Genomic DNA, 115343 nt, shown 5'->3' on the forward strand with positions numbered 1-115343 from the left:
CAACGGCTTACGCGCTTTCCAGTGGTGGCCCGATCATGCACCCTGCCCTACAAGCGATTGCCCTAGTGCCGATTTGCCCGCATACACTCACTGACCGCCCGTTAGTCATTAGCAATCAAAGCGTGATCGAGATTACATTATGTGAAGACCGCGACATTCCTGCTCGCTTATCCTTTGATGGGCAAAACAATATTGAACTGGAATCGGGTGATCTAATACGTATCCACACCCGCCCAGAAAAAGTGCGTTTGTTACACCCGCAAAGCTACGATTACTACCATATTTTGCGTGAAAAACTGCATTGGGGAGTGCAACCGTAAACCATGCTGACACATATCCACATCCGCGATTTTGCGATTATCGACACACTGGAACTGGAACTGCACCCCGGCATGACCGCATTAACGGGCGAAACGGGTGCGGGAAAATCCATCCTGCTGGATGCCATCGGTTTAGTGCTGGGCGACAAAGCCGATAGCAGCACGGTACGGCACGGTGCAGACAAAGCTGAAATCACCCTGAGCGTCGACATTACCCAAACACCTTCCGCCCGTGTATGGTTAGAAGCACAAGGCATGGAAGGTACAGACGACACCTGCATCCTCCGCCGCGTCATTTCCGCACAAGGCAAATCACGGGCATGGATCAACGGTTCTCCCGCTAACCTGACACAATTGCGCGAACTGGGCGAACAATTGGTCGACATCCACGGTCAGCACGAACACCAGTCACTGATGAAAAAAGACGCGCAACGCCAAATGTTGGATGCTTTCGCAGCTAACGAGACGCTACTCGATAACACCCGCCGTGCTTGGTCAGCATGGAAAAAACTGCATGAGCGCGTCACCCTGTTAAGCAGTCAAAACCAACAGCATCAAGAGCGTATCGACCTGCTCCGCTTCCAATCACAAGAACTCGAAACCCTGGCATTGCAACCTGATGAAACCGAGCAACTTGACGAAGAACTCAACCGCCTCGCCAATGCCGAACAACTCCGGGCGACAGCCGCACAGGGTTACGCACAACTCTACGACGACGAACCGTCGCTATATTCAGCCTTGGGTCGCCTGATCCATGACCTCAGCCAGCAAGTACGGGTGGATGCTCAACTAGAGCCTTCACTGGAATTACTCACCAGCGCCCAGATTCAAGTACAAGAAGCGGCCTCGCAATTGCGGGATTACGCCGAGGGTCTTGATCTCGACCCTGCACGGCTGCAATGGGTGGAAAACCGTATTGCCGACATTCGCAGCCTTGCCCGTAAATATCGCACCGAACCGTATGAACTCCCCGTTCGTTTAGCCAGCATTCAACAAGAACTGGAACAACTCGGCGGCGGCGATTACGACCTCAATGCGCTGGAACAACAGTTACAAGCGGCGACTGCAAGCTACCGGGAACAAGCCAGCTTACTCAGTCAAGCCCGTCAGCAAGCCGCCCAACAACTCTCTGCGGGTGTTTCGCTCGCCATGCAACAACTGGGAATGCAAGGCGGCGAATTTGCCATTCAAGTTGCTCATGATTCCGCCAACACGTTTCAGGCAACCGGCATGGACAGTATCGACTTCACCGTCAGCGCCAACCCCGGCCAACCACTAAAACCGCTGATGAAAGTTGCATCCGGCGGTGAACTGTCGCGCATCAGTCTGGCGATTCAGATGATTGCGGCACAGAAAGTTACCTTACCTGCACTGATTTTCGATGAAGTCGATACCGGTATCGGTGGCGGTATCGCTGAGGTCGTCGGCAAACAACTCCGTACCCTCGGCACAAACCGCCAAGTGCTGTGTGTGACACACTTACCGCAAGTCGCCTCGCAAGCACACCAGCATTACAAGGTGACTAAGCTCAAAAGTGCGGAACACACCAGCACGGGCATTGTGCATCTGACACCAACACAACGGGTGGAAGAAGTGGCACGAATGATCGGCGGCATGGAAATCACGCCCGCGACACGGGCGTTAGCGGCGGAAATGCTTACAACTGGTTCCTAAGCATCAATTCACGCGGATGCGGGTTCAAGTAATGCTGGCGCTCAATATACGGTTGCGGATGCCGCCGAAAATGATGCTTCAACAACGTAATCGGCACAACTAACGGTAAATAGCCATGACGGTATTGGTGAATCGTATCCAGCATTTCCTGCCGATCCGCCGCATCAATGCCACCTTTCAGATACCCCATCAAGTGCATCAGCACATTGGCATGTTGCCCACGTGTCACCCGTTTTTCCAAAGCGGTCATTAATAAGCGTAAGTAGTGAGTGGCTAACACGGAAAAGTCTGTCACTGCCCCGACTTGGGCAACCATTTGCCCCAATTCACGGGCAATGTCTTGATCATGTGCCATCAGGATATATTTATGGTCAGCATGGAAATCAACCAAATCACCCGGCTTTAAACCTGCTACCTGTAACTGTTGCCAACGGTGGTAAATAAAGACACGCTGGATAAAATTTTCCCGCAACACAGGGTCACACAAGCGCCCTTCCTCTTCGATAGGCAATAAGGGGAATTGCTCCCTCAAGGCATGTGCAAAAATCCCAACCCCATCGCGTTCGGGGGGTACATTGTGTTTTAACACAGAATACACTTTGACCCGTTCCATTCCACAACTGGGGGAGTTCTTTTTCAAAATATAACCACTCACCACCTGTAAGGGGGTCTGCACCTGATTAAAGTAATGCTCCAAGGCTTCGGTATGGTCAATGCTGGCGTCTTTAACATTGACTGCGCGTAATCTCCCATCCTTACGAACCAGGTGCATGGTAGGGCGGGGAACACCCAAACCTGCGCCAACCTCCGGGCACAAGGGTACAAAGTCAAAGTACAGCCCTAACGTGCCAGTAATATAACCATCACGTTTATGCCCACCATCAAAACGGACGGCTTGCCCTAACAGGCAACTGCTGATCCCAATTTTTATTTTCTCGTCATGCTGCATTATGGCAAGTTCGCTTCAATTAACTTCACCAGCTTATCACTTTGCGGGGTAACAAAGCTGGAAAAACTACCGATAAGCTCACCCTTGGTATTCAGCACGTATTTATGAAAGTTCCAGCTTGGGTGTTCACCCGCCATTTCCCCCAACACTTTGTAAAGCGGCGAAGCGTTATCTTTGAGCACTTGGGTTTTCTCAAACATCGGGAATTTAACCCCGTAAGTTAACTCACAAAAATCTTTGATCTCTTTTTCTGAACCGGGGTCTTGCCCAGCAAAATCATTGGAAGGAAACCCTAATACCACTAAACCACGGTCTTTATAATCACTGTACAACTTCTCCAAACCGTCAAACTGTGGGGTGAAACCGCATTTACTTGCCGTATTGACCATCAACACCACTTTGCCTTTGTATGCTTCACACAAGTTAACACGCTTCTCAGAACCCAATTCACGCAAAGTAAAATTTAACGCTGCCGGACACCCATTATCGGTTGCCGGGCCAGCTACAGGTTCAGCCAACACAGAAGCAGCACTGAAAAAGCTCAACACTAACCCGAAAAGTTGCTTAATCATGACGATGTAATCCTTAATAATGATTCAATACAAGTATTGTCCCACCTTTGTAGCGCTTTAGGTAAATAGCTACAAGCAAATAGGGGGAAAACACTCACCGAGCATTCCTTAGAATAACAGTCGCTCTCAGCCAAGCAGCTTTGTATAATCGCCGCTTTGTTAGCTGACGATGTGACCAATCTGATGGAAAACCGTGATTTTCTTGCCGAATGGCATCCACAATGGGGCGTGTTGCTGGCCTGGCCACACCCCGATACCGACTGGGCAGACAATCTAGCCTCAGCAGAGACCTGTTATGCCGAAATCGTCAGCGCTATCAGCCAACGTGAAAACGTGCTATTGCTGTGTCATGATCTCCCTCACCAAACACACATTCAATCCGTGTTAAGCACACTGCCCTACCACCCGCAACGTGTGCAGTTTGTCACAATACCCTATGATGATACTTGGGCACGAGACTTTGGCTTTATCACGGTGTTGCATAATGGTCAACCGGTGTTGCTGGATTTTACTTTCAATGCGTGGGGTGGAAAATTCAGCGCATCGCAAGACAATGCGATCAACCAACGCTTAGTCAAGCACCCATTGCTTGATAGCAACACACTCGAAACACACAGCTTGGTCATGGAAGGTGGTAGTCTCGAAACCGACGGGCAAGGTACCTTGCTAACCACTGAAATTTGCCTGCTCAACCCCAACCGCAACCCCACACTCGACAAAGCGACTATCGAAACGGAATTGCGCAAAGCCCTAGGTGTTTCGCGTATCCTATGGTTAGCACACGGTCACTTAGAAGGCGATGACACTGACGCACACATCGACACCTTGGCACGCTTTGCTGACCCACACAGCATTGTTTACATGAGTTGTACGGATCCCACCGATTCGCATTACAAACCCTTACTTGCCATGGAAAAAGAACTCCTGACGTTACGCCAAGCCAATGGCAAACCGTATCGCCTGTTTCCCATTCCGTTGCCAGCCGCCATTTATGAAGATGGGAGACGCTTGCCAGCCAGTTACGTCAACTTCTTGATTATCAACGGAGCCGTGTTACTGCCCGTTTATGCCGATGAATGTTTCGACCCTGTAGCCATCGAGCAAATGCAAGCAGCTTTCCCGCAACATGAAATCATTCCGATTGATTGCCGCGCCCTGATTGCCCAAAATGGCAGCCTTCACTGTATCACCATGCAAATTCCCCACGAGGTCATAAGCCGATGAGCCGTAACCTAACCGTTGCTATTGTCCAACATGGCAACACTGCCGATTACCACACCAATCTGGAACACAGCATCGCGGGTATTCGCCGTGCTGCCGCACAAGGTGCGCAATTGGTGATGTTGCAAGAGCTGCACACCGGTTTGTATTTCTGTCAGGTGGAAGATACGGATTACTTTGATTTGGCAGAAACCATTCCCGGCCCTAGCACTAACACCTTGGCTGAACTCGCTGCTGAACTCAGTATTGTGATAGTCTGTTCATTATTTGAAAAACGTGCCGTCGGTCTGTATCACAACACAGCGGTAGTTCTAGATACTGATGGTAGTATTGCAGGCAAATACCGTAAGATGCATATCCCCGACGATCCAGGTTATTACGAGAAATTCTACTTTACACCCGGCGACCTAGGTTTCACACCCATTAAAACCAGTCTAGCAACCCTAGGTGTGTTGGTGTGTTGGGATCAGTGGTATCCCGAAGCTGCCCGCTTGATGGCCTTAGCCGGTGCAGAACTGTTGCTCTACCCAACTGCCATCGGCTGGAATCCGCAGGATACCGCAGAAGAAAAAGCACGCCAGCGTGATGCGTGGATAACCATTCAACGTTCCCATGCCGTGGCTAACAATATTCCCGTGCTCAGTGCCAATCGGATCGGCTTTGAAAGTGACCCTAGCGGGCAAACCGCAGGCAGTCAATTTTGGGGTTCCAGCATGATCGTCGGCTGGCAGGGTGAACTACTCGCCCAAGCAGATACCAGCAGCGTAACAGAACTGGTCGTGACGGTAGATTTAGACAGAACCGAACAAGTGCGGCGCTGGTGGCCATATTTACGTGATCGTCGCATTGATGCCTATGCTGATTTAGTGCTACGTTACCGCGACTAACATAAAGTCAATCTTTTTTCTGAAAAAATATAAAAAAACTCTATAAGTGTGAACCTGCTCACAGCCCTCCAGAGCCATGCGAACAATAATAAGCCTATGCTCTTGAGGAATTTGTTAGGACACAGATAGAGGAATGTATATGCTAAGTCAGAACAACTGTGTGATCGCCTTGTTGGTAGCCGTTACACTACTCATAGCATCGCCAGTCGATGCGAGTTTGAAAAACTACCCCATTTCTCAGGAAGCTGCTGACACCCACATAGTGCTACCTGATTTGTACGAAAAACTGCGCACATTACTAGGGGAAAAACTTTACCGGGATTTATTGCAACATAATGAATTCATTGTATTGCAGGAATTAGTGCTTACCCATTTTGAAACGCACTACCCTGTATACTCAAAGCAATAATACAGGGATATGGGCAGGACTGATTATCCCGCCCGTATTTCCATTAAACTGAAGCGATACGACCTAAGGCATTTTCTAAGTTCGCCATACTGGTGGCAAATGAGATACGGATATGCCCTTCTAAGCCGAAAGCGGAACCCGGCACGACCGCCACCCCGGTTTTATCCAATAAATAACTAGCCAGTGCAGCGTCATTTTCCAAACCCAAACGCTTGATCATGCCCTCGACATTAGGGAAGCTGTAGAACGTGCCATCAGCGGGTAAACACTCCACCCCCTCCATCGCATTAAAGGCTTTCAATACAAAGGCATGACGCTGTTCAAACGCACTTACCATGGTTTGAATAAAGCTTTGATCGCCATCCAAGGCTACCACTGCCGCATATTGTGAAATAGAGGTCGGATTGGAGGTACTTTGTGACTGAATGATATTCATCGCCTGAATCAGCTTTTCAGGGCCGCCAGCATAACCAATCCGCCAACCGGTCATGGAATAGGCTTTGGAAACACCGTTCAGCACGATGGTACGTGCATATAAATCCGGGCACGCATCCAAAATATTGACGAACTTTCTACCTTCAAACAGCACATGCTCATACATATCATCTGTTGCAATCAACACCTGAGGGTGACGACGTAAGACTTCCCCCAAAGCTGCTAACTCTTCCAACGTGTAAGCAACACCCGTGGGATTCGAGGGGCTATTAATCACAAACAGACGTGTTTTCGGGGTAATTGCCGCCTCCAACTTGGCAGCGGATAACTTGAAGTGTTCGCGCTGACCGGCTGCAACGATGACGGGAACCGCATCCGCTAACAACACCATATCGGGATAAGAAACCCAGTAAGGCGCTGGAATAATCACTTCATCGCCCGCATTTAACATGGCTTGACACAAGTTATAGAAACTTTGCTTACCACCACACGATACCAAAATTTGTTTGGGGGTAAAATCCAAACCATTATCACGCTTAAATTTACGAATAATGGCTTGTTTCAAAGCAGGTGTACCGTCCACGGCGGTATAACGGGTTTCACCTTTTTGGATCGCTTCAATACCGGCTTGCTTAATGTGCTCAGGGGTATCAAAATCAGGCTCACCTGCCCCCAAACCAATAATGTCGCGGCCTGATGCTTTAAGTTGAGCGGCTAATGCAGTAATAGCCAGTGTAGGCGAAGGTTTAACACGCCCAACGCGCTGTGAAAGTTGTATATCCACTAATGAAACCAACCGTGTTGTATGATCCATAAATTAGGCAAGCATGATGAGTTGCCGTACCTGTTACTCTTTTTGCGGTGGGTAATGTTACTGCATTATAAACGTGCCAGCAATTCAGGATCAGGGTAGCCATCCACCGGTAGCCCCAGTTTTTGCTGGGCTTGGCGCACAGCTTGACGGGTTTCTTCACCAATAATGCCGTCCACTTTGGAAATGCTCATTCCTTGCGCTTGTAACTTCGCTTGTAACGCTTTGGTTTGCGTCGTAGATAACACAGCAACAGGCGCATTGCCTTTACGCATCGCAGGCACACCGGCTAAGCGCGTTGCAAAATACGCGGCGGTCAAGGAATATACCGTAGACTCGTTCCATTGCAAAAAAACATCAAAATTGGGATACGCGAGGAAAGCGGGGCCATTTCTACCCATCGGCAACAATAACGCTGCTGTACCACTGCCACTGAGCGGACTACCATCCGCATCGCTCACCCCTTGGGTTGCCCAGTCTTCTAAGGGCAATTTGTTATTCAAACGTGCTAACGACCAATCCATGTTGGCAGGTACTTTCACTTCTTGCAACCAAGGCTCACCACTTCGCCAACCGCTGGACTTCAGCATATTCGCCCCCGAAGCCAGTGCATCAGCGCTGGTATGGATCAAGTCACGGTGTCCATCATTATTAAAATCGACCGCATATTGGTCGTAGCGGGATGCCAGAAATTGTAATTGCCCGATTTCACCCGCCCAAGCACCACGCATTTTAGCAGGCGTCAAATCACCTTTTTGCACCAATTGCAAGGCACTGAGCAACTCGATACGAAACATCTCCGGGCGGCGACAATCGTGCGCCAACGTCAACAAGGAACGTAAGGTGAAAAAATCACCGGTAACTGCGCCAAAATCCGTTTCCAGCCCCCATAATGCGGTCAGAACAGGTGCTGGTACAGCATAGGTTTGCTCAATGCGTTTAAATAAAGCAGCGTGCTTTTTTAGGTTGGCTTTCCCCAGCCCCAAACGATTGTCATTCACTTTTTTCGTGGCAAAGGTCAGGAAATCTTGTGCAAACACTTGCTGCGACCGATCCCGTTGGATCACGGCAGCATCCGGTTGTAACTTACCTAAGATACTCTCCAGCAAAGCAGGCTTTAACCCCGAAGCTATCGCATCCTCTTTAAAAGCAATCAACCAAGTGTTGAAGTTGGGAGCGGTACACGCTGCTTGCGCAGGCGTACTACAAACGAGGCTTATGCCCAACAGAGCGGCTATCCAGTGTCGCATGATACGTTTTTTTCCGTTAAAACCGATAATGACAAACAGTATAGCGTTTCTAGACAAATTATTTAAAACAAGTGCTGGAAGCGAGAACCAGAGTTGTGTAAGATTAGCGCCCTACCTTACTCCTCCCTGCCCGGATGGTGAAATCGGTAGACACAAGAGACTTAAAATCTCTCGCTGGTAACAGCGTGCCGGTTCGAGTCCGGCTCCGGGCACCAATTTTTTCAAGGCGTTACGCCATTTTACCCACTACTTTATTTCTACCCGTTTTATATGGGGTTGTCCTTGCCGTCCGGTTTGGCTTTTGCTTATGTCCCAACAAAAAAGCCCTTACAGATTGCAGCCTGTAAGGGCTTTTGAGTCATCATGATACAGCATGAATCAATGTATTGGTCGGGACGATAGGATTTGAACCTACGACCCCCACACCCCCAGTGTGGTGCGCTACCAGGCTGCGCTACGCCCCGACTTGAAGGGATGTGAGCTTACCGTAATAGTTGGATAAGCTCAAGCTAAAATCAGTATTTAAGGAGAAACAGAATACGCTCCAACTCCTCCACCAACGGTGCAATATCATTGCCATTCACAACAATTGGCTCCAGCGGTTGTGACGGCGGTGGTGGCGTGTGCGCCTCCTCCAATAATTTCTGGCGTGCACCGCTGATCGTATAACCTTGCTCATACAATAAAGTACGAATTTGGCGAATTAATAAAACGTCTTCGCGCTGGTAATAACGGCGGTTGCCACGTCGCTTCATCGGCTTGAGAGAAGGAAACTCCCCTTCCCAATAACGCAGTACATGCGTTTTTACCCCACACAAGTCACTTACTTCACCAATCGTGAAATAACGCTTGCCCGGAATAGGTGGTAATTGACCGCTAAGCGCCGCTACTTCCATATTCCTCTACTCGCTGCTTGAGCTTCTGCCCTGGACGGAAAGTCACTACACGCCGTGCTGTTACCGGAATTTCTTCCCCAGTTTTCGGATTGCGTCCCGGACGTTGTGTTTTGTCACGCAACATAAAATTACCAAAACCCGATAACTTCACATGACTACCTGTTTCCAACGCATCACGGATTTCTTCAAAAAACATCTCCACCAAATCCTTGGCTTCACGCTTATTCAAACCCAACTCATCAAACAGGTGTTCAACCATGTCTGCTTTAGTTAATGTTATTGTCATGCACTTTCTCCCTGCTTAACGCAATACTGCCCCGACATTTTCCTGAAGCGAAGCAACTACTGCATCGATGATTCGATTAATTTCCGCATCCTCAAGAGTGCGTGAAAAGTCCTGTAAAATCAAGCTTAAAGCAACGCTTTTTTGACCTTCTGGTATACCTTTTCCCGCATAAATGTCGAATAAATAATAGGACATTAATTGCGGAATCGCCGCTTTTTTCACTGCATTTTCCAAAGCTACCGCTAATGTATCTTCCCGAACCAACAAGGCCAGATCACGGCGAATGGCTGGGAATTTGGAAACTGCTTGATACTTTGGCAAAGTGCGCTGCATCAACACACCCATATCCAACTCAAAGAGATAAATAGGTTGCCCAAGCCCCAAGTTTTCCTCCAATTGCGGGTGTAACATCCCCATCCACCCCACGACAGCAGTATCTGTCATAATTTGGGCAGATTGACCGGAGTGCAATGCCGCATGAGCCACAGGTGCAAAATGGAAGCGTGTTCCGGTAACTTGCTCCAGCAATGTTTCCACATCCCCTTTCAAGTCGTAAAAATCGACAGATCGGTTCACCTGTCCCCACTGTTCTGGGTAAAGATTTCCGGTTAACACTCCCGATAGCATGTTTTTTTGCACAGGCTTGCCATCTTCGCTTTGTTCAAACGCGGGACCAATCTCGAACAAACGTACCCGACTTTGCTGACGATTTACATTATAAGTTACAGCACGCAATAAACCCGACCACAAAGTACTACGCATCACACCTAAATCGGCAGAAATCGGGTTCGCTAACGCAATACTATCGGTCGCAGGCGCTAAGATTTTCTCCATTTTCGGGTCAACAAAGCTGAAAGTAACCGCTTCCTGATACCCACGCGCCACCAGTGTGTAACGCAAATTTTCCCGTCTAACCGTTGTTTCACTCGGCTGGGTAATACGCGGCGCACGCGGGCGCAATTCGGCTGGAATCGAATCGTAACCCCGTACCCTTGCCAGCTCTTCGATCAAATCTTCTTCGATGTTTAAATCAAAACGTGCCAACGGCGCTTGCACTTGCCAACCTGCATCGACGGACGTGAACGCACAATTCAAACGTGCCAACACACCTTCAACCGTTGCAGCATCCAGCATTATCCCCAACACGCGGCGGATACGTTCAGGACGCAACAAAATCGTTTTGCATTGCAATACACTGGCATCAGCTACCGTATCCACCAACGTCCCGACTTCGCCACCGCAAATGCTCACGATCAATTGTGTTGCCCGCTCCATTGCCTTAACCGGCATATCGGGGTCAACACCACGCTCAAAACGCGCCGAAGAATCGGTTTGCAAACCGTAGCTACGCGCCTTACCCATAATTTTAGCAGGGCGGAAATGCGCACTTTCCAGAAACACATGGCGGGTAGCATCCGTCACTGACGTTGGTTCCCCACCCATAATGCCCGCTATCGCCACCGGCTGCGCGGCGTCAGCAATCACCAGCGTGTCGTTACGCAATGGCGCGGTTTGCCCATCCAACAACTTCAGGGTTTCGCCTGCATTCGCGTAACGTACCACAATACCGCCGTGTAGCGTGTCGAGGTCAAAGGCGTGCATTGGTTGACCGAGTTCCAGCAACACGTAATTGGTTACGTCAACCGTAGCAGAAATACTGCGCACACCCGCACGACGCAGTTTTTCCTGCATCCAAATCGGCGTGGCGGCTCGCGGGTTGATATTGCGAATGATCCGCCCGACATAACGCGGGCAAGCATCCGTCGCTGATAATTCAACCGGAAATGTATCAGTATGCTGAACAGTTTGCGCAGGGATTTCCGGCACATTCAGTGGCACATCCATCACCAAGGCAGTTTCGCGTGCCACACCGATCATGCTCATGCAATCGCCACGGTTTGCGGTAATTGCCAGCTCAATTACTTCGTCATCGAGTTTCAAATACTCGCGGATGTCCATGCCCACGGGCGCATCATCCGGCAATTCCAGCAAGCCGTCGGATTTGTCAGACATGCCCAATTCGGTCGATGAACACAACATGCCGAACGATTCCACACCACGCAGCTTGCCTTTTTTGATCTTTAAATCTGCACCATCGGGTAGTGGCAATACCGCGCCAATCAACGCCAATGGTACTTTAATCCCTGCACGTACATTGCCCGCACCACAAACGATTTGCAGAATTTCGCCACGACCGTTATCAACTTTGCAGACGCTGAGTTTATCCGCATCGGGGTGTTTTTCACGCTCGACAACGTGACCCACCACAATATTGGTGAAGGCGGTGGCTACCGCATCACGCGCTTCCACTTCGCAGCCGGACATAGTGAGTTTGTCGGCAATTACATCCAGCGCCAGCGGGGTATCAATCCACTCACGCAGCCATTTTTCACTGACTTTCATAAGGTTACTCCGCTTAGCTAAACTGTTTCAAGAAACGCACGTCGTTATCAAACATCACGCGCAAATCATTGATTTGGTAGCGCAACATCGCCAAACGCTCGACCCCGAAACCAAACGCGAAGCCGGTGTATTTTTCGCTGTCGATGCCGACGTTTTTCAATACGTTCGGATGCACCATGCCGCAGCCCATGACTTCCAGCCAACCCGTGCCTTTGCACACGCGGCAACCGTCACCGCCGCAATGCACGCACTGAATATCGGTTTCAGCGGATGGCTCAGTAAACGGGAAGAACGTGGCGCGGAAGCGCGTCGGCAATTCATCCACTTCAAAGAAAGCTTTAAAGAAGGCTTCGAGAATGCCTTTCAAATCCGCGAAAGTGACATCTTCATCCACCATCAAACCTTCCACTTGGTGGAACATCGGGCTGTGGGTCATGTCCGAATCACAACGGTACACCCGACCCGGCGAAATGATACGCAGCGGTGGCGGGTTATTTTCCATGTGACGCACTTGCACGGAGGAGGTATGGGTACGCAGCAGCAAGCCGCTATCCATATAAAATGTGTCGTGCATGGCACGCGCCGGATGCGATTCCGGGATATTCAAGGCGGTAAAATTGTGAAAATCGTCTTCAATCTCAGGGCCTTCTGCCAAACTGAAACCCAACTGTGCGAAGATCTCGCTAATGCGTTGAATAGTCTGGGTAACAGGGTGCAGGCTACCGGTATCCATGCGCCGCCCCGGTAAAGTGACATCGACCTTTTCCGCTTGCAAACGTGCACTCAAGGCTTCAGCTTGCAGGCTTTGCTTGCGGTCTTCAATTGCAATGGTCAAGGCTTGCTTGGCGGTATTGATTTCCGCACCCGCTGTTTTACGCGCTTCATGCGGTAACTTGCCCAATTGCTTGAGTTGCTCAGTCAACAAACCTGTCTTGCCTAGATACTGCACACGCACCTGATCCAACGCGGCGAGGCTGACGGCTTGCGAAATCTGCTCGTGGGCTTCGCCCATCAGTTCCAGCAAACTTTGCACGACGATTTCCTTAATGTATGGGGTTATCGGTATTTGGGAGAATTAGAAAGCAAAAGGCGGGGAGAGGCAACAACCTTCCCCCGCCTTGCTCACCCATTTACGGGTATTTTTCAGCGCATCTTAATGCAGCTTAAGCAGCCAGGGCAGCTTTTGCCTTCTCTGCGACTGCACCAAACGCAGTGATGTCGTGAACAGCCAAATCAGCCAGAACCTTACGGTCAAGGCTAATGTTAGCTTTCTTCAAACCATTCATCATGCGGCTGTAAGACAGACCGAACATACGTGCACCGGCATTAATACGCACGATCCACAAAGCGCGGAACTGGCGTTTTTTCTGACGACGGTCGCGGAATGCGTATTGACCAGCCTTGATGACTGCTTGATGCGCAACCCGGTAGACCCGGCTTCTGGCACCGTAGTAACCTTTAGCCAGCTTGAGGATTTTCTTGTGACGGGCATGTGCCGTTACACCACGTTTAACTCTTGCCATGTTTTAAATCCTCCTGATTATGCGTAGGGCAGCATTTTTTGCACATTGCCATGATCGGCTGCAACAACGAAGTTGTCGCCTGAACGCAAATGACGCTTACGCTTGGTGGATTTCTTGGTCAAGATATGACGCAGGTGTGACTGCTTGCGTTTAAACAAGCCACTTCCGCTCTTCTTGAAACGCTTAGCCGCAGCACGGCTACTTTTCATTTTAGGCATCTTGGTCTCCTTTTCGATCAGGTAGATAAAACATCCTGCAAGAGTGCCTTGCCTTAACAGGATGGTGTTCCGGCATTTAAGCTGCCGGTTTCTTTTTCGCGCCGAGCATCATGACCATTTGGCGGCCTTCCAGACGTGGGAATTGTTCCACAACGGCGACTTCTTCCAGTTCTTTCTCAACGCGCTTAAGGACATCCATCCCCAGTTCTTTATGAGCCATTTCACGGCCTTTAAAGCGCAGGGTGACTTTAACCTTATCACCCTCTTCCAGAAACTCTTTCAGTTTGCGCAGTTTGATCTGGTAATCGCCTTCGTCCGTTGCCGGACGCATCTTGATTTCTTTGACCTGCACTTGTTTCTGGTTTTTGCGGGCTATAGCGGCTTTTTTGCTTTCATCGAAACGGAATTTGCCGTAATCCATAATGCGGCAAACCGGCGGCTTCGCATTGGGTACGATTTCCACCAGATCGAGTTCGGCGTCGTAAGCCATTTCCAGCGCGTCCCGCAGGGAGACAACACCTTGATTTTCACCTTCCGCATCAATCAGACGAATTTTCGGAACGTTAATATCGTCATTAATACGGTGTTCTTTTTCGAGAGCGATAAGTTTAATCCTCAGATAGTGATAAGCGACGTGCAGCAATTTCCGCGTTCAGACGTTGCAAAACTTCCGCCAAGGGGAAAGTTCCTAAGTCTTTACCGGAACGGGTGCGCATGGCTACAGATTGTGTTTCCACTTCGCGGTCTCCGACTACCAATAGGTAGGGGACACGTTGCATCGTGTGTTCACGGATTTTAAAGCCAATTTTTTCATTTCTCAAGTCTGATACGGCGCGAATACCCGCATCAAGCAATTGCTTGGTAGCATCTTGCACGAAATCGGCTTGTTTGTCCGTGATATTCATCAGGACAGCTTGCGTTGGTGCTAACCAAAGTGGGAAACGCCCTTCGTAATGCTCAATCAGAATGCCGGTGAAGCGTTCCAATGAACCGAACAGCGCACGGTGCAACATGACCGGACGTTTGCGGGTATTGTCTTCCGCCACGTAAGTCAGGTCAAAACGTTCTGGCAAGCTCATATCCACTTGCAAAGTGCCGCACTGCCAATCACGACCGATAGCATCACGCAACACGAATTCCAGTTTAGGGCCGTAAAATGCACCTTCGCCGGGGAACAGCGTATACGGCAAATTCATGCTATCGAGTGCATTGCCGAGGGCGTGTTCCAGCAAATCCCAACTTTCATCCGAACCAATGCGGTTTTCTGGGCGAGTCGAGAGTTTAATGTGCACATTTTCAAAGCCAAATTCTTTGTAAATGTCGAGCACCAACGCCACCACGTCCTTGCACTCCTGCGCCATCTGGTCTTCGGTACAGAAGATATGCGCATCGTCCTGAGTGAAGTGACGCACACGCATCAGGCCATGTAATGCGCCGGACGGTTCGTAGCGGTGTACTTTACCGAATTCCGCCATCCGCAATGGCAGGTCACGGTAGCTTTTCAAACCCTGTGAAAACATCAACATACCGCCGGGGCAGTTCATGGGTTTCAGGGCAAACACGCGCTCATCTTCAGTCGTGGTGGTGAACATATTGTCACGGTAATTAAACCAGTGACCGGAGGTTTCCCACAGACTGCGATCCATGACATCGGGGGTATTCACTTCAACATAACCGGCACGTTGCTGGCGCTGACGCATGTAACCAATCAAGGCTTGGAACACTGTCCAGCCTTTGGGATGCCAGAAGACTGCACCGGGGGCTTGTTCGTCGAAATGGAACAAGTCGAATTGGCGACCGAGTTTACGGTGATCACGCTTTTCAGCCTCTTCCAACATCGTCAGGTAGGCTTGCAGCTCTTTTTTGTTTGCCCATGCCGTGCCGTAAATGCGTTGCAGCATTTCGTTGTTGGAATTGCCGCGCCAGTAAGCACCTGCCACTTTCATCACTTTGACAGAGGGGATTTTGCCCGTGCTAGGAACATGGGGGCCACGACACAAGTCGATAAAATCGCCTTGACGGTAGAGCGACAGCGTTTGGTCGGCGGGAATGCTTTCGATAATTTCCGCTTTGTATTTTTCGCCCATGTTCAGGAAGAAGCTCACGGCTTCATCGCGTGACAGAGTGCTGCGCTCAACGGGGATGTCTTGCTTGATTAAATCTTGCATCCGCGCATCAATCGCCTGTAAATCTTCGGGCGTGAAAGGGCGTGGGGAGGCAAAATCGTAGTAAAAGCCATTTTCGACCGTGGGGCCGATGGTAACTTGTACTTCAGGGAATAATTGTTTGACCGCTTGAGCCATCAAATGCGCGGCAGAATGGCGGATAATATCCAAACCTTCAGCATCTTTCGCAGTAATGATACTCAGGGAAACATCGTGATCAATGACATAGCTGGCATCAACCAATTGATCGTTTACTTTGCCCGCAAGCGTAGCTTTAGCCAAACCTGCACCGATATCGGCAGCAACGGCAAGTACAGAAATGGGAGCATCGTAAGAACGTTGACTTGCGTCAGGGAGAGTAATAATAGGCATATTGTACTCCAGTGGTGGCCTATACGAGGGGTCACTTGGTTATAATCGTTATGTATAATTGGTAGGCGTAATTGGACTCGAACCAACGACCCCCACCATGTCAAGGTGGTGCTCTAACCAACTGAGCTATACGCCTGTCGTCGAAGGAGGCAGATTATAGCGAACTCAGCAAGGAAGGCAAGTTATTTTTTGATTCAGACATAAACAGCAACTAACAAAAAAAAGCGGCTCGTTGTTCACGCGAGCCGCCAACCGGTTTCTCACTTAACGTGAGAAGTCAAACTTTTGCAAGGATGAGGGGTCACTTCTTCGGCGCGTAAATATCCGTGCAAGTCCCCTCAGCCACTTCCGCCGCAAAGTTCAGCGTCTCGGAAAGCGTCGGATGCGGGTGGATCGTCAAGCCGATGTCATGCGCATCCGCCCCCATTTCCAACGCCAGTACCGCCTCGGCAATCAGCTCACCGGCATTCTTGCCCGCAATGCCCGCGCCAATCAGTTGCCCGGTTGCCTTATCAAACAGCACTTTGGTCATGCCGTTGCTGGCATCCATCGACAACGCCCGCCCACTCGCCGCCCAGGGGAACGCGCCTTTTTCATACGCAATCCCTTCCGCTTGGCACTGCTCTTCGGTCTTGCCCATCCACGCCACTTCCGGGCTGGTGTAGGCAACCGACGGAATGGTTTTCGCATCGAAATAGGCTTTATGCCCTGCAATCACTTCCGCCGCGACTTTGCCTTCGTGCGTGGCTTTGTGCGCCAGCATCGGCTGCCCCACAATGTCACCAATCGCAAAAATGTGCGGCACGTTGGTACGCATCTGATTATCCACCGGAATAAAGCCGCGTGTATCCGCAAACACCCCCGCCTTACCCGCGTCAATCAACCCCCCATTCGGCGAACGCCCAATTGCCACCAACACCCGGTCAAACGTATCTGTCGCAGGCGCACCCTTGCCCTCAAACGCACACACCAAACCCTCTGCCGTCGGCGTAATCGCAGTGACTTTGGTATTCAGGTAAATGTTTTCGTACATCCCCTTAATCTGGTTGTGCAAGGGCTTCACGATGTCACGATCCGCACCGGGCATCAGTCCGGGTGAAAGTTCCACCACAGTAATTTTTGCACCCAGCGCGTGGTAAACCGTCGCCATTTCCAAGCCGATAATGCCGCCGCCAACCACCAGCATCCGCTTGGGGATTTCCGGCAATTCCAGCGCATCGGTCGAATCCATCACCCGTGGATCATCCCACGGAATAAACGGCAATTTCGTGACCCGCGAACCGGCAGCAATGATGCAATTCGCAAACTTCACCGTCTGCTTGCTGCCATCCGCCGCTTCCACTTCGATGGTATGCGCCGAGGTGAAACGCCCGTAGCCGTGGACGATTTGCACTTTGCGCTGCTTCGCCAGCCCCTTCAGACCCGTCGTCAACTTGCCGACCACATCGCTTTTATGCGCCCGCACGGCATCAAGGTCGATGTCCGGCTCGCCGAATTTCACGCCATGCTTGGCAAATTCCTTCGCTTCATTAATCACCTCCGCTGTATGTAACAACGCTTTGGAGGGGATGCAACCGACGTTGAGGCATACACCCCCGATATTGGGGTAACGCTCGATCAGCACCACTTTTTTGCCAAGATCAGCGGCGCGGAACGCAGCGGTGTAACCGCCGGGGCCAGAGCCTAGGACAACGAGTTCGGTTTCGAGATCAGGCGTTCCGCCTGTTCCCCCCATCCCTAGCCCTTCCCCCGCAAGGGGTGAAGGGGACAAGACAGAAGAATTGGACGGAGTGCCTCTTGCTCCTTCCCCCCCTGCGGGGGAAGGCTGGGATGGGGGGGATTCTTCCGCTTCCGCCACCTCCAACATCAGCAACGCCGACCCTTCCGACACCCGATCCCCCACCTTCACCAGCATCTGCTTAATCGTACCAGCAACAGGACTTGGAATTTCCATCGACGACTTATCAGACTCAATGGTAATCAGCGAATCTTCCACCTCAATCTGGAAACCAGCATCGACCAAGACTTCAATGATTTCAACGTCTTTGAAGCTGCCAATGTCGGGGACTTTGACTTCGATAATCTTGCTCATACCAGCAACCTCCGAATATCACCCAGCATTTTGGCAAGGTAAGTGGTGAAACGTGCGCCATCTGCGCCATCAATCACGCGATGGTCATACGACAGCGACAGCGGCAACATTAAGCGCGGCGCAAATTCCTTACCGTTCCACACAGGCTGAATGTCGGATTTGGAAACCCCTAAAATCGCCACTTCCGGCGCATTCACAATCGGGGTAAATTTCGTGCCACCAATCCCGCCTAGGCTGGAAATCGAGAAGCAACCGCCCTGCATATCCGCCGGTTTCAGCTTCTTGTCACGCGCCTTCGCCGACATTTCTTTCAGCTCTTCGGACAATTGCATGATCGACTTTTTGTCCACATCACGGAACACCGGCACAACCAAGCCATCCGGCGTATCCACCGCCACCCCGATGTTGTAATAGCTTTTGCGGATCAGGTTTTCAGCCTTTGCATCCAGCGAGGAATTGAAGCGTGGGTAAGCCTTCAAGCCAGCCACCACCGCTTTCATAATGAATACCAGTGGGGTAATTTTCATCCCCGACTTGGCATTTTCCTCATTCAACTGCTTGCGGAAGGCTTCCAGATCGGTGATGTCCGCTTGATCAAACTGCGTCACATGCGGAATGTGTACCCAGTTACGATGCAAGAACTCGCCGGTCAGCTTATTGATGCGCGACAACGGTACGGTTTCGACTGCACCCCATTGGCTGAAGTCGATGTCCGGCATGGGTGCAACGCCCAAGGTATTGCCGGAAGCCGCCGCCGATGGCATCCCGCCAAAGCTCATCACATCCTTGATGAAACCTTTCACGTCATCTTGGGTAATGCGTCCTTTGCGGCCTGAGCCTTTGACCTTGTTCAAGTCTGCACCGAGTTCGCGGGCAAACTTGCGCACGGATGGGGTAGCGTAAGCTTTGCTAAAGTCGAGTTTTGGGGAAACAGGTGTGGGTGCTGCGGCTTTAGGTTCAGCAACAACGTGTGCAGGTGCAACGATTTCAGGTTTTATAACAGGTGCGGCAATAACGGGAGCTGGTGTAGCAGCAACCACACCTGCTTCCGCCACCTCCACCACCACCATCAAACTCCCTTCCGAAATCCGATCCCCCACCTTCACCTTCAGCTCTTTAATTACCCCCGCTACCGGCGACGGAATTTCCATCGACGATTTGTCGGATTCAATCGTGATCAACGAGTCTTCCACCGCGATGGTATCGCCAACGTTTACCAATACTTCAATGATTTCAACATCTTTAAAGCTGCCAATGTCTGGCACTAAAACTTCTTGGATTGCCATGATCGCGCTCCTTATGCCAGACGTGGGTTAGGTTTTTCAGGGTTGATGCCGTATTTTTCCATCGCTTTCACCAGATCAGCGGCGGGCAGGGATTTTTCATCCACCAACGCTTTCAATGCGGCAATCACGATGTAATGACGGTTCACCTCGAAATGTTTACGCAGTTGCGCACGGGTATCGCTACGCCCAAAACCATCTGTTCCCAGCACCGTGAACGGCATCGGCAGCCATGCACGAATCTGGTCAGGGTATTGGCGGATGTAGTCGGTTGCAGCAATTGCGGGGCCACGTTGCCCTTTCATCGCTTGGGTGACATACGGTACTTTCGCGTCATCCAGTGGGTGCAACATATTCCAGCGGTCACAATCACGTGCTTCTCGCGCCAGTTCGTTGAAACTGGTCACGCTCCACACATTCGCATCCACGCTCCATTCCTTGTCGAGCATTTCGGCTGCGGCAATCACTTCGCGCAAGATCGTGCCGGAACCCATCAGTTGCACTTTTTTGCGCTTTTTGCCGCCGCCACTGAACAAGTACATGCCTTTGACAATGCCGTCTTCGACACCAGCAGGCATAGCCGGATGCGTGTAATTTTCGTTCATCGCAGTGATGTAGTAATACACATCTTCCTGATCCTGATACATGCGTTTCAGACCATTCTGCACGATCACCGCCAACTCATAAGAGAAGGTCGGGTCATAAGACAAGCAGTTCGGAATCAAACCCGCCTGAATCAGCCCATGCCCATCCTGATGCTGCAAGCCTTCGCCCGCCAGCGTGGTACGCCCTGCCGTGCCACCAATCAGGAAGCCGCGAGCACGCGAATCGCCCGCTGCCCACGCCAAATCACCAATGCGCTGGAAACCAAACATCGAGTAGTAAATGTAAAACGGCACCATGTTCACCCCGTGGGTGCTGTACGCCGTTGCTGCTGCAATCCATGACGAGAATGCGCCTGCTTCGTTAATGCCCTCTTCCAAGATCTGCCCAGTCTTGTCCTCTTTGTAGAACATGACCTGATCTTTATCCTGCGGCTCGTACAATTGCCCGACCGAGGAATAAATCCCCATCTGACGGAACATGCCTTCCATCCCGAAAGTACGCGCCTCATCCGGCACGATAGGCACGACGTTTTTACCCATGTTTTTGTCACGCGCCAACAAAGTCAGCAAGCGCACGAAGACCATTGTGGTGGACATTTCGCGGTCGCCGGTGCTTTCCAGCAGCGGTTGGAAAATCGAAATATCCGGTACTTTCAGCGGAGTCGCGTGGGTTTGGCGTTGTGGCAGGAAACCACCCAAGGCTTTGCGGCGTTCCAGCATGTACTGCATTTCTTCGCCGTTCGGGTCAGGGCGGTAATATTTGGCTTCTGCCGCATCCGCATCACTCAACGGGATATTGAAGCGGTTTTTGTAGGCAATCATTTCCTCGCCACTCAGCTTTTTCTGCGAGTGGGTACGGTTCTGGCCTTCGCCCGCTGAACCCATGCCGTAACCTTTCACGGTATGCGCAAGGATAACGGTTGGTTGCCCGGTGTGATTCACGGCGGCGTGGTAAGCCGCGTAAACCTTGTGCGGGTCGTGACCGCCACGGTTTAAACGCCAGATGTCCGCGTCGCTCATTTTGGCGACCATTTCCTTCAGCTCAGGGTATTTGCCGAAGAAGTTTTCACGCACGTATTTGCCGTCTTTGGATTTGTAGTTTTGGTATTCGCCATCGACCGCTTCCATCATGCGGGCTTTGAGTAAGCCGTCTTTGTCTTTAGCGAGGAGTGGATCCCAATACGAACCCCACAGCACTTTGATGACATTCCAGCCTGCGCCACGGAACACCGCTTCGAGTTCCTGCACGATTTTGCCATTGCCGCGTACCGGGCCGTCGAGGCGTTGCAGGTTGCAGTTCACGACCCACACGAGGTTATCGAGTTTTTCGCGTCCACCGAGGGAAATCGCGCCGAGGGTTTCCGGCTCATCGGTTTCACCGTCACCGACGAATGCCCAGACTTTACGGTTAGCGGTTTCTGCCAACTTGCGGTCTTGCAGGTATTTCATGAAACGCGCTTGGTAGATCGACTTGATCGGCCCCAAACCCATTGAAACTGTGGGGAACTGCCAATAATCCGGCATCAACCAAGGGTGCGGATACGATGACAAACCGCCACCATCGACTTCCTGACGGAAACCATCGAGGTCTTCTTCAGTAAACCGCCCTTCGAGGAAGGAGCGTGCGTACATACCCGGTGCTGCGTGACCTTGGATATACAGCAAGTCGCCGCCGTGTTGCGGAGAAGGTGCGTGCCAGAAATGGTTCATGCCCACATCGTATAACGTCGCAGCGGAGGCGAAGGTGGCAATATGCCCGCCCAATTCGGGGCTTTCGCGGTTGGCGCGTACCACCATCGCCGCCGCATTCCAGCGGATGTAGGAGCGCAAACGGGCTTCAATCGCGGGTTTGCCGGGGGTATGGCTTTCTTTATGCGGGGGAATGGTATTGATATAAGCGGTGTTGGCAGAGTACGGTAAATTCGCGCCATTATGACGGGCGGTCGCAATCAGCTCTTCTAGCAAGAAGTGGGCACGTTCCACACCTTCTGCTTCGATGACTGCTTCAAGTGATTCAGTCCACTCTTTGGTTTCTTGTAAATCAATGTCTTGCATGGAATTATGCATGGTCTATCCTCTTTTTTCCAGCGGTAAGCCTGAATCACCAAATGGTAACGCATCCAGATGGACACGAACCGTAACACAAAATGCTGAATTTCTGAAGATAAAAATAACATAAAAAATATAAGTTTATTTTTCATATTCTTATGAAGACTAAATATTTTCTTAAATCTTTTGTAGGCATTTTCTATCAGTTCCGTTAAGCTCTCGTTATGACAGATGATATAGATATAATCCCCATTGCCGGACGTTTCCGTGGCTTCCTCCCCGTAGTGGTAGACGTAGAAACAGGTGGCTTTGATTGCCGCAAGGATGCGTTGCTGGAACTGGCAGCCGTGGTGTTGCGCATCGACGAAAAAGGTGAGCTATCCCGCCACCGCACGTTCAATTGGCACATCGAACCCTTCCCGAATGCCAATATGGATCCCAAATCGCTGGAAGTGAATGGTATCAAGCCGTTTAGCCCATTGCGCATGGCAGTCCCAGAGCCAAAAGCAATGGAGGAGTTCTTCAAGGTGATCCGTAAAGAAGTGAAGATTAACCGTTGCAACCGTGCCATTTTGGTCGGGCATAACGCACCGTTTGATTTGAACTTTGTTCATGCTGCTTCTGACCGGATTAAAGCGACCCGCAACCCGTTTCACCCATTCAGTACGTTGGATACCGTTTCATTAGGCGCGGTAATGTATGGACAGACAGTTTTGGCTCGTCTTGCACAAGCAGCCGGTATGGGCTGGGATGCAGATTGTGCGCATTCAGCCGTGTATGATGCTGAAAAGACAGCCGATTTATTTTGCCATTTCGTGAACACTTGGCAAACGCTGGATGCAGCGTTTAAAGCGGTTGAGAATTAGCAGCGTTGGATAACTAAAGTTAGCCTTTATCATGATGATGTCGTATGCTTTTCTTGATCTGACATGCCCGTGATTTGTTTGCGGCGGGTTTCGCATGAGAGTTGGGCTTCTTTGTGTCCTTGGGCTGCTGCTCTTTCAAACCACATCCATGCTTGCTCTTTATCCAATTTAACGCCTTCGCCCCAATTAAACATCCATCCCAACGTATACAAAGCATCGGCATCTTTTTGAACAGCGGCCTGTTTCAACCAGAACAACGCTTGTGCGTAGTTCATGTCAGCACGGTATATCTTTCCCAATTTAACTTGTGCTGCGACATCCCCTCGGAGGGCAGCTTTACGGAACCATTGCAGCGCATACCCCTTATCATCCTTCACACCATAACCAGAGAAATACATCTCCCCCAACTCACGGTAGGCAGCAATGTATTTTTGGGTAGCCGCTTTACCAAACCACTCCAGAGCCTGTGCATAGTCTTGCACTACATAGTCCCCTGTACGGTACATCAAACCAAGCTTAAATTGAGCAGCAACATCCCCAGCAAGAGCATCTGTTGGGATTTGCTGGGCGGTATCAAACCAATCTAGCATGTTTTGGGCAGCAATAACCCCCTTGGCAACAGCTTGTCTAAACCAATGTTGTGCTTGGTCAATATCATGCCTTTCGTGATAATAAAAACTGCCTGCTGCGTACTGCGCTTTGGCATGATCTTACATTGCTGCTATTTCGAACCATGCGAATGCCTGTTCATCATCCCCCCTTACATCCCCGTAATCAAAGTGATACATCAACCCCAATGTATACTGAGCGACAGCATCCCCATCAAAAGCATCTTGGATAATCCTAAGTTTATCCAGAGTGTCTGGTTCCTCAATAACTCCTTGGGCGGCAGCCCTCTCGTACCACAGCAATGCCTGCTGGTCATCTTGATCAACACCATCACCTAGATAATATGACCATCCTAATGCAGATTGAGCTTGCGCATAACCTTGAGCAGCAGCCTTTGCATACCATTGTGCTGCACTATCATCGTCACCATTCTCACTATTTAGTAATCCAAGATAATACTGCACAAAAGAATTTTCTTGATCTATAAGCCCACGTTCAACATAGTCTTCAACTGACAACCCTAAATTATTTTCTGCAACCCTAACAGGGTTACTAGCCCATGTGTTTGCTTCTTGGTAGAACCAGTATAAGGCTTGTACATAATCTTGTTCCACATCGCAACCTCTGCGATACATGCTTCCCAATGTCTCTTGAGCCTGACTATGCCCTTGAATAGCCGCTTGCTTGAGCCAGTACAAGGCTTGTGTAGAGTTTTTTTCCACACTTTTACCCCTGCGGTATAGCCACCACAATTCATATTGAGCCTTGTCGTGCCCTTGAGTGGCTGCCTTTAGTAACCAGTGTAACGCCTGCACATGATCCAGTGGCACCTCTTCACCTTTACGGTACATCATACCCAACCTAAACTGGGCATCGGCACTCCCTTGGGCTGCAGCTTTCTCGATCCATTGCAATGCTTTTGTGGTGTTTTGTGTAACCCCATTGCCCTGATAATGCATTTCCCCGACTTTGAACTGAGCGTCAGCATGGCCTTGCTCCGCCGCTTTCTGAAACCAGTGTAATGCCTGATCATGGTTGCGTTCCGTGAACTTACCCTGGTAATACAGAAGTCCCAATGAATACTGAACAGTCACATCCCCTGCTTCGGCTTGCTGGATAGTTCCAAGTAGATTCAATTCGCATTGAACAATGCACCCATGAGCAGCGGCATTGGCATAGTATTGCAACGCCTGAGCATGGTCTTTCGTTACGCCTTTACCTTGAAAATACATCCAACCAAGCGCTAGATGAGCACGTCCCTCCCCTTGAGCGGCAGCTTTGGAATACCATTTCAGTGCTTGTGCATAATCCTGTTCTACCGCTTCATCGGAGCCATACCATCCTTTCAGATGCAGTGCTACCAATGGGTAATCCTGCTGCACATTTTCACTGGGGCAATACACCATCCCCAAATAGTATTGAGCCAACATATTGCCTTGGATTGCAGCAGACCTGAACCATTGCAACGGAAGTTGCAGTAATCCATACAGTGCTTTGGTTAATCCTTGAGTAGCTGCCATGTCGAACCATTGCAACGCTTGGGTATAGTCTCTTTCAACACCTTCACCCAATAAATACATAAGACCCAACTTGTACTGAGCATCAGCATTTCCAGCAATAGCTGCTGTCTCAACAACATTCAATCCAGTGTCACTATGCGTTACAGATGTCATATTTTTTCCCAAAAACCACCATACTTTACAACTACGTCAGTAAGCACTCATTAGGGTTATTTGAAAAATCACTTTCCTGTCTTTAGTTTTTCCCAGTACCCATCATACAACTTCATGGCATCACCAATGTCGTTCTGGAACTCGGCTGTTTTCATGACCTCAGCCGTGGGGAAAATCACCGGATTATTTTGCAGCTCCTCACTCAGCAAGGCTTTAGCAGCAGCATTCGGCGTGCTATAACCCAACTCTTCCACCACTTTTTGGCCAACCTCAGGGCGTAGCATGTAGTCGATGAACTTGTGCGCATTCGCCGCATTTTCCGCACCAACCGGAATCACAAAACTGTCTACCCAAAAACCAGCACCTTCTTTAGGAAACACGTAATGGATATCGCGATTGTCTGCCTGCGCCATAATTACCTCACCACTCCAAATCATGCCAAGGTTAACATCACCGGCCATAAACGGCTCACGTGGCGCATCCGCATTAAACACCAACACATTCGGCATGAGCTTTTGCAAGTCTTCATAAGCCACCTTAACTTCATCAGGGTTAGTGGAATTAGTAGAAAAACCGTTCTTTTTCAGCGCCATGTGAAACACTTCACGCACATCATCGGTCAGCAGCAACTTACCCTGCCACTTCTCATCCCACAAATCTGCCCATGAAGTGATCGTACTTGGGTCAATTTCTTTGCTATTTACGCCAATACCTGTGCTACCCCACAAATACGGCAGGCTGTATTCATTGCTGGGGTCATAAGGCTTATCCAGCAAATCCGGCGACAAGTTTTTCAGGTTCGTGAGCTTGGTTTTGTCGATTTTCTGCAATAAACCTTCTTGGCGCATTTTTGACACCAAATAGGAGGAAGGCACAACGATGTCATACCCCTTACCCTTTTGCAGCTTGATTTTAGAATACATCACCTCGTTATTTTCGTAGGTGGAATATTCGACTTTGATGCCAGTTTCCTTTTCAAAATCAGCAACTGTACTTTCAGGGATATATTCTGCCCAGTTGTACACCACGAGTTTTTCTTCGGCGTGTAATGCCGAGGACATTGCCATTAATACAGCAGCCAGCAAAGCAGGAAGTTTGATCATGTCAGTGTTTTCTCCTGAGCAGTAACGTTGAAAGCGTAACTAAAAACAGCGAAATCGCCAGCAACAGCGTTGCCAACACATTCACTTCGGGCGAGACACCGACCTTGACCATTGAAAACACCCGAATCGGCAAAATTTCAAAGCTGGGGCCGGTGACAAACGAACTGATAATTACATCATCAAGCGACAGGGTAAAGCTCAATAACCAGCCTGCCACAATCGCTGGAAACACCAGCGGCAAGATAATCAGGCGGAAGATGCGACTTTCGCTTGCCCCCAAATCTTGCGCCGCCTCCAGTAAATATTTATCAAAACCTTTGAGTTGGGCATACACCGTGATCACCACAAAGGGTAGGCAAAACGTAATGTGTGCAATCAGCAATGACCAAAACCCCAATTGAATCCCCAGCGCAATAAAAATCACCAGAAACGTGATTGCCAGTACAATGTCGGGGGACATCATCACAATAAACAGTAAGCTACTGGCGGTGGCTTTCAGCGGAAAACGGTAGCGGTGCAAGGCCAATGCCATCAGCGTCCCAATGAGTGTTGCAGCGGTTGCCGCCAGACTTGCCACTAGTAAAGAATTCAAAAAAGCTTGGGTAAGTGCCTCATTTTCCCAGAGCTTGGCGTACCACTCGAACGTGAAACCTTTCCATTCGTAGCCGTATTTGGAGGCGTTGAAGGAGTTGATCACCAAGATACCGATGGGTAAATACAGGTAAGCGAAGATGGCGATTATAAAGCTCCATTTAAAGGCTTTCATCATCCAACCCCCCTTGTCGATTAATTCGACGGTTAGCCAAGAAATATAACCATAACAAACCCGCCATGATCACAATCAACGCCACGCTAAACGCCGCCCCAAACGGCCAATCGCGCACCACCAAAAACTGGTTTTTAATAATATTCCCCAGCAGCAGATTCTTCGCCCCACCCAACAAATCTGCCACGTAAAACATCCCCATGGCAGGCAAAAACACCATCAAACTCCCCGCAATAATCCCCGGCATGGTCAGCGGCACAATAATCAACCGAAACCGCGCCCAGAAACTCGCGCCCAAATCTTGCGCCGCTTCCAACAAAGTTCCATCCAACTTGCCGAAACTCGACACCAACGGCAACACCATAAACGGCAGCAACACGTACACTAACCCAAACACCACCGCAAACGGCGTGTACAACAATTGCAACGGCTCATCAATCAGCCCTGCACCCATCAACGTGCTGTTCACAATGCCTTTATTGCCTAAAATCAACTTGATAGCGTAAGTCCGAATCAGGCTATTCGTCCAAAACGGCACAATCATTAAAAACAGCAATACCCCACGCCAAACATTAGGTAATTTCGCCACAATATAAGCAAACGGATACCCCAACACTAAGCAAATCGCCGTGGTTAGGGTCGACAGCCACAAACTGCGCCAAAATACTTCCGCATACACTGGCTCAAACAAACGCCCCCACGAATCCAGTGTCGCAGGCCACACCGCCAAATGTTGCGAGTCAGGCGACATCACGCTAGTGAGCACCACCAATACATGTGGAATCAGTACAAACAGCCCCAACCACACCAACGTCAGCACAATCGCAAAACGCCGAAAGCTCAATAGATTCATGCTTGACCCGACCTTTCCGCAGGGATCACATGCTCCCAACCCGGAACCCAATCCACCCCCACTTTTTGGTTAATGCTGTAATCAAAATCCGGGTCATCTTCGTCAAAAAACTCGTGTGCCGTTACCGCTTGCCCGTTTTCCAGACGAATATGCGAGTTCAGGGTTTGCCCGGTATAATTACGCTCCAACACAATGCCGGGAAACCCCTTGCGCTCCAGTGCATTAGGGCGGCAATCAATACGCAAATCTTCCGGGCGCAACATCACATGCACCTTATCGCCTGCGGTAAAACGGTGATTACAGCGGATTTCACGTTCCACGCCGTTAATCAGTGCCTGGTACTGGTATTCACCTAACGCATGGGTAATTTCCCCATCGAATACATTGATTTCACCGATAAATTGCGCCACAAACAGATTACAGGGCGCTTCGTAAATTTCACGGGGTGTGCCAACCTGTTGCGCTTGTCCATTGTGCATCACCACAATCCGGTCAGACATCGACAGGGCTTCTTCCTGATCATGAGTCACGTAGACGAAGGTGATGCCCAATTGGCGTTGCAATTGCTTGAGCTCCAATTGCATTTGCTGGCGCAACTTATAATCGAGTGCGCTAAGTGATTCATCCAACAACAAAATTTTCGGTCGATTCACCACAGCACGTGCAATCGCCACCCGTTGTTTCTGCCCACCGGAAAGCTGGTGCGGCTTACGGTTGGCAAAATCGGATAAACGCACAATTGCTAAGGCATCGGCAACCCGCACTGCGATATTTTGCGCATCCACCCCTGCCATTTTCAGACCAAATGCCACGTTATCGAATACCGTCAGATGCGGAAACAGTGCATAACTCTGGAAAACAGTATTCACCGGGCGCTTTTCTGCTGGAATTCCGGCAATATCTTCACCATTCAGCAAGATTTGCCCCTCATTCGGTTGCTCAAACCCCGCAATCAGCCGCAATACGGTGGTTTTACCGCACCCCGAAGGGCCCAAGATCGTGAAAAATTCGCCGTCATTGATCGTGAGGTGAAAATCGGTGAGCACTTCCTGAGCAGCAAACCGTTTGCTGATATTGCTCAGGGTCAGAATGGGTGATCGGTTCAAGCGCGGCTCCTATCGTTAATGGCCTAGCGTGGCGGGGTCGCATCCATTATACTTTGCCCGTGAATAGCTGTTGAATAATGAGAAGCCCTCAAGCAAAGTACGGCTGTTATTGGCAACCGGTCGTCCTTTCCATGATCCAGATAGACTTCAGCGAATCCGATCAAACCGCCTTGAATGAGGGGCGTTACCGCCATGCCCACCCTCGCGTCCGCCAACGGATGGAAGTGTTGTGGCTAAAAAGCCAGGGAATGGCGCATGGGGACATTGAACGGCTGGCACAGGTGAGTTCAACGACGGTCACCCGTTATTTGAAACGTTACCAACAAGGTGGGATCGCTGCCTTGGAACAACTGGATTTCCGTCGCCCAACCCGCCGGTTGGAACCTTTCCGTGAGCCCCTGAAGAAACATTTTGAGAAGCATCCACCGACCCGGATCAGTCAGGCGATCGCTGATATACAGCGCTTAACCGGCCTTGAACTCAAGCGGGAAGCCGTGCGGCTATTCCTGCATGACTTGGGTTTGTCCGTCAGGAAGGTGGGGATGATACCGGCGAAAGCCGACCCTGCTGCCCAGGAGACTTTTAAAAAAAGAGCTGGAGCCGCGTCTTGAGGAGGCCAAGGCCGGAAAACGCGCCGTTTTCTTTGTCGACGCCGCCCACTTCGTGTTAGCACCGTTTCTGGGGTTCCTGTGGTGTTTCACCCGGCTGTTCATCCGCGCCCCTGCCGGACGCCAGCGCTACAATGTCCTCGGTGCGTTGAATGCAGTCACCCATGAACTGGTCACCGTGACCAATGACAGTTACATCAACTCCCAAAGTGTTTGTCAGTTGCTTCGGCAAATCAAGGCATTGGCCCTGGATGTCCCGGTGACCTTGGTGATGGACAATGCCCGTTACCAGCGCTGTAGCCTGGTACAAACATTCGCCCAAACACTCGGGATCGAACTGTTGTTCCTACCCGCTTATTCCCCCAACCTGAACCTGATTGAGCGCCTCTGGAAGTTTGTGAAGAAGGAATGCCTGTATTCACGTTACCATGAAAACTTTACCGCGTTTGCGCAGGCCATTGATGCCTGTTTGGCACAAACCCACACTACGCATAAAAAAGCCTTGGACTCCTTGCTGACTCTCAACTTTCAGACCTTTGAGGAATCTGCAATTATGGGCGGTTGAAGTATATATTTCCCACACGCCCACATTCAATGGATAATATCCCCGCCTACTGAAGGAAATGGAAGAATTCGACCAACCATGAAAATTACCCGACGCTTACGCTGGCTACTCGCAGGCGGCATCTTACTGATGACGCTGCTGTTTTTGCTGTTCTTGTTTTTTGCTACCAAAAACTTCCTCGACTTGTGGGATAGGCTGCTGTTACTTCCGCACTGGCTATTTTACAGCTACAGCACTGTTATTGTAGCGGTGATGGGATTCAGCGGCTGGCTCATCGTGAAATTAGTCACTGGCGGGCGTTCCACCACAGCCATTAAGCGCCCTGCCCCCAAACCCGTCACTGAAGCCTCACTGACCCAAGACATCGCGCAAATCAAAGCAGCGGGCATGGATACAGCGCCGCTAGAAGTCGAAATCGCCGAATTAAACGAACGTAGAACGGCGGGAAATGCGCACATTGCCTTTTTCGGTGACGTTAGCACGGGAAAATCTTCCATTATCAAAGCGTTATTGCCGGAAGCGGGGGTAGAAATCAACCTGCGCGGCGGCTCCACCCGCGAGATTCGCGAATATACTTGGCAAACCATCGCTGGCGACCATTTACTCCTGACCGACCTACCGGGGCGCAATGAAGCAGAAGGCACACTCGATGCTGCTGCCCGCGACGAAGCGATTCGGGCACATATTGTGGTGTATGTCACCGATTCCGACCTCAGCCGCAGCCAATTTCAAGACTTGCAGGAACTGGCAGCATTCGGCAAGCCCTTACTGATTGCGATCAACAAACGCGACCAGTACAGTGCCGAAGAACAGGCACAGCTTGCCCAGCGCATCCGCGCCCGCTTCGACTCTGCGCAGCGGACAGGGACAGCCGAACCGCCGGAAGTATTGTTCATTCAATCCGGCGGCACGGAAGAAATCGTGCGAGTCTACCCCGATGGGCGTGAAGAAACCGTACAGCGCCCCCGCAAGATGGACGTTTCCGCCCTTGCCACTCACCTACAAACCGAAATCGACCGGCGGCTGGAAACGCTCTCACAACAACGCGATGCCAGCGTACTGCATTTGGTACAAGAAAAACTCGACCTCACCCGTGAAGATTATCGACGTACCCAAGCGGAAAAAATTGTGCGCAGTTCCACCCACAAAGCCATACTGGGCGCATTGGCTTCCGTCAGCCCCGGTACGGATCTGGTAATTCAGGGTGTGATTGGGACGCGCATGGTACAAGAACTCTGTAAACTGTACGATAGCCCGGTCAGTCAACTCGACATCGACCAATTCCTGAATTTCAGTCAGGGACAGTTGAAGAAGAGTATCCCACTGCTACTCGCTGTAGCAGGCAATGGTTTGAAAGCCTTCCCCGGCATTGGCACTGTCGCGGGTGGTTTGGTACATGCCGTGGCTTATGGGCTAATTTTTGACGCGCTCGGCAAATCAGTCGCGCACACCCTCGAACAACGCGGCGCACTCAAAGCAGCGCCCGCAGCAGCAACATTTCAGGAGATGCTCAGTGGAAATCTGGAAGAACGTACAAAAACATTTGCCAGATTGGTTATTGAACAATATCGGGGCAAATAAAGCGGACAACGCCGCACCGGAGGACGATACACCGCCACAGAGCAGCGGTGACACGCATTTACAACTGGCAACCGAAAGCCTGCGCCAACTGTTAGACGATACCCGCATCCCGGACGATGTGCGTGAAAGCCTGCGTCATGATTACACCCAAGTACGCGGGATGTTAGATAAATTAGAACATGGGCATGTGCACATTGCGGTTTTCGGGCGCGTTAGTGTCGGCAAATCATCCTTGCTGAATGCTTTGCTGGGGCAACCTGTCTTCAGTGTCAGTGTATTGCATGGTGAAACCCGCAGCGTCAATATGCAGCAATGGCAGGAATACAGCGACAACGGTATTTTCCTCATCGACACGCCAGGTATTAATGAAATTGACGGCGAATCCCGCGAAAAAATGGCACATGAAGTTGCTAATCGGGCCGATTTAGTCCTATTCGTCGTGGATGGCGACCTCACCGATGTGGAATTCCAAGCCCTCAAAACAGTAACCGGTTCACATCGCCCGACATTATTGATCGTGAATAAAGCCGACCGTTACACCGAGAAGGAACAACAACAGTTACGCAGTATCTTACGTACCCGTACCCAAGGCATGATTGCCCCCGAAAACTTAATTTTTACCACAGCGCAAGCCAGCCGCCAAACCATTATTTATGTGGATGAACACGGAGAAGAAATTGAAGGTATCCGCGAACGCCCCATCAATATCAGCGCCCTCAAAACCCGCCTGTGGGACATTATCGAAGCCGAAGGCAAAACCCTTGCCGCGCTCAATGCGTCTCTGTTCGCCGGGCATTTAAGCAAGGAAGTCGGGCAACGCATTCTTGCCATCAAACGCGATCTTGGAGAGAAAACCATCCGTCTGTATTGCTTGGGCAAAGGTGTTGCCGTTGCGCTAAACCCCATTCCGGTGGCTGACTTATTAGCCGCTGCGGTGATTGATGCCAGCATGATTATGCACCTGTCAAAACTGTACGGCTTACCTATTTCGCGCAATGAAGCCAGCGATTTAGTACGTACCATACTGGGGCAAATGTTATTGCTGGCAGGAACGGTTTGGGCAGTGCATTTAGTCTCGGCTGCCCTCAAATTAGGTACAGGTGGTATCTCAACCGTACTGACAGGAGCAGCTCAAGGTGCAGTTGCATGGTACAGCACACTGGTGGTCGGGCGCGTTGCCGAAGAATGGCTTGCCAATGGCAAATCATGGGGAGAAGTCGGCCCTAAATTAACCGTAGAACGTATTTTGGACTCACTCGACCGTGATTCCGTCTTGACGGAAGCCCGTGAAGAAATCATCACCTATCTACATAAAACCGTTAAAAATCCCCAAAGCTAACGCGAATGGTTCTAATGCTAAATTCTGGATAACCCTGCAAAGCGAAGAGATGCTGGGATCATAATTAGCGGGTCAACGTTACCAATAGTTCCTAAAAATACCTAAACACAAAGGGCGACCCTAAAGTCGCCCTTCCTTCGCTCATTTACCTTAAGCGCTTAACGTAACAGACCGAACGGTGACAACAAACCACCGATGCCACCGTAATCTTGCACTGCTTCTTTAGTTGCAGATGTATGTACCTGAATTTTATCACCCGCCATCACAACCGGATCAGCGACCTTTCCTTGGTTCACATCTTCAAGAAGTACTGTATAAGGCTTACCATTGCGGAAAACAGTCACATTGTCTTTCACCGCCAAACGGTTTAAGCCCTCAGCCAAGGCAATTGCCTGAGTAACCGTGGTATCACCCGCCAACGGGTAAACACCTGGCTTATTGACTGCGCCGGAAACCGTTATTTTACTAGCTGTGGATTCCCGCACAATGACATTCACCTGTGGGTTGTGCATGTAATCTTTTTCCAAACGCGTCGCAATTTGCTTTTCCAACTGGCTAGCCGACAACCCTTGAGCATGTACTGTACCAATCAAAGCCAGCGTGATATTGCCATTGTCATCAACCCGCACTTCTTTGGACAAGTCCGGCACTTTGAAAACATCAATTTCCAATAGATCTTGCGGTGCAATCCGGTCACTACCTGAAGTGCCCGTTGGCAAGCTAGCTGATGCTGTACTTACCGTAGAACCGGGTAAAGCAGTGTGTTGCGGTGCGCCGCTGGAACAAGCTGCCAGTGTCATTGCCGCTAAGAAAGGAAACAATAATTTCCATGTCATTTTCATTGGGGATCTCCCTGATAATATTTTTAACAATTAAGTTGGGATAAGGGTTTAAGTATTACATCAAATTCAACAGTAAATTTTCTGACCAGTATTTGCGAAGCTCATCTGACTAAACGTAAGCAATTCGCAGACAACAGGAATATAGACCAAATTCACACAGTCCATCGAAATTTATGACACACAAGGTTTAATTATAACCCTTGGGGTTACTGCTTTGCCAGTGCCACGTATCACGGCACATATCCACCAAATCCTTTCCCGCCTTCCAGTGAAGCAAGTTTTCTGCCAGTGCAGGGTCAGCGTAACAACAAGCAATATCGCCCGCCCGTCGCGCCACGATGCGATAAGGCACTTCTCTTCCGCTGGCCTCACTGAATGCCCTAGCCATATCTAGCACAGAATAACCTTGCCCCGTACCGAGATTGACTACGAGCAAATTAGGCACGTCTCCCCGCTGAAAAGCTTCTAATGCTTTCACATGCCCCTTAGCCAAATCCACCACATGAATATAATCGCGCACACCCGTGCCATCATGAGTCGGGTAGTCACCACCAAATACGGATAGATAGGGGTATTGCCCAACCGCAACACGTGCAATATAGGGCATCAGATTATTGGGAATCCCTTGAGGATCTTCGCCAATTCTACCACTGCTATGCGCTCCCACCGGATTGAAATAACGCAACAACGCAATTTTCCAAGTTGGATCAGCCTTGTAAAGATCGCCGAGAATTTCTTCAATCATCAGCTTAGAACGCCCATAGGGGTTAGTGGCAGACAAGGGGAAATGTTCTTGAATCGGTGTCGTGTGCGGGTCGCCATATACAGTCGCTGATGAACTGAACACAATATTTTTCACACTGTGTTGCTGCATCGCTTGTAAGAGACTGACTGTACCCGCAACGTTATTATCGTAATAAGCTAGCGGCTGTTCGACGGATTCCCCGACAGCCTTCAAACCTGCAAAATGGATAACACTGTCAATAGTGTATTCGCTAAAAATACGCTCAAGCAGTGCGACATCACGAATATCACCTTCATAAAAAGGAATACTGGTCTGCCCAGTCAGTTGTGCAACGCGCCGTAACGATTCGGGTGAACTATTACACAGATTATCCAGCACCACGACCTGAAAGCCTGCACTCAGCAGTTCAATACAAGTATGGGAACCAATATAGCCAGCTCCACCCGTCACCAGAATATGTTTAGTTGTTTGCATGTCGGCCCTCATTAATTAGCAGACGCAACCATTATTGCGTCTGCCATAGGGTAACAAAACAGCTTAGGTTTTGTCGGCTTTAACCGTCGATTTCTCGGATACTTTATCAGCAGCTTCCGCTTTTTCATCTTTAGCCGACGCTTTTTCAGCTTTCACCTCTGTTTTTTCTGCGACTGCTTCTGTTTCTGCTGTGTCAGTCGTCTTTGCTGACTTATCCGCTTCCGCCGTATCAGCATCCGCTAACGAGATGTTGTCTTTGATATTGTCGAATAGCTTGTCACCAATGCCGGAGACTTCTTTCAAGTCTTCTAGGGTTTTGAACTCACCGTGTTCAGTGCGGTACGCAACAATCGCTTCGGCTTTCTTTTCACCGATACCGTCCAGTGAATCCAGCGTGGCAACATCTGCTGTATTGATGTTGACCATTTCCGCTAAAACAACCGGTGATGCAAACAGGGAAACAAGCAGGGATGTAATGGCAATCATTTTTTTCATTGCTGACTCTCGTGAATGTGATTTATTGTTAGGGTTTGTGTGTACACCCGTGAATTATCGCGTTAAATCACCTTATTCCGCAGCTTTTCCAGACAATCGGCAAGAGATAATTCCAATGAACAAACCTTATATCAAACCCATTATTTCCTACTCGATGGTAGGTAGTCTCGGTATGACCATCCTCGCCAGCCTGCAAGGGTGCGGGGGTGATCAGCCCCCTGCCCCGCCACCCAACACAGGCGCTGGCACGATTTCCGAAGCCGCCAAAAGCGAAGCCATGTTCATGGTCATTCAGCAAACCGGCGCAAACCCTGATACGTATGAGCTGGTGGAAAAATATCCCGCCAGCCAAACCCGTGCCATCCTCAAGGACATGAAAGGCAACGAACGTATCCTCACCGAAGCCGAACTCAAAGCAATGGCAGAAGCCGAAGCCAAAAAGGTCGAAGCTGGCACGTCTGCGCTAACGCAACCCGTGGCACAAAATCAAGGTTTGAGCTTGGGTGAAACAGTCCTCGCCGCCGCAGCCGGTGCGCTGATTGGCGGAATGCTTGCCAACAAACTCATGGGCAACGCCAATTACCAACAGCACCAGCAACAACAAGCCAGCAAAGCGCAAAGCAGCATTAGTCGCCCCGCCGCCCGCACCGACACCCGTGCGGTCAACCCTAATCAAGCACAACAACCCAAATCCGGCTTTTTCGGCAACAACAACAACGCCAATCCCAGCAACCGCTCTGGCAGTGCTGGCGGCGGTTCCTTTGGTGGCGGTTCGGTAGGGGGCTAAACTCATGATTCAACTCGAAACCGTCAAGCCCATCAGCCCCGCGCTCATGGAAGAAGTTGGCATGACGTGGCACACCGACCCCGACGGTCAACCCTATGTTGCCGCTGAAATTGTCGTCGTCACCGAAGCAGAAGCAGAAGCCTATTACACCGCTGCCAACGAACTCTACGATATGTACGTCACTGCGGCTCAACACGTCATCGACCATGACCGTTTTTTGGAACTCGACATTCCCTACAATCTGGTCGACCACATCCGCCGCAGTTGGGAAAACGACCATCGCCATCTCTACGGGCGTTTCGATTTCGCGGGTGGTGTCGACGGCTTGCCCATTAAACTGATCGAATTCAACGCCGACACCCCCACCAGTCTGTTTGAAACCGCCATCGTGCAATGGGCGCTGCTCAAAGCCAATGGCATGAACGAAGCCGCGCAATTCAACACCGTCTACGCCAGCCTCGTGAAAAATTTCCGCCGCTTAGTCACTGGCGAGAACGACCCCGACCGGTTTGGCGAGTATTACCGGTATCAAAACATCTTGTTTTCCAGCATTCGCGGCCTGCCGGAAGACGAACAAACCGTGCGTTTTTTGCAGCACCTCGCCAATGATGCCGGATTTCAAACCGATTTTTGCCACATGGATGAAGTCGGCTTTCTCGAAGAGCAAGGCATTTTCAACCCGCAACAAACCCGTTTCGACTACTGGTTTAAGCTTTACCCGTGGGAAGACATTGCGCTGCAAACTGACGGCATCAACGGCATTCTCGACGACATCACCCGCAACACCGCGACCGTCATCCTCAATCCCGCTTACACCCTGCTATTCCAAAGCAAAGGCATTCTGAAAGTATTGTACGAGCTATTCCCCGACTCCCCCTATTTGTTGGAAACCCGCAGTGAAAGGCTGCACGGCAAACAGCAAGTGGCGAAAAAGCTGTTCGGGCGCGAAGGTGCCAATGTCAGCATTTACGATGCAGCGGGCAAACTCCTCACGCAAACTTCCGGCGAATACGACCGCTACCAAACCGTTTACCAAGCATTCGCCGAATACCCCAAAGACGCGCAAGGGCGCAGTTATCAGGCAGGGGTATTTTTCGCATGGGAAGGCTGTGGTTTAGGGTTTCGACGCGGCGGTGAAATCCTCGATAATCTCAGCAAATTTGTGGCGCATCGGGTCGCGTAAGTCGGGTTAGCCAAGTTTATCCCGGCTCATCTTCCCAGTGTGTTACTCTGTAGGCTCGGTATGCACCCCAGTCATGCCATCCACTGTCGTGTTCCGTGGGATCATATTCCAGAAAGGAGCTACCCCTTGTTCAAACGCACCTTGGATTTTCAAGCGCAAATCATCATTCTGCCGCCCAACGAAGTATCACGCCCACTGCATCAGACGGGGGACGGGGCGATGCTTGCCGTAACTGTTCACGAGCTTGCAACTGCCACAGCTTGAGCTATGCTTGATGAATGAACGATCTGACCATCACCACCGATTTTACCGACATTGCGTTGCCCACCGATTTGGCAGCCTCCCAGCAGCTTAACCGTGATCTGCTGACGTTGGTGGTTGCTTTGCAAGCACGGGTCAAACGACTGGAAGCGGAACTGACAGAACTAAAAGAACGCCTGAATGACTCCTCCAGTAACTCCTCTAACCCACCCTCACGGGACACGCCCGAACAACGCGCCCAGCGCGAACGCAAACCCAAAAGCGCGCTAAAACGCGGCGGTCAGCCGGGGCACAGCAAACATGAACGTGCCTTAGTGGAGGAATCGCGGCTGGACGCTATCCAGCACTATTATCCTGAAGGCTGTTGCCGTTGTGGGGGTCATCTGGCGATGGAAACCACACCGAGCCAGCGTCATCAGGTGTTTGACCTGCCGGAAGTCGCTTACCATGTAACGGAACACCGCCTGTATGCGGGTACGTGTACTTGCTGTGGGAAACGTCAGGTAGCTGAGTTGCCCGAAGACGTCCCCAGTGGGCAGATGGGAGCAGGATTGATCAGTTGGATTACCCTGATGAATGGGGCTTGCCGCCTATCCACGCGGCAAATCCAGTTACTGCTGGAAGAACAATGGCAGTTATCCTTCAGTAGCGGTGCGATCAGTGAAGCGACTGCACCCGTCAGCGGTTGGTTAGCGCCTTTATATGCGCAGGCAGGTGAAGCGGTGCGTAGCAGCCCGGTGGTAAACGCGGACGAAACCAGTCACTACCGTGGGCGCGAACGTGAATGGCTGTGGGTGATGTGTTCGCCACAGGTGGTGTACTTCATGACGCATTACTCACGCGGCAAAGGCGCAGCGGATGAGTTATTGGGCGATTTCAGTGGCATACTCGTGACCGACCAGCACGGCGGCTATAACCACCATCCCACTGAACGGCGGCAACTGTGCTGGGCGCATATCATCCGCAAGTTCAAAAAAATGGCACAACGTTACGGGCGGGCAGGCATCTTAGGGAAACGTTTACTGCGTCTGGCACGCCTGATTGTCCACTTACATAACCGCAGGCTCGCAGGCGCTTACGCTGACAAACTCTACCGGCAACGCATGGATAAACTCCGCGAAGCCTTTCGGCAGACATTGTTGGCAGGTAGCGGCTTACGGCAAGCACAACATCCTGATAAGCCCACTAAAACCGCTAACCAGTGCCAACGCTTACTGGATGATGAGCTTATGTTATGGACATTTCTGCGTCATCCCGGTGTTCCTCTGACCAATAATGCCGCCGAACGTGCCATCCGCCCCTATGTCATCTGGCGTAAGACCAGTTTTTTCAGCCAATCTTTCCGGGGCGACCAATTCCGCCCGTTGATACTGACTATTGTGGAAACCTGCAAACGCCTAGGTGTCAGCGCTTACCGAATTATCCGCCAGGCGTGCCAGCAGGCACTGACCAAAAAACCAGTGACGGTGCGTTTGCCGATTCCTCCACCGCAAGTACTGAATCCGGTTACTGGATTTCTTGCCGCTTAAGGGGAGCTGTTCCGTGAACAGTTACTGCTTGCCACGCTGGTACAGCCACGGGCGCAACGCTTGCAATCAGTTGATCAATGGCAAACCGTTCTCGCCCAAGTCGCCAAAATGGATGGGGTTAGCGTGGCTGCGCCAGTAGTATCGGGTGCGGGTTTTATCGTGCGCGGCGAGGCTAACAAAGCCGTCGGCTTGACCGGCATCGAGCCAGAAACCTATTTGCAACTCATCGCCCTCAATAGCAAAATCATCGCTGGCACAGCCAATATCACCGGCACAGACATGCTGGTCGGCCTAGATTTGGCGAAAGATTTAGGCGTGTGGACAGGCGATAAACTCAATCTGCAAACCGCATCCGGCGGCACGGCAACCTTGAGCATTCGCGGCATTTTCGATTACGGCAATAGTGGGGTGAATTCACGCTCGGTGTACATCGCGTTACGCACGGCGCAAAGCCTGCTCGATTTGGCGGGCGGTGTCACCAGCGTCGAAGTGAATCTGGATGCGCCATTTACTCCCGAAACCGTGGCGCAAACCATCCAAGCGCAAACGGGCTTGAAAGTGGATAGTTGGATTGCCACCAATGCGCAATTCTTTAGCGCGTTGGAAGCACAATCCATGTCCAATACCGTGATCCGCTTTTTCGTCGGGTTGACTGCCGCGTTGGGCATCGCCAGCGTGTTGGTGGTGTCGGTGGTGCAAAAATCCAAAGCGATTGGCATCTTGCGGGCGACGGGTACATCGCGGCGGCAAATCCTGCGGCTGTTTTTGCTGCAAGGGGCGTTGACGGGTTTGATCGGTTCGCTGTTGGGCGCATTCGTCGGTTGGTTATTTTTAATCGCGTGGCGCAATATCGCCATTAACGCGGACGGCACGCAACTTTTCCCGATTACATTTGACCCGATGCTGTTTGTGTACGCAGCCGTGGGCGCAACGCTGGTCGGGAGTAAGCGACCATTTCAGCACGTCTAGCCCTCGCGATTTCCACGTCCTAAACTGGTTTCCAACCTGAACAACCGAAGGAAACCTCAATGAAACGCCCTCACCGCCGCGCCAGCGAATGGCAAACCCTCATTAGCCAATGGCAAGCCAGCGGCTTATCCGCCCCGGCATTTTGTGAACAGCACAGTATCGGTTACGCCAGTTTTTGCCAATGGCGGCAGCGTCTACGCTCCGCAGATGGCGTGGAGGAACCAGCCGTTCCCGCCAATACCTTCATCGACTTGGGAGCATTATCGGCGGGTCATGCCGCGCTGGGGCAAGGCTGGCACATTGTGCTGAGTTTGGGGAATGGTGTTGAACTACGCCTGAGCCAACGCTGATGTTTGCCCCCGCAGCCACCGCCCGCATCTGGCTATGCACCCAAGCCACCGACATGCGCAAAAGCTTTACGGGGCTGACCGCTTTGGTGAAAAACCAGTTAGGGCAAAATCCCCTGAGTGGGCATTATTTCGTGTTTGTGAACCTACGTAAAACCCAGATGAAGATCCTCTATTTTGAACCCAGCGGCTATTGCTTATGGAGCCAACGCCTGGAGCAGGGCCAATACCGGGTGCAGCCGACAACCAGCGGGCAGCGCGAACTGACCCGGACGGATTTGCAGTTGATTTTGGCGGGCATTGAGGTGCAAAAATCCAGACAATTCAAGCGTTACCAGTATCCTGTGCAGCCACATTCTGGTACAATAAGCCCATGATTTTAAAGCCATCCACCCCGTCTGACACCAGCGTTCCCATGCCGCCGATTGTGGCGGAAATGCTGGCGTTGCGTGAGGAAAATGCTGCCCTGAAACAGGATATAGCTGAATTGAAACGCCAATTGGCGTGGTTCAGGCAACATGTCTTTGGCAGCAAATCGGAAAAGCGTCCGGTTGAGATACCGGTGGCGCAGTTGCCGTTGTTTGCCCCCGCCGCCGCCCCGGTTGCCGCACCCGAGGGTGAAAGCATTACCGTCACCTACCAACGCGGTAAAGCCCCCAAGCTGCGCCCGGATGACTGCGTGAATGACAGCGGGTTACGCTTTACCGCCGATGTCCCGGTCAAGGTGATTCACCTCACCCCGCCGGAACTTCAGGGGGAAGAGGCTGACCAGTATGAGGTGATCGGCACCCAGGTGACCCATCGGGTGGCGCAACGCCCTGCCAGCTACCTCATCCTGCAATACGAGCGCCCGGTCATCAAACGTAAGGGCAGTGCTTCGGCTTCGCTCAGCAACCCACCACTTCCCAGCCCTGCACCCGCCAACGTGCTGGAACGTAGTGTCACCGATGTCAGCTTTTTGGTGGGGATGTTGGTGGACAAGTTCCAGTACCACCTGCCGTTGTACCGCCAGCACCAACGCCTGACCCAAGCGGGGATCACCCTCAGCCGCACGACGCTGACCAATGCGGTGAAACGTGCCATCGACCTGCTCAAACCCATTGCCGAAGCGCAACTCGCCAGTGTACTGCAAAGCAAGCTGCTGGCGATGGACGAAACCCCCATCAAAGCCAGCCCCGCAGGCAACGGCAAGATGAAGCAAGGCTACTTCTGGCCGCTGTACGGGGATCAGGACGAAATCGTCTTCACCTTCTCCGCCAGCCGTGGGCGGCAACACATTGAAAAGACTCTTCGCCAACAGTTCAGCGGCACACTGCTCAGCGACGGTTACCGTGCTTATGCCAGTTACGTCAACGCCAATGACAAGATTACCCATGCCCAATGCTGGGTACACAGCCGTCGCACCTTCATTGCCGCCGAAACCGCTGAACCACAAGCAGTACGCCAAGCCCTTGACACTATCGCGGCACTCTATCAGCACGAAGCCCAGATTAACGAGAAAAAACTCGACGGGGAAGCCAAACGTACCTACCGCCTCACCCACAGCAAGCCGTTGGTCGACCAGTTCTTTGAATGGTGCCAAACCCAATTACAACGTACCGATTTAATCCCCTCCAACCCGCTGACCAAAGCCCTTGGTTATGTCATCCGCCGCGAACACGAACTGCGCGTGTTTCTGGAAGATCCCGACGTGCCAATGGATACCAACCACATCGAACGCGCCCTGCGGCCCATCCCCATGGGCAGGAAAAACTGGTTGTTCTGCTGGACAGAACTCGGCGCGGAACACGTGGGCATCATCCAAAGCCTGATCACCACCTGCCGCCTGCATGACATTAACCCGTATGTCTATCTGATGGATGTTCTGTTGCGCGTTAGTGAGCATCCCGCTTCTCAGGTGCAAGACCTTACGCCAAGATGTTGGAAACAACGGTTTGCGGATAAGCCATTGCGCTCGGATTTGTTTGCGGATATCAACGACGGGCTAGAATGACCGTTTACGGTCGGGATACTCGCCGCCTTATTCCCTGCCCTGCAAGCAGCGCGGCTTGACCCGGCGGTGGCGATTCGTGGCTGACTTTAACGCCATTACCCTGCAACTCAAGGGCATCCGCAAAGCCTACAATGTCGGTTTGCCAGCGGAAACCGAAGTGCTGCACGGGCTGGATTTAACCATTGCACGCGGCGAATTTGTGGCACTGATTGGTCCTTCTGGATCGGGCAAAAGTACTTTGCTGAACCTGATTGGCTTGCTCGATAAACCGACGGCGGGTGAATTGTTGATTACGGGGCAACCGACGACGCAATTGCAGGATCGGGAACTGACCTTGTTACGCGCCAAAGCGATTGGTTTGTAAACGGTCATTCTAGCCCGTCGTTGATATCCGCAAACAAATCCGAGCGCAATGGCTTATCCGCAAACCGTTGTTTCCAACATCTTGGCGTAAGGTCTTGCACCTGAGAAGCGGGATGCTCACTAACGCGCAACAGAACATCCATCAGATAGACATACGGGTTAATGTCATGCAGGCGGCAGGTGGTGATCAGGCTTTGGATGATGCCCACGTGTTCCGCGCCGAGTTCTGTCCAGCAGAACAACCAGTTTTTCCTGCCCATGGGGATGGGCCGCAGGGCGCGTTCGATGTGGTTGGTATCCATTGGCACGTCGGGATCTTCCAGAAACACGCGCAGTTCGTGTTCGCGGCGGATGACATAACCAAGGGCTTTGGTCAGCGGGTTGGAGGGGATTAAATCGGTACGTTGTAATTGGGTTTGGCACCATTCAAAGAACTGGTCGACCAACGGCTTGCTGTGGGTGAGGCGGTAGGTACGTTTGGCTTCCCCGTCGAGTTTTTTCTCGTTAATCTGGGCTTCGTGCTGATAGAGTGCCGCGATAGTGTCAAGGGCTTGGCGTACTGCTTGTGGTTCAGCGGTTTCGGCGGCAATGAAGGTGCGACGGCTGTGTACCCAGCATTGGGCATGGGTAATCTTGTCATTGGCGTTGACGTAACTGGCATAAGCACGGTAACCGTCGCTGAGCAGTGTGCCGCTGAACTGTTGGCGAAGAGTCTTTTCAATGTGTTGCCGCCCACGGCTGGCGGAGAAGGTGAAGACGATTTCGTCCTGATCCCCGTACAGCGGCCAGAAGTAGCCTTGCTTCATCTTGCCGTTGCCTGCGGGGCTGGCTTTGATGGGGGTTTCGTCCATCGCCAGCAGCTTGCTTTGCAGTACACTGGCGAGTTGCGCTTCGGCAATGGGTTTGAGCAGGTCGATGGCACGTTTCACCGCATTGGTCAGCGTCGTGCGGCTGAGGGTGATCCCCGCTTGGGTCAGGCGTTGGTGCTGGCGGTACAACGGCAGGTGGTACTGGAACTTGTCCACCAACATCCCCACCAAAAAGCTGACATCGGTGACACTACGTTCCAGCACGTTGGCGGGTGCAGGGCTGGGAAGTGGTGGGTTGCTGAGCGAAGCCGAAGCACTGCCCTTACGTTTGATGACCGGGCGCTCGTATTGCAGGATGAGGTAGCTGGCAGGGCGTTGCGCCACCCGATGGGTCACCTGGGTGCCGATCACCTCATACTGGTCAGCCTCTTCCCCCTGAAGTTCCGGCGGGGTGAGGTGAATCACCTTGACCGGGACATCGGCGGTAAAGCGTAACCCGCTGTCATTCACGCAGTCATCCGGGCGCAGCTTGGGGGCTTTACCGCGTTGGTAGGTGACGGTAATGCTTTCACCCTCGGGTGCGGCAACCGGGGCGGCGGCGGGGGCAAACAACGGCAACTGCGCCACCGGTATCTCAACCGGACGCTTTTCCGATTTGCTGCCAAAGACATGTTGCCTGAACCACGCCAATTGGCGTTTCAATTCAGCTATATCCTGTTTCAGGGCAGCATTTTCCTCACGCAACGCCAGCATTTCCGCCACAATCGGCGGCATGGGAACGCTGGTGTCAGACGGGGTGGATGGCTTTAAAATCATGGGCTTATTGTACCAGAATGTGGCTGCACAGGATACTGGTAACGCTTGAATTGTCTGGATTTTTGCACCTCAATGCCCGCCAAAATCAACTGCAAATCCGTCCGGGTCAGTTCGCGCTGCCCGCTGGTTGTCGGCTGCACCCGGTATTGGCCCTGCTCCAGGCGTTGGCTCCATAAGCAATAGCCGCTGGGTTCAAAATAGAGGATCTTCATCTGGGTTTTACGTAGGTTCACAAACACGAAATAATGCCCACTCAGGGGATTTTGCCCTAACTGGTTTTTCACCAAAGCGGTCAGCCCCGTAAAGCTTTTGCGCATGTCGGTGGCTTGGGTGCATAGCCAGATGCGGGCGGTGGCTGCGGGGGCAAACATCAGCGTTGGCTCAGGCGTAGTTCAACACCATTCCCCAAACTCAGCACAATGTGCCAGCCTTGCCCCAGCGCGGCATGACCCGCCGATAATGCTCCCAAGTCGATGAAGGTATTGGCGGGAACGGCTGGTTCCTCCACGCCATCTGCGGAGCGTAGACGCTGCCGCCATTGGCAAAAACTGGCGTAACCGATACTGTGCTGTTCACAAAATGCCGGGGCGGATAAGCCGCTGGCTTGCCATTGGCTAATGAGGGTTTGCCATTCGCTGGCGCGGCGGTGAGGGCGTTTCATTGAGGTTTCCTTCGGTTGTTCAGGTTGGAAACCAGTTTAGGACGTGGAAATCGCGAGGGCTAGACGTGCTGAAATGGTCGCTTACATTGGTTTTGTGTTCCAGTTCCACAACCTGCTGCCCGAATTTACCGCTCTGGAAAACGTGATGTTGCCATTGCTCGCCGCCCGTGGTCGCCCTGATGAAGCCATGCGTTTACGCGCTGCCGAATTGATTGAGCAGGTGGGGCTGACCGAGGTGGGCAAACACATGAGCAATGATTTATCCGGCGGTCAACAACAGCGCGTTGCCATTGCCCGCGCTTTAGTGATGCAACCCGCGCTGGTGCTGGCGGACGAGCCTACCGGCAACCTTGATACCAAAGCCGCTGACAATGTGTTTGATTTGCTGCGCAGCGTGAATGAAGCCAGCGATACCAGTTTTTTAATCGTCACCCACGACCCGCGCTTGGCGCAGCGTTGCGACCGCATTATTGAACTGGTGGACGGGCGGATTGATTCGGATAAAGCCAATGCTCGCGCACGTTAGCACGCTTCCCACAACACCCGCTCAAACCCCAGTGCCACCACCGCCAGACAGTGCAGACGCTCAGGTTGCTGGTATTTGGTTTCCAATGCCTGCCGGTAATCCCGCAACTGGGTTAACGCTGCCTGCATCGCTGTCTGCACTACTGGCAACACTGCCAAGGTTTCGCGTGATTGACCTCGCACTTGCTCCGCTGTGAGTTTGGCATCTGCCAATGACACGTATTTGAATTCCAATACAATATCTTTCAGCAGCGGGAAACGCCGCATATTCGGGCGGATGATCATCAACAAGTCGGAATAACGCCGCTGAATCACCGCTTCCGAATCCATAATGTAATACAGGTCGTTGAATAGCAGCGTCATGAAGGCGGTTTTCACCGTGAGTTCGTTGCTCCAGCGGTAATCGCGGTTGCTGAATACGGCAAAATATTTGTTCTCGACGAATTCGACCAGAGGCTGCAAATCAGCCGTCTGGTAGAAGTTTTCTGCCAAGTGTTGCGCGGTTTGCTGGTCTTCAAAGCGGGGCAAGGTTTGTTCTTTGAGTTGCTCAACGTACACACCACGGATCACCAGATTGGGGATTGCCAACACCAACCGCCCCATGCCATCCACGTCCGCTATGGTTAACACGCCAAAAAAATACAGCAGGGAGAGCATGTAGGTCGGGTCGTGTTGCACCCGTTGCAATTGTTCTACCCCGAAACGGGTTTCCAGTTGCCGCAAAGGGGTGGTGCGGGTTTCATCCAGAATTTGGTCAATCACTGCCGCACCGGCTGGCAGGTTGGCAATGTAACGGATGCACCCCGCATCCATCGCCAGATTGCCGTCGAGCATTTGGCGCGGCATATCGCCGTTCTGTTGATAATGGCGCAAGAAGTAAAAGCTCAAGGTAGGGTTATACACCAGTGGCAGCGTCAACATTTCACAAAAGCGGTAGCCGTTATAGAATCGCCGCATTACATCCAGAATACCCGCAACTTTCTGGGTATCCTGCTGATGGGCTTGCAGGATTTGCTGCAATAACAAGGTCAGTTCGTCTTGCGTCACCCCACATAAGGCATTAAAACGTTCATCCAGATAAATGCTGGTGGCAACATTGTAGCCGCTGGTCATGTCGCTCAATACCACCGGGGAAACGCCCGTGATAAATACCCTTGAAATTTTGCCTTCGGACGCACTCGCTTTGATCACTTTGAACAAGGTTTTCAACACGCCCTCGCCTTCCAGCAAGTCGTGGTAACGCACCCGATCACGCGGGTCGCTGGTGAGGATTTCATTGGCGAAATTATCGTATTCGTCAATCAGCAGGTAGACGGTATGCCCGCTGTTTTTCACTACGCCAGCCAAAGATTCAAAAGAAGCAATCGCATTGTGAGGTAAAATCGTTACCGCAGAGGTCAGGGTATGACGGTACTTTTCCACGAACTCCTCGATCGCCACGTTGATATGCTCAAACAGATTGCGCTTAATCTGTTCAATATCACCCTGCCCCGACACTTTGGAAAAATCCCAACGCAAGATCAGGTACTGGTTATGCTCGGCAGTAGGATTTTTGCCAATGGCAAGATCACCAAATAGCGCAGGAAATTCATCTGCTGTATGACGGTCATAGTAATTCGCCAGCGTTGACAACAGCAGGGACTTCCCGAACCGGCGCGGGCGCAAGAACACCAACTGATCCCCAGCGGCTTCTATCGCGGGAATGTGCGCGGTGCGGTCAAAGTACAACATACCTTGCGAGCGAATCCGCTGGAAATCACTGATACCGTAGGGAAATTGGATCATAGTCACGACAACATTTTGGTTGGGGTATGCAGTGAGTTTAGCACGGGCAGACACAAGGCTGAGGTCATTCATGCAGCATCTCCGGTATCACTATCGACCAATTTATTTTTATCTAATGGGTTCTCTAGCTGATATAAATCGCAGATAAAAGTAACAGCAACTTCGATCATATCCATTGTTTCAGTTGGCTTAAGCCACACCTTTCCAGCTTCTATTTGAATACTAGACATATTGGTGATTAACCAATCTATGAAACATGCATTTTTATGGATAGTAAGATTTGGAAGCTCTATTCTCCAGCCTTTTTCTTCACAGAATGACTCTATATCATCAATTAGAAATAATGGACTCTCCGTTGCATATTGAACATAAGAACTATATTTAAAAACCCGAACCTCCTTATTATTTTTATTCCGCACGCATAAAATACGATTATTATTCGTAATTATATCCCAAACAGTTTTTACGTATGGATTAACATGATACGACCTTAAGTTATCTCCGCCCAACTCCCTTATTTTAAAACTCCCACCCCAAGAATAAATATTTGAATACTCACATGTTATATTTTTATATTTAACAAAATAATATCGCCACTTTCTTGAAAATGCATTTATCTTACATTCTTCTTTTAAGTATTGAAATATTATCTCATCAAGTCTTTCCATAGGAGATAGGTTAGAATCAATAGCACTGTATTTATCTAAAAAGTTAACAAGAAAATTCTTATTTTTTAGACCATACTCAGCTTTACTGTCAATATAATAAGCGAGAATAACATTCCAATTATTTTTACTACCAAAAAACCATAATCCATGCAATTTAGAGCCATTTATCCATATCTGATACTCTTCAAGACTTAATAATGCTCTTAAAATAAGTGAACAGTTTTGACTCCATATTTCATCAAATGATTTTGCACGTTGTTGAAAATTGACAACAAATTCACTACTGAAAATTTCTTCTGTTTCCGGCATGAAATTGTGAATAGCTCCCTTAACTTCAGGATGATCTTCAAGTTTAAAGATAACGTCTCTCAATGCTGGATATTGCGTTATCAATTTGGCTTTTTTGATTTCAGACTGAACGGAATATAACTGTTCGTTATTAATCAAAAAATATTCATGCGGTTTATCTTCTAGTGTCTTGTAAACATTTTCATCACAAGTTAGGCGGCATATGACATTTATACAATCGTGCATTTTTTTATCCTTCAAATCTGATGAAAATGAAATACCAGATTGTTTTCTTACCCTTATTAGTAAGTTCCTAATAACACGAACTAAATCATGCAAGTGATCATCACCTAGCTTTTTTTCATCAAAGTCATGATATACATAGGAGCCACTTGCAAAATTACATTTTCAGCGTGAACCTTCCTTCATCTGAAGGAAAAAAGAAGTGTGGGCTGCCGTTTTCGGCGATAATAGAAGCGTCAAAACAACCATTAAGCCCACGCTATGAATTCTACCGAACGCGCCCTGATTGCACAACGCTGGAGTTTGCTGCAAATTGAAATACTACCTTGCTTCAATGATGCCTTTGGCACATTGACCCCCAAGCTTGAAAAACTCATTCACGTACTGGAGCTGACGCGCATTGAAGATTTTGTGCGCTCTTTTCGTGATGGGTCTGGACGGCCAGCGACGGAGCGATCTTGGTTTGCCAATGCTTTTGTCGCCAAAAGCGTGCTCAATATTGTCAATACGCGAGCACTCATTGACCGGCTGCAAAACGATCGCTCCCTGCGACGCATCTGCGGGTTTCCCCTGACCAAGAAACTGCCTTCCGAATCCACCTTTTCACGTGCCTTCGCTGAATTTGCTGAACAGCGTTTAGCGGAACGTGTGCATGAAACGTTGGTGAAAACGTATTTGGGCGATGCGCTGATCGGCCACCTGTGTCGGGATTCAACAGCCATTGAGGCACGTGAACGGCCTGTTGCCGAGGAAAAGCCAAAGAAAAAACAAGGGCAAACACGGATTCAGCGCCAACGGGAACAGTCACTTCAGCAAGCACTCGATGAGATACCGGTTCAGTGTAACCGGGGGACGAAGAAGAATGCCCAAGGCTACAAGCACAGTTGGAACGGCTACAAACTGCATATCGATACCGCCGATTGTGGTGTCCCGATAGCAGCCATTCTGTCTTCCGCCTCCTTTCACGACAGCGGGGCAGCCATCCCACTCTCTCAAATCAGTGCCCAACGTGTGTAAACGGTCATTCTAGCCCGTCGTTGATATCCGCAAACAAATCCGAGCGCAATGGCTTATCCGCAAACCGTTGTTTCCAACATCTTGGCGTAAGGTCTTGCACCTGAGAAGCGGGATGCTCACTAACGCGCAACAGAACATCCATCAGATAGACATACGGGTTAATGTCATGCAGGCGGCAGGTGGTGATCAGGCTTTGGATGATGCCCACGTGTTCCGCGCCGAGTTCTGTCCAGCAGAACAACCAGTTTTTCCTGCCCATGGGGATGGGCCGCAGGGCGCGTTCGATGTGGTTGGTATCCATTGGCACGTCGGGATCTTCCAGAAACACGCGCAGTTCGTGTTCGCGGCGGATGACATAACCAAGGGCTTTGGTCAGCGGGTTGGAGGGGACTAAATCGGTACGTTGTAATTGGGTTTGGCACCATTCAAAGAACTGGTCGACCAACGGCTTGCTGTGGGTGAGGCGGTAGGTACGTTTGGCTTCCCCGTCGAGTTTTTTCTCGTTAATCTGGGCTTCGTGCTGATAGAGTGCCGCGATAGTGTCAAGGGCTTGGCGTACTGCTTGTGGTTCAGCGGTTTCGGCGGCAATGAAGGTGCGACGGCTGTGTACCCAGCATTGGGCATGGGTAATCTTGTCATTGGCGTTGACGTAACTGGCATAAGCACGGTAACCGTCGCTGAGCAGTGTGCCGCTGAACTGTTGGCGAAGAGTCTTTTCAATGTGTTGCCGCCCACGGCTGGCGGAGAAGGTGAAGACGATTTCGTCCTGATCCCCGTACAGCGGCCAGAAGTAGCCTTGCTTCATCTTGCCGTTGCCTGCGGGGCTGGCTTTGATGGGGGTTTCGTCCATCGCCAGCAGCTTGCTTTGCAGTACACTGGCGAGTTGCGCTTCGGCAATGGGTTTGAGCAGGTCGATGGCACGTTTCACCGCATTGGTCAGCGTCGTGCGGCTGAGGGTGATCCCCGCTTGGGTCAGGCGTTGGTGCTGGCGGTACAACGGCAGGTGGTACTGGAACTTGTCCACCAACATCCCCACCAAAAAGCTGACATCGGTGACACTACGTTCCAGCACGTTGGCGGGTGCAGGGCTGGGAAGTGGTGGGTTGCTGAGCGAAGCCGAAGCACTGCCCTTACGTTTGATGACCGGGCGCTCGTATTGCAGGATGAGGTATACTTTGCCCGTGAATAGCTGTTGAATAATGAGAAGCCCTCAAGCAAAGTACGGCTGTTATTGGCAACCGGTCGTCCTTTCCATGATCCAGATAGACTTCAGCGAATCCGATCAAACCGCCTTGAATGAGGGGCGTTACCGCCATGCCCACCCTCGCGTCCGCCAACGGATGGAAGTGTTGTGGCTAAAAAGCCAGGGAATGGCGCATGGGGACATTGAACGGCTGGCACAGGTGAGTTCAACGACGGTCACCCGTTATTTGAAACGTTACCAACAAGGTGGGATCGCTGCCTTGGAACAACTGGATTTCCGTCGCCCAACCCGCCGGTTGGAACCTTTCCGTGAGCCCCTGAAGAAACATTTTGAGAAGCATCCACCGACCCGGATCAGTCAGGCGATCGCTGATATACAGCGCTTAACCGGCCTTGAACTCAAGCGGGAAGCCGTGCGGCTATTCCTGCATGACTTGGGTTTGTCCGTCAGGAAGGTGGGGATGATACCGGCGAAAGCCGACCCTGCTGCCCAGGAGACTTTTAAAAAAAGAGCTGGAGCCGCGTCTTGAGGAGGCCAAGGCCGGAAAACGCGCCGTTTTCTTTGTCGACGCCGCCCATTTTGTCCTGGCCCCGTTTCTGGGGTTCCTGTGGTGTTTCACCCGGCTGTTCATCCGCGCCCCTGCCGGACGCCAGCGCTACAATGTCCTCGGTGCGTTGAATGCAGTCACCCATGAACTGGTCACCGTGACCAATGACAGTTACATCAACTCCCAAAGTGTTTGTCAGTTGCTTCGGCAAATCAAGGCATTGGCCCTGGATGTCCCGGTGACCTTGGTGATGGACAATGCCCGTTACCAGCGCTGTAGCCTGGTACAAACATTCGCCCAAACACTCGGGATCGAACTGTTGTTCCTACCCGCTTATTCCCCCAACCTGAACCTGATTGAGCGCCTCTGGAAGTTTGTGAAGAAGGAATGCCTGTATTCACGTTACCATGAAAACTTTACCGCGTTTGCGCAGGCCATTGATGCCTGTTTGGCACAAACCCACACTACGCATAAAAAAGCCTTGGACTCCTTGCTGACTCTCAACTTTCAGACCTTTGAGGAATCTGCAATTATGGGCGGTTGAAGTATAGCTGGCAGGGCGTTGCGCCACCCGATGGGTCACCTGGGTGCCGATCACCTCATACTGGTCAGCCTCTTCCCCCTGAAGTTCCGGCGGGGTGAGGTGAATCACCTTGACCGGGACATCGGCGGTAAAACGTAACCCGCAGTCATTCACGCAGTCATCCGGGCGCAGCTTGGGGGCTTTACCGCGTTGGTAGGTGACGGTAATGCTTTCACCCTCGGGTGCGGCAACCGGGGTGGCGGCGGGGGCAAACAACGGCAACTGCGCCACCGGTATCTCAACCGGACGCTTTTCCGATTTGCTGCCAAAGACCTGTTGCCTGAACCACACCAGTTGGCGTTTTAATTCAGAAACTGCCTGTTGCAGGACGGCATTGTCTGCACGTAACCCCGCATTTTCCTCACGCAACGCCAGCATTTCCGCCACAATCGGCGGCATGGGAACGCTGGTGTCAGACGGGGTGGATGGCTTTAAAATCATGGGCTTATTGTACCAGAATGTGGCTGCACAGGATACTGGTAACGCTTGAATTGTCTGGATTTTTGCACCTCAATGCCTGCTAAAATCAACTGCAAATCCGTCAGGGTCAGTTCGCGCTGCCCGCTAGTTGTCGGCTGCACCCGGTATTGCCCCTGCTCCAGGCGTTGGCTCCATAAGCAATAGCCGCTGGGTTCAAAATAGAGGATCTTCATCTGGGTTTTACGTAGGTTCACAAACACGAAATAATGCCCACTCAGGGGATTTTGCCCTAACTGGTTTTTCACCAAAGCGGTCAGCCCCGTAAAGCTTTTGCGCATGTCGGTGGCTTGGGTGCATAGCCAGATGCGGGCGGTGGCGGCGGGGGCAAACATCAGCGTTGGCTCAGGCGTAGTTCAACACCATTCCCCAAACTCAGCACAATGTGCCAGCCTTGCCCCAGCGCGGCATGACCCGCCGATAATGCTCCCAAGTCGATGAAGGTATTGGCGGGAACGGCTGGTTCCTCCACGCCATCTGCGGAGCGTAGACGCTGCCGCCATTGGCAAAAACTGGCGTAACCGATACTGTGCTGTTCACAAAATGCCGGGGCGGATAAGCCGCTGGCTTGCCATTGGCTAATGAGGGTTTGCCATTCGCTGGCACGGCGGTGAGGGCGTTTCATTGAGGTTTCCTTCGGTTGTTCAGGTTGGAAACCAGTTTAGGACGTGGAAATCGCGAGGGCTAGACGTGCTGAAATGGTCGCTTACCAACGTGTCACCAGTCTCTACGACCTGATGGATGCGGCCTATTGCAGTGCTGATTTGCACGAATACAGCCGTCATCTGGGGCATGTCCCTCTGATTGATCACAATCCTCGCGGCGGACAGAAAGAAGCGTTTGAACCTGCTGATGCCGAGCGTTACAAAATTCGCAGCACCGTAGAACGAACCAATGCCCGCCTGAAGGATGAATTTGGTGGTCGGAATGTGTGGGTGCAAGGTGCGCAAAAAGTTTACAGCCACTTGATGTTTGGGATTTTGGTGTTGAGTGCTGATCAACTGATGCGTGTCTTGTTATAAAGCGACTGGGTTTGAAAAAACACGGGAAGACTGACTGAAAAACAGGAGCAGTCGCATCGGTATGGGTGAAATTTAGCAAAAGTTACGGTAAAACTGAAAAAGCTCAGGTTTCGTTGGTCAAATTGAGTAAAAAATCGGCTGAATATGCGGCGTTCGGTCAATGCTGAAAATTGAGCAACTCAGTTTGTCGGATTTTGCAAGTCGCTCATAATTTATTATTGCAAACAAAATTAACTTGCTTTGATGATCAATTCTTTCTGTCCCCTTTTCTGTTTTCATGACTTTAGCAAGAAGATCAAAGTCTTTTGTAAACAAAGAAACTTTTCTTTCTTGATGTTCATGGGATAAAGTACGATCAATTAAAGACTTTATTATTTCTATTTTATTTAAAATCTTGAAAAGGCAGTGAATATTTCTTGGATGACCATCATACACTTCGTCAACAACAGCATAATCAATATCTGGATCACCATCATGATCATATTTGAAATTATGTATCTTTAATTTCCCACTATTGCTTTTTAAAAAATTGCCACTTTTAAAATAAAGCATTTCAGTGATATACCAAAAGAAACGCATGAATGACTTATCAATCGTCAAGTATTTAATACCACAAATTTCTTTTTCTTCAGCATATTTCCAAAAATTTTCAACCCAATCAGTTTCAATCTTATTTGAAAAATAGTCTTTTAGAGAATGCTTCTTTGACTCTTCTTTAAATGTTTCTTTTTCTAATTTATCAGATAAAAGTAGCTTTTCAAATTTTGACTTAAAATTTTCAAACGGTGTTAATGGAACACCTCTCGCATTCATTTTGATATATAAATCATCGGTTAACTTGAAATCATCAAGATTTATAAAATCGAATGTTATCTTATTAAGATTTACTAAAGAATCAATTTTTCCACAGAATTTCTCATGGATTGCATCCAGCATTACTAACATCGCCGATACTGTTGGGTCATGTTCCCAAGATGAAAAAAACCATGTGCAATCTTTGATTTTTTCACTAAGTTTTTTCTTGGATGTATTTTTTATTGTGATACTTCCAATACTATCAACCAGTGCTGTAATGAAATCTGTAGAACTTATTCTTGTTTCGTATCGAAATTTTTTCAGCTTATCCTTTTCATTCAAATACTTACCTCTTGCTGCTACATACCAATGCAATAGAAATAACGTTGTTAAACGTTGCTGACCATCTAAAGGAGTAAATATGAGCAGATTCTCATCAACAGAACCGTATATAAAATCAAGATGCAAACCAGTATCAATTTTTTTAATTATACAAGACAAAATGTCTTCTCTAATTCTTTCTTCTGATTTTCTTCCCTGGGCATAATCACGTTGGATCATAGGTATCACAATGGTATATTTATCGATAAGTTTATAAAAATTCATTTATTTTTACCTTCATCAGCTAGCAATGATGCTTCTAAAGTTACTTTAATGGCCTTTATATAATCATCCGCATCATTTTTACCCCAGTAATAAAACTGAGAGGGATATTTAGTAAAATATTTCATAAAGACATACCGAGTACATGGAGGGACAAAAATACGTGATCCAGCTTTATCAATATCAATAATATTTTGGCGTTTTACTATAAAAATTGAATTACTCAATTTTGTATTTGAACGACTATCCAATAATGCAAGATTACCTATTCCGTGTAGATTATGATGAAAGCATTTATCAAATAAGGAAAAAACCATATCTTTAATTTTTGAATACTGATCTATAATGTCACGACTAATTTCCTGCTCATCCTTAAGTTCACTTATTCCATTTAATTTTTCGTTTTCATCATCATAAAAATTTGATAATTCATGAATAATTTTATCAACTTCCTTTTTATCAACTTCACTTTGAAGATTTGTTTTTTCCTGCAACTCTTTTAAAACACCATGATGATCTTTAAACCAGCGTTCCCATTCCTTTTTGGTTTTCAACTCTTCAGAATTTTGAGCATGGATATGCTCCAAACTCCATGATATATTCTCACGATTATAATATCCAAATGGGAAGCGATATATTTTATTATTTTCATATTGAAGGGATGTATGCTTTATATTGAACCACAACAGAATATTTTTAATTAATTCCTTGTTTTTATCGTAACTTAATCCATCGATAAAATCCGATTTTGGCTTACTGAGTTCTAGTGTATTTTTTATCTTTTCTTTCAAATCCGTCTTAAAGTCAACTTTTGACTTAGTTTCATATTCTATCTTCAAGTCACTAATTTCACACTTTTTTGCTGCAATCAGAAAACCAACCATTTGATAAAGCTCATCATCTTCAAACCACTCTCTGAAAACTAAGTGATAATTCTTCACTTTCATCCATTCTTCATGAAGATCCTTTGATAATTGAATCCCATTTTTCGCTTTTAATTTACCGTAAAAGTACCTAAATGAATGGTCTTTATCACTTTTTTCTTGTTTTTTTGAAATCAAATCAAAGATAAACTCAATTCTGGTCGGTGTTTCGCACTTCTTCTTATTCAAAAAATACCAAAAATCATCATCTTGCAGAGAAAGTTCAATCGTATCCCACTCCATAGCTATTTCGAGTTGTTTACGTCTAATAGTTTCCGCATGATCACCAAAATTCTTTTGTTGCAAGAACAATGCTTTAATAAGTTCCGCATTGGTCAGTTGGATTTTTCCCATATTGAAGCGGGCAAAGACCTCATGTGAATCTTCTTCTTTATTAACATCATACCAAATAAATTTGACGTTATTTAGCAGATCACCAACATTAATCTCATATATTCCACACCATTTTTCTATGGTGTTATAGGCATAAAACATATGTAAGAAATCTACATTATTTTCTGCTTCAGGCTTTGACTTTTCATTGATTTCTTTCAAGAAAACCGCACTACTATGTCCTTGTTGCTCTCTAGTTTCATAACGAATTTCAAAATTTTCAAGATCAATACAAACAGGGAGTTTTTCTTTGAATGATAAATAACTAAAAATAATATGTATAGTTGTCAAACGTTGCTGACCATCTATAACCTCCCAAAAACCTTGATATTCACCATTTTCTATTTCTTTAACAATTAAAGGTTGTAGGCAATAGTAACTGTCTACATTATTTTTGGAGAATTCTAAAATATCATCAAGCAAATCATTGACCTGACGACATGTCCAACGGTAGCCGCGTTGGTAGGAGGGAATCAAGAATTTTTTATTCAATAAATCCTTAACTGGTACAAGTTTATCGTTCGCAATCTGTTCTGACATAGCCCTATTTTCCGCCAAAATGAATTCAATCTGAACACTTTATCATCAACGTGATGACGTACTCAACCATAGCAAATACTTATTGCTATTACTGAATAATTACTGATTGCTATTACTGAATAATTACTGATTGAAATTTTTTCAACTCAATGATTTCAAAATTCATAACTTATTGATTTCCATATATCACTCGACCGGTGTATAACAAGACTATGAACAAAAACTTAACTGGCCTTACCCAAGCCGAAGCCGTCCGCCGTTTGGCAGCCGACGGCGAAAACATGCTCCCCGGCAGTATCCCCAAATCCATGTTTGCCATCGCCTTGAGCGTGTTTACCGAACCCATGTTCCTGATGCTGTTGGGTGCGGGCGGCATCTACCTCGCCTTGGGGGATCGTGCCGAAGCCTCATTCTTGCTCGGTTTCGTATTCGTTGTGATTGGCATTACCTTGGCGCAAGAGCGTAAGACGCAACGCGCTTTGGAATCCCTGCGCGACCTTTCCGCCCCGCGTGCCTTGGTAGTGCGGGACGGGCAGGAAATACGCATTCCGGGACGCGAAGTGGTACGCGGCGATGTGCTGGTATTGCACGAAGGCGACCGCATTCCCGCCGATGCCTTGCTGCTGGATGGACAGTTGAGCGTGGATGAATCCCTGCTCACGGGCGAAGCTGTGCCGGTCAATAAGTCGCCTTCAACCACCTTATCTGCCAGCACCGTCGTCACCAAAGGCGTGGGGATGGCGGAAGTCAGCGCGATTGGTGTGAATACCGCTGTCGGGCGCATCGGGCAAGCCTTGGCCTCGACGCAAGAAGCCCCTTCCGGTCTGCAACAAGCCTCGCGCAAGCTCATTATCATCCTGACCATCGTGGGTTTGACCTTCGCCACGCTGCTAGTACTGCTGGGCTGGCTGTGGGACGGACGGGCGTTTCTGGACAGTTTGTTATCGGGGATTGCGCTGGCGATGGCGATTTTGCCGGAAGAAATCCCCGTCATCCTGACCGTGTTTCTGGCCTTGGGTGCATGGCGTATTTCCAAGCAACAAGTCTTGACGCGGCGCGTGTCAGCGGTCGAAGCCTTGGGCGCAATCACGGTGCTGGCGGTGGACAAAACCGGCACGCTCACCCAAAACCGCATGAAGATGGAAGAATTGGTCGCGGCAGGTACAACGTTCACCAATGAAGGCGCAAACGCCCTGCCGGAAACCTTCCACGAACTCGCCGAATTCACCCTGTTAGCCACGCCGCTCGACCCTTTCGACCCGATGGAAAAAGCCATTCAGACCTTCGCCCAGCAATGGTTGAAGGACACAGAACATTGGCATTCACAAGCACCGGAATTTCAGTACGACCTGTCGGCGGAAATTCTGGCGATGACACAGGTATTTTCCAGCAATGACCCCACCCAGCATTTGCTGGCGTGCAAAGGTGCGCCCGAAGCGGTGGCGGATTTGTGCCATTTGCCCGCCGCAGAACGTGACATTATCCACCAGCAAGTGCTGAGCATGGCAGAGCGCGGCTTGCGTGTATTGGGCATTGCCAAAGGTCAATGGCAAGGCAAGGAATTACCGCCCAGCCAACACGATTTCAGCTTTACGTTTCTGGGATTAGTAGGGTTTGTTGACCCGCCTCGCCCGGAAGTACCCGCTGCTATTGCCGAATGCCGTGCCGCTGGAGTACGCATTATCATGATGACGGGCGACCACCCCGCCACCGCACGAGCGATTGCGCAACAAGTCAACCTGAGTGACCGCACCGCAGTCATGACGGGCGCGGAAGTGGCGGCACTCAGCGATGCCGAATTGCATGAGCAGTTGCAGCAAGTGGATATGTTCACCCGCTTGCAACCCGAACAAAAACTACGGCTGGTGCAGATACTGCAACAAAACGGTGAAGTGGTCGCCATGACCGGCGATGGTGTCAATGATGCGCCCGCCCTCAAAGCCGCCGATATTGGCATTGCGATGGGTGAACGCGGCACGGATGTTGCCCGTGAAGCCGCTGCCTTGGTACTGCTGGATGACAGCTTTGCCAGCATTGTTGCGGCGATTCGGCAAGGGCGACGCATTTACGACAATATCACCAAGGCAACCGCGTTCACCTTCGCGGTACACATGCCGATTATTGTGCTGGCACTGATTCCGGCATTGTTGCATTGGCCGGTGCTGTTGCTGCCCGTGCATATCGTCTTGCTGGAATTGCTGATCGACCCCGCCTGTTCGATTGTGTTCGAGGCTGAACCAGAAGCCAGCGACATCATGACCCGCCAACCGCGCAAATTGACCGATTCGCCGTTTGCGTTTAGTGCGCTACTTTATCCCATCATTCAAGGCATTGCGGTGGCTGAGGTGCTGTTGCTGGGGTATTGGCTGATGGATGGGCAAGGTTTTCAGGCTGAAGAAATACGCGGAGCCATGTTCATGGGCTTGGTGCTGGGTTTGTGCTTGCTCATTCTTGCCAATCGTGATGCGGCGCGGACATTACTGCATGGTTTGACGGCAAGTAATCCGTGGGTTTGGCGGATGTTCGGCGCTGTGGGATTACTGCTCGTCGTGGTATTTACCGTTCCTGTGCTGCGCGACATTATGGGGTTTAGCGTCATGGGTATTCCCCAACTGGTGGCGGGCATGGCTTTGGTGCTGGGGATTGGTGTATCTCTGGAGATTTTGCGCTGGGTCAGCGGTCATGTCAGGGGGAATTAGTCCCTGACATTCCGTTATTTAGTGATGCGCGATAGGTTTTTCAGTGAACAGATAATCTTTGAGTTCTTTGGAAAACCGTGCGTCTTTACGCCGAATCCATTCCAGCACCATCGAGGCGTGTTCTTTTTCCTCGTCACGGTTGTGCTCAAGAATGGCTTTGAGTTCTGGATCTTTACGGGCATCCGCACGCTGATTATACCAATCCACCGCTTCCAGCTCTTCCATGAGCGACACGATGGCACGGTGCATATCGCGGGTTTCAGCGGAAAGTTCTTCCGCAGGTTCGTGATAACCGACACTAGACATTTTCTACACCTTTATTCAGTTGATGTTGATGACGCTATGGGGACTGTTCCGCAACGCCTTAATTTCATCCAGCAATTCCACCGCTAAAGCAGCACCTGCCAGATTGACACCCAAATCGCGCTGAAGCCGGATTATGGTACGCACCCGCCTCACACTATTGCCTGCGAACTGCCAACTGGTGGTGGTTTGCTGGTAATCAACGGGTTCAATAATCCCCTCGTCCACTATTTCCAAAAGCTGTTCGAGTGGCAGGCGACAAGAACGGCACAGCTCCTCCAGCGAAAACAGTGCGTTTTCTTCCAGAATACCCTCGACTATTTCCTCTCGTTTCACGATTTGCATCATTCACACTCCCATTCCGGCACGCGGATTGAAGGCTTGTTCACGCGCCAATTCGCTGTACAGTGCTTTGGCCTTGTCACTGAAGGTGTCTGGCATCACGACTTTCAAGGTGACATAGAAATCACCCGGTGTCTGCGCGGGAATTCCCCGCCCTTTCAAGCGCAACTTACGCCCACTGGATGCACCCGCCGGAATTTTCATATCGACTGCACCATCGGGGGTTGGCACTTTGACACTGCCACCCAAAGCTGCTTCCCAAGGCGCAATCGGTAATTCCAGATACACATCAAGCGCTTCAACGCGGTACAGCGGATGCGGATTGAAGGCGATTTCCAGATACAAATCGCCTGCTGCACCACCACCGATGCCGGGACTGCCTTGCCCTTGCAAGCGAATATGCTGGCCTTGCTTAACCCCTTTGGGGATTTTGATATTGAGGCTGCGTTCTTGCTGGAAAGAGCGCAAGTTCAAACTGCGCGTCGCACCCCGGTAGGCATCTTCCAAATCAATTGACACTTTGGCATGGACATCCTCCCCGTTTTCCTGATACACCCGACCAGCACCACCTGCACCACCCCGCCCGCGTTGCCCAAACAAGTTGGCAAGAAAATCATCAAAATCGGCAGAATGTGCCGCTCCACCACTCCTCGGCGGCGGTGGACGAAAATCACGCTTGGCTTGTAAATCAGCAACCAACTGATCATAGGAGGCGCGTTTCTCTGGGTCTTTTAAGACCTCGTAGGCTTCGCCCACTTCCTTGAATTGTTCCTCAGCGTTGCTTTCTTTGCTGATGTCGGGGTGGTATTTACGCGCTAATTTACGGTAGACGCGCTTAATCTCATCCTGTGTGGCTTCTTTGGTCAAACCCAGAATTTTGTAATAATCCTTATATTCCATCATGCGCCCCCCGGCATTCCATTACATAAAATCAGGCAAATGGGCGCGGATGTCTTCTACCGAATGATGGGTCAGGTCTTTATCCACAGTTTCAGCCAGCAATTCCGTTACACTCTGCTTAAAATGTCCACGTAATAAGCCAAGGAAATGGGGGGATGCGATAATGTACAGCTTGTCATAACGATTAGTATTACGCATCTCTTCCAGATAATTACTTAACTCAAGTGCAAAAGCATCCGCTTGCTGCTCTTTTATATCCGTTTTCGGTTCTATGGCATGACGTGCATGACCCTGTGAATCAAATACACGCGGCGGTGAATCTGTTTCCAAATCACGTCCATGTAAACGCGAGCTAGGGTGAACCTTATCTTCCAGCTCAATAAGCGGAGCATTTGCATTTAACGGCTCGGCACTAAAAAAACGCGCTGCCGCTGCATTAGCAACAACAATTAAGATCGCCATGATGTTAACTCCTTATGTTCTTAAACATTGCCAACCTTATGTTATTTATGATAGCGCACTTCTTCCTCCCACCATTGCCTTTAAACGTATTTTCATGACCAAACTCATCTGAGAATCAGTGATCAGTTTTATTGGCTGGTTTCCAGCAACCATTGCACTGCACTGCGTACCAACTCCGTGTTGCTATTAATGTTCAGTTTAGCCTTGATGCGCTGGCGATAAGTTTCGACGGTAGAAATGCTGAGCATGATGGATTCGGCAATCTGCTGGGTTGATACCCCCTCACCGATCAACTTGAAAACCTCCAGCTCCCGATCCGACAACAGATCAATCGGTAGTGCGTCATCCTCCCGGACTGGGTTATTAAACCTCTCCAGCAAGAGACGCGAGGAGGTTTCCTCTGTCAGGTAGATCTTCCCTTGGGCAACCATTCGGATAGCATCAACCAACTGCTCAGTGGAATCCGATTTATTAAGATACCCCAATGCACCTGCCCGCAAGGCGCGTGCAGCATACAAGGTATCAGGGAACATTGACCAGACCAGCATCCTGACGCTTGGATATTCCGCCTTGACACGCTTGACCAGATCAATGCCATTGCCAAACTTCAGTGAAATGTCGATCACTGCCACGTCAGGCATGAGGGTAGCTATTTGCGGCATGGCATCCGGCACACCGCTGGCCTCACCGCAAATCAGCATGTCCGGCTCGTGGGAGACAATCGCCATCACCCCTTGACGCACCGCCGGATGGTCATCAACGATAAAAATCCGGCACGCTTTGTCCTGTTTCATCGCTTATCCCATACTTGGCAGGATACTTGCGTCCCGCCTGTTGCCAGCGCTTCAATCACGCAACTTCCACCGATAACGCCTGCACGGTATTTCATAATGGGTAAGCCCATCCCCCGATGGTTACGTTGCCCATTAACAGGGATACCACAACCATCATCGGTGATGAGCAGGCTGATCTGCTGCCCGACAGCTTCCAGCACAATATCAATCGTCTTGGCTTGGCTATGGCGCACAGCGTTGTTCACCGCTTCCTGAGCAATATGGAAAAGCTGGTTGGCAACCAAATTACTCTGCACTTGTACCCCATCACAACAGGTGAAGCGACAAATAACCCCATCCAGCCGATTGATTTCTGCTGCCAGTTCCTGCAATGCATGGGGTAAACCTTGAGCATCGACTGCGACGGGAATCAGCCCGTGCGAGAGTGTGCGCAACTTTTGGCGGGTACGGTTCAAATCGGCAATGATGCTATCCAGCAACTGGCGTTCGGGAGCCTTAGAATCCGCACAATATTTTTTCAATGATTGCAGTTTCATGCTCATACCGGTGAGTTCCTGCCCCACATCATCGTGCAAACTCTGACCAATCTGACGCTGGGTTTGCTCGGCAATGGCAAGCAATTGCTGCTCCAACGCCCGGTGTACAGAGAGATCATGGATGGTGGCTGTGAAATATTCCAGATGATCTACCCGACTAACCGCCAGTTCCAACGGGAACAGTGAACCATCCTGGCGTTGCCCGACCAGCTCGCGGCGCATACCAATAATATGGGGCTTGCCGGTTTGCAGGTAGCGGGCCAGATAACCGTCATGCTGCTCGCGGTGCGGCGACGGCATCAACATACTGACATTCTTGCCGATAGCCTCAGACGCTTCATAACCGAACATGCGCTCTGCTGCCGGATTGAAATGCTCAATGCAACCCCTGCCGTTAATGACAATAATGGCATCAGCGGTAGTGTTGACAATCGCCTTGATACGCTCCTCGCGCTCTTTCAAGTCTTGCAAGGCTTGTTTGCATTCGCTGATATTATTGATGGAATTCACCCGTTTATACCTATGTAGCGGTTTACGCCTCAAGAAACTCATGGATATAGCGACATTCCCAATCATCGCTCCTTGGTATGATAGCGTAGCGAGGAAAGAAAGATTGATTAAATTGTTTTCGGTTGTCATAGGGAGGTGATCAACATGACCCCGTATCCTGAAATTGGCAATACTGAAGCCTTGGAAGTGCACGCAAATTATACGAAAAGTAATGGGTGGCGAGCTAACAATCACAGTAAGGTTAAGGTTGCCGCTTATTACAAAGCACAAGCGCGAGGTTTTAAACCCGGAAATGAACTGGAAGATTGGCTCGAAGCAGAAACCGAGATAGCGCGGAAGTTTGTGCCACCACATGAGTTCTTTGTTTAAATCACCCTGACCAAGAAAGAAAACACCAAACGTCATAAATTGACGATCAACTAATTAATAAACGAGGAGTATTATTCATGGCAATCGGTAAAGCTATTCAAAAAGGTACATTGGTTTATATTTACGATGAAAAAGGCAGGCAGCAGACTTCCATTTCAGCAGTAGGATGTAATCCAGAGGATGGGCTACAAGGTTATACACCGGATGCCGTGCATGTACGTAAGGGTATACTGATGTATGCCTACAACGAGAACGGTCATTTAATTAGCAGAATGCCAGTTCATAAAACTCACAGGGCGGCTGCCTGAGGTTGGAAGGACTGCGGGTAGGGGCGGAAATTTTTTCGCCCCTACTTACCTTAGAAAATTGTATACACCCTCAACAAGCCTGCAAGTGTTATGCTGCGTTGTGTCATTTCACTTCTGAATGAACAGTTAGAGCATCACCTTTATGCAACGCTATAAAATCCTACACCGCACCTACTACAACTTCCCCGGCATTGTGCGCCTTGAACCACACACCTTACGCCTGCGCCCTCGTGAAGGCTACGAATTACGCATCGAATCTTCAAACTTAAACATCACGCCCGCTGCCACCCTGCGCTGGCATCGTGATGTGGAAGACAATTCGGTCGCCATCGCCACGTTCAAAACCCCGACCACGCAACTGGTGATCGAAAGCACCATTATCATCCAGCAATACAACGAAGCCCCGCTGGATTTTCTGGTCGCCGATTACGCCACCTATTACCCGTTCACCTACCTGCCGGATGATCAAGCAGTATTAGCCCCCTACCGACAAGCAGGCGATCCACCCAGTGCCTTGCTGGAACGCTGGGTAGCAAGCCTCTGGCAACCGGGTGAAAAAATTCAGACGTACAGCTTGCTGCAACGCCTTGCCGAGCGCATTCAACAAACCCTGAAATATCAGTTACGTGAAGAGCCGGGGGTGCAATCCGTGACCGACACGCTCACCCGTGGCACAGGGTCGTGCCGTGATTCGGCGTATCTGTTCATGGAAACGGCACGGCGTTTAGGTTTCGCCGCCCGTTTTGTCAGTGGTTATCTACACACACAACTTGCCCCGACCGATTTCGGCGCAACCCATGCCTGGGCAGAAGTGTTCCTCCCCGGTGCAGGCTGGAAAGGCTTTGACCCGACCATCGGCACTATCGTGGGAACCGACCACATTGCCGTCGCCGTTGCCCGTCAACCCGAATCCGTGCCGCCTGTGGCAGGCGCATTCATCGGGCCTGCGGGCGCAACGCTGACGGTAGGCGTTTGGGTAACAGAAATATGAGGCTGCCACAAACCGCCATGGTTAATGGCAGTCCAGCCCCAACGCAACCAACCGAGCAGCGCGACAGCTAACCACAACGCCCAAGCCAACATCAGCAAGCGGTAATACAAAATCGGCACGCTGATCACGCCTGCCTGTGGCAATAATCCTGCCACGCGATCTTGATACCATTGCAATTGTTGCGCCCATGAACCGTTGCCGGTGATTTGCATATCCGGCGACCCCAGCAAGCCATTGGCAACCGCCCCCACCAAAGTCGCTAACGCCACCAAGGTCAAGCCTGCCAAACCCACTTGCATCAGATTAAATTGCCAGTAAGGTCGCGCCCAGTCAGCGCGTGACACTTTGCTCCGCAACGCCAAAGCAATCAGCCAGAACGCCATTAACACCATCAAAAACGGCGTACTTTGGCTCAACCCAATGCCCAGCAAGAACCATTGCCAGCTTTTCAACGGCGTAATGTTGGAACGCCCCAACACCAGTGCAAACACCAGCAACACCACGACCATGCCCCAGAACAGCACCGCAGGCCCCAGCAATGGCCCATGCGTCCACAATACCCAACGGTCTTGCGGCACTTGCAAGCGTGATTCGCTATTGACACTCGGCAAACCCAAATCGACCGCCGGGAAGGTGTAATGCAAAGGCAATGCGCCGTTTTCCTGCCATTCCAGCACCGCTTCTTGTTTGCGCGGCAATAACGGCAAGATCACCTTGCCCGCTTGCTGTTGAATCGCTTGTTTGGTGCCATCAATCGTCAAGCTTTGCACCACCGCGTCTTCTGGCAGGCTAATGCTGTGTTGCGAACCCCGACTACTGTGCAAATTCAGGCGCAAGCTGACATCACGGGCGCGTTTGCCAATCTCGACTTGCATCTGGCTGGCAAGCAGCGTCACGGTTTGCCCGGCAGTGCCTTGCGGACGGTTAACCGCCAAGCTCAGGGTTTCGCCTGCCCAGGGTTTCCACAATAACGTGCCTTGTGCGTCGGCTTCTTCATAAGCGTTAGCAGGCAAGCCGGTGGCATCGACGTGCCATACCGGGCTGGCAGCAATGCGCCATTCTTCTAACCAAGCGTTGTTTTGGCTGGCGGTAAGCTGCAATGCTGCGGTCTGCGGTAGACGTGATGTCCATTCCAGCGTGTTTTGCTGTGGTTTGAGATTGATTTGCAGCGCCTGATCTTTGAGGGTGAATTGCTCACTCAATGGCTGTTCGCCCGCCAGCAACGGAATCGCCAAGCTGATCGGCGCGGCACTGTCAGACACGCGGCTAACGGTGGTGGTGACATACCAATCCAGCCCCAAATCCAAGCGCCGCGAAATTTTGACGAACGCGGGCAAGGTCGGCATGTCTTGCACGGTGTTATCGTTGCTGGCGGTGGTGCGGTTTAGTTGAAGCTGGGCTTCTGGCACACCGTTGTCACGGATACCGTCCACCTGCCAGCCTTCGCCTTGCCAAGTCACGCGATGCGGTTTCAGCGGCAAAGGCATGGCGATGCTGCTGCGGGTGGGAATAGCGCCTTGCAAGACCACCTCGTGCTGACCTTGCGCTAAGACCACCCACAATTGTTGCTCAGCATCACGGCGCAAGGCTTGCGTGGGTTGCGCATCCACCAACACCGTTTGTGGCAACCACGTGCTTTGACTCCCCGGCAATGGCACGGCAACGGCGGTAGCCGTGTGTACCCGCAGCCGGATTTGCAAGCCATCATTCCCCACATTGAGGTTCATTTGCTCGATTTGCGCACAGTTCGGCAAACACTCCGGCGCACGTAGCAAACGTTCTTGCAAGGTTTCTAGCAGGCTGGGGTCGGGTGTGTTCGCGCTTTGCACCACTGAGGCGGCGGGCATTTCTGCAACGACAGGAGTCTCCGCCCAAGCCGCTGGCGGCACGATCAATGCCCATGATGTAGTCATCACCAGTAACAGTGCCAATGGCAAACCGCGTTTGGCGGATTGTGTCGCTTGCCACAACGCTGCTAATTTGCCGGAAACCAGTGCCAAACGTGCCGCCAAAATCAGCATAATCATCACCCCCAATACTTTGAGCAGCGAATGTGCCAGCGGCGAAATCAGCCACAAGCCCATGCGCTCATCGGGTTGAATCACCCCTGACCATTCCAGACGCACCTGATTCCATTGCCATGTGGGTAAGCCGGGGCCGGTTTGAATCATGCTATTCGGGTCGATTTCACGCAGATTGACCTGCTGTTTGGCGAGTCGTGCCTCAGGATACGCGCTGATGTTTGCCAAACTACTCATTTTCTCACGCGCATAATTCTCCGATTTCATCATGGAGGCAGGTGCTGGAGCGGCAGGCATAGCGGCTTGATCTGCGAACCTTACCATCTCATCCTCAGCGGCAGGTGCGGCGGCTGATTCATAGACCACGCCATTGATGCCACCACTGGTGCTGTATTCCAACTGCGGATACAGCGCCAAGCGCACCGTATCAATGGTGTATGGCAAAATCACCAGCACCAATCCCAGCAAGCTCAACCAGCGGTAACGCCCCAACCAGCGTTGAATCGCCCCTTCCGGCACGGAACGCAGCAACGCCGTGACCGCCAACAGATTCAACCACAACAAACGTGGCGCATTCGGTTGATGCCAAGTCAGCAATAAGGCAAGCCCTGCCACCGTGCCCCATTGCCAGCCAAATAAATAGCCGGTTGCCACCGTGGTCAGCAACACCAGAAACAAGTCCAGCAAGCTCCATTGCTGCAACCACGTCAGCGGCAAATTGTCCGTGCCACTCGCCGCAAACAGCAACCAGCCGGGCGGCAAGTGCAAGGTGGTGGTCACTTGCTGCAATTCCTGTTGCCAACCGCTGACCGGCGGGCTGGAACGGGCGGCGACGTAACGGCTATCGGCTTCGAGTGCCAGATTGCGCTGGCGGACTTCCACGCCAGCGGCTTGATCGGCGGCTTGTTGGGTAATCAATTGCGGTGTGCCGTCAATGCTGACCCTGCCGAGGTGAATATCGGGCAGCACTTCCAGCCGTGACTGTTGCGCCAGTGTTCCCGTCAACTGGTCTTGCAGGGTGTAGCCGTTGCCGTCGAAATCCAGCCACAGTTGGCGGGTTAAATTGAGTTGCGCCGGGCTGTCTGCCATGCCGCGATGTTGTTCTGCCAAGGTCATTTTGCTGCCACTGGTGAGCAGATAGGCTGGCAAACTTGCCCAGGTATCCGGCAAGCGGGTTTGGCTGGGGTCAACGCTATTCACGCCGTCGACCTGCACTTGGCGCATCGTTGGGTCGGTTTCAAATACCCAAACCTCTTCGCTGGGCCAGGGGGTAGAACTCACGGGCAAGGCTAATTCGGTGACATTGGTGAGGGCGCGTCCGGTGAGTTTGAGCGTCCATTCGCCGGGGCGCAGTTGAACTTGCAGCTTGCCGTCCTGCCCCATGCGCGTGGGTAAGGGGCTGTCGAGGTGCAGCGGGATAAAACCGTCCAGCAACACCGGAGTGAATTCAGCGTAGCGTTGCTTGCCTGCGACGCGCAATTGGATGTGGGTAGTGACTTCGAGCGGGTGCGAATCCAACACTTTGCGGAATACTTGCACTTCGAGGTTGTCTTCGCTGGCTTCTTGGTTGGTTTGACTGAGCCATAAACTGCCAGCGGCGTTGAATTCGGGGGTGGCGATGTTTGCGCCATTGACGCTGAGTTGCACCAAGCCGCTGGTCGGGGCAACGAAGAGGGCTTCGGGGAGTTTATCCCAGACGAATTGCCCGCTGAGATCGTGGCTGCCTGCGGGGAGGGTGACAACCGGATAACCGTCTTTTTCCAGCACTGCCAAGGGGATATTGGGGCTATTTTGCACTTGCTGCGGCCAGTGTTGTGCGTCACCGGGGAGGCGGATTTGGGTTTCGCCGTAGACTTCCCAGTGTTGGGTGAACGTGCCGCCGGTGGTGGTGAGTTGCAAATCTAAGCGCCCCGGCCATGCACATTGGCGTTCTGCGGCGTTGAAGAGGTAGGGGCATTGCAGGTCTTTTTGCCCATCTAACACCCAGCCTATCCACGGTTTGAGCGGGTCGGGGACGTTTTCGGGGGCAAGCGGGTTGGCGTGTGCGGTAGTGAGCAATAACAGCCAGAGGGAGAGGATGCGCAGAAAATGTAACATGGCAGTGCCTTTGGATTTTTATTGCTGTTAACTATACCCATATCATTTTAATTTCACCACCTCCACACGCACGCCATCGCTGCTCCCAATAACACCCTGTAGGTCGGACTTTAGTCCGACAATCACAAGCGTGCCTTGTTAATCATGCCGCATTTTTGAAAGATGTCGGGCTGAAGCCCGACCTACAACGGCGTCCTACGCTCCCGGCACTGCCACGGTCTGTCGTGGCGTCCCGCCACGCCTGCCCGCGTCAGAGCCGTGCGCTTTTACCTGTTTTGCGGCTCCGCCGCCCTGTTCCTAACCTGCGCCCGCATGACCTAGGGCAAGGCGAAAACCCAAGTTGACGTTACTGTCATCAGGCCCGCTCCCGCGACGGTAGGCAGAACGCACGTCCCTACCGTCGTTGAACCACGAGCCGCCGCGAATGACGCGCTCAACGCCTGCTTCTTGTTCTTGACCGCCTCCGGCGGTTTCCCTCACCCCAACCCCTCTCCCTGAGGTAGAGGGGCTAAAGAGTATGTCGTCTTTGCCAAGATTTGCTTGCCATTGGTCTGCGCACCATTCCCAGACGTTGCCGTGCATTTCGTATAATCCCCAAACATTACATGGGTAAGTTTTAACTTCCTTGGTTTCGCCCTTGTCACTCCACTTATCCCACTCACCCGAATAGTTCACTTTTTCCAGACTCAAATCATCCTTGCCGCCAAAGTGGAACGGAGTTTGGGTTCCGGCACGACAGGCGTATTCCCATTCGGCTTCCCACGGCAGGCGGGCGTTTAAATCGGGGTGGATTTGGTTGAGTTTGTCGATGAAGGCTTGGGTATCATTCCAGCTTACTTTTTCGACTGGGCGGTTGTCGCCTTTGAAGTTACTGGGATTTTCGCCCATGATGATTTGCCACAGAGCTTGGGTGACAGTGGTTTCAGCAAGCCAGAAGCCTTGGGTGATCGTGACTTGGTGTAAGTCTTCATCACTATCACGACCTTCTTCATTTTCGGGTGAACCCATCTGGAAAGTGCCGGGTTGTATCCAGCGGAAGGCGTGGCGCACGTCTTTGTAGGTGAAGGCTTGCCACAGGCCGTAGCGGTCTTCGCCCCAGTCGGATGCCCAAGCGTAGGGGAAGGTGGGTGGGGAGAGGTGGTTACGGTAGATCATGGGAAGACCCTCACCCCAACCCCTCTCCCAGAGGTAGAGGGGCTTAAGAGGGAAGAATTTGGGTCGGTATCTTGCTCCCCCTCTACCTCCGGGAGAGGGGGCTGGGGGGTGAGGGTCTTCAACACTGAATGAATTTTATCTAAAACACTTGGCATGGATGCTTCGATGTCACGGTTCCAGAAACGTAAGACATGGTAGCCCTGTGCGATGAGAAATTGGGTACGGATTTGGTCATATTCTACCTGATCAACTTCTGCATGATGGATACCGTCCAGTTCCACAATGAGCTTTTTCGCTCGGCAGACAAAATCCACGATATAGTGACCGATAGCATACTGGCGATGAAACTTGTAACCATCCAGTTGGCGATTGCGCAATTGCTGCCACAAGCACTGTTCTGCGGGTGTTTGTTGTTGCCGAAGCAGGCGAGATTTCTCACGATTTATTATTGTCATAACATCCTACTTCTTAGCCCCTCTACCTCTGGGAGAGGGGTTGGGGTGAGGGTCTTTGGCGGGGATGATGAAAAACTTGTGCTTCATTTTTTCTTCCTGAATAAATTCGTCATGCTTTTGAATCCTTCTGCCACGTACTCCGTCATGCGCTCTGCCACTGTGGGTTTGTCGCCGCTCCCGACGCTGCCACGGTCTGCCGCGTCGCCCGCGACACGTCTGCCCGCGTCCCCGTCGTCCGCTCTTGCGTGTTCTGCGGCTCCGCCGCCCTGACCAGACCTGAGCTCAAGACCTAGGGCAAGGCGAAAACCCAAGTAGGAGTTACGGTCATCAGGCTCGTCCCTGCGACGGCAGGCAGAACGCACGCCCCTACCGTGGCCGTGCCACGAGCCGCCGCGAATGACGCGCCCAACGCCCGCTCCTTGGTCGCCTCCGGCGACACTCTCCGGGTCTTTAACCGGCGAAGCCGGTAATTTTTCTTGCCACACATCCTGACACCATTCCCACACGTTGCCGTGCATTTCATACAAACCCCACGGATTGGCTGGGAGGGATTTGACGGGAACGGTCTTTTCTCTATATAGACCTTCTTTGCCATTTGCGTAGGGGTAATTTCCGTTGTAATTAACTTGCTCTGGGGTGATGTTATTGCCGAACGAAAACGGTGTGGTCGTGCCAGCACGACAGGCATATTCCCATTGGGCTTCGGTGGGGAGTTTGGCTTGTAGACTGGGAATAAAGGTGTTGAGTTTTTGGATAAAATCTTGAATGTCGTTCCAACTTACTCGTTCGACCGGGTTATTGGGGTGATCAGTGAAATGGCTGGGGTTGTTGCCCATGACAGCTTGCCATTGGGCTTGGGTAACGGTGGTATCCGCCAACCAGAAGCCTTGGGTTAGGATGACTGGGTGTTGGGTTTCACTGCCTTTTGTCCACGGTTCACGGTCTGCTTCGGATTCGGGCGAACCCATGAGGAATGTGCCGGGTTCAATCCAGCGGAAGCGTTGGGTAATGCCTTGAATGGAAAGGTCGACATACAATCCTAACCCTGCCAGATAATCATATTTGTCACGCAAGAATTCCTGTCCAAAAGGTTTAGGCCACTGCCAACTGCTCATCACGGCATCGACTGACTCAACCCACTTAACAACATACGCCTCGCCAGCAAAAATGATCTCTGCCTGCAAACCTTTGTTGTCACGCCAAATTTTATTTGCCCAACTCGGCTTAGTGATACCTTGCAATTCAATCCAATGGGTAGCTGATTCGATTCCAACCAATCCCTGTTCGGCTTGATAAACAGCCCCGTCCACTGCGATAAAACGCTGACCACCATCAATAGGAGGAAACAACACCGTCGGCGGCAAACCACGCAACGCACTGAATTCCGCAACAGGTGTTATTGCCAACCCATCTGCCCGTTGTGCTTGTTGTAGCTTAAATTGTCCCTGATCACCGACTTGCACTACCTGCCACTGAACCCATTCTTCTCGTGCTTTTGTATCCAGCACCCACTGCAATCGTGCCGGATCAAAGCCTTTTTCCAATTGCTCAGGCCACTTACCCGCCCGAATGTCTTCTGCATAAGCCACCCCAAACAAGTGATACGCCAGCTCATTATGCTCACTGCGCCAGATACTTTCTGGTTTAGAAGCCAGAATAGTGCGGCATTGCATCACCAAGGTTTTATGCCGTGCTGAACCTTGTCCCTCTTGGGTAACAGTGGCACACAAGCGTTGCAGATAATCCCGCAACGCGGCATCATCGCGCTGCTCCAACACACACTGATTCAGTTTTTCCAGTTGCCGCAACCCCTCAAAAGCAGAGGCGTGATGCGCTTGCACAAGCTGCCACAATGTTTCGGATTGCTGCGAACCGGCGAAATGCGTTTGATAGTCTTGGCGGTAGTGTTCTGCTACCCGCTCATCCAAACGGATACCTAATCCAATGCGGCGAATGTCAGGGTGATTCCAGATTTCGCCTTCCCGCTCACTACCGCCCCAATGCAATGCCAGCCGCAAACGCCGCAATAACCCCGTATCCACCACCGGCAAACACGACAATAAAGCCAGAATCTCACTCATCGGAACAAGTGAAGCTGCCGTCAACGCAAAGCCATTTTGCCCCGGATGACGTGGCAACCGATAAGCATCATTTAAAGGGTGCGGCTTGAATGTGCGGCATAGCCACCGCTGGCGCGGGGAGCGCATCACCGGGCTGAGCGTCAGTAGGGGTGCAGGATGCGAACGCAATACCTTGAGCAAGCGTGACCAGTTGGCACTGGCACTAACATTATCGGCTGTTACCCCCAAATCCCCCAAGACCAAAATCGGCACATCCGCTGGTGGGAGTTGCCACTGTTGCCACTCGTCATCCGCCTGCCCCAGCCACGGGATGCAATCAGGTATTTCCCCAGACCAAGCCGTATCCTCAAAACGGATAGCTTCAACAGCATCCTCACCCAACAACGCCTTGAATTGTTGGATGACACGCGCAAAATCGCCCCAATACGGTTCTAAATGCAGCCCTGCATCCACAATAATATGCAAACGTTGCGCCCAATGTTGGCGCGACATCTGCGGTAAACGCTGCAACGCTTTACCCAATGCCACTTGGCGTGCCAGTCGTTGCTGATCCAAACGTTTGCTGGCGCGAGACACCCCAAGGCTATTCAACAAAAATGGAACAAGACGTGAGAGCGGCAATAAGGGTGGTGGCGGTGCAAAATGGTATGAATCCGTGCTGTTTGCATTAGGCAATAAACGCATGGCGGGGTCATGCAGATAGTCCGACGCTTGTTTGTCCGGCTCTGTTGAACGGGTGATTTTATTGACCCGTAAAAAACGGGCAGGTGGGCGTTGTGGAATGGCTACGTCTGATGTCGTTTCAGACGGTATCAGCGTTGAAGTGGTGTGGTGTGAAGCGGTATCGGCATCATCAACGATAAGCGGTTCTGGCGCAGACTGTTTGACATAACCAAACACTGTCGCCATTTTTTGCAGCTTGGCATCCTCTTCTCCCGCCGCTTGTAGCAGTGCCAACCGCCCCCATGCCATTGTTTAACCGTCCACTTCTTTTTTCAGGGCATAACGGGCTATTTTATTAAGCCGGGTTTGTTGTTCTGTTTTCTCCAACGATTGCAAAGCACTCAACAAGTCGATGTATTCCGCTAATCCCGGTGGATAACGGTTTTGGGTATCCCCTTCCCTATCAGCCCATAGCTGTTTAGCCGCCTGCAAATAGACAGCATCCGCAATACGGCTACCAAAATGCAATTGACCGCGTTCCACTAACCACACATGGCGTTTTTCAACAGTCTCATCATGCCATGTCACCGTTATTTTTTCGGGGGACTCTTCCATTTTCAAAGTGTGTACAAAACAGCGGCGCACGAAGGCAGAGGGCAATTCACGCTCTTCATTCGTGGTAATCACCACCAACACCCGCAAAGGATCAGCTTGCACAGGGTTATTCAATACACTGTTCGCATCAGTCCGCTGGGTATCATGCAGGTAAGGAACACTGAAACGGTACTGCCCCAAGGTTTCCAGCAAACCATTCGGCAAATCAGGCTCGGCTTTATCAATTTCATCCAAGAGCAACACAACACCGCCTGTTTGTGGCTGCCATGTTTTACCTTGCGGGGTTGTGCTGTCGGGCTTTAACGGTTCAGGGCGTAAGCGGGTATAACAGGCTTGATACTGATACGCGGCAGCCTGCCAATCATAAGCCCACCAGAATACACCGGGCGAAAGGAAATTCAGCGGATTAAGCCGGTCTTGGGTCGCGCTGCAACCTGATGCTGGGGGTGAATCGTTACCCATACTACGTGCTTGCGCTTCACCTAAACGCCCTATCGCATCAAAGTGGCAATGCAAATCGCTAAGTTCGGTACTACCGTGTATGACTTCACTGACAAATGCCCAGCCCAATTGTTCGGCTATCGCTTTTGCCATCTGGCTCTTACCTGTCCCCGGTTTTCCTCTCACCAACAACGGTCGCCCTGCGGAATATGCCGCCCACAGTGCGTAGCAATCATCTTCATTGAAAACATGGTGCAACTTACGCCCCGGATTGGAAACGGTAAGACTTGAGGGAATGAAGTCGTTGAGCTTCGGCACTCTTTGTTCAGGCATGGGCAACTACTCGCTTGGGGTTCTTGAGTCGGAGTATAACGGCTAGATCTTCCAGCAACGAACTTTGATCTTCACGACAAGGCGACAACTCATCAAGACTCGTTTGCACACAACAGATGAACTGTACACATCCTGCTAGTTTTTCTTTCAGCTTCGGGTAACAAGCCAAATCCTTTAACATCTCCAAATAAGTATTAGAAACGATGTAATAGATCGGTTTACCACCTTGACGTTTCGATAAGGCACGGGCAGTTTTTTGTATATCAGCCAGAAGCCTATCAACATCTTGCGGTGCGCTGTCGACTCGTCGCAATTGCTTAAAAATCTCACTCAATATCTGAATATCGGATGCACCCGCCGTATGCCCATCAAACACCATCGGGTCATGAATACTGCTGGCGGGTATGGGATCACCGTATTCATCAAGATCATAGCGGGCTTGCTGTAATAAACTGCGCGAAATGATGACTTCCACATAGGCTTGCGTATCCAGCGATAAACTACGGGTAACGCTATCTTGGGCAATGCTTTGCAAACTTGCCTCATGTTGAAGCCACCAGTCAGGATCAACGCTATTGATCAACAACCAGCCGCACAATTGCTCAACATCGGTTAAATAATCTTCCCACCGCTCTTTGAGTGATTCCGGCTTTTTCTTATCCAGCTCCAAGGAGATTTGAGCGAGCACTCCAATGGCTTGACCAGCCTCTTGCTTTTCAACAAGGTACGCTGCGATGTCAGTCGCCATAGCACCGGAATCCAGCGTCAAGGCGACTTTCAATTTCTCGCGCAGCACCGCTTGTCCATCCAAAATGCGCGTCGCTTCGGCTTTTACCTTGACGTGCAATTGGGCTGTTACCTGCTTAGCAGGCTTGACGATTTCACGAAATAATTTTTCATTGTGCAATAGCCACGGAATTGAAATGGCTGTGAGCCGCTTTTCCATGCGCTGATCATGTTCAATGATGACGGCGCACAAGCTGTTATCTTTGAACACAGGCGCACCCGACATACCACCCCATTGATCCAATCGACACGTATCATCCAATGTCAAACTAACCACTGCTTTGCCAAGATCAACGCCAAACATTCCTATAGCATCAAACAATTCACAATCATTGACATCGGGATAACCGGCACTTTTCCAGCCCATACGCTCAGGTGGAAGTTTAAACACAGGTGAACAGGTGACTTCCCCCAGTTCGGCTGGTACATCACAACGAAGCAAGGCAATATCATTATCCAGCAGTTCAACACCCATAACGGTGACTGCTTCAAGAAGTGTTGACCATTCAAGCGTAATCGGCGCACTGCTTCTATCACGAAAATCAACGACATGACGGGCAGTTATCACCCATTCATGGCTGATGGGATAGCCTGTCCCAATGGATGACTTTCCATCTGTGTCGGGTGCTTTGATTTTTACAATCAGATTGGGATTCATTGGCGTTGCTCTCTGAACCCATCACATCATTTACGGGTAGAAATTTGAGCCACACCGGCTTTACCCGTTTGGGGATCAGGGTTACTCTCATCAACCACCTGCAAACTGAGTTTGATTTTCTGGGTCACAGCATCTTTCAGTTCACCGTTGGCTTTCGCATCCGCATCAATCACCCAGAAGCGCACTTTGCCAGATACACCCGCATCCACTTTACGTTCAACCACTGTTTGCAGTTCGATGTCCACATTGTTGATGTTAAAACGAATGCCTTGCCTTTCTCCATCACGCTTGGCAAGGTTTAATTCCTCGCGCAACGCCTTAATGACTTCTGCCAGTTCCAGTTTCTGTGCCATTTTCATTTCTCCAGCCCGTAAAAATTATTTTTCTTTATAGCGACTGAACAAAGGATACGCAAGCAATAACAACTTGAAGTTAACACCCACAAACACTAGACTTGTCCGCAATACAGCACAAGTCTGGAGTCCCCTATGCAAGTCGTTACCTTCTCCGAAGCCCGCAATAACCTCAAGACCGTCCTCAACCGCGTCGTCGAAGATGCCGATTGCACCATCATTACCCGCCGTGATGCCGAAGATGCCGTGGTAATGTCGCTCGACTATTACAACAGCCTGATGGAAACCTTGTACCTGCTGAAAACACCGGCGAATGCCGCACATTTGCAAAAATCCATTGAACAGTTCCGCCAAGGCAAAGCTACGCCCAGAGAACTGATCAATGACTAAAAAGTTGGCATGGACAGATGAAGCATGGGCGGACTACCTATACTGGCAAACCCAAGACAAAAAGACACTCAAACGCATCAACAAACTCATTGAAGACACCAAACGCACGCCCTTTGAAGGCATCGGCAAACCCGAACCACTGCGGCACAACCTAGCAGGCTTTTGGTCACGCCGCATTGATGAAACCAACCGCATAGTCTACGCCGCAGACGACGAATACCTAACCATCATCGCCTGCCGCTACCACTACGACTAACCCCACCTCTTACTCCCTTCACCCCCTGCGGGGGAAGGGCCGGGGATGGGGGGGCTTCCCTACTCCCACTCAATCGTAGCCGGAGGTTTCCCCGAAATATCATAAACCACCCGCGAAACCCCGCGTATCTCATTGATAATCCGCCGCGACAACAGATCCAACAACTCATACGGCAAATGCGCCCAACGCGCCGTCATAAAGTCAATCGTTTCCACCGCCCGCAACGCAATCACATAATCATAACGCCGCCCATCGCCGGTCACGCCCACCGATTTCACCGGCAAGAACACCGCGAACGCCTGCGAAGTCTTGTCATACAAATCATGCTTGCGCAGTTCTTCAATGAAAATATGGTCAGCCAAACGCAGCAAATCCGCGTATTCCTTCTTCACCTCACCCAGAATCCGCACGCCCAAACCAGGGCCTGGGAACGGGTGGCGATACACCATTTCCGGCGGCAAACCGAGTTCCACCCCCATCACGCGCACTTCATCCTTAAACAATTCGCGTAACGGCTCGACCAGCCCCAGCTTCATGTTTTCTGGCAAACCGCCGACGTTATGGTGCGACTTAATCAAATGCGCCTTGCCGGTTTTTGCACCCGCAGATTCGATCACATCGGGGTAAATCGTGCCTTGCGCCAACCATTTCGCCGAAGTCAGCTTGGACGATTCCTCATCGAAAATATCAATGAATAACCCGCCAATAATCTTGCGCTTCTTCTCCGGGTCAGTGACACCCGCAAGGGCTGAGAGGAAACGTTCCTCCGCATCTACCCGGATCACTTTCACCCCCATGTGTTCGGCGAACATCGCCATCACCTGATCGCCTTCGCGGTAACGCAGCAAGCCGGTATCCACGAATACACAGGTCAATTGTGTACCAATCGCCTTGTGCAACAATGCCGCGACCACGGACGAATCCACCCCGCCGGACAAGCCCAAAATGACTTCATCCGAACCCACTTTTTCGCGCACCAAGCGGATGTTTTCCTCGATGATATTCGCCGTCGTCCACAACCCTGCACAACCGCAAATGCCCTGCACAAAGCGTTGCAAAATGCGCTTGCCCTGTTTGGTATGCGTCACTTCCGGGTGGAATTGCAGCGCGTAGAAATGCCGCGACTCATCCGCCATCCCCGCAATCGGCGCGGAATCGGTGCTTGCCATCAGCTTAAAGCCTTCCGGCATCGCGGTGACTTTATCGCCATGCGACATCCACACATCCAGCAAGCCGAAGCCTTCAGGGGAAACGTGGTCTTCAATTTCACGTAATAATTCGGTATGCCCACGCGCCCGCACTTGCGCATAACCAAACTCGCAATGGCTGGACGATTCCACCGCACCACCGAGTTGCACCGCCATCGTCTGCATCCCGTAGCAAATGCCCAACACCGGTACACCCAGCGTAAACACATTCTCAGGCGCTTTCGGCGGTTCAACATCCGTCACCGATTCAGGGCCACCGGACAAAATAATGCCCTTCGCACCAAATGCAGCAACAGCCTCGGCCTCCACATCCCACGGGTAAATCTCACAATAAACCCCAACCTCGCGCACACGCCGCGCAATCAACTGCGTATATTGCGAACCGAAATCGAGGATCAGTACACGATCCGCATGAATATTCTGTGTCATCAATTACACCCGATAGTTTGGCGATTCTTTGGTAATAGTCACGTCATGAACGTGCGATTCACGCATACCCGCGCTGGAAATCCGCACAAACTGCGGCTTGGTGCGCATTTCTTCCATATCCTTACAGCCCACGTAACCCATGCTAGAACGCAACCCGCCCATCATCTGGTGAATGATTGGAGCCAAGGGCCCTTTGTATGGCACACGGCCTTCGATACCTTCCGGCACGAGCTTATCCGCCGCATTTTCCGAACCATCCTGGAAGTAACGGTCGCTAGAGCCTTTTGCCATCGCCCCTAGTGAACCCATGCCACGGTAAGACTTGTACGAACGTCCTTGAAATAATTCCACCTCACCCGGTGCTTCTTCCGTCCCTGCGAACATACCGCCCAACATCACGGTGTGCGCTCCAGCAGCCAAGGCTTTGGCAATATCGCCGGAATAACGGATACCACCGTCAGCAATCAACGGTACACCCGTGCCTTCCAAAGCTTTGGCAATGTTCATCACCGCCGAAATTTGTGGCACACCGACACCTGCTACGATACGGGTGGTACAAATAGAGCCAGGGCCAATACCCACTTTCACCGCATCCGCGCCTGCTGCTACCAACGCCAGTGCCGCATCACCCGTGGCAATGTTGCCGCCGATGACTTGGACTTGCGGGAAGTTATCCTTAACCCACTTCACCCGATCCAACACGCCTTGGGAATGCCCATGGGCGGTATCGACAATGATCACGTCCACACCTGCTTCGACCAGAGCACGCACGCGATCTTCTGTGCCATAACCGACACCGACTGCCGCACCGACCAGCAATTGACCTTGGTCGTCTTTACACGCATTCGGGAAATCGGTGGATTTTTGAATGTCTTTTACGGTGATCAAACCGCGTAACTGGAATTTATCGTTAATCACCAGCACTTTTTCGATGCGGTGCGTGTGCAGCAACTTACGGATTTGACCTTTGCTTGCACCCTCTTCCACGGTCACTAACCGCTCTTTCGGGGTCATGATGGTGCTGACAGGCTGATCCAGCTTGGTTTCAAAGCGCAGGTCACGTCCGGTGACGATACCGACCAAATCTTCGCCTTGTACGACAGGCACGCCGGAAATGTTATTAGCACGGGTCAACGCCAACACATCGCTAATGGTGGTATCAGGAGCAACCGTAATCGGGTTTTTAATAATGCCGCTTTCGTATTTTTTAACAGTGCGCACTTGATCAGCTTGCGCTTGTATGCTCATGTTTTTATGGATAATCCCCATGCCACCCTCTTGGGCAAGGGCGATCGCTAGACGCGCTTCTGTGACCGTATCCATCGCCGCCGACAGCAGCGGGATATTCAACATAATGTCACGGGTTAGCGGCGTTTGTAGATTGGCGTCAGCGGGCAAGACGGTAGAATGAGCAGGCACTAAGAGAACGTCGTCGAAAGTAAGGGCTTCCTGAAGGATACGCATGGGGCTTATGTCCATCTGTGAGAAAGAAGCACCTCATTATAGGGTTTGACCTTCAGTCGGTAAACTGCTATCAATACGCCTCAGAGTAATTCAAGCAATTTGATTTATCTCATTGACGTAATTTAAAAGAGGAGGAACTCATTGATGAACTTAAAAGCACTATTCGCAGCACTTGCACTGTCCCTGATGGCATCCGTGGCTTTTGCGGCTGACGACAAAAAAGCCGAAGCCAAAAGCGACAAGCCAGCGGAAGCTAAAAAAGAAGAAGCAGTTGAACTGAAAGCCGATGTTGATGCTAAAGTAAAAGCAGCTATCGAAACGGCAAAAACAGCCAATGATGCGGCGAAAAAAGCCGGTTTTGAATGGTACTGGGATAACAAGCCTGCTGGCAAACATCTGGAAGCTGCGATCAAAGCCGCCAACGATGGCAAAAACGACGATGCCATGAAAATTGCTAAAGCCGTTGAAACCGCTGGCGTACAAGGTCAAGAACAAGCAGAAAAAGCTAAAACGGCTGGCCCTGCGGCTCCCGGTGCAAAAAGCTAAACGCTGATTGCAACCAGCCAATCTTGAAAAAGCCGAGCAATGTCTCGGCTTTTTTTATACAGTTAGCGGATGCAAAACGAACGAATCACTTTCAGTGTCTCTCAACTCAACGCCGAAGTCGGACAACGCCTGTCCCAAGGCTTCCCTGCTTTGTGGGTGGAAGGCGAAATATCCAATTTCACCCGTGCCAGTTCCGGGCATTTGTACCTCAGCCTGAAAGATGCCAGTGCCCAAGTGCGCTGCGCCATGTTCAAGGGGCGAGCTTCCAGCCTCAAACTTATCCCCAAAAACGGCTTGAAAGTGTTAGTACGCGGCAAAGTCGGCTTATACGAACCACGCGGCGAATACCAGTTTATTATCGAGCACATGGAAGATGCCGGGGTTGGCGCATTGCAACGCCAATTTGAAGAACTCAAACGCAGCTTGCAGGCGCAAGGACTGTTTGCCCCGGAACATAAACAGCCCCTCCCCGCCTTGCCGCGTTGTATCGGGGTGATCACCTCACCAACCGGGGCAGCGATTCGTGACATCCTCAACGTATTGAAACGGCGTTGCCCACAAATTCTGGTCATGATTTACCCGGTACTCGTACAAGGCGAAGGTTCCAAAGAACAAATTGTGAATGCGCTCCGTCAAGCTGACCGTGAACAGCGTTGCGATGTGCTGATTCTGGCAAGGGGCGGCGGTTCCATCGAAGACTTGTGGTCATTCAATGAGGAAGTGGTTGCTCACGCCATCCACGCCTGCTCCTTGCCCATTATTAGCGGGGTGGGGCATGAAATCGACTTTACGATTGCCGATTTTGTCGCGGATGTCCGCGCTCCGACCCCATCAGCAGCGGCTGAACTGGTCAGCCCCGATATGGCGGCACTGCAAACACAAGTGCAACGCCTGTTCCTCCAATTACACCGCTATCAGCAACGGCGTTTACAGGTAGCCGGTGAACACCTGCAACGCCTGCAACAACGTTTGGAAAACCAGCGACCCACCAATCGCTTACAGCAAAAAGTACAACGTTTAGATGAACTGGAAATGCGTTTGCAAGCTACTTTGCTGCGCTATTTACACAGCCAGCAACAAAAATTGACAAACTTATCCACACGTTTGCAAGTGCAATCTCCCGTGCGCCAAATTCAGCAGCAACAAGCACAACTGAAACACTGGCAACAATACTTGCTTGTTTTAATTCAGCAACGTCTAGATAAAGCACACGATAAATTGCAAATACAGGCAGGGCAATTGCACACCTTGAGTCCGCTGGCAACGCTGGAACGTGGTTATGGCATTGTGCGCCATCTGGAAACAGGGCAAGTTATCCGCAGCATCGCACCACTACGCCTAGGGCACAGCGTGACGACTCAAGTGCAAGACGGCAGTTTTGACAGCATTATTACCCGCATTCAAGCAGTTGATCCCAAGTAGCGGCTTGAGTTTGCCAGAATTTCCAGGCAGGTGGAGGCTGACAGCGCAATATACGTCCATCACCAGCCGTCAGACTGACCGAAAACTTGCCTGACTGCACACCCGCTAACACTGGCTCCAACCAATTTTTCTCAATGGCATCCAGCGCTTGCTGCCATGCATTCAGGTCATCGCTCACACTGGGAAGGTGCAAATCGTCGAGGATAATGGCATAACGTTTACCTGCCGCCAAATGGCTATCCGCCAAGCTTGCCGTCATTTGATGTGTAGAATGCGTCGCTAACGCCATGACTTGTGCCGTAGAGCTAAGGCCAAGCCAAGCGTCAAATGTTTGTGTTTGCAAGGCTGGCAAAGCAGTCGGATTAGTCGCTCCCCACAACCAAACGGCATTCATGGCTGGCATATCCAACGTATGCAGCAGCATTTGAATTTCATTTAACAAGCGATGCCAATAGCGTTTATCGCCTTGGGGCAGCAACGGGAAAATACTTTGCCCTTTTGCCTGCGATAAGGCCACCGTGCGTAACGGTGTAGCCGTTCGCACCTTATCCCCCAACAAATACCAACGTTGCGGGTGTCGCGCCACCAATTGTAAGCCATCTTCTGCCAGATGCTGATTCAGCATGGTCAATGCGGTTGCCATCTCCGTCATCGTTAAGACAGGCAAATTCGGCTGCAATATCACACTGTCTAAACCACTGCTAAGGTATACAGGGTCAGCACACAGCAAGGCTTGTTCGGGTGGTACACCAAAATCGAGTAAGTAACGGTAATACGCAAACGGGAGTTCCAGCCCTGTTGGGTGTCCACTTTGCTGAAACAGCGTATTTTCCAGCCCCTGTACGGGAGAGCTTTCCACACTCAACTTGGCACACAACCGCAACAACGCCTGAGCAACTGGCTGAAAAGCAAAATCTTTACGCCACAACCTCAAGGGTTGCCATAAGCCGGGAATGAAAAAATCCAGTTTAATCATGAGTATCGTTAATCATTAACTTAAAGCGTTAACTTAACTGAGGTAATATACGAAAAGCTAGACTCAACAACATTTCAACTAAAGAACTTAATAACTTCTCGAAGGACTTCAGCCGTTGCTCTTACAACCCAACCACCACCAAAACCCATTTCCTTTTTTTGCTGTGGATGCCGCCTTCTCTGGAGAACAATGCGCGATGCTTGAGCAGCTATTTGTGCAAGACAGTGAGTGGCAACATCGGGATGGGGCGTTTTACCGCTGCTCACTGCGTGACGTTACTGACGAGATTCCTGCAACGTTTCATGCCGACATACTTGCTCGAATGCGTGAGATTACGGGATTGCCGCTTGTAGAACGTTTTATGGTCACGGCGCAACGGATGCTGCCCGGACACGTCATTGGCATCCACAGCGACCGCCCGTTTTTGGGCTATGAAATTGCGCGATTGGTCTTGCAACTCAATAAGCACTGGCAAGCTGAACATGGCGGGGTGCTGGAATTATTTGCCTCACCAGAGGGCGAAGCGGTCTTCAAGGTTAACCCTGAACACAACAAAGCTTTTGGCTTTTTACTGCACGCAGCGTCTTATCACGGTGTCACCGAAGTGACCCAGCCACGCCAAACCGTGGTCTTCAATTTCTGGCATGTAGCGAATACGCCCGAACTTGAGGCGCACATTAAAGCCTTGTTTGCTAACCTGCATTTCTCGGAATTACCCGCAGCACTCGACCCGATTGCCGCCGATGCTGAAGCAAGTTTGCCTGAAGAGGTGACATTTCGGGCAGGCACGGCGGCGATTGCGCTGCATCGTTGGGGTTATGATGCGGCAACGGTTGTGAGTGGCTACCAGTACAGTGCTGGATTGGATGGCAGTCATTCTCACGATGCAGAAACCTATGCAGCCGTGCGCCTCGCGGACTGGGTGGCGTACTTGTATCGGGATTCGTTTGATTTGGCACGCTGGGAAATCTTGCGCAGTGAACTGGCGGGAATGGAAATGTTTACGCGCTTGTTGTCTACATGGCATCTTTGTTTACCGGAAATGTCTTGAACTGGGATTTTTAGGATTTAAGGATTAATAGGATGAAGAGGGGGTCTTCTCTTCCATCCTGCTCATCCTTAAATCCTAAAAATCATGGTTCAGACAATCAAAGGGGTTTTACCGCTCTGACGTGGCCCCCGTAATCGACATCACCGGGAAACCCACAGCCAACTTTTTCAATAAATCCGCAGCGTTACGCTTAATCATGGCTAATCACAACCTCAATTCCTGATTAGCCAAGTATGCGGTTCTGGCAGGCAAAAGAAAACCCCGCCTTACGGTTAAACATGCCACTTCCCACTTTTCGGTTAGGTCGTATTACACGGGAGGATACGCTACAATCCCTTGAAATTACTGGCATCCAGTCAGGATGACGTTTTTAAGAACAACATTAGGCCACCTAATAGTAGGAGGAAGCGTTTGTGCAACTCACCCCATTCGAAGAAGAAGTGTTGAGTAGTATCCTATGGCAGCTTGAAGGTTATAGACTTGGTAAGGTTACTGAAAGGGTTACAAAGAGAATTTTGCGTGCAACTCTCAGAAGAATTAAACCGAAGCTCGTAGCGAGAAGTGCGAGCGTGGTTCCTAGTGTGGCTGTGGAAGTTGGCCATGCTGTACCTGTAAACGTTATTGTTCAAAAGATAATGGATAGTAACATTATGGATGAGCGCGAACTTATGGATGTGGTTGGATTGCTTCTTGTGGCTGTTGAGCTAACAAAGGATGAACATAAGGTTATTCTCAAACATCACAAATTGCAGAGTGATATGCCTGCTGGGTGGGATGGTATTTGTCCATTTGCCAGATACAAGACGGCTGGAATAGAAGTCAAGATGCTATGATATTCATCATCTAACTATTGGAGCGCACTTCCGCTACGCGGAAGGTGCTCAACGCGGCATTAGAGTGAATTCAATAGCTATCCACTAAACCCAATTCTCCAACCTCAACTCAACAACCCGCTTAAACTCATCGGTGTTATTGGTCACTACCGTCAAGCTATTAGCTAACGCTGTCGCGGCAATTTGCAAATCATAAGCCCCAATGGGCGTACCTTTTTGCTTGAGGTCGGCACGAATCCGGGCAGCTTGTTTCGCATCCTCAGAGGTAAAGTCGAGGATAGTCATCGGACGCAGGAATTTTTCCAACGCCGCCAAGTTGCGTTTGTGAGCCTGACTATTTTCAACGCCATAATACAATTCAAACACCGTAACGGCTGAAATGAACACTTGCGCTGGTTTCAATGCCGTAAAGCGCAGCAACACTTCTGGTGGTTTTTCCTTGATGAGGTAAATACAGATGTTGGTATCCAGCAGGTACTTCATCACCACTCCCGCTCTTGCACGGCAGGCTGGTCGCGCCCTTGCGCCATGAAATCGTCTGAAAACTGTTCGATGGCAAGCAGCCAATCGTCCCAAGATTGCTCTAGTGGTTCAAGGATAATGCGATTGCCATCACGGGAAATTTTGACTTCAGTACCCGACAACCGGAAGGCTTTAGGTAAACGAATAGCTTGTGAACGCCCATTCTGAAAGATTTTTGCTGTTTGCATCACGCGCCCCCTCATCAAAAAGTATATACCAAAAATATAGACTTTTTACCGCATGAATTCAAGCCTTACCCACAAAAGAAAACCCCGACTAGCGGGGCTTTCTTCGGAAGCAGTGAAGCCGCAGCTTACATCATGCCGCCCATACCACCCATTCCGCCCATATCAGGCATTGCAGGAGCTTCTTTCTTCGGCAGTTCAGCGACCATTGCTTCGGTCGTGATGATCAAGCCAGAAACAGATGCCGCGTTCTGCAAAGCAGTACGGGTAACTTTAGTTGGGTCAAGGATGCCCATTGCGATCATGTCGCCGTACTCGGAAGTACGTGCGTTGTAACCGTAGTTACCTTCGCCCGCTTTCACCGCGTTCAGCACCACAGACGGCTCATCACCTGCGTTAGAGCAGATTTGGCGCAGTGGCTCTTCCATCGCACGCATAGCGATTTGGATACCCACGTCTTGCTCGTGGTTTTCGCCTTTCAAGCCAGCAATGCCTTGCAGGGCGCGAACCAGTGCAACACCACCGCCAGGAACCACGCCTTCTTCAACCGCAGCGCGGGTAGCGTGCAGCGCGTCTTCTACGCGGGCTTTCTTTTCTTTCATTTCGACTTCAGTTGCCGCGCCGACTTTGATAACTGCAACGCCGCCTGCCAACTTGGCAACGCGCTCTTGCAGTTTTTCACGGTCGTAGTCGGATGAAGTGGTTTCGATTTGCGCACGTACTTGGTCAACACGCGCTTTGATGTCATCAGGTGAACCTGCGCCATCAATGATAGTGGTGTTGTCTTTGCTGACATTGATGCGCTTGGCTTGACCCAGATCGTCCAGCGTGACTTTATCCAAAGCCAAACCGACTTCTTCAGAAATCACAGTACCACCAGTCAGGATAGCGATGTCTTGCAGCATAGCTTTACGACGGTCGCCGAAGCCAGGTGCTTTAACCGCAGCCACTTTAACGATACCACGGATGTTGTTCACAACCAGTGTCGCCAGTGCTTCGCCTTCGATGTCTTCCGCAATGATCATCAGTGGCTTGCCTGCTTTAGCCGCGCCTTCGAGGGCTGGCAGCAATTCACGGATATTGGAAATTTTCTTGTCGTACAACAATACGAACGGGCTTTCCAGTTCAGCAGACATGCTTTGTTGGTTGTTCACAAAGTATGGGGACAGGTAGCCACGGTCGAATTGCATCCCTTCAACCACGTCCAGTTCGTTGTCCAGACCTGAGCCTTCTTCAACGGTGATAACGCCTTCTTTGCCTACTTTATCCATTGCAGTGGCAATGATGTTACCGATGGCTTCATCAGAGTTGGCAGAAATGCTACCCACTTGGGCAATCGCGTTGCTGTCTGCGCAAGGCTTAGACATATTGTGCAGTTGCTCAACCGCAGCGATAACCGCTTTGTCGATACCGCGTTTCAGATCCATTGGGTTCATGCCCGCTGTGACCGCTTTCATGCCTTCACGCACGATAGCTTGTGCCAGAACGGTTGCAGTGGTAGTACCATCACCCGCCGCATCAGAAGTCTTAGAAGAAACTTCTTTAACCAACTGTGCGCCCATGTTCTCGAACTTGTCTTCCAGTTCGATTTCTTTAGCAACGGAAACGCCGTCTTTGGTCACAGTCGGTGCGCCGAAAGATTTTTCCAGCACCACGTTACGGCCTTTAGGACCCAGTGTAACTTTTACAGCGTTTGCCAGAACATTAATGCCGCGAACCATGCGAACGCGAGCGTCATCACCAAAACGTACTTCTTTAGCACTCATTTCATAATCCTCTTAAAATTTAGCCTTCGATAATCGCCAGCAGATCTTCTTCGCGCATGATCAAGACTTCTTGACCATCCATTTTTACTGCTGTACCGGCGTATTTACCAAACAGAACTTTGTCACCGACTTTTACTTGCAGCGCGATACGCTCATTGTCATCGCCAACTTTGCCGGGGCCTACCGCGAGGACTTCGCCGCGATCAGGCTTTTCAGTAGCATTGTCAGGGATGATGATGCCGCTGGCAGTTTTGCGCTCTTCTTCCATACGGCGTACTACAACGCGGTCATGTAATGGACGGATATTCATGGTCAGTATTCTCCTCAAACCAATAGGATTAGGACATTAGGGTTGTTGTTAGCACTCAAGGCTAGTGAGTGCTAATAATAGGGATGGCTAGGGCAAAGTCAAGGGCGGTCGAGTGAATTTTTTGTATCATCGGTATGGCGAATGACTTCGCCTTCGATGTCAGAGCCGTGAGTGCGTGACGTTTGTGTGTATTGAAACCCCGAAGCAGACACCACTCCGTTCTTGAGAACAGCTTTGACCAATAGGTAACGGGTTGGAGGAAACAGCAAGATTAACCCCAGCATGTCAGTAAAAAAACCGGGGATGATGAAGAGCAAACCGCTGAGTAACATCATGCTGCCTTCCAGCAAAGACTTTGCCGGACGTTGCCCAGCTTGCATATCGTGTTGAAATTTTGCCAACGAGGATAGCCCTTGGTGACGTAATAAATACATCCCAAAGAAGCCAGAAAGGATTAATAACAGAATCGTCGTCAATGCCCCAATGGCACTGCCGACTTTGATGAGCAACCACAATTCAATGAACGGAATCGCTAACAGTAACCAAAAAAACACGGGGAAACGACGCATGACACAAGATTCCATTCAAACCAATTGTGTTGACTATATCGGTCTTAAGAATGGCTTTTCAAGGCAACCCTATAAAAATCAGGCCGCTTTCACGTCAACACCCCGCTCACTCTGAAGGCGATCACGCAACTGCACCAGCGGAATCGGGCGACCACAATAATACCCTTGAGCAAAATCCACCCCAATCTGCCGCAGACGCACCAAGGTTTCACCGTCTTCCACTAATTCGGCAATGGTCAGTAAATTCATCACCTGCCCTACTTCATGCACTGCTTTTACCATTGCCGCATCGACAGGACTGGAAACCAAATTATGTACAAAATTACCGTCAATTTTCAGGTAACTCAGCGGCAATTCACGCAAGTAACTGAGAGAAGAAAAACCGCTGCCGAAATCATCCAGTACCAAATGGCAACCCAGACTATGCAAGGCGTTCATCACCCGTTTCGCGTGGACGAAATTACTGATGGCCACCGATTCGGAAATCTCGAAACAAATCATGCCGGGATCAATACCAAACTGCTTAATCTGCTGCTCCACATAAGGAAATAATCTCGCATCCTGCACGGACTGTCCTGACAAATTAATCATCAAACGTGTTTCCATGCAGGGAGTACCATTGTTGTTATCACCACGGCAACCTGCCAACATTTCCAAGGCTTTACGGATAATCCAACGATCAATGCTCGTCATCAAATCAAGACGATCAGCAACTGGCAAAAAACTACCGGGGTTCAGCAGTGCCTGGCGGAAAGGTAAACGTAGTAACACCTCATACTGACGAAAGCTTTGATTACGCCCTGTATGCAAAGGAACAACCGGTTGCGCAAACAGAATAAAACGGTCTTCACGTAGCGCATCTTTGAGTAACTTGCTCCAGTCATGCACCCGCTGGTTGGACATTTGCTCACGCTTTTCTTCGGCATGAATAAAGACTTGATTACGACCCAAAGCTTTTGCGGTATAACATGCCTTATCCGCGTCCGAGAACAACTGCTTAATCTGAAGATTAGAAGCTGGCATAAACTCTATTAAACCGACACTAGCCCCAATAGAAAACACCTTACCTTCCCAGCTAAAACGGAAATTACGCAGCTCAGTTAAAATAGACTCCATGATGGTACGGCCTTTTTCTAAGCCGCAACCCTCTAAAAATACTGCAAACTCATCCCCGCCAATACGCGCCACCTTATCAGAGCGACGTACCGAACGACGAAAGATCTGTGCGACCTGCTTAAGTAACTCATCGCCAGCCAAATGCCCACAAGTATCATTGATAATCTTAAAATTATCCAGATCCACACTTGCCAACACATGACTGCGGGTAAGCGCAGAAGTATCATGTGCAAGTTGCTCGACATATTGTTCAAAACTGGTACGATTCATCAAATCCGTTAATGCATCACGCGACGCCTGACGGTATAGACGGTTAATGACTTTTCGATCAGCGGTAACATCCCGGAAAATAAAGACAACTGCTTTACAGTGTTCCAATATACACGTTGTATTTAACTCAACGAAACGCTCTTCTCCAATACGCGGATATAACTTCACCTGTCCAAATTGCAGCGGGTAATTAGGGTGAAGTATATTAGTCTCAAATGCCTTCTCACCGATGGGATTACCCTGTAAATCTTCCAGTTTCAATACATGCCTGACATGCTCTCCCAATACTTTGTCACGTTGCCATAATGTCAACTTTTCAGCACTCGTGTTCATATAAGTGATAACACCTTGCTGATTCGCAACGATCACCCCACCTGCTAATGCATCTAAGACCCACTCGGTATTAACCTGTTCTGAAGAAGATTTAGGCTCTATTGCCTTGTCATGCATTTTCATAACGTCGGTTACTACCTCACTCCGCCTAAGACGAACGAGCAGGAAAACCGCAGCAACTTGAGCAGTAAGCATCACTAACAATAAATGAGGCACACTATCTGTCAAAAAAGACAGCTTATCTGCCATCGTAGTCTTGTTTAGCTGGCCGCTGGACATTACCCAGACAAAAACAACTGCCAACGCAACCAATGACAGGATTGAAATGACAAATCGCATCAAATCCCCCTAAAAATAGGCATTTCTATAATAATTATGATTAAATATTACCCCTAATTATAACTAAACCACTTGACAATTGCCACTCCGTCTGTCTGATAAAAAACAATCAACAGCAAAGCATTACATCTCCAACCTGCCATTAACAATATAATCTTATTTTCTAAAATAATATTCATTTTATTAAAACCCTGCTTGACAATTTGATTAAAGAACGAGAACATTAAGAAACTATATTTTTAAACATAATGCAAAAGGAAAGGTGTTATTCATGTCCAATCTTGACATTTCCAATCTCAGTGTTGCAGAACTCGAAAGACTTAAAGGTAGTATTGACAATGCCATTGCCAATCGCCGTGACAGTGAATTATCTAGTTTACGTGAGGCAATCGAAGACATGATTGCTCAATCAGGCTTTACCCTAGAAGAAGTCATGCAAGCACGTTCAACTAAAAAACGTGTTGTTAAAGCCAAATACAGTAACCCCAATAATCCAGAACAAACATGGAGTGGGCGTGGCAGAAAACCAGGCTGGGTCGAAGAATGGACATCGACAGGTCGTGACTTAAATGATTGCTTAATTCCAGAATGAGTCTAATCGGTATCTAAACCATGACGAAAGCCTACTTACATCAGGCTTTCGTCACTGTAGTTCTTAACCAGCCAGTGTGTTGTACTTAAACCACTAATGTTGCATAAACAACAACTTTCAATGTCGACATCAAATATTTCTTTTGCATAACAAACAAAAACACTCAATATGAAGCAAAATGGTGCGAAGATATTTTGCTGATCCACTGCATTTACTCTACTATTACCCGAACTCAATTAAACCACGCTGAAAGATGACGGACTGTCTACTTGTAATGACGACCCTGCCGGATCAGGCTACCGCCTTATTCCTTGTGTGCAGGTTAGAGAGCACCCAACAATGAAAAAACTACTCTGCTTCCTGCTATTGCTTGTAGCTTCGATGCAAGTTCACGCACTCAAGCAGGAAGATTTGCTGCCACCTGATGAAGCCTTCAAGTTTAAGGCTGAGGTCATCTCACCTGAGAAAATCAAAGCCACGTGGGAGATTGCAGAAGGCTATTATCTGTATCGAGAACGTTTTGCATTTGAGTCAGAAACACCCAATCTAGTCTTATCATCACCAACATTTCCAACAGGTGAAAGCAAAAACGACCCTAATTTTGGTAACACTCAGGTGTACCATAAGCAGGTTGCTGTTGAGTTCCCGGTTGAACGCGGTCAAACGGCTACTCAAGCTGTAGAATTAGCACTTAAAGTCAAGTATCAAGGTTGTGCCGATGCTGGCTTATGCTATCCGCCCCAGAAAAAAACTGCCAAACTGCAATTAGCAGCACTTGATAGTTCTAATGGCTCCAGCACTCAGGTTACTTCTCAAACAGACACACCTACTGTTGATAAGGGTCTGACAGATATTATCAAAAAAGCACAAAAACCTAATGCTAACAGTGGGATTCCGGTTGATCAGGCTTTTGTATTCGAGCTAACAGCACTGGACAAAGGCACTCTAAATGCTCATTGGACTATTCAACCAGAACATCATTTATACCGCCCTAAAATTAAATTTACGATTAAAGAACCACAAGGTGTTACCTTAGGCGCACCTATTTTCCCAACCGGTGAAACCGTTGAAGATGAATATTTTGGTAAAATTGAAGTGTATGGACACGATATTGATGTCAAAGTCCCTATACTACAGTCTTCCGGTCTGCAAAAACTCATTGTAGAAACGGAATACCAAGGTTGTTCAGATAGTACCGGTATTTGCTATCCACCCGTCAAACAAAGTCGTGAACTCACACTAGCTGGATTGCCTGATGCAAAACCACTGGATGAGGCAACACCGGATAATAGCACTGCTGCGAATAAAGCCACCTCGGCAGAAGATGCTATTTCCATGCGAATGCGTGACGATAGTTACTTCAGTATTTTATTATTCTTTTTCATTGCAGGTTTAGGGCTGGCGTTTACACCTTGTGTATTCCCCATGATCCCGATTTTATCGGGTATTATTGCCGGTTCTTCTAATGACTTATCCCCACGCAAAGCATTTCTGCTTTCCTTATCTTATGTCATGCCGATGGCACTGACTTATGCCATTGTCGGGGTCATAGCAGGTCTGAGTGGCGCAAACCTTCAGGTTATGTTCCAGAATCCGTGGATTATTGGTTCGTTTGCTGGCCTCTTTGTATTGTTAGCGCTCTCGATGTTTGGTTTCTATGACCTGCAAATGCCGACGAGCATCCAAAGCCGTTTGACCGAAATCAGTAACCGCCAGCAAGGCGGTAGCTTTTTAGGCGCAGGTATCATGGGCATTCTGTCTGCCTTGATTGTTGGCCCCTGTGTCACCGCCCCCCTGATAGGTGCATTGGTTTATATTGCACAAACGCGTGATGCATTGCTTGGCGGGTTGTCATTATTCTCACTGGGTTTGGGCATGGGCTTGCCACTGCTCATGATTGGCACCTCAGCCAGTCGCTTACTACCGCGTGCCGGGGCGTGGATGGATACCACCAAAGCTATTTTTGGCATTATGATGCTAGGCTTAGCGATATGGATGCTCAACCGCGTTGTGCCACTGGAAGTCACCATGGCATTAACCGGGGTGCTATTGGTGAGTTCTGGCATTTACATGGGCGCTTTAGAACGCATCAACGATGAAGCCGGAGGCTGGGGACGTTTCTGGAAAAGTCTCGGATTGATTATGTTCTTTTACGGCGGCATGATTTTGTTCGGGGTTGCGGCGGGTAGTAGTAACTTGTTGCAACCACTCAAAGGGATTTTTGGTGGCTCTGGCTATGCTGCGACAACCACTAACCAGCAAACTGCACTAAACTTTCAACGTATAAAGGGGTTAGAGGGTCTAGAACAAGCACTTGCCCAAGCTAAAGCTCAAAACAAGCCGGTTATGCTCGACTTTTACGCTGACTGGTGTATTAGTTGTAAAGAGCTTGAACACAACACGTTTAAAGATCCACAAGTGATCGCTGCATTAAGCAATACCCTGCTCATTCAAGCCGATGTCACTAAGGATGATGAACAAGATCAAGCTTTAAACAAACGCTTCGGGTTATTCGGCCCCCCACAAATCTTGTTTTTCAAACCGGATGGTGAAGAAATCAAAGCAGTGCGTTTAGCCGGTTATGAAGCACCTGAGGCTTTTCTGAAACGGGTTCAGCGCTTCCAACAAAACCTTCCATAGTTTATTGAAATCAGCACAAATTCAGCTACTGCTTCTATACTATCGTGAATAACGGTTACAGGAGGTATAATCCATGCGTGATAACAAAGACTATTATATTGAACAAGAAGATGAACTATTCCAGCTAGAAAAAGCAGCCGTACCAACGGATGGAAAAAAATTAAACCACATATTGTACGACGTAATCTAGAAGACTACTTAGAACGCAAAGCACTAGAGCGTCGTCTTAAAGATGTGTTCGAGGATGATGATTTCTGAAACAATACGGCCTAGCAGTAGAGACGCAAAATATTACGTCTCTACTGCCCCCTCCCCAATCAACTTTGGTTGCTAACTTGTTCAGGTAATTGCAGCGCCATACGCAAATCTGCCAAATACGTTTTTTCTGCCTCATTGGCTACGTCAATAATCGCGGCAGAAACCAGATAAATCTCGGTAGCCATTGCCAAATCATTGTTAGCCAAAGCAGCAATCTGCTTCACATCCAATGGCTGAGACAATTCATTCAGAATCATGTCATTGACATCGCCTTCCACTTCAACGCCCGCTAATTGCTGACGAATATTAGCCAACTCAGCAGAATCCACATGCCCATCGGCCTTAGCCGCAGCAATCATGGCTTTTAACAGGATTTCAGCACTTGCTTTGGGGGCTGATGCTTCCAATAAAGCCGGTTCGCCTGCTGGCGCAGCACCGCTCGTACCGGCACTCGTTTCCCACTGACGGTACATTTGATACGCGAGACCACCTAAAGCAGCCAAACTGCCCACTTTAACTGCCGCCCCTGTTACACGCCGCCCTGCACTCGTTCCCAGCAACAACGCCAGCACACCTGCTGCTGCGGCACCGGTTTTCATACCGGACAACATCTGATCACGCTGCTCGCCTTCAGCCGGAATCCCCAACTTTTGCTCTGCCATATTCTGGCCTTTTTGTGCGATTTCCTTGCCAGATTGCAGCATTTGATCCAAGAAACTTTTCACGTCCATATCAATCTCCTTGTTTTAGAGGTAATGCATTTGCATTTTTTTGCATAACTTCACGGATAAATTCACGGGTAATTTTACGCCCTTTCGTTAAACTGGCGGTATCTAACCGATCCAACACTGCCATGAGGGTAGTCATGTTTTGAGGATAATGCCGCTCAATATATTTCATGACCTGTTCTGATAATTCAAAGCCACGCTGATGCGCACGCCATGCCATGGCTTGCAAACATTGCGCCCCCTGCACCGGATACACCCGATAATCAGCTCCCCACAATAAGCGCGATGAAAAATCGGGTAACACACACGTCATTTCACGGGGATTCATGCGGGCTGCCATAATCAAGGGTTGATGATTTGCACGGCAACTGTTGATTAAATTCATGAGCGCCACTTCCCAATCACGCTGCCCAATAACTGCATCCAGTTCATCCACAGCGACTAGGTGTTTGCCTTCCACCCCTGCTAACACCCGGATACCGTATTGAGCACAACTACCCAGCGGCACATAAGCCGCCATTAAACCCCGTTGATAATAACGTTCGCAATACGCCTGAAGTAAATGCGACTTTCCAGCCTGGGCTTCTCCCCACAAAAAAATTTGCGGAAATTCATGCTCAAAACCGTTTTTTAAAATACCCAGTAACTCAGCATTTTCAGGTGTCACAAAAAATGAACTGAAACGATGACCTTCGCGCATTCCCACATTCAGCGTCAGTTGTTGTTTCATGCCTGTTCTTTCACCTCACTGCCGTTATCATCCCCTTCTGTAACTAAATGCGGTTCATCCATATCAATGCCATAAATCTGACTTTGCTTATAGGTATCGTGAATATGCCGTAAAATTACTGCCAACACCGCAGCTACAGGCAAGGCAAGTAATATGCCAAAAAAACCAAACAATTGCCCGCCTGCCAATACCGCAAAAATAACCGTAACCGGATGCAGACCAATACGTTCACCCACTAATAATGGCGTCAGAATAGTCCCCTCAATCATCTGCGCCACACCAAACACCGCCAACACCCAAAACAAATTAAACACATCTTGTGTTTGGAACAAAATGGCAATACCGGCAATAGTCACCCCTACAATTAAACCAAGATAGGGGACAAAACTTACCACACCCGCAATCAGACCAATTAATAAAGCAAATTCCAAACCAACCAATGACAATCCAATGGAATAAATGACAGCCAAAGCCAACATGACGGACATCTGCCCACGCAGAAACGCCCCCAACACTTCATCGGACTCACGCGCCAATTTGGCCACTAACGGCTCAATCGAGCGCGGCAACAAGTCGTCAATATACGCCACCATGCGATCCCAATCGCGTAACAGATAAAACGTAATAATTGGAATCAGTGCCAAATTAGCAACCCAACCCAAGACGACAAACCCTGATTTAGAAATGGTCTGAATCGTATTGCGGATAAATCCCCCGGTTTCCTTCCAGTGAGAAGCTATCACCGTTTTAATCTTATCCACTTCCAACACACTGGTATCGACACCAAAGTTCTGTTGCAAATACGGCCCCAAAACATTCACAACCCAGTCAAGATAATCAGGGAATTTATTAAGAAACAGCTTCACTTGTGTTTCTAGTACCGGCACCAGGAATAAAAAGAACAACAATAGAAACAGCAAGATAGTTAGAAATACCGTCACCACCGATAAAGTACGCGATAATTTCCAAGATTCTAAGCGATCAACCAGTGGATCACCCAAATAAGCCAGAAATGCGGCTGCTAAGAAAGGGGTCAAAATAGGCGCGAGGATATACAGCAACGCAACCGCAATGCTTCCTGTTGCCAACCAAAACCAACGTCCACTATCGAGTATCATGCCTTATGTTTCCTCCATGCATAGCGGCTCCACAGCAATACATAAGCCAAACCACTCAGAACTGTTGTCACTGCCACAGTCCACTGTAACCCCAGATTAAACCACCCCGGCAAGGGGTAGATTGCCACATGCAGTAATGTGGCTGCCAACAGAAAAATCTGCAACCCTGTGTTGAGCTTACTGATAATCAGCGGGCGCACATCCAGCTCCCCTATCACCAGACGATAGGCAATTGCCCCTAGCACAATCACCACGTCACGCCCGATGACTAAAGCGATCAGCCACCAAGGCAAACTGCCTTTCAAACCAAACACGATAAACACAGAAACGACAAAGAGTTTATCCGCTAACGGATCAAGAATTGCCCCCAAACGTGTAAACCAGCCATAGCGCCGCGCCAGAAAACCATCTAAGGCATCAGATAAGCCTGCCAACACCAGCAAAGCTAGTGCAAAACCATAGATACCCTTCCACAGCAACCAGCAAATCGGTGCAATAGAAAGAATACGAATCACTGTGATGATGTTTGGAATTTGTTCCCGCACGTTAAATCCATTTTTGTATACAAAGAAGGCTCCCTACGGAGCCTTCATCATATAACGGATTATAGCCTATGTGCCGGTTTTCCGACTATTGTGGCTGTATTACTGTTGAACAGGGATCAAGGTAATTTCAACACGGCGGTTTTGCGCACGACCATAATCGCTGCCGTTATCCGCAACGGGACGGCTTTCACCGTAGCCAACCGCCTGCATACGCTGTGCCGCTACGCCAGTGCTTGCCAAGTAAGTGCGCACACTGTTAGCACGTTGTTGTGACAGTTGCAGGTTAGAGGCATCGCTACCGACGTTATCTGTGTGGCCTGCAATCTGGAGACGGGTTTCAGGGAACTGGTTCAAGGTGGTTGCCAAGTTATTTAACACACCATAAAACTGAGGTTTAACATCCGCACGCCCGAAATCGAAGGTAATGGCATCAGGCATGGTCAAAATGATGTTGTTGTCTTGACGGGTGACTTCTACGCCTGTGCCTTGCATTTGCTGACGCAATGCGGCTTCCTGCTGATCCATGTAATTACCGATAGCAGCACCGGCGATACCACCAACCACAGCACCGGCAATGGTATGGCCTCGGTCTTTATCGCCTGTATTTTTACCCACAACAGCACCGCCTAGAGCGCCGATAATGGCTCCTTGTTGTGCACGAGTCATTTCACCAGTAGGACTACAACCCGCCATCATTGCCGCAGACACAGCACCAATCAACAGAGCACGCATGGAAATTTTCATAATAAACACCTCAATAATTTATAATATACCGTCACGGCGTTAGAACCGAGTTAGCCCAGAGAGTTCCCGTTGACGATTGCGCAGATTTTGACGCAATCGCGTGCAGGATACCAGCGCTTAAAAAGGAATTGGGCTATGAATGGTTAAAATATCCGCTGACAATGGGTGTGGCAAGCGAACCCATGCCGCGTGTAAGAGCAAACGCTGTGCCTTAGCACACACCGCCGCACTGGCATACAATTCATCACCGAGGATTGGATGCCCCAACGCCTGCAAATGTACCCGTAACTGGTGAGTACGCCCGGTAATCGGCTCAAGCTCTACACGGGTTGTGTCGTTTTCTTTATCAACATCAATCACTTGATAACGTGTACAAGACGCTTTACCCAGTATAAAGCTGACCATCTGACGCGGGCGATTAGGCCAGTCTGTCAACAAAGGTAAACGTATCTCCCCGCGAGTGGGGGATACCTGCCCCGCTACTACTGCCATATAACGTTTACGTACCTGCCGGGTTTGGAACAAAATACTCAAAGCGCGTTCCATCGCCTTACCCCGTGCCATGACCATAATGCCGGACGTGCTCATATCGAGCCGATGCACAATTAACGCATCAGGAAATTCAGCCTGCACGCGGGCAATCATACAATCTTGTTTGTCTGCACCACGCCCGGGGACAGAGAGTAACCCGGTTGGCTTATCGACCACGATCATTGCTTCGTCAATGTAGAGAATGTTTAAGCCCGTGTGGGCAGGGGGGGTATAGAGAATCAAATCACATTCCGTAGAAACTAGCCGTTGGGTCATTATCCGTAATCACGTAAAACCTCGCCCTTACTTCGGCAAGCTCAGCACGAGTCAGGGCGGGGATATAAGCGTCTTCGGCTACCGCTGATGAAGAGTCATCCATGCAGTGGTTTTTGCCGTAATGCCGCTACACTCTACCCCATGAAACCTGTCACCACCACCCTGAAAACGCTCAACGTTCGCATCCGCGACAAACACGCGCCGGTATTGCGCCAATGGGCGTTTGAGTGCAATCAAGTGTGGAATTTCGCCAATGCCTACACCACAGAATACAGCAATATCGCTATTCCCAGCGTGGGTTGGGTACGCAGCAATATCACCGCTTTCGACAAAGCCCAATGCGCCACGCAAAACGGCGGGTGAAAGCCATTCACGCCAAAATCAAACACCAACGCAAGGACGACACCCACAAATTCACCACTGCACTGGTGCAACACGCCATCGCATAGCACCGCGCATTGCTATACTGCGGTTCATCCCCACAGACGCGGGGGAACACCACGGTACTTTTCACGGCGGGCATTTAGGCGACGGTTCATCCCCACAGACGCGGGGAACACTTCAGTACTCCCGTCATGGTCTTCAGCCGGGCTTGCAACGACTCAAAGGAGGTGGCAGCAGCAATGGCATAGCCGCCTGCATGAGTGATGGCGCTCAGGCCAAGGAAACTGGTGGCAGCAGCAATGACTTCTTGCCGCGTGGAGGCAAGCTGTTGCGAAATGGAGTCAAGCCCTTCGCGGGTGCTCCGGGCATTCTGGCGGGTAATATCCGCCATGCCGTTCGTGGCATTGCCAATCTCACGAATGACACGGGTGGCGTTTTCGCCATCCCGCACCACGACGCGCAACACTATTTCATTGACTGTCGGCATGTTATGCTTGACTCATTAATTGATGGAGAGTAACTACTCAGTCTCCTAAAAAATCAGCTACACTATCGATATGAACCAGCTACCCCGCCCAACACGAGAAAGTCTCCAGCAGTTAAGCCACGCCGAATTGGTGGAGTTAGTGTTGACGCTGTTTGACCGTATTGATCAGTTGACCGCCCGCGTGAATGAGCTGGAAGCACAGCTCAACAAAAACAGTAAAAATTCACACAAGCCCCCGTCATCGGATGGACTGAAACGCCAACCCGCACAGCCGCGTCAGCTTGGACAACGCCCAAAAGGTGGCCAGCCAGGTCATAAAGGGCATAGCCTCGTGATGCACCCATCACCCGATCACGTGGAATATTACGGTGTTGCCGGGCATTGCGACTGTGGTTTGCCGCTAACCGAAGCCCTGATTGAGACAGGTGAATGTCGGCAACAGTGGGACATTCCCGAACCCCAAATCGTGGTCACGGAACACCGCCAACTGATTTGCACGTGTGGTTGTGGCAAGGTTCATAAAGGCGAATTCCCGGCAACACTCGCCCCTTACATCAGTTACGGCGCACGTTTAAAGGCCTATACGGTGGGTTTGGTACAAGGTCATTTCATTTCGCTGTCACGGGCAAGCGAGATTGTATTCGACCAATACGGTGTTAAGCCTTCCGATGGCAGTGTGCAGCACTGGATCGGTCAGGCGAGTGAAAACCTGACGGCCACTTATACAGCTATTCAGAACACCATTAGTAGCAGCGACGTGGCTCACTTTGATGAAAGCGGAATGCGGGCGCAAGGCAAAACCCAATGGTTGCATGTAGCCGCAACACCCGAAGCCGTTTACTACACTGCCCATGCACGGCGCGGATACGAGGCCATGACAGCGGCGGGAATCCTGCCGGTATTCCAAGGCGTTGCGGTTCATGACCATTGGAAACCGTATTTCCGCTTTGATCAGGTGGTACACAGCCTTTGTGGGGCGCATCTGCTGCGGGAGTTGAACTACTTTGATGAAACCCTCAAACATCAATGGCCTGCACAACTCAAACAGGTCTTGATTGATGCTAAGACCGCAGTGGCTGAAGCAAAAGACGCGCAACAAACGGCATTGTCGCTGGAGCAAATGACTGAACTCAAGCAACGTTATGACCAATGGGTGAATCACGGACTGTTGATTTTCCCTGAACAACCTAAAATCAACCCTAAACAAGGCAAAGCCAAACAAGACCCCGCCAGAAACTTGTTATGCCGTCTACGTGACTTCAAGGATTCGGTGTTGCAGTTCATTCAGCGGTTTGATGTACCGTTTGACAACAATCTGGCTGAACGAGCCGTTCGACCCGTCAAAGTTAAACTCAAGGTGGCGGGTGGATTCCGCGCAATGGGCGGTGCGGAGGCTTTTTGTGTTATCCGTTCCGTGTGGGAAACCGACAAGATTCAGGGGCGAAATCCGTTTGAGTCTCTCAGAGCGGTTTTTGGATAGACTGAGTAGTTACGATGGAGATTGACATGTTTCGCTACCTTGTTTTCATCCCCGCAGGCTTGGCGCTTATCCTACTGGCTGGCCTGATCAGCAGCGCAGCACCGTGGGCAACACTACCACTGACACTTATCGGCTGCGGCGTGGCGGCGTTATCGGTGCTGTTGCCTGTGTGGAGCCTGCTGCGTTAAAACCTTGCCAATGTCTGTCGCATCTCAACCACAACGCCACTCACACCCATGAACGGTTCATCCCCACAGACGCGGGGAACACACCGAACATGATTAATCCGAGGCTGATGGCGGCGGTTCATCCCCACAGACGCGGGGAACACATAGAAATCATCAGGGGAAACAATCCCAGAAACGGTTCATCCCCACAGACGCGGGGAACACAAAACATTAATGGTGCGGTCACTATGTCGATGCGGTTCATCCCCACAGACGCGGGGAACACTCATTCACCACGCGCACGGAACCACTGGATGGCGGTTCATCCCCACAGACGCGGGGAACACAGTATCCAGCGTAACAGGGGAATTAGCATTGACGGTTCATCCCCACAGACGCGGGGAACACGTCGTCATTAAAGTCAACATCACCATACTCAGCGGTTCATCCCCACAGACGCGGGGAACACAAAACATGTTTATCACATCGCCCCTTCAGTGGCGGTTCATCCCCACAGACGCGGGGAACACACCTCAAAAACGGGCGCGTCCTAAAAGCAAGACGGTTCATCCCCACAGACGCGGGGAACACCCGGATATACCCATGCCCAATTGGATCACCAACGGTTCATCCCCACAGACGCGGGGAACACGACCCCAGCGCCTACAGCGGCAAGGCACACGGCGGTTCATCCCCACAGACGCGGGGAACACTCAAACCCTGATTTTGCTGGCAACCATCAGCGCGGTTCATCCCCACAGACGCGGGGAACACCATCGCGTAGACCTTTTTCAGGAAGGTCAAGGCGGTTCATCCCCACAGACGCGGGGAACACTTGTGCCTGTGCGATTTCCGAGTATCGGAGTCCGGTTCATCCCCACAGACGCGGGGAACACAATGAATGCGCAACGCGAACGCGCCCGTGCTGCGGTTCATCCCCACAGACGCGGGGGAACACCACGGATGCAACCTGACAGCCCCGCAGGTTTGCGGTTCATCCCCACAGACGCGGGGAACACCTCATCAAAGCAGTGATGTGGAAAGAATCCAGCGGTTCATCCCCACAGACGCGGGGAACACGATGCGTTCCGCAACAAATACCTAAACATTTTCGGTTCATCCCCACAGACGCGGGGAACACGTGGATGCATTCCAGCGCAAGGGCATGGATGCCGGTTCATCCCCACAGACGCGGGGAACACCCAAGTGGGCGAGCGCGAAGTGGGGAATCCATCGGTTCATCCCCACAGACGCGGGGAACACGTGGATGCATTCCAGCGCAAGGGCATGGATGCCGGTTCATCCCCACAGACGCGGGGAACACCCAAGTGGGCGAGCGCGAAGTGGGGAATCCATCGGTTCATCCCCACAGACGCGGGGAACACGGAGTAGGTATCGTGCTAACGGGAACCGAGCGCGGTTCATCCCCACAGACGCGGGGAACACCTCATCAAAGCAGTGATGTGGAAAGAATCCAGCGGTTCATCCCCACAGACGCGGGGAACACGATGCGTTCCGCAACAAATACCTAAACATTTTCGGTTCATCCCCACAGACGCGGGGAACACGTGGATGCATTCCAGCGCAAGGGCATGGATGCCGGTTCATCCCCACAGACGCGGGGAACACCCAAGTGGGCGAGCGCGAAGTGGGGAATCCATCGGTTCATCCCCACAGACGCGGGGAACACGTGGATGCATTCCAGCGCAAGGGCATGGATGCCGGTTCATCCCCACAGACGCGGGGAACACCCAAGTGGGCGAGCGCGAAGTGGGGAATCCATCGGTTCATCCCCACAGACGCGGGGAACACGGAGTAGGTATCGTGCTAACGGGAACCGAGCGCGGTTCATCCCCACAGACGCGGGGAACACGGGGCGAGTTAACCGCGCAGGCAGTTATCGCCGGTTCATCCCCACAGACGCGGGGAACACCTGGCTATCCAGATGTTGCGCAAGGTGTAAACCGGTTCATCCCCACAGACGCGGGGAACACGCCAGATAGAGCAACATCGGGAATATTCGCGCCGGTTCATCCCCACAGACGCGGGGAACACTTCAGTGACCCTGCCTGCTTCTTTCGCCACGCCGGTTCATCCCCACAGACGCGGGGAACACCTCATCAAAGCAGTGATGTGGAAAGAATCCAGCGGTTCATCCCCACAGACGCGGGGAACACGATGCGTTCCGCAACAAATACCTAAACATTTTCGGTTCATCCCCACAGACGCGGGGAACACGTGGATGCATTCCAGCGCAAGGGCATGGATGCCGGTTCATCCCCACAGACGCGGGGAACACCCAAGTGGGCGAGCGCGAAGTGGGGAATCCATCGGTTCATCCCCACAGACGCGGGGAACACGTGGATGCATTCCAGCGCAAGGGCATGGATGCCGGTTCATCCCCACAGACGCGGGGAACACCCAAGTGGGCGAGCGCGAAGTGGGGAATCCATCGGTTCATCCCCACAGACGCGGGGAACACGGAGTAGGTATCGTGCTAACGGGAACCGAGCGCGGTTCATCCCCACAGACGCGGGGAACACGGGGCGAGTTAACCGCGCAGGCAGTTATCGCCGGTTCATCCCCACAGACGCGGGGAACACCTGGCTATCCAGATGTTGCGCAAGGTGTAAACCGGTTCATCCCCACAGACGCGGGGAACACGCCAGATAGAGCAACATCGGGAATATTCGCGCCGGTTCATCCCCACAGACGCGGGGAACACTTCAGTGACCCTGCCTGCTTCTTTCGCCACGCCGGTTCATCCCCACAGACGCGGGGAACACCTCATCAAAGCAGTGATGTGGAAAGAATCCAGCGGTTCATCCCCACAGACGCGGGGAACACCGGATGCCATCTTCGCCGAACATACCCCACTGCGGTTCATCCCCACAGACGCGGGGAACACGGCGACTGGGTAGGAAATAGCTGCGGCTGTTACGGTTCATCCCCACAGACGCGGGGAACACTTTGCATTCATGAGGACAAGCCTGCCGTGCATCGGTTCATCCCCACAGACGCGGGGGAACACGCGTTCGCGGATGCGGTTGCCAATCGTTTCGGCGGTTCATCCCCACAGACGCGGGGAACACAAGCAGCCGCCTGCCCGGTAAACCCGCACCAGCGGTTCATCCCCACAGACGCGGGGAACACCCGACGGTGTGGTAGGAAATGTGTTTGAGGTCGGGTTCATCCCCACAGACGCGGGGAACACAATACGCCCTTGCTGGAGTTGCTGGAATCAACAGGTTCATCCCCACAGACGCGGGGAACACTAGTATGGCGGTGTGGCTAAATAACAGAGGGGCGGTTCATCCCCACAGACGCGGGGAACACGCCGACATTGTTTCGGCATTTGCCGACATTGCCGGTTCATCCCCACAGACGCGGGGAACACAGGATGGCTGGCGCACAGGTGGGGGTCGTAAACGGTTCATCCCCACAGACGCGGGGAACACGTAGTCGGGTTCGCGTTGGTGGCGTAGCTGGTCGGTTCATCCCCACAGACGCGGGGAACACTGGCAACGCTTATGGCGGCTCCAACGTAACCGCGGTTCATCCCCACAGACGCGGGGAACACGTCTTGGTCAGTCTATCCGCAAAATCCTCAAACGGTTCATCCCCACAGACGCGGGGAACACTGATCACCGTATTGCGGGTTAATCAACTGCACCGGTTCATCCCCACAGACGCGGGGAACACTTCCTGCTAAACTGTGGCGAATTTAAAAATACTAGGTTCATCCCCACAGACGCGGGGAACACACCTGCACCGCAGCATGAAACGCGGCTTGTTCGGGTTCATCCCCACAGACGCGGGGAACACTTACGAGATGAACCGCGAGCGTTTCATGCAGCGGTTCATCCCCACAGACGCGGGGAACACGTGGTACTGAATCGCGCCCCTGTAATTGCCGACGGTTCATCCCCACAGACGCGGGGAACACTTACGGCGGTAATCAGTCAGGTCTTTCCAGACCGGTTCATCCCCACAGACGCGGGGAACACCGTCGGCGCAACCTAAAGATGGCGTTTACTGGCGGTTCATCCCCACAGACGCGGGGAACACTGCTCTTGCGGATTCACACCCCGGCTATAGCTCGGTTCATCCCCACAGACGCGGGGAACACGAAGGCACACTGGTCAATGCCACTGCTGCATCCGGTTCATCCCCACAGACGCGGGGAACACAGGACTGGCAGACTCAACAGCGTGATTGCTTGCGGTTCATCCCCACAGACGCGGGGAACACCAAATCAGTGAAGCCGCTCGCAAAGTCAGTGTCGGTTCATCCCCACAGACGCGGGGAACACACCAATTCTACTTCATTGAATCGAAAAAGAAAAAACAGCCTTCCGAAATCTACCGATTTTATCGCCTAATTTTTGTATATTGTTAAAGAGCATTTTCACCCGCCTCAGGGAAAAAAGACACCAGCCGCAAACCATCCATATCCACCGGAATACGCCGATTTTTGCCCGTTGTCTGAAAATCAAAACCCGACTCGGTATTGGTCGCCCACGCCATCACGATATTGCCTTCATCGCACAGCTCGGTGCATTGTTGCCAGATCATCTCCCGCACCCGCCGCGACACATCGCCCACGTACACCCCCGCCCGCACCTGCAACAACCAAATCGCCAACCGCCCACGCAAGCGAGGAGGCACACTTTCCGTCACAACCACCAACATCGACACGTCATTTACTCCTATGCCCCGCCTCGCCCAACGACTCAGCAGGCGGAATCGCAGGCGGCACAGACTCCGGCGGCATTTCCGGCGGTTTGATTTCGCCTGCTGCCAAAATCTCCTCAATCACCGGAATAATTTTCGCCAGCGTATTCTGCGCCCGAAACGCATCCCGACACGCCAAGCGCACCTCACGATCAGGGTTGCGCGGATTCTTCGCCGCAATCTTAAATGCTATCGGCACAACGGTATCAAACTTGAACACATCCGCAATGTCATACACAAACGACAACGGCTTACCCCAATGGATAAACCCAATCGCAGGCGCATACCCCGCCGCCAACACCGCCGCCTCGGTAATCCCATACAAACACGCCGTCGCAGCACTCATGCACCGATTCGGCACATCGCTCATATCCCAATTTTCCGGGTCATAATTGCGCCGTTTCCACTCCACCCCGTATTTCTTCGCCAGCAACTCATACGTCTTGCGAACCCGCGCCCCCTCAATGCCACGCAACTGCTCCACACTACGCTTTGCCGGAGCCGCCTCACCGAAGCGGATTTCGTACATCTTGCGCACCACTTTCAGGCGCAACTCATCATCCAACGCCAACTTCGCCTGATACAGCAAACGCTCAGAACGCGCCCCGCCCGGTTGCCCCGACGAATACACCCGCACCCCAGCCTCACCCACCCACACCAACAACGTCCCCACCTCCGCCGCCAGCTTGATTGCCGCATGAGAAACCCGCGTCCCCGGTTCGAGCATAATGCACGCAATCGACCCCACCGGAATGTGGGTACGCACCTCATTCTCCTGAATCAGCACGAAGGCATTATCTTTCACATCAATCTGCCCGTATTGCAGAAAGATCATCGACACGCGGTCTTTCATCATCAGCGGTTTGAGCGGGAGGTAGGGGGTGTCAGCCATGATTACGCTCTCCGAATTAACATAAGACCACAACCGAAGGCTTTAGAACGCCCCAAACCTTTGAATAACACTTCACGGATAAACACTTCAGCATCTGTCACTTGCAATATGCCCCGCAAATCCGCACTGGTGAAGGTACGGCGATTGGGATCACCCGGCTTGATCACTTCATGAATTTGCGTGTTCTCGACAACCAAAGATTCTGACTGAAGCTGAAAACCACCTTTTTCACCTTGCGTCAATAACCAATCGTGCAATTCATCCGACTTCAGCAAACCAACCCGTTTACGCTGTTTAATCTCCTTTGGACGTTGAAGTGTTTTCACCGCATTAGCCCGCAAACTGAATTGCAAGCTATCTCCTGTTGACAACGTTGGCTCATACAAACGGCTGGAACAATTCAGGTAATCAACCTTCACTTCTGGCTCACGTTCCGACAACAGATAGTAAAAAGGCAGATCACCCTCATCCGTGCGCCGGTACATAAAATTCCGTTTTGCTGTTTCATCCTTTGGCAACAAATCCCAAATCATCTGATGCTCGTAAAACAGATTTTTATCGACCTGACTCAACACTTCAACCATGCGTTGCCAACGGGAGCGTACAAACTCAACTTTACTTAAATACATCAACTTTTCCCCGCTGTTAACAACACATGCTCTTCACGACTGACAAACTGCCAACGCGCACGGCTTAATGGCTGGTCATAACGGGGTACACGATAGGTTGCCTTTAGCTCCGTTTCACAGCCAGCCGTTTGTTCCCAGTAGTAACGAGGCTGACTATCTTTGAACAATCCGAATAAACAGCCATCAATCGAATATTGGTCTAACGCCTGCTCAAAGTTAGTCACTTTAAAAATCAGCGGATTTAAATGCACTGCAAGCGGGCAAGATTTACGCCCCAAATACAAGTGGTAATGCGGCTGCTGCAAGGCTTGTTGCAGTTGAGTTAAATCGTATGTGCTTTGCCCCTCCAACCAAACCGCAACCACGCTCAAACTCTCCTGCTGGTAGCTGCGAAAAGACAAAATTGTCCCTAATTTCGGTTCAGACAATTCATCCTTACGGGTAGCTAAATGCTTGGCTTTTTTATTCTGCGGTGGCACTTGCGCGGTATGGAAATCGCGCAGTGCTAACCCCGGCGTATAGAGCTTAACGGCAAAATGACAAGCATCACTGAGTTGCTGATGTTGTGCCTCATCGTCACGCTCAATACCCAACGCAGCACCCAACAAACCCAGCAAGGCAGAACGCGAAGGGTGGTCAGCCGTCGGGCGCTCCTGCCCCACTGCTTGATCGCCCCATGACACCAGCGGCGCATAAAGCTGGAATACCAGATAATCCCGCATACTTACTCCGCAACAAATTGGAGAATGGCGTTTAAACTACCTTCACCCTTTTGGGCATTCATGCTGTGATGAGCATCGGCACACGCACCATAAACCGCATCAAAACGTTCCCGCTGCATTTCAAGTGCGCTAATTGCAGCACTCATCGGATCATCACCCTTGACTGCTTTCAAGAAGGCAACCGACAAAGAACGGGGTTGTTGTGTCCCTTTTTCTGCCAGCAAGTACGATGTGTAAGCACGGGAGGCAAATGAATTTTGTTTGCCCGTCGGGGAAACTTTCGCGGCAGTTTCCACTAAGGCTTGAATCGCTTGATTGGCTAATGCCTCATCCTGCAAATTATCCACCAACTGCGTTTTGTTGATGCACAGGTACAAGTAAAAAATACCCGAACCAAAAGCCGCTTCACCCATGTGACCTGCACCAGCGTCTTCATCATGCTTATTCAGATCATCAACCGCAGTGAAGAAATCATCTTCAATCTTTACCGAATTGACAGTAATCGCATGAGCAACCTGCACCGCTGCCTCAACATTTTTCAAGGGGTCATCGGCTAACATACGTCCAAACATCGCAATGTCTACCGCTTTAGGGCGTTGACGCAGCAAATCCACTTCTTTATCGGTTGGTTCACGGTTTTCTGTGGCTACTAGATCAGCCAAATCCAAGGCTGCTTGCTGCTCTTCAGGCGCGATATGCACTAATTGCGACAGATGAGCCTTGAAGATTTTATGTGCCTCAACCTTACCAAACTTACTGACTATTTTCTCTGCCCATTTTTCGGCAGCTTTTTCTTTAACACCTTTAGTAATCAGGTGATTATAAACATCATGCCCGAAACGTTTGGTTCTAATGCCTTTCCATCCACTCAATGCACCTTCTTCAAATGCAGGGGAAGTACGCCATGCACGTTTTAAACTTTGCGATGAAACCCGTAAACGCTCCGTACCACCAACTAATGCCGTTTTTGGCCTACCCAAATCATCGCGGTTCAAGTTGGAAGGTGGATAAGCAGTCAGTAAATGCAGTTGAATAAATTGCGACACAATCAAGCTCCTTATTTGTCTTGTTGGTAAGTAAATATTTCTTGGTAATAGTCTTTGGCGAGTTTGAATTGAAAGCTCTTCTCGCCACGGTACTCATCAGGTTTTTTCAACGCTCTAAAGCGGTAAAAAATATCATCGGCCAAATAGATGGGATTGATTTTCTTATCTAAGTGTTTAGCAATACGACGCAGCTTTTCGAGAAAGTCATCATCATCTTGGCTGTTGGCTTGTAGTAATCGCTGAAAGCGTAACTCGCTAATCACGGGCTTCTTCGCACCACTATCCCGTTCAGCACCCATTTCTATTGCCAATCGTGTCTTACGCTCTTGCATGAGTTTTTCAAAACGTTCCTCCACCTTTGCCTCTAATACGGAGTTGGGTATTTTAATATGTACTAACACACACGCAACGCTAGCAATTGCCTCTGGAAAAACCTTGAGTCCTAACTGCCGTAACGCAAACTGCAAACGATGAAAGCCTATTTGTTCCATAGCAACATTGATACTATCACAGCGTTTCAAAGCAGCCCGCTCTCCTTTACGTTGTTCCAATCCTATCCACCAATTGAAAATGGCGTATTGTTCCTGCGTATTTCTTAATACCAAAAACCACGGTTTATCACTCATTAAACGGACTCCTGTACTTTTAGATGTCTTAATGCCACGTCGAGGAAGTAGGCTAAACCATCACCTTTTACTTGCTTACCAGTCTCTGTTTTCTTGATTGCTTTACCATGACGAGCTTTAATCACCCGCTTTAAATCACCATCTTCGTTGGCACTGGTCAAAGCGTAATCATCAAATAGCTGGAAGGCAAAATGCTTCAAAGTTTTGCCCCACTCCTGAAGAATCGGGGGAATGTTATCTTCATTGCCTTCATTAACAGCAACTATTAGCGGTTTTAAGAGTGAATAGAATGCGCTTTCTGTCCCAGCCCAAAAGTTGGCATCAATATCGACTGCTTTTTCATTGAATTTTTTGGCATTTTGGTCGTTTTTCGGATTAGCAAACCATGCGGTTTTAATCGCACTTTTGACCGCATTCAGGGTATCGCTTGCTGCTTTCAGCATGACCTTGACGGCATGTTGCAAATCTTCATAAGCGGCAGGTTCAATATCGTAAAGCGGCATGGTAGCTTCATACCAACAACGCGCTTTCATATTGTCCATGTCATAACCGAACGCCCATAACCTTGCTTCAAATCCACCCTTTATCCAACTTCGACGCGAATCATCACGGTATTTTTGTACAATCAAGGCGGCTGCGCGTTTTTTATTGCCGTCTTCATTCACGGCTGCCAATTCCAGCCAATGCCGATAACCTAAGCCACCGGGTTGTGCTTTAATCGAGTAGGATTCTTTACCCGTTTCGGAAGCATACGGTGTCAATGGATGCGCCCATGAACCGGCATAATTCACGCCGTAATTTTGGGTATGGTATGCACTCACCAACGTATCGCTGGTTTCACCACTAATATCGCACATTCCTCCCGTGCCACCCCAATGCAGACGGATACGGCGCGGCATAGACCAATACATTTGTAACGGATGCGCATGTTCGGGATAGGTTTCTGAACCTTTGTCTTTACTGACACGAGTCTTAGCCATCCACGGAAAAATGGCACTATGACCTTCCAAACTGCTATTACCTTGCAGCTCAAACATTTCATCCTGCGTCAACACATTCAACCACAGGCGATGCCAAAGCGTGTTGTATTCGGGTTTATCGGGCGGCAATACCAAGGTCGTCAATGGGCCACCACCCCGCAAGGAAACCCGATGCCCCTGCCCTCCAGCAGGTGCATTAATTTGCAGTGTAAACAAAGCAATCGCCGCCCAATACGGTGAAATATTCTCAACTGCTCCATCTTTGATGAAATGATCTTGATTGTTTTTAATCGTATTCTCACCCGGAGCTTCGATAAGCAACCCTGCTATGTCGCTCTCTGCCCCCTCAGGTAAATCAAAATCCTGCATAAAAGCGGATTTGCCGTTTGCGGTATCCATGTTAAAAGCGGCTTCAAATCCAGTAAATGCAGCGGAGAGTTCTGCCCCTGTCGGTGGTTTTTTCCAGTATTTCACCCACTCCTTGCGGTCAGCGGGTGCAAATGTGGTTTGCAGTAAACCGATTAAAAGCTGATATAACGCACCTTTGAAATCGGCACGGGGAGCATAGAGATCAATATAATCGGGGTTGCCAATTTCACTGATAGTGACTTTTTGTCGATTTTGAATAGGCGTTTGTACATTTAACCAAACATCGGTCAAAAGATTCATGACTTTCCTTTATTTCCCAACTGTTTTAGTTTTTCAACACAATAACTTGCGCTGGGACAATTCTCATGACTGGCAGCACGTTCAAGATCAAAGCGTTGATCACGGATAAATTTACGGGCGAATCCGGGTTTTGAACCGGGGCCACGATTGGCTGCTTTGCCATAATTTTTCAACGCATCCCAAGGCTGCATATGACTTTCTGGCACAGGTTCATAAAACTGACCATCACGTAACCACGAGCGCATTGCTTCAGTATCTGCTAGAAACCACGCCTCTAGCGCATTACGTGCAATCACCACCAGATCAATGTGGCGACTACCTATCCGTTTTTTACGTTCAGTGATGCACAATACATCAGCATCAGGGTCGAGATCGGCTAAAACGACAATCACATCGGGTGCATCCTGCTTACGAATTTTTTCTGCCAATGCCTCCAGTTTCGCGGCGCACATATTGCCTTTCCCTTTGCAGTTGCCATCCTTTGGGTTGCCAATGAGTTCAATGCCACAATATTGCATGAGCCATTTCTTGAAATAATCGCTGCGTACCAATTCAATTTCAGTTTGCCCTTCGACGATAAAACTGGCTTTTACCACGGCACACCTCCATCAAACAGATTGGAGAGCCATAACTCATCCAAACTCAGCGGCGCAAGATCCTCATCTGTCAAACGACCATCCGAGGCATGTTTCAAGGTAGTACGTCCCAAATGCTTGTTGACCATCCAAAACTCATGCAATTGTAACTGCCTCACAATGGCCTCACTGTGGGTTGTTATCCAGACAGGGCTACGTTCATGAGCAGATTCACGCATCAGGTTAACCATTTCCTGAATCGCTTTGGGGTGAAGACCCTGCTCAGGCTCTTCCAACAAGATCATCCCGTATTTTTTAGGCGCATCAAAAATAGCAACCAACAAGCACAACAGATACATCGTTCCATCAGAAACCATATTGGCTGGAAAAGACTCCTTTGTACCTACCTCTTTAAAAGAAATACCCGTTGTTTGGGTAAGGTTCTTCCTGCCAATGGATATTTTCTCCAAGCCAGAAACAACCATTTCCATCCACTCTATAATCTGTTCGCGAGTATTTTTATCGCGTTCTAGGCGTTGTAAGACTGAAGCTAAATTGCCACCGTCACGATGTAAAACTGAGCTATCCTCTGCACCTCTGTTAGCTTGTGCAGCACGTAATGGCTGAATCCGGTAAATTCGCACATTTGTCAGAAATTCCCGTAACGGTAGATTGTCGTACAACAATAATGCCGAATGGTTTTCGGATAAATTCTGTTCTTTATCATCGACAATGGGCTTATTATTTTCTCCCCATTTTCTTGAGAGCGATATTTTGCCGTCGATGAGCAAACGCTCTTCGATGCCTGCTTTGCTATCCAGATTGTGCAATATCAGCGTGTAGTGATATTGCTTGCCGCCCAACTCACACACCAACACAAAACGGAATTTAGGAGCAGCACTAGGATAAGGGTGTTTTGCAGGTCGAAAATGCTGATAACCGCCCTGTTGGTTCACAGCCGCCTCTACGCCATTGCGAATAAACTGCCCAACAAAGTCTAGTGCATCAAAGAAGTTACTTTTGCCGCTGCCATTCGCCCCCGCGAAGACAGAAAAGCAGCCCATATTTTCCACACGGAGATCATCGAGACTTTTGAAGCCCCTAATGTGTAATTTTTTGATAAAAACGCTCATGTGCCTATCCCAACCATAAACCAATCTCCTCATTGTAGTGGACAATCACGCCACGACCACTGGAATCTATTGCACTCCCAACCCATGATTCACCAGAAGCCTCGTGGGTTAACGGTACAATCACACTGTACTGGTCAAACAGCTTTTCAGTCTCCCGCAAACGCTCCAGTGCCGCAACTAAGGCAACATCCTTGATCACTGCTACTTTCTCCAACTGTTTGGAACTCACCCTCACACTGCTTAAATCCCAGCAATAGCGATCATCACTCACCCACGGACGCAACAAACCATCCTGCCAACAAGCAAGGTAAACAGTATGGGTATCATCCCCCAAGCGCGTTGCCAGCTTGACCTCCTCATCCCAAGCACGGCTGTTGACGGTGTAACCTAATGCCAGTTTCAACGCCAACGCATCACCCATATCTTTCTTGGCATGTGTTTCGCCCAAGGCTTTTTGGGTACTACCCGCCAGGGCTTCTGGTATGCCCTCATCTGCTTCGTCATACACAAACTCCAGCAACTGTCGAGCGTCTTCCGGCATTGTCCAACCTTGCATCCGTGCCAATATCTGACTGGTACGCCACAACACCAGCGTATGCGGGTACACAAAGTGGGCTTTCGGGAATAGTTGCTTATACCAATCTTGCTGGGGTTCATCTGTCAACGCAGGGGAAAAGACAGTGAGTGTTGGCGTACCACGCTGATCCAGTTGCCCATGAGCGAGTGGCTTGCCCAATGCATCACGGCTGTGCCGCTGCAAACGCCCTGCCCGCTGAATCAACAAGTCGATAGGCGCAAGATCGGAAATCATCACATCGAAATCCAAATCCAGCGACTGCTCAACCACTTGTGTTGCAATCAATACACGCCCTTGACGTTGTTCTGGGGTGGATTGCTTGCCAAAATAATCAAGTACTTGCCGCTCAATCGTCAAACGGTCATGCAGAGCATAACGGCTGTGGAATAAATGCAATTTACCGCTTTCGATCCACTCGTAACCTGCCAATTGCTGCCACGCATCGCGGGCATCTGACACCGTATTGCGAATCCAGCAAACGCTTTTTCCTAATGCAACCGCTTGCTGAATCGTTTGCAATACGGCTTTTTCATCATGGCAAAACTGTACTTGCACCGCTCGCCGCACGGACTCACGAGTCTGTAAAGGTTGCTCCAAAAGAGGTAAATCCTTGGCAACACGGGTCAATAAAGGGTAATCGGTTTTATCTGTGTAGGGTTTGACCGCGTATTTCTTACCAGAGAAAGCGGCAATTAGGGCTTCCCGTTGGTATTGGGTCAGGGTAGCCGACAACAAAATAATGCTGCCACCCAATGCCGCATGAAACTCCACCAGCGTTTTTAGCAGTTGATTGGTGTAAGCGTCATACGCATGGACTTCATCCAGAATCAGTACCTTGTTGAGCAAAC

The 115343-nt window shown here is 50.3% G+C and carries 103 protein-coding genes, 3 tRNA genes, 8 pseudogenes and 1 CRISPR repeat array (2 of these 115 only partly in view); of the genes and pseudogenes, 38 read left to right on the top strand and 76 right to left on the bottom strand.

What is annotated here, in order from left to right:
* Together QJT81_13500 and recN are read left to right on the top strand one after the other, a co-directional pair.
* Positions 1 to 320 carry the final stretch of an NAD(+) kinase gene (locus QJT81_13500; protein WGZ92849.1) on the top strand. Its footprint begins 547 nt before the window's first position, so 320 of the gene's 867 nt are visible here — the last part of the coding sequence; its start codon lies beyond the left edge, outside the window; it ends in the stop codon at positions 318 to 320.
* 3 nt (positions 321 to 323) lie between these two features.
* Entirely contained in the window at positions 324 to 1994 is a 1671-nt protein-coding gene (gene recN, locus QJT81_13505) for a DNA repair protein RecN (GenBank protein ID WGZ92850.1), read from the top strand.
* Here recN and QJT81_13510 read toward each other — a convergent pair.
* Together QJT81_13510 and QJT81_13515 are read right to left on the bottom strand one after the other, a co-directional pair.
* Complete coding sequence (locus QJT81_13510; protein ID WGZ92851.1) at positions 1978 to 2943, bottom strand: DUF523 and DUF1722 domain-containing protein; 966 nt, start codon at positions 2941 to 2943, stop codon at positions 1978 to 1980. The genes recN and QJT81_13510 overlap by 17 nt on opposite strands.
* Entirely contained in the window at positions 2943 to 3515 is a 573-nt protein-coding gene (locus QJT81_13515; protein WGZ92852.1) for a glutathione peroxidase, read from the bottom strand. Before QJT81_13515 ends, QJT81_13510 begins: the two co-directional genes overlap by 1 nt.
* Before the next feature lie 156 nt (positions 3516 to 3671).
* On the opposite strand from QJT81_13515, the gene QJT81_13520 reads away from it, so the two are divergent.
* The 3 genes from QJT81_13520 (at position 3672) to QJT81_13530 (ending at position 6032) form a co-directional block, all read left to right on the top strand.
* Positions 3672 to 4739, top strand: coding sequence for an agmatine deiminase family protein (locus QJT81_13520; GenBank protein WGZ92853.1), 1068 nt, complete (start codon positions 3672 to 3674; stop codon positions 4737 to 4739).
* Complete coding sequence (locus QJT81_13525; GenBank protein ID WGZ92854.1) at positions 4736 to 5623, top strand: carbon-nitrogen hydrolase; 888 nt, start codon at positions 4736 to 4738, stop codon at positions 5621 to 5623. Before QJT81_13520 ends, QJT81_13525 begins: the two co-directional genes overlap by 4 nt.
* A 139-nt stretch (positions 5624 to 5762) precedes the next feature.
* Positions 5763 to 6032, top strand: coding sequence for a hypothetical protein (locus QJT81_13530; protein ID WGZ92855.1), 270 nt, complete (start codon positions 5763 to 5765; stop codon positions 6030 to 6032).
* 43 nt (positions 6033 to 6075) lie between these two features.
* On the opposite strand, the gene QJT81_13535 is transcribed toward QJT81_13530, so the two are convergent.
* Both QJT81_13535 and QJT81_13540 read right to left on the bottom strand, forming a co-directional pair.
* Positions 6076 to 7251, bottom strand: coding sequence for a pyridoxal phosphate-dependent aminotransferase (locus tag QJT81_13535; protein ID WGZ96491.1), 1176 nt, complete (start codon positions 7249 to 7251; stop codon positions 6076 to 6078).
* A 95-nt stretch (positions 7252 to 7346) separates the two neighbouring features.
* Positions 7347 to 8528, bottom strand: coding sequence for a lytic murein transglycosylase (locus tag QJT81_13540; GenBank protein WGZ92856.1), 1182 nt, complete (start codon positions 8526 to 8528; stop codon positions 7347 to 7349).
* A 128-nt stretch (positions 8529 to 8656) separates the two neighbouring features.
* Between QJT81_13540 and QJT81_13545 the strand changes: the two genes are divergently transcribed.
* Positions 8657 to 8743: transfer RNA gene (locus QJT81_13545), tRNA-Leu, on the top strand.
* Between the two features lie 172 nt (positions 8744 to 8915).
* Here QJT81_13545 and QJT81_13550 read toward each other — a convergent pair.
* The 13 genes from QJT81_13550 to aceE all read right to left on the bottom strand — a co-directional run bounded on the left by QJT81_13550 (position 8916) and on the right by aceE (position 22438).
* Positions 8916 to 8992 (bottom strand) — tRNA-Pro (locus QJT81_13550).
* A 51-nt stretch (positions 8993 to 9043) separates the two neighbouring features.
* Positions 9044 to 9424, bottom strand: coding sequence for a MerR family transcriptional regulator (locus QJT81_13555; GenBank protein ID WGZ92857.1), 381 nt, complete (start codon positions 9422 to 9424; stop codon positions 9044 to 9046).
* Positions 9405 to 9710, bottom strand: a complete 306-nt coding sequence (ihfA, locus tag QJT81_13560) for an integration host factor subunit alpha (GenBank protein ID WGZ92858.1) — start codon at positions 9708 to 9710, stop codon at positions 9405 to 9407. The genes QJT81_13555 and ihfA overlap by 20 nt, the downstream gene beginning before the upstream one ends.
* Positions 9711 to 9725: 15 nt before the next feature.
* Positions 9726 to 12113, bottom strand: a complete 2388-nt coding sequence (gene pheT, locus QJT81_13565; GenBank protein WGZ92859.1) for a phenylalanine--tRNA ligase subunit beta — start codon at positions 12111 to 12113, stop codon at positions 9726 to 9728.
* A gap of 13 nt (positions 12114 to 12126) precedes the next feature.
* Positions 12127 to 13146, bottom strand: a complete 1020-nt coding sequence (gene pheS / locus QJT81_13570; GenBank protein WGZ92860.1) for a phenylalanine--tRNA ligase subunit alpha — start codon at positions 13144 to 13146, stop codon at positions 12127 to 12129.
* Positions 13147 to 13276: 130 nt separating this feature from the next.
* Positions 13277 to 13636, bottom strand: a complete 360-nt coding sequence (gene rplT, locus QJT81_13575; protein WGZ92861.1) for a 50S ribosomal protein L20 — start codon at positions 13634 to 13636, stop codon at positions 13277 to 13279.
* 17 nt (positions 13637 to 13653) lie between these two features.
* Positions 13654 to 13854, bottom strand: coding sequence for a 50S ribosomal protein L35 (gene rpmI / locus QJT81_13580; GenBank protein WGZ92862.1), 201 nt, complete (start codon positions 13852 to 13854; stop codon positions 13654 to 13656).
* A 76-nt stretch (positions 13855 to 13930) separates the two neighbouring features.
* On the bottom strand, positions 13931 to 14497 hold the full coding sequence (infC, locus tag QJT81_13585; GenBank protein ID WGZ92863.1) for a translation initiation factor IF-3: 567 nt from the start codon (positions 14495 to 14497) through the stop codon (positions 13931 to 13933).
* On the bottom strand, positions 14463 to 16391 hold the full coding sequence (gene thrS / locus QJT81_13590; protein ID WGZ92864.1) for a threonine--tRNA ligase: 1929 nt from the start codon (positions 16389 to 16391) through the stop codon (positions 14463 to 14465). The genes infC and thrS overlap by 35 nt, the downstream gene beginning before the upstream one ends.
* 59 nt (positions 16392 to 16450) lie before the next feature.
* Positions 16451 to 16527, bottom strand: a tRNA-Val gene (locus QJT81_13595).
* A 165-nt stretch (positions 16528 to 16692) separates the two neighbouring features.
* Positions 16693 to 18483: a dihydrolipoyl dehydrogenase gene (lpdA, locus tag QJT81_13600; protein ID WGZ92865.1), complete on the bottom strand. Its 1791-nt coding sequence runs from the start codon at positions 18481 to 18483 to the stop codon at positions 16693 to 16695.
* A complete protein-coding gene (aceF, locus tag QJT81_13605; protein WGZ92866.1) occupies positions 18480 to 19769 on the bottom strand; it encodes a dihydrolipoyllysine-residue acetyltransferase in 1290 nt (429 codons plus the stop codon). Before aceF ends, lpdA begins: the two co-directional genes overlap by 4 nt.
* An 11-nt stretch (positions 19770 to 19780) precedes the next feature.
* Positions 19781 to 22438, bottom strand: coding sequence for a pyruvate dehydrogenase (acetyl-transferring), homodimeric type (gene aceE / locus QJT81_13610; protein WGZ92867.1), 2658 nt, complete (start codon positions 22436 to 22438; stop codon positions 19781 to 19783).
* Positions 22439 to 22644: 206 nt separating this feature from the next.
* On the opposite strand from aceE, the gene rnt reads away from it, so the two are divergent.
* Positions 22645 to 23286, top strand: coding sequence for a ribonuclease T (rnt, locus tag QJT81_13615; protein WGZ92868.1), 642 nt, complete (start codon positions 22645 to 22647; stop codon positions 23284 to 23286).
* A gap of 29 nt (positions 23287 to 23315) precedes the next feature.
* On the opposite strand, the gene QJT81_13620 is transcribed toward rnt, so the two are convergent.
* From QJT81_13620 to potA, 6 genes are all read right to left on the bottom strand, one after another.
* A complete protein-coding gene (locus QJT81_13620; GenBank protein WGZ92869.1) occupies positions 23316 to 23876 on the bottom strand; it encodes a tetratricopeptide repeat protein in 561 nt (186 codons plus the stop codon).
* Positions 23877 to 23996: 120 nt separating this feature from the next.
* Positions 23997 to 25568, bottom strand: a complete 1572-nt coding sequence (locus QJT81_13625) for an SEL1-like repeat protein (protein WGZ92870.1) — start codon at positions 25566 to 25568, stop codon at positions 23997 to 23999.
* A 68-nt stretch (positions 25569 to 25636) separates the two neighbouring features.
* Positions 25637 to 26671: an extracellular solute-binding protein gene (locus QJT81_13630; protein WGZ92871.1), complete on the bottom strand. Its 1035-nt coding sequence runs from the start codon at positions 26669 to 26671 to the stop codon at positions 25637 to 25639.
* A gap of 1 nt (position 26672) precedes the next feature.
* Positions 26673 to 27440 (bottom strand): spermidine/putrescine ABC transporter permease PotC, encoded by a 768-nt coding sequence (potC, locus tag QJT81_13635; GenBank protein ID WGZ92872.1) that lies wholly within the window; start codon positions 27438 to 27440, stop codon positions 26673 to 26675.
* Positions 27424 to 28290, bottom strand: a complete 867-nt coding sequence (potB, locus tag QJT81_13640; protein ID WGZ92873.1) for a spermidine/putrescine ABC transporter permease PotB — start codon at positions 28288 to 28290, stop codon at positions 27424 to 27426. The genes potC and potB overlap by 17 nt, the downstream gene beginning before the upstream one ends.
* Entirely contained in the window at positions 28287 to 29396 is a 1110-nt protein-coding gene (gene potA / locus QJT81_13645; protein ID WGZ92874.1) for a spermidine/putrescine ABC transporter ATP-binding protein PotA, read from the bottom strand. The genes potB and potA overlap by 4 nt, the downstream gene beginning before the upstream one ends.
* A gap of 131 nt (positions 29397 to 29527) precedes the next feature.
* Between potA and QJT81_13650 the strand changes: the two are divergent.
* The 3 genes and pseudogenes from QJT81_13650 (at position 29528) to QJT81_13660 (ending at position 33489) form a co-directional block, all read left to right on the top strand.
* Positions 29528 to 30569, top strand: a pseudogene (locus QJT81_13650) (IS630 family transposase).
* 78 nt (positions 30570 to 30647) lie between these two features.
* On the top strand, positions 30648 to 32150 hold the full coding sequence (locus QJT81_13655) for a 50S ribosome-binding GTPase (protein WGZ92875.1): 1503 nt from the start codon (positions 30648 to 30650) through the stop codon (positions 32148 to 32150).
* Positions 32083 to 33489: a GTP-binding protein gene (locus tag QJT81_13660; GenBank protein WGZ92876.1), complete on the top strand. Its 1407-nt coding sequence runs from the start codon at positions 32083 to 32085 to the stop codon at positions 33487 to 33489. The genes QJT81_13655 and QJT81_13660 overlap by 68 nt, the downstream gene beginning before the upstream one ends.
* A gap of 158 nt (positions 33490 to 33647) precedes the next feature.
* Here the strand turns inward: QJT81_13660 and QJT81_13665 are convergent, their stop codons facing one another.
* The 3 genes from QJT81_13665 to QJT81_13675 all read right to left on the bottom strand — a co-directional run bounded on the left by QJT81_13665 (position 33648) and on the right by QJT81_13675 (position 36045).
* Positions 33648 to 34325: a polysaccharide biosynthesis/export family protein gene (locus QJT81_13665; GenBank protein WGZ92877.1), complete on the bottom strand. Its 678-nt coding sequence runs from the start codon at positions 34323 to 34325 to the stop codon at positions 33648 to 33650.
* A gap of 193 nt (positions 34326 to 34518) precedes the next feature.
* A complete protein-coding gene (gene galE / locus QJT81_13670) occupies positions 34519 to 35550 on the bottom strand; it encodes a UDP-glucose 4-epimerase GalE (protein WGZ92878.1) in 1032 nt (343 codons plus the stop codon).
* Between the two features lie 63 nt (positions 35551 to 35613).
* A complete protein-coding gene (locus QJT81_13675; protein ID WGZ92879.1) occupies positions 35614 to 36045 on the bottom strand; it encodes a helix-hairpin-helix domain-containing protein in 432 nt (143 codons plus the stop codon).
* Between the two features lie 115 nt (positions 36046 to 36160).
* Between QJT81_13675 and QJT81_13680 the strand changes: the two genes are divergently transcribed.
* From QJT81_13680 to QJT81_13720, 9 genes and pseudogenes are all read left to right on the top strand, one after another.
* The gene (locus QJT81_13680; protein WGZ92880.1) at positions 36161 to 36832 is read left to right on the top strand and encodes a hypothetical protein; all 672 of its coding nucleotides are present in this window, start codon (positions 36161 to 36163) and stop codon (positions 36830 to 36832) included.
* Positions 36833 to 36836: 4 nt separating this feature from the next.
* Positions 36837 to 38015, top strand: a complete 1179-nt coding sequence (locus QJT81_13685; GenBank protein ID WGZ92881.1) for a glutathionylspermidine synthase family protein — start codon at positions 36837 to 36839, stop codon at positions 38013 to 38015.
* Positions 38016 to 38141: 126 nt separating this feature from the next.
* Positions 38142 to 38279 (top strand): hypothetical protein, encoded by a 138-nt coding sequence (locus QJT81_13690; protein ID WGZ92882.1) that lies wholly within the window; start codon positions 38142 to 38144, stop codon positions 38277 to 38279.
* Positions 38280 to 38293: 14 nt separating this feature from the next.
* Positions 38294 to 39805 (top strand): IS66 family transposase, encoded by a 1512-nt coding sequence (locus tag QJT81_13695; protein ID WGZ92883.1) that lies wholly within the window; start codon positions 38294 to 38296, stop codon positions 39803 to 39805.
* A gap of 60 nt (positions 39806 to 39865) precedes the next feature.
* Complete coding sequence (locus tag QJT81_13700) at positions 39866 to 40774, top strand: FtsX-like permease family protein (protein ID WGZ92884.1); 909 nt, start codon at positions 39866 to 39868, stop codon at positions 40772 to 40774.
* Positions 40775 to 40833: 59 nt separating this feature from the next.
* Positions 40834 to 41124: an IS66 family insertion sequence element accessory protein TnpB gene (locus QJT81_13705; protein ID WGZ92885.1), complete on the top strand. Its 291-nt coding sequence runs from the start codon at positions 40834 to 40836 to the stop codon at positions 41122 to 41124.
* Entirely contained in the window at positions 41124 to 41498 is a 375-nt protein-coding gene (tnpB, locus tag QJT81_13710; protein WGZ92886.1) for an IS66 family insertion sequence element accessory protein TnpB, read from the top strand. Before QJT81_13705 ends, tnpB (QJT81_13710) begins: the two co-directional genes overlap by 1 nt.
* 77 nt (positions 41499 to 41575) lie before the next feature.
* Positions 41576 to 43114, top strand: a pseudogene (locus QJT81_13715) (IS66 family transposase).
* Positions 43115 to 43190: 76 nt separating this feature from the next.
* The gene (locus QJT81_13720; GenBank protein WGZ92887.1) at positions 43191 to 43478 is read left to right on the top strand and encodes an ATP-binding cassette domain-containing protein; all 288 of its coding nucleotides are present in this window, start codon (positions 43191 to 43193) and stop codon (positions 43476 to 43478) included.
* Positions 43479 to 43482: 4 nt separating this feature from the next.
* Here the strand turns inward: QJT81_13720 and QJT81_13725 are convergent.
* From QJT81_13725 to QJT81_13735, 3 genes and pseudogenes are all read right to left on the bottom strand, one after another.
* Positions 43483 to 45021: pseudogene (locus QJT81_13725) on the bottom strand (IS66 family transposase).
* A 77-nt stretch (positions 45022 to 45098) separates the two neighbouring features.
* Positions 45099 to 45473 carry an IS66 family insertion sequence element accessory protein TnpB gene (tnpB, locus tag QJT81_13730; protein WGZ92888.1) on the bottom strand — a complete coding sequence of 125 codons (375 nt, stop codon included), beginning with the start codon at positions 45471 to 45473 and terminating at the stop codon, positions 45099 to 45101.
* Complete coding sequence (locus tag QJT81_13735) at positions 45473 to 45763, bottom strand: IS66 family insertion sequence element accessory protein TnpB (protein ID WGZ92889.1); 291 nt, start codon at positions 45761 to 45763, stop codon at positions 45473 to 45475. Before QJT81_13735 ends, tnpB (QJT81_13730) begins: the two co-directional genes overlap by 1 nt.
* A gap of 43 nt (positions 45764 to 45806) precedes the next feature.
* Here QJT81_13735 and QJT81_13740 point away from each other — a divergent pair, with 43 nt between their 5' ends.
* Positions 45807 to 46289 (top strand): ATP-binding cassette domain-containing protein, encoded by a 483-nt coding sequence (locus tag QJT81_13740; protein ID WGZ92890.1) that lies wholly within the window; start codon positions 45807 to 45809, stop codon positions 46287 to 46289.
* Here the strand turns inward: QJT81_13740 and QJT81_13745 are convergent.
* Positions 46286 to 48073 (bottom strand): AAA family ATPase, encoded by a 1788-nt coding sequence (locus QJT81_13745; protein ID WGZ96492.1) that lies wholly within the window; start codon positions 48071 to 48073, stop codon positions 46286 to 46288. The genes QJT81_13740 and QJT81_13745 overlap by 4 nt on opposite strands.
* A gap of 68 nt (positions 48074 to 48141) precedes the next feature.
* On the bottom strand, positions 48142 to 49368 hold the full coding sequence (locus QJT81_13750; GenBank protein ID WGZ92891.1) for a hypothetical protein: 1227 nt from the start codon (positions 49366 to 49368) through the stop codon (positions 48142 to 48144).
* Between the two features lie 165 nt (positions 49369 to 49533).
* Here QJT81_13750 and QJT81_13755 point away from each other — a divergent pair.
* Positions 49534 to 50286, top strand: a pseudogene (locus QJT81_13755) (transposase).
* Between the two features lie 7 nt (positions 50287 to 50293).
* Here QJT81_13755 and QJT81_13760 read toward each other — a convergent pair.
* Positions 50294 to 51460 (bottom strand): annotated as a pseudogene (locus QJT81_13760) (IS66 family transposase).
* A gap of 82 nt (positions 51461 to 51542) precedes the next feature.
* Here QJT81_13760 and QJT81_13765 point away from each other — a divergent pair.
* A pseudogene (locus QJT81_13765) lies at positions 51543 to 52584 on the top strand (IS630 family transposase).
* Between the two features lie 225 nt (positions 52585 to 52809).
* Here QJT81_13765 and QJT81_13770 read toward each other — a convergent pair.
* The 3 genes and pseudogenes from QJT81_13770 to QJT81_13780 all read right to left on the bottom strand — a co-directional run bounded on the left by QJT81_13770 (position 52810) and on the right by QJT81_13780 (position 53725).
* Positions 52810 to 53001, bottom strand: a pseudogene (locus QJT81_13770) (hypothetical protein).
* 59 nt (positions 53002 to 53060) lie between these two features.
* Entirely contained in the window at positions 53061 to 53435 is a 375-nt protein-coding gene (gene tnpB / locus QJT81_13775; GenBank protein WGZ92892.1) for an IS66 family insertion sequence element accessory protein TnpB, read from the bottom strand.
* A complete protein-coding gene (locus QJT81_13780; protein WGZ92893.1) occupies positions 53435 to 53725 on the bottom strand; it encodes an IS66 family insertion sequence element accessory protein TnpB in 291 nt (96 codons plus the stop codon). Before QJT81_13780 ends, tnpB (QJT81_13775) begins: the two co-directional genes overlap by 1 nt.
* Positions 53726 to 53798: 73 nt before the next feature.
* Here QJT81_13780 and QJT81_13785 point away from each other — a divergent pair.
* A pseudogene (locus QJT81_13785) lies at positions 53799 to 54122 on the top strand (transposase).
* 117 nt (positions 54123 to 54239) lie between these two features.
* On the opposite strand, the gene QJT81_13790 reads toward QJT81_13785, so the two are convergent.
* Both QJT81_13790 and QJT81_13795 read right to left on the bottom strand, forming a co-directional pair.
* Positions 54240 to 55523: a DUF262 domain-containing protein gene (locus QJT81_13790; protein WGZ92894.1), complete on the bottom strand. Its 1284-nt coding sequence runs from the start codon at positions 55521 to 55523 to the stop codon at positions 54240 to 54242.
* Complete coding sequence (locus QJT81_13795; protein WGZ92895.1) at positions 55520 to 57376, bottom strand: DUF262 domain-containing protein; 1857 nt, start codon at positions 57374 to 57376, stop codon at positions 55520 to 55522. Before QJT81_13795 ends, QJT81_13790 begins: the two co-directional genes overlap by 4 nt.
* 212 nt (positions 57377 to 57588) lie before the next feature.
* Between QJT81_13795 and QJT81_13800 the strand changes: the two genes are divergently transcribed.
* Positions 57589 to 60075: a cation-translocating P-type ATPase gene (locus QJT81_13800; protein ID WGZ92896.1), complete on the top strand. Its 2487-nt coding sequence runs from the start codon at positions 57589 to 57591 to the stop codon at positions 60073 to 60075.
* 18 nt (positions 60076 to 60093) lie between these two features.
* Here QJT81_13800 and QJT81_13805 read toward each other — a convergent pair whose 3' ends face one another.
* The 6 genes from QJT81_13805 to QJT81_13830 all read right to left on the bottom strand — a co-directional run bounded on the left by QJT81_13805 (position 60094) and on the right by QJT81_13830 (position 63922).
* Positions 60094 to 60381, bottom strand: coding sequence for a ferritin (locus QJT81_13805; GenBank protein WGZ92897.1), 288 nt, complete (start codon positions 60379 to 60381; stop codon positions 60094 to 60096).
* A 15-nt stretch (positions 60382 to 60396) separates the two neighbouring features.
* A complete protein-coding gene (locus QJT81_13810; protein WGZ92898.1) occupies positions 60397 to 60726 on the bottom strand; it encodes a chaperone modulator CbpM in 330 nt (109 codons plus the stop codon).
* A complete protein-coding gene (locus QJT81_13815; protein ID WGZ96493.1) occupies positions 60727 to 61620 on the bottom strand; it encodes a DnaJ C-terminal domain-containing protein in 894 nt (297 codons plus the stop codon). It abuts the gene before it with no gap.
* Positions 61621 to 61641: 21 nt separating this feature from the next.
* On the bottom strand, positions 61642 to 62082 hold the full coding sequence (locus QJT81_13820) for a host attachment protein (protein WGZ92899.1): 441 nt from the start codon (positions 62080 to 62082) through the stop codon (positions 61642 to 61644).
* A gap of 128 nt (positions 62083 to 62210) precedes the next feature.
* The gene (locus tag QJT81_13825; protein WGZ92900.1) at positions 62211 to 62876 is read right to left on the bottom strand and encodes a response regulator transcription factor; all 666 of its coding nucleotides are present in this window, start codon (positions 62874 to 62876) and stop codon (positions 62211 to 62213) included.
* A complete protein-coding gene (locus QJT81_13830; protein ID WGZ92901.1) occupies positions 62873 to 63922 on the bottom strand; it encodes a PAS domain S-box protein in 1050 nt (349 codons plus the stop codon). Before QJT81_13830 ends, QJT81_13825 begins: the two co-directional genes overlap by 4 nt.
* Before the next feature lie 144 nt (positions 63923 to 64066).
* Here QJT81_13830 and QJT81_13835 point away from each other — a divergent pair, with 144 nt between their 5' ends.
* From QJT81_13835 to QJT81_13845, 3 genes are all read left to right on the top strand, one after another.
* Positions 64067 to 64291 (top strand): DUF2934 domain-containing protein, encoded by a 225-nt coding sequence (locus QJT81_13835; GenBank protein ID WGZ92902.1) that lies wholly within the window; start codon positions 64067 to 64069, stop codon positions 64289 to 64291.
* Between the two features lie 77 nt (positions 64292 to 64368).
* Positions 64369 to 64599: a hypothetical protein gene (locus QJT81_13840; protein WGZ92903.1), complete on the top strand. Its 231-nt coding sequence runs from the start codon at positions 64369 to 64371 to the stop codon at positions 64597 to 64599.
* Between the two features lie 142 nt (positions 64600 to 64741).
* Complete coding sequence (locus QJT81_13845) at positions 64742 to 65590, top strand: transglutaminase family protein (GenBank protein WGZ92904.1); 849 nt, start codon at positions 64742 to 64744, stop codon at positions 65588 to 65590.
* Here the strand turns inward: QJT81_13845 and QJT81_13850 are convergent.
* The 7 genes from QJT81_13850 to QJT81_13880 form a co-directional block, all read right to left on the bottom strand.
* Positions 65500 to 69708 (bottom strand): hypothetical protein, encoded by a 4209-nt coding sequence (locus QJT81_13850; protein WGZ92905.1) that lies wholly within the window; start codon positions 69706 to 69708, stop codon positions 65500 to 65502. The two genes, QJT81_13845 and QJT81_13850, sit on opposite strands and share 91 nt — an antisense overlap.
* A 297-nt stretch (positions 69709 to 70005) precedes the next feature.
* The gene (locus QJT81_13855; protein ID WGZ92906.1) at positions 70006 to 70863 is read right to left on the bottom strand and encodes a formylglycine-generating enzyme family protein; all 858 of its coding nucleotides are present in this window, start codon (positions 70861 to 70863) and stop codon (positions 70006 to 70008) included.
* Complete coding sequence (locus tag QJT81_13860) at positions 70860 to 71318, bottom strand: endonuclease domain-containing protein (GenBank protein WGZ92907.1); 459 nt, start codon at positions 71316 to 71318, stop codon at positions 70860 to 70862. Before QJT81_13860 ends, QJT81_13855 begins: the two co-directional genes overlap by 4 nt.
* A gap of 83 nt (positions 71319 to 71401) precedes the next feature.
* A complete protein-coding gene (locus tag QJT81_13865; GenBank protein WGZ92908.1) occupies positions 71402 to 74371 on the bottom strand; it encodes a formylglycine-generating enzyme family protein in 2970 nt (989 codons plus the stop codon).
* A gap of 3 nt (positions 74372 to 74374) precedes the next feature.
* Entirely contained in the window at positions 74375 to 75451 is a 1077-nt protein-coding gene (locus QJT81_13870; protein WGZ92909.1) for a hypothetical protein, read from the bottom strand.
* A complete protein-coding gene (locus QJT81_13875; GenBank protein WGZ92910.1) occupies positions 75444 to 76895 on the bottom strand; it encodes a serine protease in 1452 nt (483 codons plus the stop codon). The genes QJT81_13870 and QJT81_13875 overlap by 8 nt, the downstream gene beginning before the upstream one ends.
* 26 nt (positions 76896 to 76921) lie before the next feature.
* Positions 76922 to 77248, bottom strand: a complete 327-nt coding sequence (locus QJT81_13880) for a hypothetical protein (protein ID WGZ92911.1) — start codon at positions 77246 to 77248, stop codon at positions 76922 to 76924.
* A 135-nt stretch (positions 77249 to 77383) separates the two neighbouring features.
* Between QJT81_13880 and QJT81_13885 the strand changes: the two genes are divergently transcribed.
* The gene (locus QJT81_13885) at positions 77384 to 77638 is read left to right on the top strand and encodes a type II toxin-antitoxin system prevent-host-death family antitoxin (GenBank protein ID WGZ92912.1); all 255 of its coding nucleotides are present in this window, start codon (positions 77384 to 77386) and stop codon (positions 77636 to 77638) included.
* Positions 77631 to 77894: a Txe/YoeB family addiction module toxin gene (locus QJT81_13890; protein WGZ92913.1), complete on the top strand. Its 264-nt coding sequence runs from the start codon at positions 77631 to 77633 to the stop codon at positions 77892 to 77894. Before QJT81_13885 ends, QJT81_13890 begins: the two co-directional genes overlap by 8 nt.
* Before the next feature lie 59 nt (positions 77895 to 77953).
* On the opposite strand, the gene guaA is transcribed toward QJT81_13890, so the two are convergent.
* Entirely contained in the window at positions 77954 to 79531 is a 1578-nt protein-coding gene (guaA, locus tag QJT81_13895; protein ID WGZ92914.1) for a glutamine-hydrolyzing GMP synthase, read from the bottom strand.
* 3 nt (positions 79532 to 79534) lie between these two features.
* On the bottom strand, positions 79535 to 80995 hold the full coding sequence (gene guaB / locus QJT81_13900; GenBank protein ID WGZ92915.1) for an IMP dehydrogenase: 1461 nt from the start codon (positions 80993 to 80995) through the stop codon (positions 79535 to 79537).
* Between the two features lie 144 nt (positions 80996 to 81139).
* Between guaB and QJT81_13905 the strand changes: the two genes are divergently transcribed.
* Complete coding sequence (locus QJT81_13905) at positions 81140 to 81541, top strand: hypothetical protein (GenBank protein WGZ92916.1); 402 nt, start codon at positions 81140 to 81142, stop codon at positions 81539 to 81541.
* 69 nt (positions 81542 to 81610) lie between these two features.
* Positions 81611 to 82963 (top strand): exodeoxyribonuclease VII large subunit, encoded by a 1353-nt coding sequence (gene xseA, locus QJT81_13910; GenBank protein WGZ92917.1) that lies wholly within the window; start codon positions 81611 to 81613, stop codon positions 82961 to 82963.
* Here the strand turns inward: xseA and QJT81_13915 are convergent.
* Complete coding sequence (locus tag QJT81_13915) at positions 82932 to 83939, bottom strand: hypothetical protein (GenBank protein WGZ92918.1); 1008 nt, start codon at positions 83937 to 83939, stop codon at positions 82932 to 82934. The two genes, xseA and QJT81_13915, sit on opposite strands and share 32 nt — an antisense overlap.
* A 196-nt stretch (positions 83940 to 84135) precedes the next feature.
* On the opposite strand from QJT81_13915, the gene QJT81_13920 reads away from it, so the two are divergent.
* Complete coding sequence (locus tag QJT81_13920) at positions 84136 to 84990, top strand: 2OG-Fe(II) oxygenase (GenBank protein ID WGZ92919.1); 855 nt, start codon at positions 84136 to 84138, stop codon at positions 84988 to 84990.
* A gap of 413 nt (positions 84991 to 85403) precedes the next feature.
* Positions 85404 to 85823, top strand: a complete 420-nt coding sequence (locus QJT81_13925; protein ID WGZ92920.1) for a hypothetical protein — start codon at positions 85404 to 85406, stop codon at positions 85821 to 85823.
* Between the two features lie 84 nt (positions 85824 to 85907).
* Here the strand turns inward: QJT81_13925 and QJT81_13930 are convergent, their stop codons facing one another.
* The 6 genes from QJT81_13930 to QJT81_13955 form a co-directional block, all read right to left on the bottom strand.
* A complete protein-coding gene (locus tag QJT81_13930; protein WGZ92921.1) occupies positions 85908 to 86306 on the bottom strand; it encodes a type II toxin-antitoxin system VapC family toxin in 399 nt (132 codons plus the stop codon).
* Entirely contained in the window at positions 86306 to 86533 is a 228-nt protein-coding gene (vapB, locus tag QJT81_13935; protein WGZ92922.1) for a type II toxin-antitoxin system VapB family antitoxin, read from the bottom strand. The genes QJT81_13930 and vapB overlap by 1 nt, the downstream gene beginning before the upstream one ends.
* Before the next feature lie 125 nt (positions 86534 to 86658).
* On the bottom strand, positions 86659 to 88296 hold the full coding sequence (groL, locus tag QJT81_13940; protein WGZ92923.1) for a chaperonin GroEL: 1638 nt from the start codon (positions 88294 to 88296) through the stop codon (positions 86659 to 86661).
* Positions 88297 to 88315: 19 nt separating this feature from the next.
* Positions 88316 to 88606: a co-chaperone GroES gene (gene groES, locus QJT81_13945; protein WGZ92924.1), complete on the bottom strand. Its 291-nt coding sequence runs from the start codon at positions 88604 to 88606 to the stop codon at positions 88316 to 88318.
* Positions 88607 to 88704: 98 nt separating this feature from the next.
* Positions 88705 to 89175: an FxsA family protein gene (locus QJT81_13950; protein ID WGZ92925.1), complete on the bottom strand. Its 471-nt coding sequence runs from the start codon at positions 89173 to 89175 to the stop codon at positions 88705 to 88707.
* 78 nt (positions 89176 to 89253) lie between these two features.
* Positions 89254 to 91233 carry an EAL domain-containing protein gene (locus QJT81_13955; protein ID WGZ92926.1) on the bottom strand — a complete coding sequence of 660 codons (1980 nt, stop codon included), beginning with the start codon at positions 91231 to 91233 and terminating at the stop codon, positions 89254 to 89256.
* Between the two features lie 271 nt (positions 91234 to 91504).
* Here QJT81_13955 and QJT81_13960 point away from each other — a divergent pair, with 271 nt between their 5' ends.
* Positions 91505 to 91825, top strand: coding sequence for an H-NS histone family protein (locus QJT81_13960; protein ID WGZ92927.1), 321 nt, complete (start codon positions 91505 to 91507; stop codon positions 91823 to 91825).
* A gap of 339 nt (positions 91826 to 92164) precedes the next feature.
* Complete coding sequence (gene dsbD / locus QJT81_13965; protein ID WGZ92928.1) at positions 92165 to 94465, top strand: protein-disulfide reductase DsbD; 2301 nt, start codon at positions 92165 to 92167, stop codon at positions 94463 to 94465.
* A gap of 317 nt (positions 94466 to 94782) precedes the next feature.
* On the opposite strand, the gene QJT81_13970 is transcribed toward dsbD, so the two are convergent.
* From QJT81_13970 to QJT81_13995, 6 genes are all read right to left on the bottom strand, one after another.
* Positions 94783 to 95454: a DUF533 domain-containing protein gene (locus QJT81_13970; GenBank protein WGZ92929.1), complete on the bottom strand. Its 672-nt coding sequence runs from the start codon at positions 95452 to 95454 to the stop codon at positions 94783 to 94785.
* Position 95455: 1 nt separating this feature from the next.
* The gene (gene hda, locus QJT81_13975) at positions 95456 to 96181 is read right to left on the bottom strand and encodes a DnaA regulatory inactivator Hda (protein ID WGZ92930.1); all 726 of its coding nucleotides are present in this window, start codon (positions 96179 to 96181) and stop codon (positions 95456 to 95458) included.
* Positions 96178 to 97299: an AI-2E family transporter gene (locus QJT81_13980; GenBank protein WGZ92931.1), complete on the bottom strand. Its 1122-nt coding sequence runs from the start codon at positions 97297 to 97299 to the stop codon at positions 96178 to 96180. Before QJT81_13980 ends, hda begins: the two co-directional genes overlap by 4 nt.
* The gene (locus QJT81_13985) at positions 97296 to 97844 is read right to left on the bottom strand and encodes a CDP-alcohol phosphatidyltransferase family protein (protein WGZ92932.1); all 549 of its coding nucleotides are present in this window, start codon (positions 97842 to 97844) and stop codon (positions 97296 to 97298) included. The genes QJT81_13980 and QJT81_13985 overlap by 4 nt, the downstream gene beginning before the upstream one ends.
* Positions 97845 to 97943: 99 nt before the next feature.
* The gene (locus QJT81_13990) at positions 97944 to 98588 is read right to left on the bottom strand and encodes an OmpA family protein (GenBank protein WGZ92933.1); all 645 of its coding nucleotides are present in this window, start codon (positions 98586 to 98588) and stop codon (positions 97944 to 97946) included.
* A gap of 117 nt (positions 98589 to 98705) precedes the next feature.
* Positions 98706 to 99395, bottom strand: a complete 690-nt coding sequence (locus tag QJT81_13995) for a pseudouridine synthase (protein ID WGZ92934.1) — start codon at positions 99393 to 99395, stop codon at positions 98706 to 98708.
* A gap of 87 nt (positions 99396 to 99482) precedes the next feature.
* Here QJT81_13995 and QJT81_14000 point away from each other — a divergent pair, with 87 nt between their 5' ends.
* Complete coding sequence (locus QJT81_14000) at positions 99483 to 99758, top strand: hypothetical protein (protein ID WGZ92935.1); 276 nt, start codon at positions 99483 to 99485, stop codon at positions 99756 to 99758.
* Positions 99759 to 99930: 172 nt separating this feature from the next.
* On the opposite strand, the gene QJT81_14005 is transcribed toward QJT81_14000, so the two are convergent.
* Positions 99931 to 100266: a hypothetical protein gene (locus QJT81_14005; GenBank protein WGZ92936.1), complete on the bottom strand. Its 336-nt coding sequence runs from the start codon at positions 100264 to 100266 to the stop codon at positions 99931 to 99933.
* A gap of 70 nt (positions 100267 to 100336) precedes the next feature.
* On the opposite strand from QJT81_14005, the gene QJT81_14010 reads away from it, so the two are divergent.
* Both QJT81_14010 and QJT81_14015 read left to right on the top strand, forming a co-directional pair.
* Positions 100337 to 101746, top strand: a complete 1410-nt coding sequence (locus QJT81_14010) for an IS66 family transposase (GenBank protein ID WGZ92937.1) — start codon at positions 100337 to 100339, stop codon at positions 101744 to 101746.
* Between the two features lie 26 nt (positions 101747 to 101772).
* A complete protein-coding gene (locus QJT81_14015; protein WGZ92938.1) occupies positions 101773 to 101934 on the top strand; it encodes a hypothetical protein in 162 nt (53 codons plus the stop codon).
* 53 nt (positions 101935 to 101987) lie between these two features.
* A CRISPR array of direct repeats spans positions 101988 to 106225; the repeat unit is 29 nt; unit sequence CGGTTCATCCCCACAGACGCGGGGAACAC.
* A gap of 82 nt (positions 106226 to 106307) precedes the next feature.
* Here QJT81_14015 and cas2e read toward each other — a convergent pair.
* The 10 genes in view from cas2e to cas3 are tightly spaced (at most 11 nt apart) and all read right to left on the bottom strand, a layout consistent with a single transcriptional unit that may run on beyond the window.
* Positions 106308 to 106610, bottom strand: coding sequence for a type I-E CRISPR-associated endoribonuclease Cas2e (cas2e, locus tag QJT81_14020; GenBank protein ID WGZ92939.1), 303 nt, complete (start codon positions 106608 to 106610; stop codon positions 106308 to 106310).
* 1 nt (position 106611) lies between these two features.
* Complete coding sequence (cas1e, locus tag QJT81_14025) at positions 106612 to 107538, bottom strand: type I-E CRISPR-associated endonuclease Cas1e (GenBank protein ID WGZ92940.1); 927 nt, start codon at positions 107536 to 107538, stop codon at positions 106612 to 106614.
* 2 nt (positions 107539 to 107540) lie between these two features.
* Positions 107541 to 108167: a type I-E CRISPR-associated protein Cas6/Cse3/CasE gene (gene cas6e / locus QJT81_14030; GenBank protein ID WGZ92941.1), complete on the bottom strand. Its 627-nt coding sequence runs from the start codon at positions 108165 to 108167 to the stop codon at positions 107541 to 107543.
* Positions 108167 to 108889: a type I-E CRISPR-associated protein Cas5/CasD gene (gene cas5e, locus QJT81_14035; protein ID WGZ92942.1), complete on the bottom strand. Its 723-nt coding sequence runs from the start codon at positions 108887 to 108889 to the stop codon at positions 108167 to 108169. Before cas5e ends, cas6e begins: the two co-directional genes overlap by 1 nt.
* 2 nt (positions 108890 to 108891) lie before the next feature.
* On the bottom strand, positions 108892 to 109935 hold the full coding sequence (cas7e, locus tag QJT81_14040) for a type I-E CRISPR-associated protein Cas7/Cse4/CasC (protein ID WGZ92943.1): 1044 nt from the start codon (positions 109933 to 109935) through the stop codon (positions 108892 to 108894).
* An 11-nt stretch (positions 109936 to 109946) separates the two neighbouring features.
* On the bottom strand, positions 109947 to 110561 hold the full coding sequence (casB, locus tag QJT81_14045; GenBank protein ID WGZ92944.1) for a type I-E CRISPR-associated protein Cse2/CasB: 615 nt from the start codon (positions 110559 to 110561) through the stop codon (positions 109947 to 109949).
* Positions 110561 to 112210 (bottom strand): type I-E CRISPR-associated protein Cse1/CasA, encoded by a 1650-nt coding sequence (gene casA, locus QJT81_14050; protein WGZ92945.1) that lies wholly within the window; start codon positions 112208 to 112210, stop codon positions 110561 to 110563. The genes casB and casA overlap by 1 nt, the downstream gene beginning before the upstream one ends.
* The gene (locus tag QJT81_14055) at positions 112207 to 112806 is read right to left on the bottom strand and encodes a hypothetical protein (GenBank protein ID WGZ92946.1); all 600 of its coding nucleotides are present in this window, start codon (positions 112804 to 112806) and stop codon (positions 112207 to 112209) included. Before QJT81_14055 ends, casA begins: the two co-directional genes overlap by 4 nt.
* Entirely contained in the window at positions 112800 to 113918 is a 1119-nt protein-coding gene (locus QJT81_14060; protein WGZ92947.1) for an AAA family ATPase, read from the bottom strand. Before QJT81_14060 ends, QJT81_14055 begins: the two co-directional genes overlap by 7 nt.
* A 4-nt stretch (positions 113919 to 113922) precedes the next feature.
* Positions 113923 to 115343 carry the 3' portion of a CRISPR-associated helicase Cas3' gene (gene cas3, locus QJT81_14065; GenBank protein WGZ92948.1) on the bottom strand. 1303 nt of this gene lie beyond the right edge of the window, so 1421 of the gene's 2724 nt are visible here — the last part of the coding sequence; its start codon lies beyond the right edge, outside the window; the stop codon is at positions 113923 to 113925.

Origin of the sequence: Candidatus Thiothrix putei, from assembly GCA_029972225.1 — a bacterium.
Lineage (GTDB): Bacteria > Pseudomonadota > Gammaproteobacteria > Thiotrichales > Thiotrichaceae > Thiothrix > Thiothrix putei.

Coding starts and splice junctions, on each gene's coding strand:
- recN (WGZ92850.1), top strand. CDS start 324: ATGCTGACACATATCCACATCCGCGATTTTGCGATTATCGACACACTG.
- QJT81_13510 (WGZ92851.1), bottom strand. CDS start 2,943: ATGCAGCATGACGAGAAAATAAAAATTGGGATCAGCAGTTGCCTGTTA.
- QJT81_13515 (WGZ92852.1), bottom strand. CDS start 3,515: ATGATTAAGCAACTTTTCGGGTTAGTGTTGAGCTTTTTCAGTGCTGCT.
- QJT81_13525 (WGZ92854.1), top strand. CDS start 4,736: ATGAGCCGTAACCTAACCGTTGCTATTGTCCAACATGGCAACACTGCC.
- QJT81_13530 (WGZ92855.1), top strand. CDS start 5,763: ATGCTAAGTCAGAACAACTGTGTGATCGCCTTGTTGGTAGCCGTTACA.
- QJT81_13540 (WGZ92856.1), bottom strand. CDS start 8,528: ATGCGACACTGGATAGCCGCTCTGTTGGGCATAAGCCTCGTTTGTAGT.
- QJT81_13555 (WGZ92857.1), bottom strand. CDS start 9,424: ATGGAAGTAGCGGCGCTTAGCGGTCAATTACCACCTATTCCGGGCAAG.
- ihfA (WGZ92858.1), bottom strand. CDS start 9,710: ATGACAATAACATTAACTAAAGCAGACATGGTTGAACACCTGTTTGAT.
- pheT (WGZ92859.1), bottom strand. CDS start 12,113: ATGAAAGTCAGTGAAAAATGGCTGCGTGAGTGGATTGATACCCCGCTG.
- rplT (WGZ92861.1), bottom strand. CDS start 13,636: ATGGCAAGAGTTAAACGTGGTGTAACGGCACATGCCCGTCACAAGAAA.
- rpmI (WGZ92862.1), bottom strand. CDS start 13,854: ATGCCTAAAATGAAAAGTAGCCGTGCTGCGGCTAAGCGTTTCAAGAAG.
- thrS (WGZ92864.1), bottom strand. CDS start 16,391: ATGCCTATTATTACTCTCCCTGACGCAAGTCAACGTTCTTACGATGCT.
- lpdA (WGZ92865.1), bottom strand. CDS start 18,483: ATGAGCAAGATTATCGAAGTCAAAGTCCCCGACATTGGCAGCTTCAAA.
- aceF (WGZ92866.1), bottom strand. CDS start 19,769: ATGGCAATCCAAGAAGTTTTAGTGCCAGACATTGGCAGCTTTAAAGAT.
- aceE (WGZ92867.1), bottom strand. CDS start 22,438: ATGCATAATTCCATGCAAGACATTGATTTACAAGAAACCAAAGAGTGG.
- rnt (WGZ92868.1), top strand. CDS start 22,645: ATGACAGATGATATAGATATAATCCCCATTGCCGGACGTTTCCGTGGC.
- QJT81_13620 (WGZ92869.1), bottom strand. CDS start 23,876: ATGCTAGATTGGTTTGATACCGCCCAGCAAATCCCAACAGATGCTCTT.
- QJT81_13625 (WGZ92870.1), bottom strand. CDS start 25,568: ATGACATCTGTAACGCATAGTGACACTGGATTGAATGTTGTTGAGACA.
- QJT81_13630 (WGZ92871.1), bottom strand. CDS start 26,671: ATGATCAAACTTCCTGCTTTGCTGGCTGCTGTATTAATGGCAATGTCC.
- potC (WGZ92872.1), bottom strand. CDS start 27,440: ATGATGAAAGCCTTTAAATGGAGCTTTATAATCGCCATCTTCGCTTAC.
- potB (WGZ92873.1), bottom strand. CDS start 28,290: ATGAATCTATTGAGCTTTCGGCGTTTTGCGATTGTGCTGACGTTGGTG.
- QJT81_13655 (WGZ92875.1), top strand. CDS start 30,648: ATGAAAATTACCCGACGCTTACGCTGGCTACTCGCAGGCGGCATCTTA.
- QJT81_13665 (WGZ92877.1), bottom strand. CDS start 34,325: ATGACATGGAAATTATTGTTTCCTTTCTTAGCGGCAATGACACTGGCA.
- galE (WGZ92878.1), bottom strand. CDS start 35,550: ATGCAAACAACTAAACATATTCTGGTGACGGGTGGAGCTGGCTATATT.
- QJT81_13675 (WGZ92879.1), bottom strand. CDS start 36,045: ATGAAAAAAATGATTGCCATTACATCCCTGCTTGTTTCCCTGTTTGCA.
- QJT81_13680 (WGZ92880.1), top strand. CDS start 36,161: ATGAACAAACCTTATATCAAACCCATTATTTCCTACTCGATGGTAGGT.
- QJT81_13685 (WGZ92881.1), top strand. CDS start 36,837: ATGATTCAACTCGAAACCGTCAAGCCCATCAGCCCCGCGCTCATGGAA.
- QJT81_13695 (WGZ92883.1), top strand. CDS start 38,294: ATGAACGATCTGACCATCACCACCGATTTTACCGACATTGCGTTGCCC.
- QJT81_13705 (WGZ92885.1), top strand. CDS start 40,834: ATGAAACGCCCTCACCGCCGCGCCAGCGAATGGCAAACCCTCATTAGC.
- tnpB (WGZ92886.1), top strand. CDS start 41,124: ATGTTTGCCCCCGCAGCCACCGCCCGCATCTGGCTATGCACCCAAGCC.
- tnpB (WGZ92888.1), bottom strand. CDS start 45,473: ATGTTTGCCCCCGCAGCCACCGCCCGCATCTGGCTATGCACCCAAGCC.
- QJT81_13735 (WGZ92889.1), bottom strand. CDS start 45,763: ATGAAACGCCCTCACCGCCGCGCCAGCGAATGGCAAACCCTCATTAGC.
- QJT81_13745 (WGZ96492.1), bottom strand. CDS start 48,073: ATGATCCAATTTCCCTACGGTATCAGTGATTTCCAGCGGATTCGCTCG.
- tnpB (WGZ92892.1), bottom strand. CDS start 53,435: ATGTTTGCCCCCGCCGCCACCGCCCGCATCTGGCTATGCACCCAAGCC.
- QJT81_13780 (WGZ92893.1), bottom strand. CDS start 53,725: ATGAAACGCCCTCACCGCCGTGCCAGCGAATGGCAAACCCTCATTAGC.
- QJT81_13790 (WGZ92894.1), bottom strand. CDS start 55,523: ATGAATTTTTATAAACTTATCGATAAATATACCATTGTGATACCTATG.
- QJT81_13795 (WGZ92895.1), bottom strand. CDS start 57,376: ATGTCAGAACAGATTGCGAACGATAAACTTGTACCAGTTAAGGATTTA.
- QJT81_13800 (WGZ92896.1), top strand. CDS start 57,589: ATGAACAAAAACTTAACTGGCCTTACCCAAGCCGAAGCCGTCCGCCGT.
- QJT81_13805 (WGZ92897.1), bottom strand. CDS start 60,381: ATGTCTAGTGTCGGTTATCACGAACCTGCGGAAGAACTTTCCGCTGAA.
- QJT81_13810 (WGZ92898.1), bottom strand. CDS start 60,726: ATGATGCAAATCGTGAAACGAGAGGAAATAGTCGAGGGTATTCTGGAA.
- QJT81_13815 (WGZ96493.1), bottom strand. CDS start 61,620: ATGGAATATAAGGATTATTACAAAATTCTGGGTTTGACCAAAGAAGCC.
- QJT81_13820 (WGZ92899.1), bottom strand. CDS start 62,082: ATGGCGATCTTAATTGTTGTTGCTAATGCAGCGGCAGCGCGTTTTTTT.
- QJT81_13825 (WGZ92900.1), bottom strand. CDS start 62,876: ATGAAACAGGACAAAGCGTGCCGGATTTTTATCGTTGATGACCATCCG.
- QJT81_13835 (WGZ92902.1), top strand. CDS start 64,067: ATGACCCCGTATCCTGAAATTGGCAATACTGAAGCCTTGGAAGTGCAC.
- QJT81_13840 (WGZ92903.1), top strand. CDS start 64,369: ATGGCAATCGGTAAAGCTATTCAAAAAGGTACATTGGTTTATATTTAC.
- QJT81_13845 (WGZ92904.1), top strand. CDS start 64,742: ATGCAACGCTATAAAATCCTACACCGCACCTACTACAACTTCCCCGGC.
- QJT81_13850 (WGZ92905.1), bottom strand. CDS start 69,708: ATGTTACATTTTCTGCGCATCCTCTCCCTCTGGCTGTTATTGCTCACT.
- QJT81_13855 (WGZ92906.1), bottom strand. CDS start 70,863: ATGATCTACCGTAACCACCTCTCCCCACCCACCTTCCCCTACGCTTGG.
- QJT81_13860 (WGZ92907.1), bottom strand. CDS start 71,318: ATGACAATAATAAATCGTGAGAAATCTCGCCTGCTTCGGCAACAACAA.
- QJT81_13865 (WGZ92908.1), bottom strand. CDS start 74,371: ATGGCATGGGGGCGGTTGGCACTGCTACAAGCGGCGGGAGAAGAGGAT.
- QJT81_13870 (WGZ92909.1), bottom strand. CDS start 75,451: ATGCCTGAACAAAGAGTGCCGAAGCTCAACGACTTCATTCCCTCAAGT.
- QJT81_13875 (WGZ92910.1), bottom strand. CDS start 76,895: ATGAATCCCAATCTGATTGTAAAAATCAAAGCACCCGACACAGATGGA.
- QJT81_13880 (WGZ92911.1), bottom strand. CDS start 77,248: ATGGCACAGAAACTGGAACTGGCAGAAGTCATTAAGGCGTTGCGCGAG.
- QJT81_13885 (WGZ92912.1), top strand. CDS start 77,384: ATGCAAGTCGTTACCTTCTCCGAAGCCCGCAATAACCTCAAGACCGTC.
- QJT81_13890 (WGZ92913.1), top strand. CDS start 77,631: ATGACTAAAAAGTTGGCATGGACAGATGAAGCATGGGCGGACTACCTA.
- guaA (WGZ92914.1), bottom strand. CDS start 79,531: ATGACACAGAATATTCATGCGGATCGTGTACTGATCCTCGATTTCGGT.
- guaB (WGZ92915.1), bottom strand. CDS start 80,995: ATGCGTATCCTTCAGGAAGCCCTTACTTTCGACGACGTTCTCTTAGTG.
- QJT81_13905 (WGZ92916.1), top strand. CDS start 81,140: ATGAACTTAAAAGCACTATTCGCAGCACTTGCACTGTCCCTGATGGCA.
- xseA (WGZ92917.1), top strand. CDS start 81,611: ATGCAAAACGAACGAATCACTTTCAGTGTCTCTCAACTCAACGCCGAA.
- QJT81_13915 (WGZ92918.1), bottom strand. CDS start 83,939: ATGATTAAACTGGATTTTTTCATTCCCGGCTTATGGCAACCCTTGAGG.
- QJT81_13920 (WGZ92919.1), top strand. CDS start 84,136: ATGCTTGAGCAGCTATTTGTGCAAGACAGTGAGTGGCAACATCGGGAT.
- QJT81_13930 (WGZ92921.1), bottom strand. CDS start 86,306: ATGAAGTACCTGCTGGATACCAACATCTGTATTTACCTCATCAAGGAA.
- vapB (WGZ92922.1), bottom strand. CDS start 86,533: ATGCAAACAGCAAAAATCTTTCAGAATGGGCGTTCACAAGCTATTCGT.
- groL (WGZ92923.1), bottom strand. CDS start 88,296: ATGAGTGCTAAAGAAGTACGTTTTGGTGATGACGCTCGCGTTCGCATG.
- groES (WGZ92924.1), bottom strand. CDS start 88,606: ATGAATATCCGTCCATTACATGACCGCGTTGTAGTACGCCGTATGGAA.
- QJT81_13950 (WGZ92925.1), bottom strand. CDS start 89,175: ATGCGTCGTTTCCCCGTGTTTTTTTGGTTACTGTTAGCGATTCCGTTC.
- QJT81_13955 (WGZ92926.1), bottom strand. CDS start 91,233: ATGCGATTTGTCATTTCAATCCTGTCATTGGTTGCGTTGGCAGTTGTT.
- QJT81_13960 (WGZ92927.1), top strand. CDS start 91,505: ATGTCCAATCTTGACATTTCCAATCTCAGTGTTGCAGAACTCGAAAGA.
- dsbD (WGZ92928.1), top strand. CDS start 92,165: ATGAAAAAACTACTCTGCTTCCTGCTATTGCTTGTAGCTTCGATGCAA.
- QJT81_13970 (WGZ92929.1), bottom strand. CDS start 95,454: ATGGACGTGAAAAGTTTCTTGGATCAAATGCTGCAATCTGGCAAGGAA.
- hda (WGZ92930.1), bottom strand. CDS start 96,181: ATGAAACAACAACTGACGCTGAATGTGGGAATGCGCGAAGGTCATCGT.
- QJT81_13980 (WGZ92931.1), bottom strand. CDS start 97,299: ATGATACTCGATAGTGGACGTTGGTTTTGGTTGGCAACAGGAAGCATT.
- QJT81_13990 (WGZ92933.1), bottom strand. CDS start 98,588: ATGAAAATTTCCATGCGTGCTCTGTTGATTGGTGCTGTGTCTGCGGCA.
- QJT81_13995 (WGZ92934.1), bottom strand. CDS start 99,395: ATGACCCAACGGCTAGTTTCTACGGAATGTGATTTGATTCTCTATACC.
- QJT81_14000 (WGZ92935.1), top strand. CDS start 99,483: ATGAAGAGTCATCCATGCAGTGGTTTTTGCCGTAATGCCGCTACACTC.
- QJT81_14005 (WGZ92936.1), bottom strand. CDS start 100,266: ATGCCGACAGTCAATGAAATAGTGTTGCGCGTCGTGGTGCGGGATGGC.
- QJT81_14010 (WGZ92937.1), top strand. CDS start 100,337: ATGAACCAGCTACCCCGCCCAACACGAGAAAGTCTCCAGCAGTTAAGC.
- QJT81_14015 (WGZ92938.1), top strand. CDS start 101,773: ATGTTTCGCTACCTTGTTTTCATCCCCGCAGGCTTGGCGCTTATCCTA.
- cas1e (WGZ92940.1), bottom strand. CDS start 107,538: ATGGCTGACACCCCCTACCTCCCGCTCAAACCGCTGATGATGAAAGAC.
- cas6e (WGZ92941.1), bottom strand. CDS start 108,167: ATGTATTTAAGTAAAGTTGAGTTTGTACGCTCCCGTTGGCAACGCATG.
- cas5e (WGZ92942.1), bottom strand. CDS start 108,889: ATGCGGGATTATCTGGTATTCCAGCTTTATGCGCCGCTGGTGTCATGG.
- casB (WGZ92944.1), bottom strand. CDS start 110,561: ATGAGTGATAAACCGTGGTTTTTGGTATTAAGAAATACGCAGGAACAA.
- casA (WGZ92945.1), bottom strand. CDS start 112,210: ATGAATCTTTTGACCGATGTTTGGTTAAATGTACAAACGCCTATTCAA.
- QJT81_14060 (WGZ92947.1), bottom strand. CDS start 113,918: ATGAGCGTTTTTATCAAAAAATTACACATTAGGGGCTTCAAAAGTCTC.